This is a genomic window from Mycobacterium sp. G7A2 (genome assembly GCF_041902445.1).
In the GTDB taxonomy this organism is placed as follows: domain Bacteria; phylum Actinomycetota; class Actinomycetes; order Mycobacteriales; family Mycobacteriaceae; genus Mycobacterium.
The window spans coordinates 510,630-624,144 of the sequence record NZ_CP169251.1 but is presented as its reverse complement, the minus strand read 5'-3'; the positions used below and the strand labels follow the sequence as shown (position 1 = coordinate 624,144).

105 protein-coding genes, 2 tRNA genes, 1 pseudogene and 1 riboswitch (1 of these 109 running past the window's edge) are annotated in these 113,515 nt (G+C 69.3%); of the genes and pseudogenes, 49 read left to right on the top strand and 59 right to left on the bottom strand.

The features are described from left to right. The 3 genes in view from aztD to aztB are tightly spaced (at most 50 nt apart) and all read right to left on the bottom strand, a layout consistent with a single transcriptional unit that may run on beyond the window. On the bottom strand, window positions 1-998 hold the 5' portion of the coding sequence (gene aztD / locus ACEWX3_RS03025; RefSeq protein ID WP_374158661.1) for a zinc metallochaperone AztD. 211 nt of this gene lie to the left of the window's left edge; only the first 998 of its 1,209 coding nucleotides appear in the window; it begins with the start codon at window positions 996-998; its stop codon lies off the left edge, out of view. A gap of 32 nt (window positions 999-1,030) precedes the next feature. After that, entirely contained in the window at window positions 1,031-1,900 is an 870-nt protein-coding gene (gene aztC, locus ACEWX3_RS03020) for a zinc ABC transporter substrate-binding protein AztC (protein WP_374158660.1), read from the bottom strand. A gap of 50 nt (window positions 1,901-1,950) precedes the next feature. Further along, the gene (aztB, locus tag ACEWX3_RS03015; protein ID WP_374158659.1) at window positions 1,951-3,939 is read right to left on the bottom strand and encodes a zinc ABC transporter permease AztB; all 1,989 of its coding nucleotides are present in this window, start codon (window positions 3,937-3,939) and stop codon (window positions 1,951-1,953) included. 20 nt (window positions 3,940-3,959) lie between these two features. Here aztB and aztA point away from each other — a divergent pair, with 20 nt between their 5' ends. After that, the gene (gene aztA, locus ACEWX3_RS03010; protein WP_221354161.1) at window positions 3,960-4,616 is read left to right on the top strand and encodes a zinc ABC transporter ATP-binding protein AztA; all 657 of its coding nucleotides are present in this window, start codon (window positions 3,960-3,962) and stop codon (window positions 4,614-4,616) included. A gap of 9 nt (window positions 4,617-4,625) precedes the next feature. After that, window positions 4,626-5,390, top strand: coding sequence for a LamB/YcsF family protein (locus ACEWX3_RS03005; protein WP_207065123.1), 765 nt, complete (start codon window positions 4,626-4,628; stop codon window positions 5,388-5,390). On the opposite strand, the gene ACEWX3_RS03000 is transcribed toward ACEWX3_RS03005, so the two are convergent. Next, a complete protein-coding gene (locus ACEWX3_RS03000; RefSeq protein ID WP_374158658.1) occupies window positions 5,383-5,703 on the bottom strand; it encodes an ArsR/SmtB family transcription factor in 321 nt (106 codons plus the stop codon). The two genes, ACEWX3_RS03005 and ACEWX3_RS03000, sit on opposite strands and share 8 nt — an antisense overlap. A 104-nt stretch (window positions 5,704-5,807) precedes the next feature. On the opposite strand from ACEWX3_RS03000, the gene ACEWX3_RS02995 reads away from it, so the two are divergent. From ACEWX3_RS02995 to mrf, 4 genes are all read left to right on the top strand, one after another. Next, complete coding sequence (locus ACEWX3_RS02995; protein WP_374158657.1) at window positions 5,808-7,013, top strand: MFS transporter; 1,206 nt, start codon at window positions 5,808-5,810, stop codon at window positions 7,011-7,013. 52 nt (window positions 7,014-7,065) lie between these two features. Beyond that, window positions 7,066-8,064 carry a permease gene (locus tag ACEWX3_RS02990; RefSeq protein ID WP_207065120.1) on the top strand — a complete coding sequence of 333 codons (999 nt, stop codon included), beginning with the start codon at window positions 7,066-7,068 and terminating at the stop codon, window positions 8,062-8,064. After that, window positions 8,061-8,771: a TIGR03943 family protein gene (locus ACEWX3_RS02985; protein ID WP_374158656.1), complete on the top strand. Its 711-nt coding sequence runs from the start codon at window positions 8,061-8,063 to the stop codon at window positions 8,769-8,771. Before ACEWX3_RS02990 ends, ACEWX3_RS02985 begins: the two co-directional genes overlap by 4 nt. Window positions 8,772-8,870: 99 nt before the next feature. After that, window positions 8,871-10,067 carry a ribosome hibernation factor-recruiting GTPase MRF gene (gene mrf, locus ACEWX3_RS02980; protein ID WP_374159770.1) on the top strand — a complete coding sequence of 399 codons (1,197 nt, stop codon included), beginning with the start codon at window positions 8,871-8,873 and terminating at the stop codon, window positions 10,065-10,067. On the opposite strand, the gene ACEWX3_RS02975 is transcribed toward mrf, so the two are convergent. After that, on the bottom strand, window positions 10,033-10,332 hold the full coding sequence (locus ACEWX3_RS02975; RefSeq protein WP_374158655.1) for a WhiB family transcriptional regulator: 300 nt from the start codon (window positions 10,330-10,332) through the stop codon (window positions 10,033-10,035). The genes mrf and ACEWX3_RS02975 overlap by 35 nt on opposite strands. After that, window positions 10,329-10,604 (bottom strand): type B 50S ribosomal protein L31, encoded by a 276-nt coding sequence (locus tag ACEWX3_RS02970; protein ID WP_374158654.1) that lies wholly within the window; start codon window positions 10,602-10,604, stop codon window positions 10,329-10,331. The genes ACEWX3_RS02975 and ACEWX3_RS02970 overlap by 4 nt, the downstream gene beginning before the upstream one ends. Before the next feature lie 91 nt (window positions 10,605-10,695). On the opposite strand from ACEWX3_RS02970, the gene ACEWX3_RS02965 reads away from it, so the two are divergent. The 3 genes from ACEWX3_RS02965 (at window position 10,696) to ACEWX3_RS02955 (ending at window position 13,682) form a co-directional block, all read left to right on the top strand. After that, window positions 10,696-11,610, top strand: a complete 915-nt coding sequence (locus tag ACEWX3_RS02965; protein ID WP_374158653.1) for an MBL fold metallo-hydrolase — start codon at window positions 10,696-10,698, stop codon at window positions 11,608-11,610. Then, window positions 11,601-12,845, top strand: coding sequence for an SLC13 family permease (locus tag ACEWX3_RS02960; RefSeq protein WP_374158652.1), 1,245 nt, complete (start codon window positions 11,601-11,603; stop codon window positions 12,843-12,845). The genes ACEWX3_RS02965 and ACEWX3_RS02960 overlap by 10 nt, the downstream gene beginning before the upstream one ends. Before the next feature lie 63 nt (window positions 12,846-12,908). Next, window positions 12,909-13,682, top strand: a complete 774-nt coding sequence (locus ACEWX3_RS02955) for an SGNH/GDSL hydrolase family protein (protein ID WP_374158651.1) — start codon at window positions 12,909-12,911, stop codon at window positions 13,680-13,682. A gap of 10 nt (window positions 13,683-13,692) precedes the next feature. On the opposite strand, the gene rlmB is transcribed toward ACEWX3_RS02955, so the two are convergent. From rlmB to carD, 4 genes are read right to left on the bottom strand one after another with little or no spacing between them, the layout of a single operon-like run. After that, window positions 13,693-14,643 (bottom strand): 23S rRNA (guanosine(2251)-2'-O)-methyltransferase RlmB, encoded by a 951-nt coding sequence (rlmB, locus tag ACEWX3_RS02950; protein WP_374158650.1) that lies wholly within the window; start codon window positions 14,641-14,643, stop codon window positions 13,693-13,695. After that, window positions 14,643-16,034 (bottom strand): cysteine--tRNA ligase, encoded by a 1,392-nt coding sequence (gene cysS / locus ACEWX3_RS02945; RefSeq protein WP_221354986.1) that lies wholly within the window; start codon window positions 16,032-16,034, stop codon window positions 14,643-14,645. Before cysS ends, rlmB begins: the two co-directional genes overlap by 1 nt. 35 nt (window positions 16,035-16,069) lie before the next feature. Beyond that, on the bottom strand, window positions 16,070-16,630 hold the full coding sequence (gene ispF / locus ACEWX3_RS02940) for a 2-C-methyl-D-erythritol 2,4-cyclodiphosphate synthase (RefSeq protein ID WP_374158649.1): 561 nt from the start codon (window positions 16,628-16,630) through the stop codon (window positions 16,070-16,072). 21 nt (window positions 16,631-16,651) lie between these two features. After that, complete coding sequence (gene carD, locus ACEWX3_RS02935) at window positions 16,652-17,140, bottom strand: RNA polymerase-binding transcription factor CarD (RefSeq protein ID WP_011892341.1); 489 nt, start codon at window positions 17,138-17,140, stop codon at window positions 16,652-16,654. A 405-nt stretch (window positions 17,141-17,545) separates the two neighbouring features. Between carD and ACEWX3_RS02930 the strand changes: the two genes are divergently transcribed. From ACEWX3_RS02930 to disA, 3 genes are all read left to right on the top strand, one after another. Then, window positions 17,546-18,109 carry a hypothetical protein gene (locus tag ACEWX3_RS02930; RefSeq protein WP_207065230.1) on the top strand — a complete coding sequence of 188 codons (564 nt, stop codon included), beginning with the start codon at window positions 17,546-17,548 and terminating at the stop codon, window positions 18,107-18,109. Between the two features lie 95 nt (window positions 18,110-18,204). Further along, the gene (radA, locus tag ACEWX3_RS02925; protein WP_221354136.1) at window positions 18,205-19,593 is read left to right on the top strand and encodes a DNA repair protein RadA; all 1,389 of its coding nucleotides are present in this window, start codon (window positions 18,205-18,207) and stop codon (window positions 19,591-19,593) included. Window positions 19,594-19,615: 22 nt separating this feature from the next. Next, the gene (gene disA / locus ACEWX3_RS02920; RefSeq protein WP_207065109.1) at window positions 19,616-20,746 is read left to right on the top strand and encodes a DNA integrity scanning diadenylate cyclase DisA; all 1,131 of its coding nucleotides are present in this window, start codon (window positions 19,616-19,618) and stop codon (window positions 20,744-20,746) included. 31 nt (window positions 20,747-20,777) lie between these two features. Here disA and ACEWX3_RS02915 read toward each other — a convergent pair whose 3' ends face one another. Continuing rightward, window positions 20,778-21,557 carry a hypothetical protein gene (locus ACEWX3_RS02915; protein WP_207065108.1) on the bottom strand — a complete coding sequence of 260 codons (780 nt, stop codon included), beginning with the start codon at window positions 21,555-21,557 and terminating at the stop codon, window positions 20,778-20,780. 91 nt (window positions 21,558-21,648) lie between these two features. Next, window positions 21,649-22,269 carry a carbonic anhydrase gene (locus ACEWX3_RS02910; protein WP_163679548.1) on the bottom strand — a complete coding sequence of 207 codons (621 nt, stop codon included), beginning with the start codon at window positions 22,267-22,269 and terminating at the stop codon, window positions 21,649-21,651. 28 nt (window positions 22,270-22,297) lie between these two features. Here ACEWX3_RS02910 and ACEWX3_RS02905 point away from each other — a divergent pair, with 28 nt between their 5' ends. The 3 genes from ACEWX3_RS02905 (at window position 22,298) to ACEWX3_RS02895 (ending at window position 26,373) form a co-directional block, all read left to right on the top strand. After that, entirely contained in the window at window positions 22,298-23,176 is an 879-nt protein-coding gene (locus ACEWX3_RS02905; protein ID WP_207065229.1) for an A/G-specific adenine glycosylase, read from the top strand. Between the two features lie 36 nt (window positions 23,177-23,212). Next, complete coding sequence (locus ACEWX3_RS02900; RefSeq protein WP_374158648.1) at window positions 23,213-23,809, top strand: TetR/AcrR family transcriptional regulator; 597 nt, start codon at window positions 23,213-23,215, stop codon at window positions 23,807-23,809. Window positions 23,810-23,946: 137 nt separating this feature from the next. Next, window positions 23,947-26,373 (top strand): PQQ-binding-like beta-propeller repeat protein, encoded by a 2,427-nt coding sequence (locus ACEWX3_RS02895; protein WP_374158647.1) that lies wholly within the window; start codon window positions 23,947-23,949, stop codon window positions 26,371-26,373. A 118-nt stretch (window positions 26,374-26,491) separates the two neighbouring features. Here the strand turns inward: ACEWX3_RS02895 and ACEWX3_RS02890 are convergent, their stop codons facing one another. Continuing rightward, window positions 26,492-27,493, bottom strand: coding sequence for a helix-turn-helix domain-containing protein (locus ACEWX3_RS02890; RefSeq protein WP_374158646.1), 1,002 nt, complete (start codon window positions 27,491-27,493; stop codon window positions 26,492-26,494). A 72-nt stretch (window positions 27,494-27,565) separates the two neighbouring features. Between ACEWX3_RS02890 and ACEWX3_RS02885 the strand changes: the two genes are divergently transcribed. Beyond that, entirely contained in the window at window positions 27,566-27,823 is a 258-nt protein-coding gene (locus ACEWX3_RS02885; protein WP_374158645.1) for a hypothetical protein, read from the top strand. On the opposite strand, the gene ACEWX3_RS02880 is transcribed toward ACEWX3_RS02885, so the two are convergent. Continuing rightward, complete coding sequence (locus ACEWX3_RS02880) at window positions 27,797-28,588, bottom strand: alpha/beta fold hydrolase (RefSeq protein ID WP_374158644.1); 792 nt, start codon at window positions 28,586-28,588, stop codon at window positions 27,797-27,799. The genes ACEWX3_RS02885 and ACEWX3_RS02880 overlap by 27 nt on opposite strands. Window positions 28,589-28,627: 39 nt before the next feature. On the opposite strand from ACEWX3_RS02880, the gene mhuD reads away from it, so the two are divergent. From mhuD to ACEWX3_RS02850, 6 genes are all read left to right on the top strand, one after another. Then, window positions 28,628-28,957 carry a mycobilin-forming heme oxygenase MhuD gene (mhuD, locus tag ACEWX3_RS02875; protein WP_152518934.1) on the top strand — a complete coding sequence of 110 codons (330 nt, stop codon included), beginning with the start codon at window positions 28,628-28,630 and terminating at the stop codon, window positions 28,955-28,957. Continuing rightward, the gene (locus ACEWX3_RS02870) at window positions 28,932-30,290 is read left to right on the top strand and encodes a serine hydrolase (RefSeq protein WP_374158643.1); all 1,359 of its coding nucleotides are present in this window, start codon (window positions 28,932-28,934) and stop codon (window positions 30,288-30,290) included. The genes mhuD and ACEWX3_RS02870 overlap by 26 nt, the downstream gene beginning before the upstream one ends. Window positions 30,291-30,323: 33 nt before the next feature. Further along, a riboswitch (cobalamin riboswitch) is annotated at window positions 30,324-30,525 on the top strand. Window positions 30,526-30,563: 38 nt separating this feature from the next. Further along, window positions 30,564-31,289: an energy-coupling factor ABC transporter permease gene (locus ACEWX3_RS02865; protein ID WP_374159769.1), complete on the top strand. Its 726-nt coding sequence runs from the start codon at window positions 30,564-30,566 to the stop codon at window positions 31,287-31,289. Continuing rightward, window positions 31,286-31,654 carry an energy-coupling factor ABC transporter substrate-binding protein gene (locus tag ACEWX3_RS02860; protein ID WP_374158642.1) on the top strand — a complete coding sequence of 123 codons (369 nt, stop codon included), beginning with the start codon at window positions 31,286-31,288 and terminating at the stop codon, window positions 31,652-31,654. The genes ACEWX3_RS02865 and ACEWX3_RS02860 overlap by 4 nt, the downstream gene beginning before the upstream one ends. A gap of 9 nt (window positions 31,655-31,663) precedes the next feature. Next, window positions 31,664-32,410, top strand: a complete 747-nt coding sequence (locus tag ACEWX3_RS02855) for an energy-coupling factor transporter transmembrane protein EcfT (protein WP_374158641.1) — start codon at window positions 31,664-31,666, stop codon at window positions 32,408-32,410. Then, window positions 32,400-33,191 (top strand): energy-coupling factor ABC transporter ATP-binding protein, encoded by a 792-nt coding sequence (locus ACEWX3_RS02850; protein ID WP_374158640.1) that lies wholly within the window; start codon window positions 32,400-32,402, stop codon window positions 33,189-33,191. The genes ACEWX3_RS02855 and ACEWX3_RS02850 overlap by 11 nt, the downstream gene beginning before the upstream one ends. 75 nt (window positions 33,192-33,266) lie before the next feature. On the opposite strand, the gene ACEWX3_RS02845 is transcribed toward ACEWX3_RS02850, so the two are convergent. Further along, window positions 33,267-36,743, bottom strand: coding sequence for an Ig-like domain-containing protein (locus tag ACEWX3_RS02845; protein WP_374158639.1), 3,477 nt, complete (start codon window positions 36,741-36,743; stop codon window positions 33,267-33,269). 182 nt (window positions 36,744-36,925) lie between these two features. On the opposite strand from ACEWX3_RS02845, the gene ACEWX3_RS02840 reads away from it, so the two are divergent. Beyond that, the gene (locus ACEWX3_RS02840; protein ID WP_374158638.1) at window positions 36,926-37,618 is read left to right on the top strand and encodes a TetR family transcriptional regulator; all 693 of its coding nucleotides are present in this window, start codon (window positions 36,926-36,928) and stop codon (window positions 37,616-37,618) included. Window positions 37,619-37,627: 9 nt separating this feature from the next. Here the strand turns inward: ACEWX3_RS02840 and clpC1 are convergent, their stop codons facing one another. The 3 genes from clpC1 to lysS form a co-directional block, all read right to left on the bottom strand. Further along, window positions 37,628-40,165 (bottom strand): ATP-dependent protease ATP-binding subunit ClpC, encoded by a 2,538-nt coding sequence (gene clpC1 / locus ACEWX3_RS02835; RefSeq protein ID WP_374158637.1) that lies wholly within the window; start codon window positions 40,163-40,165, stop codon window positions 37,628-37,630. A gap of 288 nt (window positions 40,166-40,453) precedes the next feature. Next, complete coding sequence (lsr2, locus tag ACEWX3_RS02830) at window positions 40,454-40,795, bottom strand: histone-like nucleoid-structuring protein Lsr2 (protein ID WP_207065097.1); 342 nt, start codon at window positions 40,793-40,795, stop codon at window positions 40,454-40,456. A 101-nt stretch (window positions 40,796-40,896) separates the two neighbouring features. Next, on the bottom strand, window positions 40,897-42,411 hold the full coding sequence (gene lysS / locus ACEWX3_RS02825; RefSeq protein WP_374158636.1) for a lysine--tRNA ligase: 1,515 nt from the start codon (window positions 42,409-42,411) through the stop codon (window positions 40,897-40,899). A 23-nt stretch (window positions 42,412-42,434) separates the two neighbouring features. Between lysS and ACEWX3_RS02820 the strand changes: the two genes are divergently transcribed. Beyond that, on the top strand, window positions 42,435-43,691 hold the full coding sequence (locus tag ACEWX3_RS02820) for an alanine racemase (protein ID WP_374158635.1): 1,257 nt from the start codon (window positions 42,435-42,437) through the stop codon (window positions 43,689-43,691). A 21-nt stretch (window positions 43,692-43,712) separates the two neighbouring features. Here the strand turns inward: ACEWX3_RS02820 and ACEWX3_RS02815 are convergent, their stop codons facing one another. From ACEWX3_RS02815 to ftsH, 11 genes are all read right to left on the bottom strand, one after another. Next, complete coding sequence (locus ACEWX3_RS02815) at window positions 43,713-44,528, bottom strand: type III pantothenate kinase (RefSeq protein WP_207065095.1); 816 nt, start codon at window positions 44,526-44,528, stop codon at window positions 43,713-43,715. Between the two features lie 5 nt (window positions 44,529-44,533). Further along, the gene (gene panD, locus ACEWX3_RS02810) at window positions 44,534-44,941 is read right to left on the bottom strand and encodes an aspartate 1-decarboxylase (RefSeq protein ID WP_207065094.1); all 408 of its coding nucleotides are present in this window, start codon (window positions 44,939-44,941) and stop codon (window positions 44,534-44,536) included. After that, entirely contained in the window at window positions 44,941-45,885 is a 945-nt protein-coding gene (gene panC, locus ACEWX3_RS02805) for a pantoate--beta-alanine ligase (protein ID WP_207065093.1), read from the bottom strand. Before panC ends, panD begins: the two co-directional genes overlap by 1 nt. Beyond that, the gene (locus ACEWX3_RS02800) at window positions 45,882-46,841 is read right to left on the bottom strand and encodes a Rossmann-like and DUF2520 domain-containing protein (protein WP_207085952.1); all 960 of its coding nucleotides are present in this window, start codon (window positions 46,839-46,841) and stop codon (window positions 45,882-45,884) included. Before ACEWX3_RS02800 ends, panC begins: the two co-directional genes overlap by 4 nt. A 94-nt stretch (window positions 46,842-46,935) precedes the next feature. Continuing rightward, window positions 46,936-48,204 (bottom strand): DUF6779 domain-containing protein, encoded by a 1,269-nt coding sequence (locus ACEWX3_RS02795; RefSeq protein ID WP_374158634.1) that lies wholly within the window; start codon window positions 48,202-48,204, stop codon window positions 46,936-46,938. A gap of 77 nt (window positions 48,205-48,281) precedes the next feature. Further along, window positions 48,282-48,758 carry a DUF3180 domain-containing protein gene (locus ACEWX3_RS02790; protein WP_207069461.1) on the bottom strand — a complete coding sequence of 159 codons (477 nt, stop codon included), beginning with the start codon at window positions 48,756-48,758 and terminating at the stop codon, window positions 48,282-48,284. After that, the gene (gene folK / locus ACEWX3_RS02785; RefSeq protein WP_207086038.1) at window positions 48,749-49,279 is read right to left on the bottom strand and encodes a 2-amino-4-hydroxy-6-hydroxymethyldihydropteridine diphosphokinase; all 531 of its coding nucleotides are present in this window, start codon (window positions 49,277-49,279) and stop codon (window positions 48,749-48,751) included. Before folK ends, ACEWX3_RS02790 begins: the two co-directional genes overlap by 10 nt. A gap of 7 nt (window positions 49,280-49,286) precedes the next feature. Then, on the bottom strand, window positions 49,287-49,667 hold the full coding sequence (gene folB / locus ACEWX3_RS02780; RefSeq protein ID WP_207086039.1) for a dihydroneopterin aldolase: 381 nt from the start codon (window positions 49,665-49,667) through the stop codon (window positions 49,287-49,289). Further along, window positions 49,664-50,476 (bottom strand): dihydropteroate synthase, encoded by an 813-nt coding sequence (gene folP / locus ACEWX3_RS02775; RefSeq protein ID WP_207068174.1) that lies wholly within the window; start codon window positions 50,474-50,476, stop codon window positions 49,664-49,666. Before folP ends, folB begins: the two co-directional genes overlap by 4 nt. A gap of 44 nt (window positions 50,477-50,520) precedes the next feature. Then, window positions 50,521-51,129, bottom strand: coding sequence for a GTP cyclohydrolase I FolE (folE, locus tag ACEWX3_RS02770; RefSeq protein WP_152518950.1), 609 nt, complete (start codon window positions 51,127-51,129; stop codon window positions 50,521-50,523). Window positions 51,130-51,168: 39 nt separating this feature from the next. Further along, entirely contained in the window at window positions 51,169-53,523 is a 2,355-nt protein-coding gene (ftsH, locus tag ACEWX3_RS02765) for an ATP-dependent zinc metalloprotease FtsH (protein ID WP_374158633.1), read from the bottom strand. Between the two features lie 149 nt (window positions 53,524-53,672). On the opposite strand from ftsH, the gene ACEWX3_RS02760 reads away from it, so the two are divergent. Together ACEWX3_RS02760 and ACEWX3_RS02755 are read left to right on the top strand one after the other, a co-directional pair. Then, window positions 53,673-54,638, top strand: coding sequence for an alpha/beta fold hydrolase (locus ACEWX3_RS02760; RefSeq protein WP_374158632.1), 966 nt, complete (start codon window positions 53,673-53,675; stop codon window positions 54,636-54,638). Window positions 54,639-54,648: 10 nt separating this feature from the next. Next, complete coding sequence (locus ACEWX3_RS02755; RefSeq protein WP_207068135.1) at window positions 54,649-55,395, top strand: SIMPL domain-containing protein; 747 nt, start codon at window positions 54,649-54,651, stop codon at window positions 55,393-55,395. Here ACEWX3_RS02755 and ACEWX3_RS02750 read toward each other — a convergent pair. Genes ACEWX3_RS02750 through dacB form a run of 5 tightly spaced genes read right to left on the bottom strand, consistent with a single transcriptional unit; the run spans window position 55,388 to window position 61,665 of the window. Then, window positions 55,388-57,631: a molybdopterin-dependent oxidoreductase gene (locus ACEWX3_RS02750; protein ID WP_374159768.1), complete on the bottom strand. Its 2,244-nt coding sequence runs from the start codon at window positions 57,629-57,631 to the stop codon at window positions 55,388-55,390. The two genes, ACEWX3_RS02755 and ACEWX3_RS02750, sit on opposite strands and share 8 nt — an antisense overlap. Window positions 57,632-57,650: 19 nt before the next feature. Then, window positions 57,651-58,229 (bottom strand): hypoxanthine phosphoribosyltransferase, encoded by a 579-nt coding sequence (hpt, locus tag ACEWX3_RS02745; RefSeq protein ID WP_152518954.1) that lies wholly within the window; start codon window positions 58,227-58,229, stop codon window positions 57,651-57,653. A gap of 9 nt (window positions 58,230-58,238) precedes the next feature. Next, a complete protein-coding gene (tilS, locus tag ACEWX3_RS02740) occupies window positions 58,239-59,237 on the bottom strand; it encodes a tRNA lysidine(34) synthetase TilS (RefSeq protein WP_374158631.1) in 999 nt (332 codons plus the stop codon). After that, on the bottom strand, window positions 59,216-60,301 hold the full coding sequence (locus ACEWX3_RS02735; protein ID WP_374158630.1) for a zinc-dependent metalloprotease: 1,086 nt from the start codon (window positions 60,299-60,301) through the stop codon (window positions 59,216-59,218). Before ACEWX3_RS02735 ends, tilS begins: the two co-directional genes overlap by 22 nt. Beyond that, a complete protein-coding gene (gene dacB, locus ACEWX3_RS02730; RefSeq protein ID WP_374158629.1) occupies window positions 60,298-61,665 on the bottom strand; it encodes a D-alanyl-D-alanine carboxypeptidase/D-alanyl-D-alanine-endopeptidase in 1,368 nt (455 codons plus the stop codon). Before dacB ends, ACEWX3_RS02735 begins: the two co-directional genes overlap by 4 nt. A gap of 147 nt (window positions 61,666-61,812) precedes the next feature. Between dacB and ACEWX3_RS02725 the strand changes: the two genes are divergently transcribed. From ACEWX3_RS02725 to alc, 3 genes are all read left to right on the top strand, one after another. Further along, window positions 61,813-62,298: an inorganic diphosphatase gene (locus ACEWX3_RS02725; protein ID WP_152518958.1), complete on the top strand. Its 486-nt coding sequence runs from the start codon at window positions 61,813-61,815 to the stop codon at window positions 62,296-62,298. A 182-nt stretch (window positions 62,299-62,480) separates the two neighbouring features. After that, window positions 62,481-63,002 (top strand): 2-oxo-4-hydroxy-4-carboxy-5-ureidoimidazoline decarboxylase, encoded by a 522-nt coding sequence (locus ACEWX3_RS02720; RefSeq protein WP_374158628.1) that lies wholly within the window; start codon window positions 62,481-62,483, stop codon window positions 63,000-63,002. Window positions 63,003-63,077: 75 nt separating this feature from the next. Next, entirely contained in the window at window positions 63,078-64,118 is a 1,041-nt protein-coding gene (gene alc / locus ACEWX3_RS02715; RefSeq protein ID WP_207068142.1) for an allantoicase, read from the top strand. 6 nt (window positions 64,119-64,124) lie between these two features. Here the strand turns inward: alc and ACEWX3_RS02710 are convergent, their stop codons facing one another. After that, entirely contained in the window at window positions 64,125-65,153 is a 1,029-nt protein-coding gene (locus tag ACEWX3_RS02710) for a TerC family protein (protein WP_374158627.1), read from the bottom strand. A 217-nt stretch (window positions 65,154-65,370) separates the two neighbouring features. On the opposite strand from ACEWX3_RS02710, the gene ACEWX3_RS02705 reads away from it, so the two are divergent. Genes ACEWX3_RS02705 through ACEWX3_RS02685 form a run of 5 tightly spaced genes read left to right on the top strand, consistent with a single transcriptional unit; the run spans window position 65,371 to window position 74,665 of the window. Next, entirely contained in the window at window positions 65,371-69,291 is a 3,921-nt protein-coding gene (locus tag ACEWX3_RS02705) for a Pls/PosA family non-ribosomal peptide synthetase (RefSeq protein WP_374158626.1), read from the top strand. Further along, window positions 69,288-70,631, top strand: a complete 1,344-nt coding sequence (locus tag ACEWX3_RS02700; protein ID WP_374158625.1) for a M1 family metallopeptidase — start codon at window positions 69,288-69,290, stop codon at window positions 70,629-70,631. Before ACEWX3_RS02705 ends, ACEWX3_RS02700 begins: the two co-directional genes overlap by 4 nt. Beyond that, window positions 70,628-71,869 carry a hypothetical protein gene (locus tag ACEWX3_RS02695; protein ID WP_374158624.1) on the top strand — a complete coding sequence of 414 codons (1,242 nt, stop codon included), beginning with the start codon at window positions 70,628-70,630 and terminating at the stop codon, window positions 71,867-71,869. The genes ACEWX3_RS02700 and ACEWX3_RS02695 overlap by 4 nt, the downstream gene beginning before the upstream one ends. A 46-nt stretch (window positions 71,870-71,915) precedes the next feature. After that, window positions 71,916-72,893 (top strand): UDP-glucose 4-epimerase GalE, encoded by a 978-nt coding sequence (gene galE, locus ACEWX3_RS02690; RefSeq protein WP_207068147.1) that lies wholly within the window; start codon window positions 71,916-71,918, stop codon window positions 72,891-72,893. Window positions 72,894-72,898: 5 nt separating this feature from the next. Further along, window positions 72,899-74,665 carry a hypothetical protein gene (locus ACEWX3_RS02685; protein WP_374158623.1) on the top strand — a complete coding sequence of 589 codons (1,767 nt, stop codon included), beginning with the start codon at window positions 72,899-72,901 and terminating at the stop codon, window positions 74,663-74,665. A gap of 94 nt (window positions 74,666-74,759) precedes the next feature. Here the strand turns inward: ACEWX3_RS02685 and ACEWX3_RS02680 are convergent, their stop codons facing one another. The 3 genes from ACEWX3_RS02680 to ACEWX3_RS02670 form a co-directional block, all read right to left on the bottom strand. After that, window positions 74,760-75,944, bottom strand: coding sequence for an ATP-binding protein (locus tag ACEWX3_RS02680; RefSeq protein WP_374158622.1), 1,185 nt, complete (start codon window positions 75,942-75,944; stop codon window positions 74,760-74,762). Between the two features lie 89 nt (window positions 75,945-76,033). Further along, window positions 76,034-76,106 (bottom strand) — tRNA-Thr (locus ACEWX3_RS02675). A gap of 64 nt (window positions 76,107-76,170) precedes the next feature. Then, window positions 76,171-77,403 (bottom strand): DNA polymerase III subunit delta', encoded by a 1,233-nt coding sequence (locus tag ACEWX3_RS02670; protein WP_374158621.1) that lies wholly within the window; start codon window positions 77,401-77,403, stop codon window positions 76,171-76,173. A gap of 82 nt (window positions 77,404-77,485) precedes the next feature. On the opposite strand from ACEWX3_RS02670, the gene ACEWX3_RS02665 reads away from it, so the two are divergent. Continuing rightward, window positions 77,486-79,069, top strand: coding sequence for an adenylate/guanylate cyclase domain-containing protein (locus ACEWX3_RS02665; RefSeq protein ID WP_207068151.1), 1,584 nt, complete (start codon window positions 77,486-77,488; stop codon window positions 79,067-79,069). Here the strand turns inward: ACEWX3_RS02665 and topA are convergent. From topA to ACEWX3_RS02650, 3 genes are all read right to left on the bottom strand, one after another. After that, entirely contained in the window at window positions 79,066-81,876 is a 2,811-nt protein-coding gene (gene topA / locus ACEWX3_RS02660) for a type I DNA topoisomerase (protein WP_374158620.1), read from the bottom strand. The genes ACEWX3_RS02665 and topA overlap by 4 nt on opposite strands. A gap of 134 nt (window positions 81,877-82,010) precedes the next feature. Continuing rightward, window positions 82,011-82,601: a hypothetical protein gene (locus ACEWX3_RS02655; protein ID WP_374158619.1), complete on the bottom strand. Its 591-nt coding sequence runs from the start codon at window positions 82,599-82,601 to the stop codon at window positions 82,011-82,013. A gap of 148 nt (window positions 82,602-82,749) precedes the next feature. After that, complete coding sequence (locus ACEWX3_RS02650; RefSeq protein ID WP_003882601.1) at window positions 82,750-82,953, bottom strand: cold-shock protein; 204 nt, start codon at window positions 82,951-82,953, stop codon at window positions 82,750-82,752. A 361-nt stretch (window positions 82,954-83,314) separates the two neighbouring features. Here ACEWX3_RS02650 and ACEWX3_RS02645 point away from each other — a divergent pair, with 361 nt between their 5' ends. Together ACEWX3_RS02645 and ACEWX3_RS02640 are read left to right on the top strand one after the other, a co-directional pair. Further along, entirely contained in the window at window positions 83,315-85,663 is a 2,349-nt protein-coding gene (locus ACEWX3_RS02645; RefSeq protein WP_374159767.1) for a DEAD/DEAH box helicase, read from the top strand. A gap of 39 nt (window positions 85,664-85,702) precedes the next feature. Continuing rightward, entirely contained in the window at window positions 85,703-86,791 is a 1,089-nt protein-coding gene (locus ACEWX3_RS02640; RefSeq protein ID WP_374158618.1) for a PAS domain-containing protein, read from the top strand. Between the two features lie 26 nt (window positions 86,792-86,817). On the opposite strand, the pseudogene ACEWX3_RS02635 reads toward ACEWX3_RS02640, so the two are convergent. The 7 genes and pseudogenes from ACEWX3_RS02635 to ssd all read right to left on the bottom strand — a co-directional run. Continuing rightward, window positions 86,818-87,228: pseudogene (locus ACEWX3_RS02635) on the bottom strand (Rv3654c family TadE-like protein); the annotation flags it as partial. Further along, window positions 87,131-87,409 carry a TadE family type IV pilus minor pilin gene (locus ACEWX3_RS02630; protein WP_374158617.1) on the bottom strand — a complete coding sequence of 93 codons (279 nt, stop codon included), beginning with the start codon at window positions 87,407-87,409 and terminating at the stop codon, window positions 87,131-87,133. The pseudogene ACEWX3_RS02635 and the gene ACEWX3_RS02630, both read right to left, overlap by 98 nt. 56 nt (window positions 87,410-87,465) lie before the next feature. Then, window positions 87,466-87,666, bottom strand: a complete 201-nt coding sequence (locus tag ACEWX3_RS02625) for a DUF4244 domain-containing protein (protein ID WP_207068155.1) — start codon at window positions 87,664-87,666, stop codon at window positions 87,466-87,468. Window positions 87,667-87,687: 21 nt separating this feature from the next. Further along, window positions 87,688-88,260, bottom strand: a complete 573-nt coding sequence (locus tag ACEWX3_RS02620; protein WP_374158616.1) for a type II secretion system F family protein — start codon at window positions 88,258-88,260, stop codon at window positions 87,688-87,690. After that, window positions 88,257-89,045 (bottom strand): type II secretion system F family protein, encoded by a 789-nt coding sequence (locus ACEWX3_RS02615; protein ID WP_374158615.1) that lies wholly within the window; start codon window positions 89,043-89,045, stop codon window positions 88,257-88,259. Before ACEWX3_RS02615 ends, ACEWX3_RS02620 begins: the two co-directional genes overlap by 4 nt. Then, on the bottom strand, window positions 89,042-90,214 hold the full coding sequence (locus ACEWX3_RS02610) for a TadA family conjugal transfer-associated ATPase (RefSeq protein ID WP_374158614.1): 1,173 nt from the start codon (window positions 90,212-90,214) through the stop codon (window positions 89,042-89,044). Before ACEWX3_RS02610 ends, ACEWX3_RS02615 begins: the two co-directional genes overlap by 4 nt. Continuing rightward, entirely contained in the window at window positions 90,211-91,308 is a 1,098-nt protein-coding gene (ssd, locus tag ACEWX3_RS02605) for a septum site-determining protein Ssd (RefSeq protein WP_207068159.1), read from the bottom strand. Before ssd ends, ACEWX3_RS02610 begins: the two co-directional genes overlap by 4 nt. Window positions 91,309-91,809: 501 nt before the next feature. On the opposite strand from ssd, the gene ACEWX3_RS02600 reads away from it, so the two are divergent. After that, entirely contained in the window at window positions 91,810-92,598 is a 789-nt protein-coding gene (locus tag ACEWX3_RS02600) for an HAD-IB family hydrolase (RefSeq protein ID WP_286183408.1), read from the top strand. A gap of 461 nt (window positions 92,599-93,059) precedes the next feature. Here the strand turns inward: ACEWX3_RS02600 and ACEWX3_RS02595 are convergent, their stop codons facing one another. Beyond that, the gene (locus ACEWX3_RS02595; protein ID WP_374158613.1) at window positions 93,060-93,800 is read right to left on the bottom strand and encodes an oxidoreductase; all 741 of its coding nucleotides are present in this window, start codon (window positions 93,798-93,800) and stop codon (window positions 93,060-93,062) included. A gap of 157 nt (window positions 93,801-93,957) precedes the next feature. Here ACEWX3_RS02595 and acs point away from each other — a divergent pair, with 157 nt between their 5' ends. Beyond that, window positions 93,958-95,919 (top strand): acetate--CoA ligase, encoded by a 1,962-nt coding sequence (gene acs / locus ACEWX3_RS02590; protein WP_221359107.1) that lies wholly within the window; start codon window positions 93,958-93,960, stop codon window positions 95,917-95,919. A gap of 30 nt (window positions 95,920-95,949) precedes the next feature. Here acs and ACEWX3_RS02585 read toward each other — a convergent pair whose 3' ends face one another. Further along, window positions 95,950-96,633 carry a serine protease gene (locus ACEWX3_RS02585; RefSeq protein WP_374159766.1) on the bottom strand — a complete coding sequence of 228 codons (684 nt, stop codon included), beginning with the start codon at window positions 96,631-96,633 and terminating at the stop codon, window positions 95,950-95,952. A 167-nt stretch (window positions 96,634-96,800) separates the two neighbouring features. Between ACEWX3_RS02585 and ACEWX3_RS02580 the strand changes: the two genes are divergently transcribed. Together ACEWX3_RS02580 and ACEWX3_RS02575 are read left to right on the top strand one after the other, a co-directional pair. After that, a complete protein-coding gene (locus tag ACEWX3_RS02580; RefSeq protein ID WP_152518983.1) occupies window positions 96,801-97,301 on the top strand; it encodes a phage holin family protein in 501 nt (166 codons plus the stop codon). After that, complete coding sequence (locus ACEWX3_RS02575) at window positions 97,301-98,272, top strand: alpha/beta fold hydrolase (protein WP_374158612.1); 972 nt, start codon at window positions 97,301-97,303, stop codon at window positions 98,270-98,272. Before ACEWX3_RS02580 ends, ACEWX3_RS02575 begins: the two co-directional genes overlap by 1 nt. Here the strand turns inward: ACEWX3_RS02575 and marP are convergent. Genes marP through nth form a run of 4 tightly spaced genes read right to left on the bottom strand, consistent with a single transcriptional unit; the run spans window position 98,265 to window position 101,583 of the window. Beyond that, the gene (marP, locus tag ACEWX3_RS02570; RefSeq protein ID WP_374158611.1) at window positions 98,265-99,452 is read right to left on the bottom strand and encodes an acid resistance serine protease MarP; all 1,188 of its coding nucleotides are present in this window, start codon (window positions 99,450-99,452) and stop codon (window positions 98,265-98,267) included. The two genes, ACEWX3_RS02575 and marP, sit on opposite strands and share 8 nt — an antisense overlap. After that, a complete protein-coding gene (locus tag ACEWX3_RS02565) occupies window positions 99,449-100,231 on the bottom strand; it encodes a CoA pyrophosphatase (protein ID WP_207068166.1) in 783 nt (260 codons plus the stop codon). Before ACEWX3_RS02565 ends, marP begins: the two co-directional genes overlap by 4 nt. Further along, entirely contained in the window at window positions 100,228-100,887 is a 660-nt protein-coding gene (locus tag ACEWX3_RS02560) for a TlpA family protein disulfide reductase (RefSeq protein WP_374158610.1), read from the bottom strand. The genes ACEWX3_RS02565 and ACEWX3_RS02560 overlap by 4 nt, the downstream gene beginning before the upstream one ends. Window positions 100,888-100,902: 15 nt before the next feature. Next, a complete protein-coding gene (nth, locus tag ACEWX3_RS02555; RefSeq protein ID WP_207068176.1) occupies window positions 100,903-101,583 on the bottom strand; it encodes an endonuclease III in 681 nt (226 codons plus the stop codon). 264 nt (window positions 101,584-101,847) lie between these two features. On the opposite strand from nth, the gene ACEWX3_RS02550 reads away from it, so the two are divergent. Both ACEWX3_RS02550 and crp read left to right on the top strand, forming a co-directional pair. Then, the gene (locus ACEWX3_RS02550) at window positions 101,848-102,159 is read left to right on the top strand and encodes a hypothetical protein (RefSeq protein ID WP_374158609.1); all 312 of its coding nucleotides are present in this window, start codon (window positions 101,848-101,850) and stop codon (window positions 102,157-102,159) included. Between the two features lie 119 nt (window positions 102,160-102,278). Then, window positions 102,279-102,953, top strand: coding sequence for a cAMP-activated global transcriptional regulator CRP (crp, locus tag ACEWX3_RS02545; RefSeq protein WP_003931718.1), 675 nt, complete (start codon window positions 102,279-102,281; stop codon window positions 102,951-102,953). 50 nt (window positions 102,954-103,003) lie between these two features. On the opposite strand, the gene ACEWX3_RS02540 is transcribed toward crp, so the two are convergent. The 3 genes from ACEWX3_RS02540 to ACEWX3_RS02530 all read right to left on the bottom strand — a co-directional run bounded on the left by ACEWX3_RS02540 (window position 103,004) and on the right by ACEWX3_RS02530 (window position 104,497). After that, the gene (locus ACEWX3_RS02540) at window positions 103,004-103,816 is read right to left on the bottom strand and encodes an MBL fold metallo-hydrolase (protein WP_374159765.1); all 813 of its coding nucleotides are present in this window, start codon (window positions 103,814-103,816) and stop codon (window positions 103,004-103,006) included. 64 nt (window positions 103,817-103,880) lie between these two features. Further along, entirely contained in the window at window positions 103,881-104,339 is a 459-nt protein-coding gene (locus ACEWX3_RS02535; RefSeq protein ID WP_374158608.1) for a RidA family protein, read from the bottom strand. Continuing rightward, window positions 104,336-104,497, bottom strand: a complete 162-nt coding sequence (locus ACEWX3_RS02530; RefSeq protein WP_152518992.1) for a DUF4177 domain-containing protein — start codon at window positions 104,495-104,497, stop codon at window positions 104,336-104,338. The genes ACEWX3_RS02535 and ACEWX3_RS02530 overlap by 4 nt, the downstream gene beginning before the upstream one ends. Before the next feature lie 45 nt (window positions 104,498-104,542). On the opposite strand from ACEWX3_RS02530, the gene ACEWX3_RS02525 reads away from it, so the two are divergent. Then, the gene (locus tag ACEWX3_RS02525) at window positions 104,543-105,574 is read left to right on the top strand and encodes an ArsA family ATPase (RefSeq protein ID WP_207068169.1); all 1,032 of its coding nucleotides are present in this window, start codon (window positions 104,543-104,545) and stop codon (window positions 105,572-105,574) included. 13 nt (window positions 105,575-105,587) lie between these two features. Continuing rightward, window positions 105,588-106,718, top strand: coding sequence for an ArsA family ATPase (locus ACEWX3_RS02520; RefSeq protein ID WP_207068170.1), 1,131 nt, complete (start codon window positions 105,588-105,590; stop codon window positions 106,716-106,718). A 41-nt stretch (window positions 106,719-106,759) separates the two neighbouring features. On the opposite strand, the gene ACEWX3_RS02515 is transcribed toward ACEWX3_RS02520, so the two are convergent. Beyond that, window positions 106,760-107,116, bottom strand: coding sequence for a WhiB family transcriptional regulator (locus ACEWX3_RS02515; protein WP_221359091.1), 357 nt, complete (start codon window positions 107,114-107,116; stop codon window positions 106,760-106,762). 306 nt (window positions 107,117-107,422) lie between these two features. On the opposite strand from ACEWX3_RS02515, the gene ponA2 reads away from it, so the two are divergent. After that, a complete protein-coding gene (ponA2, locus tag ACEWX3_RS02510) occupies window positions 107,423-109,894 on the top strand; it encodes a transglycosylase/D,D-transpeptidase PonA2 (protein ID WP_221359089.1) in 2,472 nt (823 codons plus the stop codon). 44 nt (window positions 109,895-109,938) lie between these two features. Here ponA2 and ACEWX3_RS02505 read toward each other — a convergent pair whose 3' ends face one another. Then, complete coding sequence (locus tag ACEWX3_RS02505; protein WP_374158607.1) at window positions 109,939-110,931, bottom strand: IS481 family transposase; 993 nt, start codon at window positions 110,929-110,931, stop codon at window positions 109,939-109,941. A 138-nt stretch (window positions 110,932-111,069) separates the two neighbouring features. Between ACEWX3_RS02505 and ACEWX3_RS02500 the strand changes: the two genes are divergently transcribed. From ACEWX3_RS02500 to ACEWX3_RS02490, 3 genes are all read left to right on the top strand, one after another. Beyond that, entirely contained in the window at window positions 111,070-112,035 is a 966-nt protein-coding gene (locus tag ACEWX3_RS02500; RefSeq protein ID WP_221359087.1) for a metallophosphoesterase, read from the top strand. Next, on the top strand, window positions 112,032-113,135 hold the full coding sequence (locus ACEWX3_RS02495) for a PLP-dependent cysteine synthase family protein (protein ID WP_374158606.1): 1,104 nt from the start codon (window positions 112,032-112,034) through the stop codon (window positions 113,133-113,135). The genes ACEWX3_RS02500 and ACEWX3_RS02495 overlap by 4 nt, the downstream gene beginning before the upstream one ends. Window positions 113,136-113,378: 243 nt before the next feature. Next, window positions 113,379-113,452 (top strand) — tRNA-Pro (locus ACEWX3_RS02490). The last annotated feature ends 63 nt before the right edge of the window (window positions 113,453-113,515 follow it).

The following is a 113,515-nucleotide window of genomic DNA, read 5'->3' as shown; positions in this document are numbered from 1 at the left end:
GCTTGGATCTGATCACCGGTCACCTGATCGAAGACGTACAGTTTTCCGTCGGTGCCCAAGATCAGTGCTTCGCCTTGGGGCCCCCGGCCCAGCGAACGGAACCAGTAGCTGACCGACTCGGGGAGCTGGACCACCTGCATTTGGTCTGTGGTGGTGTCGATCAGAGCGAACTGGTTCGGCCGCTCCATCTCGGCGTCCGGGTCGACCTTCATGTCGGCCAGCACGACCGGCGAATCATCATGTCCGCGAACGTTTCCCGACCTACCGTACGGGGTCGGGCTGGGAATCTTGGTGAACGACCCGTCCGCGTAGGTCAGCACGCCGTTCTCGCAACCGAGCACGACGACCTCGTCGGCGGCTACCGCCTCCCCGTGGATACCGGGGCATTCTTCGCTACGGGCGATCTCTCGGTCGCCCTGCATCGCCACCGCGCCGGTGCGGTTGTCCGGATCGCCCAGCGAGTGCACCAATGTGCCGTCGGAGAGAATGACTGCCACCCCGTGATGAGGCTCCGGCGTGGTGAAGGTGCTGGTCTCGGGTAAGCCCCCCTCTTCGAGCGCGTGCGGATCGAATGCGGTGATCTCGCCCGAGCCGTCGGCGAACAGGACGGTGTTCTCCCCGTGCACGACCACGTGTCCCGGATCCGACGCGGCGAAGGTGTCGTCGGTCAGTTGGCCTCCCGCCGCATCGAGAATCCGGAATCCCTCGTCGGTGGTCACGAGCACGTGTGCCTCGTCGCCGGCGGGGTTGACCCGCAGGAAGCCGTCGAGCGGGATGTCCTGGGCGACCTCGAGGGTCTCGCCGTCGAGGACATAGAGACCGCCATCGTAAGTGGCGACGACGGGCTCGGCGATCGGTTCGGCAGGCGCCTCCGAGGCGGGCGCCGACTCCGGACTCTGGGTGCTCTCGGCACTGTCGGTTCCGGACGAGCACGCCACCAGGGTCGCTGCCGCACACGAGGCGGCGCCGGCGCGGTAGAGCCACCGCATGTCGAACATATCTGCTCCCTTCTGAGCTGATCGGGCTGCGGTCATCGCAGCCCCTTGACGATGGAGTCGGTGTTGGAACGCATCATGTCGACATACGTCGCGCCGGGTGTACCTGGCGGACTCAGTGATTCGCTGTAGAGCGGCACGATCGTGACGGCGATGTCGGCCTGCTCCGACAGCACCCGGGCCAGCTTCTCCGGTTGCGATGAGTCGATGAAGATCGCAGGTACTCGAGCGGTTTCGATGGCACCCACGAGCGATTCGAGGTCGGATGGACTCGGAGCGGCCAGGGTGGTCCCGCTGGGCACGATCGCACCGATCACCGTGAAGCCGAACCGCTGAGCGAGGTAGCCGAGCACGTGGTGATTGGTGACCAGCTTTCGGCGCTGGACAGCGATGGTCTCGAAGTCGGCGGCCATCGAGGCGTCGAGCTCTGTCAGCTGCCGGCGGTAGACCTCAGCGTTGCGCACGATCGCGGCGGTGTCGACTCCGTTGACCTCATTGACGATTGCATCCTCGATGACACCGACAGCGGTGATCATCCGTTGCGGATCCGTCCAGAAATGCGGGTCGGGCGCACCCGCGGTATCGCCTTCGGAGTACCGGATCGGATCGATGTCCTCGCCTACCGCAAGGGTCGGAACGCCCTGTTCCGCGGCACTTTCGACGTTTCGTTCCACATTCTCCTCGAGCCCCAGGCCGTTGTAGACGATCAGCCCCGCCGAGTTCATCGCCGCAGCTTCCTGAGCGGAGATGCCGAACGAGTGTGGGTCAGCGTTCGGCTTCATGAGGACCCGGACCTCAGCGGCGTCACCGACCACGTGGCGCACCACGTCACCGAGGATATTGGTGGTGACGACGATCTCACTGCGTCCAGGGTCCGCCCCACCGCCGCACGCAGAGACGGTCACGACGAGAGCAGCGACGAGCCACGCCAGGCTCCAGTGCGAACACGTCGGCCTCACCGCCCAGCCTCCACCATCAGGCCGGGTACGACCTCGGTGCGAAGCGTGCGGGCGATCCTGATCCCGTCGGCGTAGTCGATTTCGTAGATTTCCCTCGCGGCTGCGTTGTTGACATAGGCCCGATCGGAGTCGATGTCGATGACCGGTTGGGGGCCTTGATCCGGCACACCGTCGTGGAACAGGGACACCCGCGCAGTCTCGGTGCGCTCGTTGACGTCGAAGGAGCCCAGGCTCCCGTCCCGGTGCAGTACGAGCACGGCGCCGTCTCCTGCGGTGTTCGCGGCCACCGCGTCGGGCACGTCGATGGCGGTCCATCTGCCCTGTCGGCTGTCCAGAACCCAGACCGTGCCCGCCGACAGCCCGGCGAACACGTCAGCGCGGTCGCGGTGGTCCATCTGCTGTGGGTGCTGCGTCGGAGCGTCGGGCGGAAATGGCATGGCGGTGACCGTCAAATCTTCGTCTCCGCCGGTGACTCGCACCGCGCCTGTCTCGCAACCGAACACCACGGCGCGCCGCGACGCCCTCGACCAGCTGGGGTTGGGGCACTCGCCGGCCAGGTCGGTCGCGCCGTCGTCATCGACAACGTGCATACGACCCGTACTCGAGACGGTGACGACGCGGTTTCCGTAGGGTAGTGCCGCAGTAACCTCCCGACCGAGGGAAAGTCCTGCCGGTTCGACGGCGTGTTCTCCGAGCTTCGCGTAGTCCAGAACCGCGACATCGCCTGCGTCGGACGCGACAGTGGCGAGCGAATTGCTCGCGGCCGCTGAAGAGACCGGAATGTCGACTGAGCCGACCATCACCGGATCAGCCGCGAAGTAGTGGTAGTGATCACCGTGATCGAAGGTCCATGCGCCGGCATCCACGATGGTCGCGCCCCGTCCTGTCTGCAGGTAGGCGTAACGACCGTCACCCGCGATCGCGGCGACCGCGCCATAGGAGCCGATCATGGACTCGGTTTCGTCGACGGCGTCGTAGACCGCGGTGTCCCCACTCGCCGGGTCAACGATGACGAGTTTCGTCAGCGGGCCGTCAAGTTCCCGCGCACCCTCCACGACGACCTCGTCGTGCTCACCGGCGGGGGTTTCCGGCGGTTCCTGCGGCGCTGGACTGCTGCCCGAGCAGCCGGCGACCAGACAGGCCCCGGCCACCGCTACCGACGCGCGCCGCCAGTGTGACCGCAACTGCGACAGGAGCGTCGAGGCGAAGAACATCAGCACAGCGACCCCGGCGATCGTGGCACCACCGGCCGTCTCGGCGTACCACGAGATGGTCAGTCCGACATACACCGCGGCAGAGCCGATCAGCGCGGCGAGCACCATGACCGCCGGAATGGATCGCGCCCACGCCAACGCAGTCGCCGGCGGCGCCACCAGCAGACCCAATACCAACAAGGTGCCGACCACGTGGAAGGACGCCACCATGGCGACGGCCATCAACACCGTCAGGGCCGGGATCGCCAGCTGCGGCCGCAAACCGAGCGTGGCCGCCTTGCGCGGATCGAATGTGACAGCCACGAACGCACGGTGCCCGATCACGACGGCGATGAATGTCGACGCCAGCGCCACCGCCAGGACGACGAGGTCGACCGTGCGGACTGCGAACACGTCGCCGAACAGAAAGCCGGTGAGATCGACGGCGAAACTCTGCGATCGCGAGACGATGATGACGCCCAGCGCGAGCGTGCCTACCAGCAGGAGACCGATACTGGCGTCCGACGCGAGTTTCGACGACCGGCCGATCGCGGCGACACCGAGCGACATGGCCAACGCGGCCAGCAGCCCACCTGCCATCAAGCTGCCACCCAGCAACGCGGCGACCGCGACACCGGGCAGCATGCCATGTGTCATCGCGTCACCGAGAAAAACGCTGTGGCGCAGTAAGACCCAGCACCCCACCACGGCGCACAGGCACGCCGCGATCACTCCGGCGACGAGAGCCCGAACGACGACGTCCGCTTCGAACGGCTCCGTCAACAACTGCATGGCGTACACTTCTAGCAGTAATGAAAGTCATTTTCAATAAGCCGGACATCCGCACCGCCCGGATCCAGCTGACCGCCGTGGCGTTCAGCTATGGCCGCGTCCCGGTGTTCGACGGGCTCGACCTGCAGATCGAACCGACCTCGTTCACCGCGGTCGTCGGCGCCAACGGGTGCGGCAAGTCCACCCTGCTGGATCTGATCGCGGGAGTGCTTCGTCCCAACCGCGGCCACCTCCATGTCGGGGTTCGCGACATCGCCTACGCCGTGCAGCGCAGCCAGGCCGGCGACAACTTTCCGATCACCGCTGCCGAAGCCGTCATGATGGGCCGCTGGCGTCGGCTGGGACTGCTACGCCGTCCCAGCGCGGCCGACCACGCGGTCGTCGAGCACTGGATGACCGAGCTCGGCCTCGCGGACCTCCGGGACCGCACCCTGGGCGAGCTCTCCGGCGGCCAGCGCCAGCGCGTCCTGCTTGCTCAAGCATTGGCACAGGAAGCTCCTCTCCTGCTGCTCGACGAACCCACCACCGGCCTCGATGCCGCCTCGGGAGCGCTGGTGATCGCCCACCTACGCCGCCTAGCCGACATGGGTACAACCGTCATCGCGGCCACCCACGACACCGCACTCACCGCGGCGGCCGACCACCGCATCGACATCGCCGGGCACGCACCGCACTAGGCTGGGGCGATGGCAGCAGGCTCGGTGGACCTCAACGCCGACCTCGGCGAGGGGTTCGGCGTCTGGACACTCGGCGATGACGACGCCATGCTCGACATCGTCACCTCGGCCAATGTCGCGTGCGGCTTCCACGCCGGCGATCCGGCGAACCTGTTGACGGTGTGCCGGGCGGCCGCGGACCGGGGGGTACGCGTCGGCGCCCAGGTCAGTTACCGCGACCTCGCCGGTTTCGGACGGCGATTCATCGACGTCGAACCCGCCGACCTGACCGCTGACGTCATCTACCAGATCGGCGCAATCGCGGCGTTGGCCACGGCGGCCGGCACGTCCGTCTCCTATGTCAAACCACATGGTGCGCTGTACAACTCGATAGTCACCAACCGTAGCCAGGCGCATGCCGTCGCAGCGGCCGTGCATGCGGTCGACCCGTCGTTGCCCGTACTGGGCATCGCCGGATCGATGTTCTTCGCCGCCGCGGAGGAATTCGGACTGCGCGCCGTCCCCGAGGCGTTCGCCGACCGCTCCTACCGGCCGGACGGCAAGCTCGTGTCACGCCGCGAACGCCACGCCGTGCTCGAGGATGTCGACGAGATCGCCGAGCGGGTGATCTCGATGGTGACTCACGGCCGCGTCGACGCGGTCGACGGATCGACGATCCCCATCACCGTGGAATCGGTGTGCGTACACGGCGATTCACCCGGCGCCGTACAGATCGCGACCGCGGTGCGCCGCCGCCTCGTCGACGAGGGCGTGACACTCGCGCCGTTCAGTTAGCCGACTCGGCGTTCACGCCCTGCACGATGCTGTTGAGAAGTCCTGGGATGGCCGCATCGACCTCCGCACGACGCAGTCGCTGATGAATCAGACCGTCGATGGCCAACCGTTCGGTCACCCCCGCTTCGCGCAAGATCTTGAAGTGGTGGGTGGCCGTGGATTTGTTGATCCCGTCGTAGAGTGCGCCGCACTGCAGTGGTTTTCCCGCGTTGTAGAGACGGCGGACTATCTCCAGGCGCACTGGATCGTGGATCGCGGCCAGCACCTGCTGCACCGTCCCGACCTGGGCGGCGACCCCTGTGTCGTCTGTCATCCACAGTGCCCTTCACCACACGAGGTTTGATATCGGTCAAACCCAGCGTACGCTCGGCGGGGTTCGATATCTGTCAAACCTACTCGACGGGAAGTGCATCCGCGATGGTGGCGTTGGATCGTCCGGGCCAGCAGCAGCGATGGGCCTATCCACTGCTGCTCGTCGTCAGCGGCGTGGCGCTGGGCGTATCCGGCCTCCCCGCGCCGCTGTACGGCATCTACGAGAGCACCTGGCACCTCTCGCCGTTGGCGACGACAGTCGTATTCGCCGTCTACGCGCTCGCCGCGCTCGCCGCGGTGCTCGTCTCGGGCCGCGTGTCCGACGTGGTCGGACGCAAGCCGGTACTCCTGGCCGCGCTGTTCGCCCTGCTGGTCGGGCTCGGGATCTTCCTGGTGGCCGACAACATGGCGCTTCTGCTGTTGGCACGCACCATCCACGGCGCGGCCGTCGGCTCGATCGTCGTCGCCGGCGCGGCCGCGCTGCTGGACCTGCGGCCCGACCGCGGGGTGCGGTCCGGGCAACTCAGCGGAGTGAGCTTCAACGTCGGCATGACTATCGCGATCATCGGTTCGGCATTGCTGGCCCAATACGCCCCCCACCCACTGCGGACCCCGTACGCGGTCGTGGCGGTGATCTGTCTTCTCGTCGGCATCGGGCTGCTGGCATTGCGCGAACCCCACACCGCCCGCAATCCCGGTCCGGTCCGCATCGCCAAACCCGCTGTCCCCGTCGAGATCCGCGGCGACTTCTGGTTCTCCGCGCTGGGCGTGATGGCCTCCTGGTCGGTGCTGGGCGTGTTGCTTTCGCTGTACCCGTCGCTGGCGGCGCGCCAGACCCACATCGACAACCTGGTGTTCGGTGGCGCTGTCGTCGGAACGACCGCCTTCGCGGCCGCCATGGCCCAGCTCGCCGCGACGCGGCTACCTGCCAGGTACTCCGCGATCATCGGTGACGTCGGTATGGCGCTGTCGTTGATACTCACCATCCCGGTGTTGATGACACATCGGTGGCCACTGGTGTTCGTCGCCGCCGTATTGCTCGGGGTGACCTTCGGTCTGGGCTTCGGTGGATCGCTGCGGCACCTGTCCGACGTCGTCCCCGCGCACCGTCGCGGCGAGACGATGTCGGCGTTCTATCTGGTGGCTTACACCGCCATGGCGGTGCCCACTCTCGTCGCCGGCTGGGCCGCCACCCGGTGGGAGCTCTCTGCCGTGTTCCCCTGGTTCGCCGGCAGCGTCGCCGCCGCGTGTCTGATCGCCGCCGTAGTCGGCCTGTACGGCATGCGAACGCCGGCCTCAGCCCGCCGCTGAGCTGTCGGCCTCCGTGTCCACGTAACCGTCGCAGCTCGTTCCTGCTGGCACAATGGCCGCCGTGGCGGTTGAAGCGCAACCTCGCCGGACGCGTCTGGGATCGATGCACGTGCTCGTCGCCGTGGTCGTGGGGCTGGCGCTCGCCGGTTCGTTCCTGCGCAGCGTCGTGGCCGGAACACCCGACATCGCCACGGCCGCAACGGTGTTCTGTGGGATCTTCGTCCAGGCTATTCCGTTCCTGGCGCTCGGCATCCTGGTCAGCGGTGCCGTCGCCGCGTTCGTCACCCCCGATCGGCTGGCCCGCTGGTTACCGCGGCGGCCCGCTGCAGCGATCCTGGCCGCCGGGGTCGGCGGCGCGGCGCTGCCAGGCTGCGAGTGCGGTTCGGTGCCCATCGCCCGCCGCCTGTTCGGGGAAGGTGCTGTCGGGGCCGCCGCGCTGACGTTCATGCTCGCCGCGCCGGCCATCAACCCCGTGGTGCTGGTGTCGACGGCCGTCGCGTTCCCCGGAGAGCCCCGGATGGTCGCCGCGCGCTGCGCCGCATCGCTGTTGACCGCGCTCATCATGGGTGCGCTCTGGGCTCGGTTCGGCCAGCCGCGGTGGATCACCCGCCGCATGCCGCACCTGCACGGCCACGACGGATCTCGCTGGACCGTGTTCACCGAAGCGGCGCGACACGACTTCCTGCAGGCCTCGTCCTACCTGGTGATCGGCGCCGCGGCCGCGGCGGCGCTGCACATCGTGGTGCCTGAATGGGTGTATGACCACCTGGCCGGACAACTAGTTCTCGGTATCGCGGTGATGGCGTTGCTGGCGGTGATCCTCGCGCTGTGTTCGGAAGCCGACGCGTTCGTCGCCGCCAGCCTGTCGATGCTTCCGCTGGTGCCGCGGCTGGTGTTCCTGGTCGTCGGCCCCGCGATCGACATCAAGCTGTTCGCCATGCAGGTCGGCATGTTCGGTCGTGCCTTCGCGGTGCGCTTCGCGCCGGTCACGTTCGTCGTCGCCGTCGCGGTGGCGACGGGAGTGGGCCTGCTGGTGGTGGGCAACCGATGAGCCGCGAAACCGAGAACGCGCTGCTGCTGCTGGTCGGGGTCAGCACGCTGATCATCTCGGTGACCGGCACCTTCACCCGTTACGTGAAACCCTCGCTGCTGCCGTGGCTGATGGCCTCGGCGGTCCTTCTGATCGTTCTGGCGCTGGTGTCGATCGTCCGCGACATCCGCAGCGGCCCACAGGAGACCGAGCACGGTCACCGGCATCGCTCAGGTGTGCTGTGGCTGCTGATCGTGCCGGTCGCGTTGCTGGGTTTCGTCGTGCCTCCGGCCCTCGGCCCACAAACCGCGCGGCCCGCCGTGCGCGAGGTCTCGACCGAGGTGTTGCGGCGGCCGTTCCCGGCGCTGCCCGCGCAACGGGCACCGGAGCTCGCCCTGCCCGAGGTGCTGGTCCGAGTGGCCCAGGACTCGGCGAACACCCTGGATGGGCGACTCATCACCGTCACGGGCTTCACCATGAAGGACGGTGACAAGGTCCAGCTCGGCCGCGTGGTGATCCTGTGCTGCGCTGCCGATGCCCAGCTGGCACGACTCGATCTCGACGGACCGGCCGCCGCACGTGCGGCCGCGCTGGACGACGGGACCTGGGTGCGCGTGGAAGGAACGGTGCCGCCCGGGCAGAGCGACTCGTCGATGCGCTCGACCCCGACGATGCAGGTGTCCGCCGTGCAGGAGATCGAACCGCCCGAGAACCCGTACAGCTACTGACCCCTCGGACGCGTTTTCGACACCGCCCGACCGGCGAGGTATCGTCGCACCCAATCTAGATGGAAATGGTTTTCGTTAAGCGGTGGTGTTGAGGTGACGATGAAGCGAACACCGGTGATCGTGGTGGCCGGCCAGGAGATGACCGACGACGTCTGCGAGACGCTGGCGCAGACACCGGGCACGATCGTGGTCCGGCACCGCTTCGACGGCCAGGTGGTGCTGCGCAGCGTGCGCATCGGCGACGACCTGCGACCGCACACCTCCGAATGGCCGCTGGAGCTGGTCAACTGCTGCGTCGACTGCACGATCCGAGAAGACCTGTTGATCCTGCTGCGCCGCCTGCACCGGCGCGACGACGTGAGGCGCATCGTCATCCACCTGGCGCCCTGGCTGGAGCCCGAGCCGGTCTGCTGGGCCATCAACAACGTCATCGTCCGGGTCGGACCGGGATACACCGACGGCCCGGCGGCCCGGGACGTCCGGATCGAAGCGGTGGTGAGCACCGTGCACACCGCCGCGTGGCTGACCCAGGCGCTGGACGACGAAGTGCTCGACGACGACCGGACCGTGGCCCAGGTCGTCGTCGGCCAGGCCGAGTTCGCCGATGTACTCGTGCTGTCCGCGACACACGACCGGACGTCGGCGGTTCTGCGCCGGCTGGCACCGCGATCGCAGCACGTCGTGGGTCCAGCACTCCTGGAACCGGCGCTGGCGTCGCTGCAATGGACCGCCCGGCGCGGCCGCGAGCACAACCCCCACGAGGCGCTGCTCGCCGGGCAACCGCCGCTGGGCGCCGACGGCGACGTCGAGCTGGTGGAGTTCAGCGCTGACCGACCGTTCCACCCGATGCGGCTCCATATCGCGATCGACGATCTGCTCGACGGCGTGGTGCGGGTACGCGGGCGAGCCTGGCTGGCCACCCAGCCCGACGCCGTGGTGTGGATCGAATCCGCCGGCGGGGGACTGAAAGTGGGCCATGCCGGTGAATGGCTCGCGAGCTCAGCGGAGCATTCCGACGGATACGCCGACCCCGAGCGGGTGGCCCTGGCCGGTCTACGGTGGGACGAGCGGTTCGGTGACCGCCACATTTCCCTGACCGCGCTCGTCTGCGGCGCGGACCCGGGCGTGATCACCAACGCGCTCACCGGGGCCCTGCTGACCGACGACGAGATGGCGCGAGAACGGGATTGGGCCACCTACGACGATCCGTTCGGCGACTGGCACGAGGATCCGTGCGACGACTTCGACGCCGCCGACGACGTCACCCAGCGGCATCAGGACGACGAAGGCCACTGACCGCAGCATCAGGACGACGATCGCCGACCGGGCCCATCCCGGCGCGTTCACGCGGGGTGGTCGCACCCCAGATACCGTGCCGTTCAGGATGTTCCAGTGCGTGGGTCAAACACTGCGGGCGTACCGCGCAGCGGTGGCAGATTCGCTTGACCTCATCCTCACGTGCGCGCCGGAGACTGCCCTGGTACTGCTCGGAGGCGTAGAACAGGTCGGTGGGCAGGCCACGGCAGCGTGCATGCCGTCGCCAGCCCCACCGGTCGGTCACTGCCCGTGCGCGCCCGAGCGCCGACTTCCGTAGCGGCGGTTGAACTTCTCGACCTGACCTGCGGCGTCGACGATCCGACGGCTTCCCGTCCAGAACGGGTGCGAGTCCGCCGAGACCTCCACGACGACCAGGGGATACTCCCGCACGCCCTCCGCGGTCTCCCATTCGATGGTCTTGTCGCTGGTCACGGTCGACCTGGTCAGGAACTTCGTGCCGGTGTTGGCGTCCTGAAACACGACGGGGTGGTAGTCGGGGTGAATTCCCGCCTTCATGAGCTGCCTCCACGGTCACAAACTATTTGAAAATCATTTCCATTAATACCGGCTCCGGCCGCCCCACCGCAACCCCGCCTAAGGTGGCGTGATGCGTCTGAAGTTGGGCCGGCCCGACCTGGCGGCTTACCGCGGCTTCTGCGACGTCCCCGCGGCGTCGGGGGACGCCGAGTTGTCGGTGACCTGGGCCGGGGTCACGACCCTGCTCATCGACGACGGTGTCTCCGCGGTGCTCACCGACGGGTTCTTCAGCCGGCCCGGCCTTCTCACGGTGGCCACCCGCCCGTTGCGGTCCAGCAGCCGGCGCATCGAATCGGCTCTGAACCGGCTGGGTGTACAGCGCCTGGCCGCCGTGACGCCGGTGCACACCCACTACGACCACGCGATGGACTCGGCGGCGGTGGCCGATCTCACCGGCGCCCGCATCATCGGCGGATCGTCAGCCGCACAGATCGCCGCCGGCCACGGTCTGCATCGGGCCGACATCGTCACCCCCGGTGAGCCCGTCACCGCGGGCCACTACGACATCACGCTGATCGAAGGGCACCATTGCCCACCGGATCGATTCCCGGGTCCCATCTCCGCCCCCGTCGCCCCCTCCGCGCGGGCGTCGGCCTACCGATGCGGCGAAGCCTGGTCGACCATCGTCGCGCACCGCCCGACCGGCCGACGACTGCTGATCGTTGGCAGCGCCGGATACCTGCCGGGGGCGCTGTCCGGGTACCGCGCGGACGTGGCCTATCTCGGCGTCGGGCAGCTCGGCCTGCAACCGGCTGATTACCTCGTCGAATACTGGACGCAGACTGTCCGCACGGTCGGCGCCCGCCGGGTGGTGCTGATCCACTGGGATGACTTCTTCCGCCCGCTCGACAAGCCCTTGCGCGCACTGCCTTTCGCCGCAGACGATCTCGACGCCACGATGGCCGTGCTGACCGGGCTCGCCGAGCGCGACGGGGTGGCGCTGCACCTGCCGACGCTGTGGCACCGCGCCGACCCATGGCGCTGATCCTCTCCGTGGCCGCCCTCGCGGCCGTACTCGGCTTCGCGTTGCGGCGCCCCCGCGGGTGGCCCGAGATCGTGGTGGCGCTACCGGCGGCTGCACTGCTGCTCGCGGTCGGGGCGACCACGTGGGAGAGTGCGCGCACCGAGGTGACCGACCTGCTTCCCGTGGTCGGCTTCCTCGCGGCGGTGCTCGTGCTGGCCCGCCTGTGCGACGACGACGGGCTGTTCCGCGCGGCTGGATCGGCGATGGCGCGCAGCACCCGGGGGAACCAGAAACGCTTGCTGGCTTCGGTGTTCGCCATCGCCGCGGCCGTCACGGCGATCCTCAGCCTGGACGCCACGGTGGTGTTGCTGACCCCCGTCGTGCTGGCCACCGCCCGCACCCTCGGCGTGCCCGCCCGGCCCCACACCTACGCCACCGCCCATCTGGCCAACAGCGCCTCGCTGCTGCTTCCGGTGTCGAACCTGACCAACCTTCTCGCATTCAGTGCCGCCGGGCTGTCGTTCCTGCACTTCACCGCCGTCATGGCACTTCCCTGGCTGGCGGTGGTCGCGATTGAATTCCTGATATTGCGAGGGGTTTTCGCCAAAGATCTGGCCGTGGCGCCGCGCCCGCGGACCGACGCAACTCCGGCCCCCTGGCCTCGCTTCACCCTCGTCGTGCTGGCCCTGACATTGGCCGGGTTCGCGCTGACCTCACTGGCCGGGTTGTCCCCGGCGTGGGCTGCGCTGGCCGGGGCACTGGTACTCGGCATCCGCGGTCTTGCCACCGGGCGGACAACGGTCACCAGGATCACCGTCGCCGCCGACGGGCCCTTTCTCGTGTTCGTGCTGTGCCTGGGCGTGGTCGTCGACGCCGTGATGCGCAACGGCCTGGAATCGGCGATGCAGCAGATCCTGCCCGACGGGACGGGGCTGCCCGCGCTGCTCTGGATCGCCGCGGTGGCCGCGATCCTGTCCAACGTCGTGAACAATCTGCCGGCGGTGTTGGTCTTGCTGCCGCTGGTGGCGGCGGTGGGGCCGGCCGCCGTACTGGCCATGCTGATCGGCGTCAACGTCGGACCCAACCTCACCTATGTCGGGTCACTGGCGAACCTGCTGTGGCGCAACGTGGTGCGCACATCGGACGTCCCCACCGGCGCCGTCGCATTCAGCTTCGTTGGACTGTGCACGGTCCCGCTGACACTGGTCGCCGGCGTGGCAGCGCTGTGGGCCGGTCTACAACTGTTCAACATCTGACCCTCAACGTTTCACCTGCCAGAGCAGCGGTGCGGCAGGCGCAACCGCGCCTGAGCCGGGACAATGAAGAACGTGGTGGCCTACCGCAGATACGTCGCGCTGGGTGATTCCTTCACCGAAGGCATCGGCGATCCTCACCCCGGTAGCCCGAACGGCGTGTGCGGCTGGGCCGACCGGCTGGCCGCGCGACTGGCGAGAGCCGATTCCGAATTCCGCTACGCCAACCTCGCCGTGCGAGGCCGGACCATGGACGACATCCTGACCGCCCAGGTGCAGGCCGCCATGCTCGTCGAACCAGACCTGGTGACCATCTACGCCGGAATGAACGACCTGATGGCCTTGCGCGTCGACATGGACGCCATGATGGCCCGCTACGCCGACGGCCTGAAGTCCCTGCAGCAGACCGGCGCCACGGTCCTCGCCTTCACCGCGCCGGACCTGGGGGCCAAGCCCATGTTCCGCGGGTTGCGCGGGCGGGCGGCGATCTACAACGAACTGCTGCGCCGCATCGCCGACGACCTCGGCGTGGGGCTCATCGACTTCTGGCGCTTCGACGAATTCCGCGACCCCCGGCTCTGGGACCACGACCGGGTGCACCTGTCGGCACTCGGCCACGAGTTCATGGCCGAGCGGGTCTTCGACTGCCTGCCGGACGCCGACCCGCTGACCTGCCCTGCGACGTCGTTTCTGGCCGCTCCGTCCGGCAGCGCGACAGTCGTCGGCAACGTACGCTGGGCGGTGTCGTTCGCGGCGCCGTGGGCCATCCGGCGGCTGCGCCGGATCACACCCGGCATCGGGATCGAGCCCAAGTCCACCACGCTGGCACGGGTGGGCTGAGCCTGCGCTGTCAGCTCCGGCGTTGCCGGGCGATGTCGGCGAGCACCACACCCGCCGCGACCGCGGCGTTGAGCGACTCGGTGGGTCCCGCCATCGGGATCGACACCACCGCATCGCAGTTCTCCCGCACCAGCCGGGACAGTCCCTTGCCCTCCGACCCCACCACCAGCACCGTCGGGCCATCGGCCTCGAGTTCGTCGATCGTGGTGTCCCCCCCGGCGTCGAGGCCGACGATCTGCAACCCGGCGTCCGCCCAGCTCTTGAGGGCGCGGGTCAGGTTCGGCGCACGCGCCACCGGCACGCGCGCAGCCGCACCCGCGCTGGTGCGCCACGCCACTGCCGTCACCGAGGCGGAGCGCCGCTGCGGAATCAACACCCCGTGGCCGCCGAACGCGGCGGCCGAGCGCACGATCGCACCGAGATTCCGGGGGTCGGAGATGTTGTCGAGCGCCACCAGCAGCGGCGGCATCGCATCGGACTTCGCCGCGGCCAGCAGATCGTCGGGATGCGCGTAGTCATAGGGCGGAATCTGCAACGCGATGCCCTGATGCATGCCGTTGGCCGCGATGCGGTCCAGGTCGTGGCGCGGCACCTCGAGGATGGCGATGCCCGTGTCGGCGGCGGTCTGCACCGACTCGGTCAGACGTTCATCCGAGTCCGTGCCCAGCGCCACGTACAGCGCCGTGGCCGGCACCCCGGCGCGCAGGCATTCGACCACGGGGTTGCGCCCGAGCACGATCTCCACACCCGAGTCTTTCGAAGCGTTCCGGGGCTTGCCCTGCTGCTGGCGGGCGGTCTTGGCGGCACGTTTGGCTGCGGGATGGTTGGGCCGCTGGTGGGCGGGCGGGGTGGCACCCTTTCCTTCCAGCCCACGCCGCCGGACCCCGCCGGAGCCGACCGTCGGCCCCTTCTTGGTGCCGGGCTTGCGTACCGCGCCCCGCCGCTGCGAGTTGCCGGCCATTACTTGTCCGTTCCGTCGATGAGTGACCACTGAGGCCCGTCAGCGGTGTCGGTGACCTCGATTCCGGCCTGCTTGAGGCGGTCGCGGATCGCGTCGGCCTCGGCCCAGTCGCGCCGCGCCCGGGCGTCCTCGCGGCGCTTCACCTCAGCGTGCACGAGTACGTCGACGGCCGCCAGCGCAGCGGAGGTCTCATCCCGCGACTCCCACCGCTCGTCGAGCGGGTCGGCACCGAGGATGCCCATCATGGCGCGGATCGACATCGCCCGGTTCAGCGCGGTGTCGTGGTCGCCGCTCTCCAGCGCCCGGTTCCCGTCGGCCCGCACCGCGTGCACCTCGGCCAGCGCCGCAGGCACCGCCAGGTCATCGTCGAGGGCCGCGGCGAACTTCACCGTCCACTCACCGGGCACCACGGCACCCACCCGGGTGCGGACCCGGTGCAGGAAATCCTCGATGCCGGTGTAGGCCCGGGCCGCATCGGTGAGCGCGGTCTCGGAGAACTCCAGCATCGAGCGGTAATGCGCGCTACCCAGGTAGTACCGCAGCTCGGCGGGGCGCACCCGCTGCAGCACCGCGGGTATGGCCAGCACGTTGCCCAGCGACTTGCTCATCTTCTCGCCGCCCATGGTGACCCAGCCGTTGTGCAGCCAGAATCGGGCGAAGCCGTCACCGGCTGCCTCGGCCTGAGCGATCTCGTTCTCGTGATGAGGGAACACCAGATCCATGCCGCCGGCATGGATGTCGAACTGTTCACCCAGATACGCCTCGCACATCGCGACGCACTCGGTGTGCCACCCGGGCCTGCCCCGGCCCCACGGCGTCGGCCATGACGGCTCACCGGGCTTGGCGCCCTTCCACAGCGTGAAATCGCGCTGGTCCCGCTTTCCGGTGGCCACACCCTCGCCCTGATGGACGTCCTCGACCTTGTGGCCCGAGAGCTTGCCGTAGTCGGGCAGCGACGCGACGTCGAAGTACACGTCACCGTCCCCGGCATAGGCGTGCCCGCGCTCGATGAGCCGCTCGATCAACTCCACCATCTGCGTGATGTGCCCGGTGGCGCGCGGCTCGGCCGACGGCGGCAGCACGCCCAGCGCGTCGTACGCCGCCGAGAACGCCCGCTCGTAGGTGGCGGCCCACTCCCACCACGGGCGGCCGGCGTCGGCGGCCTTCGTGAGGATCTTGTCGTCGATGTCGGTGACGTTGCGAATGAAGGCCACGTCGAAGCCCTTGGCGGTCAGCCAGCGGCGCAGGACGTCGAAGGCGACACCGCTGCGCACGTGCCCGATATGGGGCAGACCCTGCACCGTGGCGCCGCACAGATAGATCGAGACGTGGCCGGGCCGCAGTGGCGCGAAATCGCGCACACCGCCAGACAAGGTGTCATACAGCCGCATCACGGCTGCGGGGCGTTCGGTCACGACGGGCCAGCTTACCGGCCGGTTCCGCTCCGACCCTCATCGCCGGTAGTGGTCTGCTCCTCGCGCAAGCGCTCGTCGGTATTGGTCTGCTCCTCGCGCAAGCGCTCGTCGGTAACAAGCGCGGTGGCGATCGCCGCCAGACCCTCGCCCCGGCCCGTCAGCCCAAGGCCGTCGGTGGTGGTGGCCGACACCGACACCGGCGCCCCGAGTAGCTCGGAGAGCACCTGCTGAGCCTCGGCCCGGCGCGGACCGACCTTCGGCCGGTTTCCGATGACCTGGACAGCCGCGTTGCCGACGCTCAATCCTGCTTCGATCAGCAGCGCGTGCACGTGTCGCAGCATCTCGGCGCCGCTGACGCCCTGCCACTGCGGTTGGCCGGTGCCGAACACCTCACCGATGTCGCCCATGCCGGCCGCCGACAGCAACGCGTCACACAATGCGTGTGCGGCGACGTCGCCGTCGGAATGACCGGAACAGCCGTCAGCGTCGTCGAAAAGCAGACACAGCAGCCAGCATGGACGCCCGGGTTCGATGGGATGGACGTCGGTACCGAGCCCGACGCGTAACGTCATCGAGGCTTCAGAGCCGAGCGACTAGGACGCGGCAGCCAGAACCTCGTCGAGAATGGTCGACGCCTTGGCGTCGTCGGTGTTCTCGGCAAGAGCCAATTCGCCGACCAGGATCTGGCGGGCCTTGGCCAACATGCGCTTCTCCCCCGCCGACAGACCACGTTCCTGGTCTCGCCGCCACAGGTCGCGCACGACCTCGGCGACCTTGTTCACGTCACCGGATGCAAGCTTCTCCAGATTGGCCTTGTACCGACGCGACCAGTTCGTGGGCTCCTCGGTGTGCGGTGCGCGCAGGACCTGGAACACCTTGTCCAAGCCCTCCTGCCCGACGACATCGCGAACACCGACGTACTCCGCGTTGTCTGCGGGTACCCGAACGGTCAGGTCTCCCTGCGCGACCTTCAGGACGAGATATTCTTTCTGCTCGCCTTTGATGGTCCGGGTTTCGATCGCCTCGATCAACGCAGCACCGTGGTGTGGATAGACAACGGTGTCTCCGACCTTGAAAATCATCAGATTCGAGCCCCTTTCACCCCTCGATGTTAACACGTGACGGAATTGGGCGCGGATCAACAATGCAGGTCAGGGGCACAGTCGACCAACACTGGGGGTTGACAGCGCGGCCGATCCGTGCAAGGTGGACGCCTGCACCAAGGGGTGCGCAGAGCGCTTTCCCACGTCCCGGTGCACGCCCGGGAGGGGCCATTTGGCAGCGCTGGGAGACTCCGGATGCGGGTCGGTCGGCGTTCGGGATCAGCAGGGCGTCAGACGCTTCGGACCTCGGCTACCGCACAGATGGGCGACCTACTACTCTGCATAGTCGAATCCACAGTGACCGCCGACGCAGCGGCCGGTCACGCCGCCTCGTCGGCCGAGCAGGAGGCCCCCGTGAAACCCTTGAACCGGCGCACCCCGATCATGACCGCAGCGCTGGCATCCTGTGGATTGGCCGCGTCCGTGGCGCTCGTCGGATGCAGTGCCGGCCAGGTGGCCCAGACCGCGACGCAGGAACCGGCCGTGAACGGCACCAGTGCCGGCGCCGGCACGATCGACCTGCGCAACATCCACCTGCGCGCGCCGCAGACCACCGACTACGTCGAGCCCGGCACCGAGGTCGAGCTGATCTTCGTCGCCGCGAACGGCTCGCCGGACGTCGCCGACGAACTGGAGTCGATCACCTCCGACATCGGTGAGGTGTCGCTGACCGGGGACACCGCCATTCCCGTCAACGGGGCACTGATTGTGGGCGCGCCGGACACCGGCGAGCTGGCAGCCCTGGAGAGCGTCGAACCCGCCGTGGACGCCGAAGCGACCGTCGACCTGAGCCAGCCCATCACCAACGGCTTGACCTACGACTTCACGTTCACCTTCAAAGAAGGCGGCCAGACCACCGTCGCCGTGCCGATCTCCGCGGGCGAGGAGCCACGGCGCGACGACGCCGGGGCCGGCGGCGAGTCCGCGGGGCATTCGGGCGGTCACTGACCGACTCGACGGCGGCGACCCCACGGTGTGACACCGGGTCGCGACACGGCGCCGATGGGGCAGGTTCTGTCGGTCACCACCGTTACGGTCACGGCGTGGCCAGGGCAACATCGAAGACGCGCGCGCAACACCGCTGCTCGGAATGTCACCACGTCACGCCCAAGTGGGTGGGCCGCTGCCCCGAGTGCGGTACCTGGGGCACCGTCGAGGAGGTCACCCTGGCCGCGGTCGGGGCGTCCGGATCGCGGCTGGCGGTAGCGCCCGCCACGCCCGCGGTGCCGATCAGCTCCATCGACCCGGGCACCACCCGGCACTTCCACACCGGCGTCACCGAGTTGGACCGGGTGCTCGGTGGCGGGTTGGTCCCGGGATCGGTGACGCTGCTGGCCGGTGATCCCGGGGTCGGGAAATCCACGCTGCTGCTCGAGGTGGCCCACCGCTGGGCGGAGTCCGGGCGACGGGCGCTGTACCTGTCCGGGGAGGAGTCGGCCGGCCAGATCCGGCTACGCGCCGAACGCACCGGCTGCACGCACGACGAGGTCTACCTCGCGGCGGAATCCGATCTGGCGACGGCGCTGGGACACATCGACGCCGTGCGGCCCAGCCTGGTCGTGGTGGATTCGGTGCAGACCTTGTCGAGTACCGAAGCCGACGGCGTCACCGGTGGGGTCACCCAGGTCCGCGCTGTGACGACGGCCCTGACCATGACGGCGAAAACCACCGGGGTCGCGATGCTGCTGGTCGGCCACGTCACCAAGGACGGCGCGATCGCAGGACCGCGCTCGCTGGAGCACCTCGTCGATGTCGTCTTGCACTTCGAGGGTGACCGGGCGTCCGCGCTGCGGATGGTGCGCGGCATCAAGAACCGGTTCGGCGCCGCCGACGAAGTCGGCTGTTTCCTCATGCACGACAACGGGATCGAGTGTGTCGCCGACCCGTCCGGGTTGTTCCTGGACCAGCGCCCCAAGGCGGTTCCCGGTACGGCCGTCACCGTGACCCTCGACGGCAAGCGTCCGATGATCGGCGAGGTGCAGGCACTGATCGGCGCCCCGGCCAGCGGCAGTCCGCGCCGCGCCGTCAGCGGCATCGACTCCGCCCGCGCCGCGATGATCACCGCCGTGCTCGAGAAGCGTGCCCGGCTGCCTGTGGGCGCCAACGACATCTACCTGTCGACGGTGGGCGGCATGCGGTTGACGGACTCGTCCTCGGATCTGGCGGTGGCGCTGGCGATCGCCTCGGCGGCGGTGGACCTGCCGATGCCCGCCACCGCGGTGGCCATCGGGGAGGTGGGATTGGCCGGGGATCTCCGGCGGGTCACCGGCATGGACCGGCGGCTGGCCGAGGCTGCGCGGTTGGGCTTCACGTGCGCGGTCGTGCCGGCCGGGACGGCGTCGGCGCCGGCCGGATTGCGCACCCTGCCCGCCGACGACATCGTCTCGGCGTTGCAGGTCTTGACACGGATCAGCCAGAATGGCCCCACCTAGCGCTTTGACCCGTGGAGATGAGATGGCCGTGAAGCCCGCGACTTCGGGGTCGGGACGGACGGGCCGCACGGTCGTGCCGCTGGCCAGACCGACGCTGCGGGAGACCATCGCACGGCTGGCGCCCGGTACGCCGCTGCGCGACGGCCTGGAACGCATCCTGCGGGGGCAGACGGGTGCCCTGATCGTGATCGGCTACGACGACAGCGTCGAAGCCATCTGCGACGGCGGATTCCAGCTGGACGTGCGCTACGCCCCCACCCGGCTGCGGGAGCTGTCGAAGATGGACGGCGCTGTAGTGCTGTCCAGTGATGGCAGCAGGATCCTGCGGGCCAACGTCCAACTCGTGCCGGATCCGTCCATCCCGACCGAGGAATCCGGCACCCGGCACCGCTCCGCCGAGCGCACCGCCATCCAGACCGGGTATCCGGTGATCTCGGTGAGCCACTCGATGAGCATCGTCACCGTCTACGTCGCCGGCGGCCGGCATGTGGTGCCCGAGTCGGCCACCATCCTGTCCCGGGCCAACCAGACCATCGCCACCCTCGAGCGGTACAAGACCCGGCTCGACGAAGTCAGCAGGCAACTCTCGACCGCCGAGATCGAGGACTTCGTGACGCTGCGCGACGTGATGACCGTGGTGCAGCGACTGGAGATGGTGCGCCGGATCAGCCTGGAGATCGATGCCCACGTCGTCGAACTCGGCACCGACGGGCGCCAGCTCAAACTGCAGCTCGACGAGCTGGTCGGCGACAACGAGACCGATCGCGAGCTGATCGTGCGCGACTATCACGCCAATCCTGAGCCGCCCTCAGCCGCCCAGGTCAGCGCCACCCTCGAAGAGCTCGACTCGCTGTCGGACAACGAGTTGCTCGACTTCACCACCCTGGCAAGGGTTTTCGGATACCCATCGACGGCCGAAGCGCAGGATTCGGCGATGAGTTCACGTGGTTACCGCGCGATGTCGGGAATCTCGCGTCTGCAGTTCGCCCACGTCGATCTGCTGGTCCGCTCGTTCGGTTCGCTGCAGGGCCTGCTGGCCGCCACCGCCAGCGACCTTCAGTCGGTCGAGGGCATCGGGTCGATGTGGGCCCGCCACATCCGCGAAGGACTGTCGCAGCTGGCCGAGTCGACCATCGCGGACCGGCTGGCCTGACGGCTGGTCAGCGTGGCCGGCTCGGCAACGCTCAGCCGACCGGGCCGGGCTGCGGCAGGTGCGGTGCACCGTTCGCGTCGGCAGGCGGCGGCGCGGCAGCCGGATCGGCGAGGATGAACGGCACGGGCGCCGAGCGCAGATTGCCCAGCTGCACCACCAGGTTGTACATCCCCGGGCCGATCGGCTGACGGGGCAACGGGCAGTTGGGCGCCGAACCCATCCCGGTCCAGGTCACCTCGGTGGTCACCTGCTCGCCCGGCTGGAACGTCTTGATCAGCGTCTCGTTCGACGGCGCGCAGTCGAGGTTGGACCACAACCGCTGGTTCTCCAGGGTGTACACGTAGGCGGCCAGCACCGCGGCGCCGACGTCACGCTGGCAGGCGACCAGGCCGATGTTGGTGACGACCATCGTGAACTTGGGTTGGTCACCGACGACGTACTGCGGTTCGTTGGTGATGCCCTTCACCGCGAGCGTGGAGTCGGGGCAGTCGTCGCCCTCCTGCAGGATCGGGGGCGGGACGACCGCGGCCGTCGGCGTGGCGGTCGGCGGTGGCGCCTGCTGCGCCGGCGGCTGGATCGGGGTCTTGACCTCTGGGTTTTCACCGGGCAGCGGCGTCGGCGGGGCGGCCTGGGCGTTCTGGTCCGCCGTTTCGTTGGCGGCGGGCTGCTCGGAGCTGGTGCTGTTCATCACGACGACCATGACGATCACGGCGATGATGCCGATGACCACCACCGCGACACCGAGCGCCAGCATGCGGCGTCGCCAATAGATCTGCTGCGGCAGCGGGCCATGCGGTTCTAGATCCAGCACGAGATCACGGTAAGGGCACGTCACGTGCCTTTGTTCGACGTTGCCCGGCGTGTCGGCGATGAGCGCTCGCGCGAAGAGCAGACGATTTAGCTCAGCTCTCGCCGATATCGCCTATATGGTCGCGCAGCACGACCTTGCCGTCGGCCAGCTGATAGGTCAGACCGGCGATGGCCAACCGTCCTTCCCGTACCGCCTCGGCGATCGCGGTCGAGCGGCTCAGCAGTTGCTTGCCGGTCTCGGTGACGTGGCGGGCCTCGAACTCGTCGACGCGCTCCAGACCGTCGCGACGGCCGAGCAGGATGGACGGCGTCACCCGTTCGACGACGTCACGGACATATCCCGGCGGAACCGCCCCTTCGTCCAGTGCGGCCAGCGTGGCTCCCACGGCGCCGCAGCTGTCGTGGCCGAGTACCACGATCAGCGGCACGTTCAGGACCAGGACGGCGTACTCGATCGAGCCGAGGACGGCGCTGTCGATCACGTGACCGGCGGTGCGGACCACGAACATGTCACCCAGGCCCTGGTCGAAGATGATCTCGGCGGCCACCCGGCTGTCGGCGCAGCCGAACACGACGGCGGTCGGCTTCTGGGCCGCTGCCAAGCTGGCCCGATGCTCGATGCTCTGGCTGGGGTGCATCGGCTTGCCTGCGACGAAGCGCTCGTTACCCTCCTTGAGTGCTTTCCAGGCGGTCAACGGATTCGTGTTGGGCATGGCCGACATTCTGCCTCAGCGGGTATCGATGATCGATCCGGAGGAGTTGCTCGGGTGGTATTCCGTCGCCCAGCGGGATCTGCCGTGGCGTCGACCGGGCGTTTCGGCCTGGCAGATCCTGGTCAGCGAGTTCATGTTGCAGCAGACCCCGGTGGCGCGGGTGGACCCCATCTGGCGCGACTGGGTGGCCCGCTGGCCGACCCCCTCGGCGACTGCGGACGCCGGGGCCGCCGCGGTGGTGCGGGCGTGGGGCAAGCTCGGCTATCCGCGCCGGGCCAAACGTCTGCACGAGTGCGCCGAAGTGATCGCCACCCGCTATGACGACGTGGTTCCCGACGACGTCGAGACGTTGCTGACGCTGCCGGGGATCGGGACGTACACGGCGCGGGCGGTAGCCTGTTTCGCCTACCGCCAGCGGGTGCCCGTCGTCGACACCAACGTGCGCCGGGTCGTGGCCCGGGCCGTGCACGGCCTGCCCGATGCCGGCTCACCGTCGCGGCGCGACCTCGAGGATGTCGGCGCACTGCTGCCCGATGATGAACGCGCGCCGGTCTTCTCGGTCGCCGTCATGGAGTTGGGTGCCACGGTGTGCACCGCCAGGGCACCGCGCTGCGGCGTGTGTCCGTTGAGTCACTGCGCGTGGCGTGCGCTGGGCTTCCCGGCGGGCACCGCGGCGCCGCGCCGCGTGCAGAAGTACGCCGGTACCGACCGTCAGGTCCGGGGCCGGTTGCTCGACGTTCTGCGCGCCAGCAGCTCCCCGGTCAGTCGCGCGGATCTGGACGTCGCCTGGACCACCGACCCGGCCCAGCGGGACCGTGCGCTGGACTCGCTGCTGGTAGACGGACTGGTCGAGCAGACTGCCGACGGGCGCTTCGCGCTGTGTGGCGAGGGCGACCCCTTGCCGTGACACACTGGTAGTGCAATCGATACCCGGGGAGGTTTGATGGCGCGCTCTGACGCCAAACACCGACTGGGGCCCTATCGCGATCCGAACATCGACACGGCGGTGTTCGAGGCGACTCGACGGCTGCTCAGCGAGCGCGGCTACCGAGGCACGTCGATCGACGGCATTGCCGAGGCCGCAGGGGTCGCCCGTCCGACGATCTATCGTCGGTGGCCGTCCAAGGCGCACCTTGTCTACGACGCCGTATACCCAGACGACGCCGAGCAGGTGCAGACGACATCCCGCAATCCGATCAAGGTCATCGCCGGCGCCGTACGGGGCGTGCTCGGGCACATGGCGCTCGCGCCGGCGCGGGAGGCACTGCCCGGCTTGATGTCCGACATGCGGACCGACGATGAGCTGCGCGGCAAGCTGCAGGAACGGCACTCCTCCACTGTCGCCGCCGGGTTGTCAGAACTCTTGGCCCGCAATCCTGAGATCTTTCGCGCCGTCGACGCCGATGTCGTGCTGGACATCATTGCCGGCGCAGCGATCCATGCGCTGTGCATTCGAGATGTCGACGACCTCGACAGGTATGCCGAGAAGCTCTGCGACGTGCTGCTCTACGGGTTGACCTCGCGACCTAGCGGCAGTTGACCGCGGGCGGCGGCCGCCGCCTTACGCGAACGTCGATGTGATGTCGATTTCTCTTGTGCAGAAGTGTGACCCTTGCTACATTCCGCTTGTCTTTACAGACTGTAATGACAGTGCGTAAGTGCAGATGAGGAGCATCGATGGCAGCAAGACTGGTCACAGCCGACCGCGAAGGCGAACCCGGATCGGCAGGCCGCGCCCGACCGTCGGCGTTCGTCGGCCGGATCGGCGCACTCGCCTTGTTCCTCGGCGTCGGCGCCGCCCTGGCCGTGCCGGGTGTCGCGTATGCCGACTCCGAGACCTCTGCCCCGAGCGCCTCGAGTTCAGCAGACTCGTCAACATCCACCGACCCGTCGGATAACTCCTCAGCCGACAGTGACGGTGACTCCTCCCAGGACAGCACCCAGGCGGGCGACTCGGACGCAGACACCGAGGCAGACGAACTCGAAGCCGACGCCGAACTCGAAGCCGACGCCGAACTCGAAGCCGACGCCGAACTCGAAGCCGAACTCGAGGGTGAAGCCGCGCAGGACGAAGCCGAAACTGTCGACGAGGTCATCGAGGAGGACGTCGACGACGCGGTCGGCGAGGAGACGATCGACCTTCCGGTCGCCGATGATGCCTCCCCGGCCGAGGAGAACGTCGAGGGCGGTTCGGCAGCGCCCGGGGCCGACCCGGCGGTCGAGGTGGAGGTCGAGGTGACCCCGGGGTCGCCCACGGACGCACCGTCGACCCCACCGCTACAGTCTCCGGCCTCCTGGGCGATGGCCGCCTACTCCCGGCGCGAACTCGGACAGCAGGAGTCAGTTTCAGAACCTGCTGACGCAACGGACGTTTCCGCGGGGGAGCCCGCATTGTCATCGACCGTCGAGACCGATGTCGCACTCGCGTGGAACTTCCCCGTGCTGACCGCGATCGACGACTTTCTGTTCAGCCTTGCGCCCCATACCTATTCAGCGGTCAAAAACGTGCTGCGAATGATCGTCGAAACTCCGCTGCAGACCCTATTCGACCCGATCCGGTCAACCGTCTTCGCGGTCTCGTCGGTGACGCGCGGCGTCCTCACCGACATCGGCTTACTGCCGGCGCTGCCTTATGCCGACACGGGCTGGGTGACTCTGCACGGTGATCCAGCCAACCGCAAGGAACAACTCGGCGTGACTCCGGCCGAGGACTACAGCCGATGGGAGGCGTTGCTGGGTGCCGGCATCCTCGCGGCACCGACGATCCTGCCCAACGGCAACATCGTCGTGACCACCGGCCTGGCGGCGGGCGCGGCGAACCTTCACGTCATCGACCCCGAGGGCAATATCGTCTGGGAGTCGGCGGCATGGAGCGGCACGGAGAGCGTCGACTCCGCCGCGGTGTTGTCGAGCCCGATCATCGACCGCAACGGCAACATCTTCGTCAGCGACGGCGACCAACTGTGGTCCTACACCCAGGACGGAGACGTGCGTTGGGTGACCGTGTTGCCGTCGCCGCCCGCAGAGAACCCCTTCACACCGGGCTCACGAAACATCAACTCGTTCATCACGGCCACGCTGACCAACGATGGTTCGATCCTGGGAGTGACGCTGTTCGGACAGGTGGTCGTCGTCGACGGCGAGACCGGCGCCTACACCGCCCCGATCTACCAGATCCCCGGCCCCCTTGCGCAGCGCACCTCGACCAACCCGCCGCCGACGCTGTGGGCGGGCGGCTTCATGGATCCGGCGATCATCGACCCGATCTGGCAGGTCGCTTACGGCGGAATTGTCCGCAGTGCGAATACCCCTGCGGTGCAGGCACGTAACGGCCGGGTGATCGTCGCAGCCACCGACGCAGTCGAGGGCCTGGGCGCGCTCTACGCGTTCGAGTATGTTCCGCCCACTCCGTACGGCGAGGGCAAGATCGTGTTGGCATGGGCGACTCAGATGGGGCCGGGCAGCGGGTCGAGCCCGACCATCTCCAACGACGGCAGGCTGGTCTACGCCAGCGACAACGACGGCTTCCTGTACGCGTTCAAGACAAGCAACGGTGAAGTCGTCTGGAAGACGCAGTCCAACGCCGAGGCGGCCTCGGTCGCGGCCGATGCCCGCGGCAACGTCTACGTCCTGACCCGCAACAACGTCATGACCTCGTTCGACGGCGACGGCAACCTGCGCTGGAACGCCGACGTCGGGACGCTTCTGGCCACCCTGCCGGTGAGCCCCATGTGGGGGGCGCCGGTGGCCATCGGTGCCGGAAACCCCACGGTCGTCAAGGGCTTCGTCGTCCAGGACGTGATCGTGGGCTACAACGTTTCGCTGGCGCCCATCGGCCAGAACCAGACGGTCTTCGTCCCGGTGAAGGCGTCCCTGGTGGCCTTCGATCCCGTCACCGGAATCGCGCAGCGCGTGCTCGCCGACACCACCGAAGGGACCGAGGGGATTCTCAATATCGCGCCCAACGGAATGATCTATGCGACGATCGGCGCGTTCACCACGACGTCGTTGGCGCCGCTCGCGCCTTACCTGAACAATGTTCTGCCGCAGGGGTATTCGGTTCTCACTCCCGGCGGCGGGGTGAACGGCTTCATCCCGTTGTGATCCATCGAGTCTCCCGGCCGCCACTGTCCAATCGGTGGCGGCCGGTGACCGGGCCGGGCGGGCGGTCCATCAGGCACGCTCGGGGAGCCGGCCGTCAGGCACGCCGGCGAGCCGGCTATCAGGCAGTGACGACGCTTTCTTCGACACCGATGTCTTCGACACCGCGGCCGGCGCCACACGCGAATCGGCGGCGGTAGTCCGACGGCGTCACGCCGATCACCCGGCGGAAATGATGGCGCAGCAGTGTCGCGTTGCCGAATCCGGACTGGTCGGCGATCCGGTCGATGTCCAGCGTCGTCTCTTCGAGTAGCCGCCGGGCGAACAGCACCCGCTGATCGGTCACCCACTGCATCGGGGTGCGGCCGGTCTCTTCGACGAACCGACGCGCGAACGTCCGCCCCGACATGTGAGCCCGGCGGGCCAGCGACGTCACGGTGTGCGGCTTGTCCAGGTTCGCCAAGATCCAGTCCAGGTGGGGCGCGAACCGTTCGGAGCAGCGGACCGGAATGGGCTGGTCGATGTACTGCCGCTGGCCGCCGTCGCGCTGCGGTGGCACCACCATGCGCCGCGCGATCGTGTTGGTGATCTCGCTGCCCATCTCGCGGCGCACCAGATGCAGGCAGGCGTCGATCCCGGCGGCGGTGCCGGCGCTGGTGATCAGATCACCGTCGTCGACGAAGAGCACGTTGCGGTCCACCTTGGCGGTCGGATACATGGCCTGGAGCTGGTCGGCGTGCATCCAGTGGGTGGTGCACGGACGTCCGTCGAGCAGCCCTGCCGCGCCGGCGACGAACGCACCCGAACACACCGTCAGGATCGTCGACCCGGAGGCGGCCGCCCGCCGCACCGCGTCCAACGCCTCGGGCAGGTATTCGGCCGATCCGATCGCCGGGATGGCGACGAGATCGGCGCCGACCAGGTCGTCGAGACCGTGGTCGGGGATGAGGGACGCGCCGACCGAGGTCCGCAGCGGTGTGCCCGGTTCAGGTCCGCACACCTTGAAGTCGAAATTGGGGACGCCGTCGGCCGAGCGATCGATGCCGAACACCTCGCAGATGACGCCGAACTCGAAGACCGCCAGCCCGTCCAGCACGAGGGCCGACACGCTCCTTATCGCCATGGCAGCATCTTAGCGAAGGGTGTCTGTTCTGCCGCTGGTGGCGCCATTTTGTGCAAGCGCAGGATTACTGCCATGAACACCGCTGTGACCTTCCTGATCCTCACCGTCGCGTTCACCGCGGCCGCGCTGCTCGTCCGGGTGGCGCGCCGGTCGGGCTCACGCCGGCTGCACCTCGACCAGTTCCGGATGGCGGCACCGATGGGCGGCCGGTTGTCCGGCGACGACGATCCGGACGCCTACCGAATCCGGCACGACGCCGACGCCATCCGCACCCGCTTCGAGCAGCACCCCCACTGGCCGAGCTCACGCGTCCTGGGTGAACGACGTTAGAAACGTCTCGACCGCATCCCGATATTTCCCCGGCGCCTCGTCGTGTACGAGATGACCCGCGCCGGGCAGGTGCACATACGTGGTCCGAGGCCCCGTATCGGCCATCCTGCGCATCTGCCCGGCCGGGGCGACGGAGTTGCCGGCCTCCAGCAGCAGCGTCGGCACCGCCACCGCACGCCACTGATCCCAGTAGTCCCGCGTTCCCCACTCGGCGGCGATCTCGATCCAGCGCCGCGTCTCCCCGTGCAGCCGCCAGCCGGTCGGGGTGCGGTCGAACGCTTCCAGGAAGTACTGCCCGGCCACCGGCCCGAACTCGTGGAACACCTGCTCAGCGGCGGTGAACTCCACCGGCAGCGCGTGCAGCCACGGTTCCCACGGCCCGGTGGTGCGGCCCCGGAAATCGGGCGCCATGTCCTCGACCACCACGGCATCCACCAACTCCGGGCGCTGCGCTGCCAGACACCATGAATGCAGCGCACCCATCGAATGCCCGATCAGGATCGCCGGACGTCCCAGCGCGTCGACGGCGTCCGCCAGATCGGCGACGAAACGCTCCGTCGAGATGGGGTGCGGGTCGTCGACGCCGCGGCCGCGGTGCCAGAGCGCGTCGTAGGTGAACACCTCGCCGTGGCGGGCCAGCCACGGAACCTGACGCGACCAGGTGCTGCCCCGCCCCATCAGTCCGTGCACCAGGACCAGCGGCCGGCCCTGCCCGCCCCGTGACGTCAGCAGCGTGCCCGCAGAGGCATCCGGTGGGGAATCCATGGGCTCATCATGCCGACCCCACGCGGTAGCCTGATGGCCATGGCAAGCCAGACCCCCGTGGTGAAGATCAACGCAATCGAGGTCCCGCCCGACGCCGGCCCGGAGCTGGAGAAGCGGTTCGCCCACCGCGCCCACGCCGTCGACAATCAGCCCGGCTTCCTGGGTTTCCAGCTGCTGCGCCCCATCAAGGGCGAAGACCGCTACTTCGTCGTCACCCAGTGGGAGTCCGAGGAAGCTTTCCAGGCCTGGGCGACCGGGCCGGCCATCGAAGCGCACGCCGGCGAGCGGGCCAACCCCGTCGCCAAAGGTGCATCGCTGCTGGAGTTCGAGGTTGTGCTCGACGTTGCAGGGACTGACACCTCGGCGTGACGCGGCCGGGGTCCGGCGCCGGGCGAGGCTGACGATCGCGCTCGCCCTCGTCGCCGCCCTGGCCTGCGCGTGCGCCGGCCCCCGACCGGCTCCTGCCGACGGCAGCTACGGCGCACCCATCCAGATCAACACTCCGCAGGGTCTGCGCGCCAAGCAGACCATGGACATGCTCAACAGCGACTGGCCGATCGGCGAGGTCGGCATCCGCACGCTGGCCGCTCCGGACATCGTCGAACACGTCGGCGTCACGCTCGACAGGATGTGGTGGGACCGACCGTTCACCGTCACCGACGTCGACATCGGCGCCGGCAACGCGACCCTCGACGTCGTCACGTCCTACGGGGTCGGTCAGACGATCACCCTGCGCACCGATGACGCCGGGATGGTCGACCGCTTCAACGTCACCCTGGTCCGGCCGCAGATCGACGACTGGGCCGACGTCGACGCCGAGCTGAGCAGCTCTGGAGCGCGGTACTCCTATCAGGTCGCCCGGGTCGACGACGGGCGCTGCACCAAGGTGGCGGGCACCAACACCGACATGTCGCTGCCGCTGGCATCGATCTTCAAGCTGTACGTGCTGCTCGCGGTCGCCGACGCGGTGAAAGCCGGCACGCTGGCCTGGTCGGATCAGCTGACCATCACCAAGGAAGCGAAGGCGGTCGGCTCCTCGGGCTTCGACAAGGCGCCGCCGGGAACTGAAGTGAGCGTGCGCGAGGCGGCGCAGCAGATGATCTCGGCGAGCGACAACATGGCCACCGATCTGTTGATCGGCCGGCTCGGGCCGGGCGCCATCGAGCGCGCACTGGTCGCCGCCGGGCACCACGACCCCACCAGCATGACGCCGTTCCCGACCATGCACGAGATGTTCTCGGTCGGCTGGGGCGAGCCCGACCTGCGCGACGAGTGGAAGAAGGCGTCACCGCAGGGACGCGCGCAGCTGCTGCAGCAGACCAACACGCGCCCGTACCAGCCCGACCCCGAACGCACCCACACCCCCGCCTCGGCCATCGGCGCCGAGTGGTACGCCAGCGCCGCCGACATCTGCCGGTTGCACGCCGCGCTGCAGAGCGCCGCTGTGGGAGCTGCGGCGCCCGTCAAGGACATCCTGTCGTTCGTGCCGGGCATCGACCTCGATCGCACGAAATGGCCCTACATCGGCGCGAAGGCCGGCAACCTACCCGGTGACCTGACCTTCAGCTGGTACGCCGTCGACCACACTGGTCAGGGCTGGGTGGTCAGCCTGCAGTCGAACTGGCCCGAATACCGCAGCCAGACCGCGGCCGCGTGGCTGCTGTCGATCGCCGAGCAGATGTTCGGCCTGATCGAAACCTAACCCGCCGGAGCGACCACGCCGACCGCGTGGAGGTTATGCTCCGTCTGCTGCGGTGTACGGGAACCCGGTGCAAGACCGGGGCGGCCCTCGCCACTGTGAACGGGAAGTCGGCGTCATGCATGCCACTGCTCGCGCGTCGCGCGGGTGGGAAGGCGGACTCCGGCGTTTCGGCTCTCCCCCGGGAGATCCGACGGACCCGTGAGCCAGGAGACCGACCACAGCACCGATATCGATGCCCACGAGGTGCTGGGCGGAAAGGCACATCCGACAAAAATGCATATCGCAGAGGGGTTTCTGCCCCCGGCCCACGCGGTGGCCTGGACCATCGCGGCGGCTCCCTTCGTCGTCCACGGCGCCATGCAGGTCGTCGCCACCGTCAAGCGCCAACCGTCGGCGGGTCCGCTGCTGGCCGCGGTCGGAGCGTTCTCGTTCGTCATGTCGGCCATCAAGCTTCCGTCCGTGACGGGTTCGAGTTCACACCCCACCGGTACCGGGCTCGGCACTGCCATATTCCGGCCGCCGGTGATGGCGTTCCTGGGCACCATCGTGCTGTTGTTCCAGGCTCTGCTGCTCGCGCACGGTGGCATCACCACCCTGGGCGCCAACGCGTTCTCCATGGCGATCGCCGGCCCCTGGGCGGGCTTCGCGGTGTTCTTCGCAGTGCGCAAGGCCGGGGTCGGACTGCTGCCGGCGGTATTCGCACTGGCCTTCGTCGCGGACCTCTTCACCTACATCGTCACCAGTTTCCAGCTGGCGCTGGCATTCCCGTCCGCCGAGGGCGGCTTCGGGGAGAGCTTCGTGGAGTTCATGGGGGTCTTCGCGATCACCCAGGTCCCGCTGGCGATCGTCGAGGGTCTCATCACCGTCGTCGTGGTCCGCGTGCTCATGCAGGTCGCCTCGTCCGAGCTGCTCAACCTCGGGTTCCTCAAGAACAAGGACGTCCCGGCCGGTGCCGGCGAGGAGCCCCGCAGCAGCGAGCGCGAGGAGGTCCAGCGATGAGCTCACCCACCGTCAAATCCAGTTCCCGCTCGGTCTGGGTGCTGGCCATCGTGCTACTCACCGTTTCTGCCGCAATCGCCGTCGGCTCCCTGCTCTACGGCTACTCGCAGGACGCCGAAGCCGAGTTCGGCGGCGCCGACGGCCAGGCCGAAGAGGTCATCGCCGGTATCGACGAGAGTTACGAGCCGTGGTACGACGCCCTGGTCGGTGAGCTTCCCGGCGAGGTCGAGTCGGGGTTGTTCGCGCTGCAGGCCGGGCTCGGAGGCATCGTTCTCGGAGGTGCGGTCGGGTGGTACGCGGGCCGGCACCGGGGGCGCACGGAGGCGCTGCCCCCGGCTGACCGAGGAGCGCCCGGCGGCGCCTGAGTCGCCGCGATGAATCCCCTGGACCTCAGTGCGGCCCAGAACCGGTGGTCGAGCCACCCGGCCGCGGAGAAGCTCGTGCTGTACGGCGGGTTGCTGGTGTGCGCGATGGTGCTGCCACCGCGCACGGCCGCCCCGCTGGTACTTCTGGCGGTCGCCGTGGCAACGCTGGTGCTCGCCCGGGTTCGTCCGCGCCTGTTCGTCCTGGCGCTGATCGGCCCTGCCGTGTTCATCGCGCTAGGGTCGGTGCCGATCGCGGTGGGCCTGCGCGGGGGGCCGCATCTCGAGCCCGGAGGACTCGACCTCGCGGTCGACACGTCGCTGCGCGCGATCGCGGCCTCGTCGGCGACCATCGGGCTGGCGGTGACCACCCTGATGGCCGATCTGCTCGACCTGGCGCGCAGAGCCGGCGTGCCGGCCCCGCTGTGCCACGTCGCCGATCTGACGTACCGGCTCGTCGGTATCCTGATCAGCTCGGCGCGCGCGGCCCGGGAATCGGTGGCGCTGCGACTGGGACTACAGAGACCGCGGGATGCCATCACGGTGATCGGCGCCCAGTCGGCCCTCATTTTCGTCCGGGCGACCGAACGAGGGCGGGCCATGTCCGAGGCGATGTCACTGCGTGCCGAACCGGGGAAGACCGCGGTGCTCACCGCGGACCGGCCGGTCCGCCCGGCACGGATCGCGGCCAGCATCACCGTGCTGATCGTGATTGCAGCCACCTCGATACTGACCTGGAGGGCATGGAATGGCGGGTGACGACGAGGTTCTCGGATTGCGGGACGTCGCGTTCGCCTACCCCCGCGGCCCGAGGGTCCTCGACGGCGTGAGCCTGTCGCTGCAGCCCGGTCAGCGGGTCGCGCTGCTGGGCGCCAACGGCTCGGGCAAGACCACGCTGCTCCGGATCCTCGTGGGGCTCACGACGCCGTCGGGCGGGACGGTGCGGCTCGAAGGTGCCCCGCTGCGCACCTCGCGGGCCGACCGCACCCGGCTGCGCACCCGGGTCCAGATGGTGCTGCAGGAGCCGGACGATCAGATCGTGGCCGCCACCGTGCGTGCCGACGTGTCATTCGGCCCGGTGAACCTTGGCCTGGCGCGCGCTGAGGTGATGGCCCGCGTCGACGAGGCGATGGATGCGCTGGACATCGGCGATCTCGCCGACCGGACCCCCAACCACCTGTCCTTCGGGCAGCGCAAGCGCGTGGCCATCGCCGGCGCGGTCGCCATGCGGCCCCGCGTCCTGCTCCTGGACGAGGCCACCGCCGGCCTGGACCCGAGAGCGGTGCACGACCTGCTGGACACGCTCACCGCACTGTCACGCGCGGGGACCGCCGTGGTGCTGGCCACCCACGACGTCGACGTCGCCTGGACATGGTCGCAGGACACCCTCATCCTCAGCGAGCACACCGTGCGCCGCGGCCCGACCCACGAGCTGCTGTGCGACGACGCTCTGCTCGCCGACGCTCGGCTGGCCACACCGTGGGGTGCCGCGGTATCACGGCGCCTGAACCGAACCGTGCTGCGGCCCAGCGACATCTGATCAACCCGCGGGACAGGGACACACGGCACGGGCGGCACCCTTGTCGACGCCCGTACCGTGCGTTGGGCTATCCGGCTACGAACCCCCGCCACCGGCGCCGAAGAGCGCCGGGTCGACGTCGACGATCCAGGCGCCGTCGCTGGTGCCCTGATAGACCGTCCCGGTGAGCGGGTCCACCAGCAGACCGCCGGCAACGGTCCCGCCGAACAGCGCGTCGGTGAACGTCGCAGTGCCGTCCAGGTAGAGCGTCGTCACCCGGGTCTTGATGCCGTCGGGCTCGAAGTTCTGGGTGGTCAGGTACGCCGCACCGGTGCGCGGGTTCACGGCAATGGGTCCGACCGGAACACCGACGGGTCCCGGATCACCGTCGGTGAGGCCGACGTAGCTCACCGTTGAGCCGTCGGCAGCGATCACCGCAACCGACTTCACCGGTTGCGCCGGGAAGCCGCGCTCGATCACCAGGTATGCCTGACCGGTCACGGTGTTCGGCGTGATCACATAGCGGCCCTGGCCGGCACCGGCAGCGAAGATTCCCGACGCGTTGCGCAACTGCAGAGTGCCGCGAGCGCCGTCGCGGCTGACCACGGTGACGCGGCCCGGGCTCTCGGTGTTGGCGCCGAAGTCGATTACCTCCTGGTACACGACGCCGGTCACGGGGTTGATCACCGGCGAACCGGTCGGGAATCCCCCGAGGTCGTAGGACATTCCCCGGATACCGTCGCCGGAAAGCTTGGTCAGAGTGGCGGTTCCATCGGAGAAGGTGCCCGCGCGAGTGGTGACGTAGGTGGCGCCGTCCGACGGGTCGACTACGGGCTCGCCGACCAGCTGGCCGGTGATCGTGTGGACCGCTCCGCTGCTGTCGACAACGCTGATGGAAGTGACGTCCCCGAGCGCGGTGGTCACGAAAACGCTGCTGCCGGAGGGGTTGACGATGATCGGTCCATTGATCCCATCGGGGAGCAACGCGATACGTGCCGCCCGGTCGGAGATGGTCACGACTGAGCGGGACTGCGAACCAGGCGCCGCGACGACGAGATGCACAGCGCCGCTGCGGGGGTTGACCGCAAGATTGCCCTCGATGGATCCCGGCCCCTCGAACACCTGGCTCACCGTGCCGTCGGTCGCGACCCGCAAGACGGTGACGACCGGCGGCGAGCCCGGCGCGGGTAGGGCGCTGAAGGGAACGTAGGCCGCCCCGCTCGCAGTGTCGACGACGACGTCGCCCACCGCCGCGCCGTTGAAACGAATCAGCTCGACACCGTTTCCGTCGGGGTTGATGCCGGTCAGCACGGTCGTGCGAGCCGCGCCCTGCCCGCTTTGTGAGAGCTGGTAGGTGATGCCGGTGACCGGGTTGACCGCGGCATCGCGCACCGGCCGGCCGTCGACGGTATTGGTGACGACCGTCCCGTCACCGCGGATCACGGTCAGGTTCGTGGCGAGCTGGCTCGTGCCTAAGACCAACGCCTGGGTGATCAGCACGCGCTGCCCGGTTGTCGGGTCGACGACGGCGCCGCCGAGCGGTGTGCCCGGGATGGTTCTGGTGACCAGAAAGCTTCCATCGGCGGCGAAGACGTCCAGCCGGGTATTGCCGAGGTCTGCCGCAGAGACGGCGGGCCGCACCAGGAACGTCGCTCCAGTGCGGTCGTCGAACGCGATCGTCGTGGAAGGGGCGCCGAGAAAGGTGTCGCTGATGGTGCGACCGTCGGGGGTCAACCGGGTGACACTGGTGAATGTTGTGCCGGTTGAATCGCTGCTCGTGGTGACCAGGAACGCGACGCCGGACACCGGATTGATCGCGATCGGGTACGCACTCTGAATCTGGACGCGCTCACCGCGGATTACACCGTCGGGACCCGCCGAGATGATCGTCGCGAAGGTCGGCGACAACCCGTTCTGGGCATTGTCCCGATCGATGAAAATCTCCGCGGCGTACAGGCGACCGGTGTGCGGATCGACAACGAAGGGTCGTTCGAAACGGTAGAAGCTTCCGCCCTGTGCTTGACCGAAGTTCACCGGCACCTGGTAGACGACGGCGTTGTCGGTGGCATCGATCGGCACGGAGACGCTCACGACCACCGGCGCGTCGACACCGTCGGCCACAGTGACAGTGAACGAGTCGGACTGCGGGGTGCCGTCGTATGCGGCCCCCGCCCGCGCGATGGGCGTCGGGGTGTAGATGAACGTTGCATCGGAGGCAACGGTGACCGCACCCCGGATCGGGGCGACGGTGACCGTGGCGGTGACGCCGGGTCGCCCGATTCCGGTACCGGTCAGTCGGCCGATGACGGCACCGGTCCCGGCGTCGATGGTGTCGACGGTGAAGGACGGTTCGAGGTCGAGCTGCGGCACCGTGATGGTGATCGCGGTGACGCTGGTGTGCCCCCGGGCCGGGGCGAGGAAGCCGAACAGGCCGTCGGGCCCGCTGTCGGTGACAGCGACCACGAAGGTGTCTGTTCCGGTGAAACCCGCGGCCGGGGTGTAGGTGTACGCGCCGTTGCTCGCGTCAACGGTCAGCGTTCCGCGCGCCGGGTTCTGAAGCACGTCGAAGGTGATCTCATCGCCGTCCGGATCGAATCCGCCGAGATTTCCGGTGACGAGGCCGGTGGTGGGATCCGTGGATGTCGGGGTCGGCGCCAGCGTCGGGCGCGAGTTGAAGAACTGGCGTCGCGCGAAGGCGAGCACCATCCACACCCCGGTCGCCGGCGGCGGGGCACCCGGTACGCCGAACAGTCCGGGCAGGACTCCGAAGGGTGCCACCGCCAGGGCGACGAATCCGGTGGCCGCGCTGATGAACGCTCCTGGAAGCCCGGCGAGTACCGCTACCGGCGTAGGTGGTGCCAGCGCCACTGGGCGAGTGGTCACCGGGGTGACGATCGGGGCGCCGGACGCAGGGAGGTCAGCGAGGTCCGCGGTGATGGCGGTGTTGTCGGACGTCGCCACGAGCGATGCAGCCGACACAGCGGGTGTGTCGTCCGTCGCGGTATCGACGACGGCGCTGCGCAGCGGCTCGGCGTGCGATCGGTCGCCCTGCTGGCTCACGACCAAGGCCGCGTCGGCGGTGTCAGTGGTGTCGGTGGTGTCGCCGACCACCGGGGTCGGGACGTCGCCTACCGGAAGAAGTTCAACGCCGTCGAGCACGTCGTCGGCTGTGTCGTCGGCGCCGGTGCCGGCTTCGGCGTCTTCTGATGCGGCGTCGTCGGCTGCGGCGTCTTCAGCTGTGTCGTCGGCTGCGTCTTCTGATGCGGCGTCGTCGGCTGCGGCGTCTTCAGCTGTGTCGTCGGCTGCGTCTTCTGATGCGGCGTCGTCGGCTGCGGCGTCTTCAGCTGTGTCGTCGGCTGCGTCTTCAGCTGTGTCGTCGCCCGCCGTGTCGTTCTCCGCGGACTCGCCGGGCGCGTTCGTCGTGTCCGCTGCGTCGCCGGCGGTGTCCGACGTCTTCGACGCCGGATCGGCGGGATCAGCGAGGGCTACTGCGGGCGTGATTGCTGCGGCCGCGCCGACCCCCAACGCCACCGCCAACGCACCCACCCGACCGACGAACCGCGCATGACCCATGACTGTCCTTTGCTCCGAATCCGGGCCACAGGCGCGAGCAGGGCGCTCGCCTGATTGATACTTCCCCCGCGGCGGCTTGACGGTACCGCAAGTGAAAGGTTTTCACTAGCTTTGCGGCGGTTCGTCACGAATCGCTGCTTTGTTTGCTGACAGAATTCTCCAGGTATGACGGCCCTCGACCGGTGGATGCACCTGGCGTGTGCGGATCGACTACCTGGGACAGTGGAAGCGTGAAAAGTCGCCGGCCGCCGCTGAGTCGGGGCAGGATCGTCGACGCCGCGATCACGTTGATCGATGAAGGCGGGCTGGAACACTTCAGCATGCCCAAGCTGGCTGCCGTGCTGGCCGTGCGCACCTCCGCGCTCTATCGGCATTTCGCTGACCGCGAGGCGCTGCTGGCAGAAATTGCACGCCAGATCTCCGCCGGGGACGAGCCGCCGGCGCTCCTCCCCGCGGCCTCAGAGTGGACGGAGTTTTTCGTGGCGCAGTCGATGCAGTTGCGCCGACGGATCCTGCGGCATCCGAACTGCGCGCCGCTCATCATCCAGTTCATGCCCAAAGACGGCGTGTTCGACCAGTACGAAGTGCTGTGTCAGTTCTTGGCGGCCGCGGGCGTGCCGCCCGGCTACCACGTCCGCATCGTCGACGCGCTGACCGCGATGACGATCGGAGCGGCCGTGCTGGCCGAGAGTTCCGCCGATTACACGCCGAAAGGGCGCGGGCCAACACCCGATGCTGACAAGCATCCGGCGCTGACCCGCGCCCTTTCGGCAATCGGCGACGCCACTGCCGACGATCTGTTCGCCGGTTTCGTGCGCACCTACCTGCAGACAATCCTGGCCGAGATACACACCGAGGAATCGCTCGAGCAATAACGCCGAGCGTTACTCCGCGGTCGCACCTCCGGCCCCGGCCTGAGCCAAGTCGGGCTCGGAGTCACCGCTCGGCTTGCGGCTACCGGCGAACGTGAACTTGGCGTCCTCGCCGGCACCTTCGCCGTCCCAGCCTTCGACATCGACCGTGACGAGCTGACCCGGACCGACCTCCTCGAACAGGATCTTCTCCGACAACTGGTCCTCGATCTCACGCTGGATGGTGCGCCGCAGCGGACGTGCACCCAGCACCGGGTCGAAGCCCCGCTTGGCCAGCAAGGCCTTGGCCTTGTCGGTCAGCTCGATCGCCATGTCCTTGCCCTTGAGCTGGTTGGCGACCCGGCCGATCATCAGGTCGACCATCTTGATGATCTCGTCCTGAGTCAGCTGGTGGAAGACGATGATGTCGTCGATACGGTTGAGGAACTCCGGACGGAAGTGCTTCTTGAGCTCGTCGTTGACCTTCTGCTTCATCCGCTCGTAGTTGTTCTCACCGCCACCCTGCGAGAAGCCCAGCCCGACCGCCTTGGAGATGTCGGACGTGCCCAGGTTCGAGGTGAAGATCAACACGGTGTTCTTGAAGTCCACCGTGCGGCCCTGACCGTCGGTCAGGCGACCGTCCTCGAGCACCTGCAGGAGGCTGTTGTAGATCTCCTGGTGGGCCTTCTCGATCTCGTCGAAGAGCACCACGGAGAACGGCTTGCGGCGCACCTTCTCGGTGAGCTGCCCGCCCTCTTCGTAGCCGACGTACCCGGGAGGCGCACCGAACAGCCGTGACGCGGTGAAGCGGTCGTGGAACTCGCCCATGTCGATCTGGATGAGCGCGTCGTCGTCGCCGAACAGGAAGTTCGCCAGCGCCTTGGACAGCTCGGTCTTACCGACACCGGACGGACCGGCGAAGATGAACGAGCCGGAGGGACGCTTCGGATCCTTCAGGCCGGCGCGGGTGCGCCGGATGGCCTTCGAAACCGCCCGGACGGCGTCCTCCTGGCCGATGATCCGCTTGTGCAGCTCGTCCTCCATGCGGAGCAGACGGGTGGTCTCCTCCTCGGTGAGCTTGAACACCGGAATACCGGTCCAGTTGCCCAGCACCTCGGCGATCTGCTCGTCGTCGACCTCGGCGACGACGTCGAGATCACCCGAGCGCCACTGCTTCTCCCGCTCGGCACGCTGCGCGACCAACTGCTTCTCACGGTCGCGCAGGCTTGCCGCCTTCTCGAAGTCCTGCGCGTCGATCGCGGACTCCTTCTCCCGGCGCGCGTCGGCGATCTTCTCGTCGAACTCGCGCAGGTCTGGCGGCGCCGTCATCCGGCGGATGCGCATCCGCGCACCGGCCTCGTCGATCAGGTCGATCGCCTTGTCCGGCAGGAAGCGGTCGTTGATGTAGCGGTCGGCCAACGTCGCGGCCGCCACCATGGCACCGTCGGTGATCGAGACGCGGTGGTGCGCCTCGTAGCGGTCGCGCAGGCCCTTGAGGATCTCGATGGTGTGCTCGACCGTCGGCTCGCCGACCTGCACCGGCTGGAAGCGGCGCTCCAGGGCGGCGTCCTTCTCGATGTACTTGCGGTACTCGTCGAGCGTGGTGGCGCCGATCGTCTGCAGCTCGCCGCGGGCCAGCTTGGGCTTGAGGATGCTCGCCGCGTCGATGGCACCTTCAGCGGCGCCCGCACCGACCAACGTGTGCAGCTCGTCGATGAACAGGATGATGTCGCCGCGGGTGTTGATCTCCTTGAGCACCTTCTTCAGGCGTTCCTCGAAGTCACCGCGGTAGCGGCTGCCAGCCACCAGCGAACCCAGGTCGAGGGTGTAGAGCTGCTTGTCCTTCAGCGTCTCCGGGACCTCACCGTGCACGATGGCCTGCGCCAGGCCCTCGACGACGGCGGTCTTGCCGACACCGGGCTCGCCGATCAACACCGGGTTGTTCTTGGTGCGCCGGCTCAGCACCTGCATGACCCGCTCGATTTCCTTCTCCCGGCCGATGACCGGGTCGAGCTTGCCCTCCATGGCGGCGGCGGTCAGGTTGCGGCCGAACTGGTCGAGCACCAGTGAGGTGGACGGGTTGCCGGTCTCGCCGCCACGGCCACCCGTGCCGGCCTCGGCGGTCTCCTTGCCCTGGTAGCCGGACAGCAGCTGGATGACCTGCTGACGGACCCGGGTCAGCTCGGCGCCGAGCTTGACCAGCACCTGCGCGGCCACGCCTTCGCCCTCGCGGATCAGGCCCAGCAGGATGTGCTCGGTGCCGATGTAGTTGTGGCCGAGCTGCAGCGCCTCGCGCAGGCTCAGCTCCAGCACCTTCTTGGCGCGCGGGGTGAACGGAATGTGACCGGACGGCGCCTGCTGGCCCTGACCGATGATCTCCTCGACCTGGCTGCGCACACCCTCCAGCGAGATGCCCAGCGATTCGAGTGACTTGGCGGCCACGCCCTCACCCTCGTGGATGAGTCCCAGCAGGATGTGCTCGGTGCCGATGTAGTTGTGGTTGAGCATCCGGGCTTCTTCCTGAGCCAGGACGACAACCCGACGCGCACGGTCGGTGAATCTTTCGAACATCCGTGGTTACCTGCTCTCCATCGCATAGGTAGGTGCGCCGCAATCCCGCCGAGCTCATCCGGCGAACTCGAGGAGCACTGTGCACCTGCCGTCCACTCTAATGGGCGGCGACGCGGACTGCCCCGCCTGTCGGCCCCTGACTGGACCGGACCCGGCTCGGCATCTGTTGACTATCCGGCGCTGGTAGGACCAACGCGGCAGGACAGCGATTCGTTTCCGACGCCCGGCGACGGCGGGTTCGCCCGCAGCGAACGGAGTGGGCACCCAGCAGTGCCCGGCAACCTTGGCCTACGTTGCCGCGTGGAAAGCGTCGATCACGTCGGCGGGAATCCGCCCACGGGTGGAGACGTTGTGGCCGTTGCGGCGGGCCCACTCGCGAATCGCCGCACTCTGTTCGCGGTCGATCGCGGCGCGGCCGCGCCCGGTGCCGACGGCACGCCCGCGGCGGCGACCGCCGACGCGGCGGCCGGCCTCCAGCCACGGCTTGAGCTCATTGCGCAGCTTCGCGGCGTTCTTGGCGGAGAGGTCGATCTCATAGCTGACGCCGTCGAGTCCGAATTCCACCGTCTCGTCTGCGGCACCCTCGCCGTCGAAATCATCGACCAACGTGACAGTGACTTTTTTGGCCATTACTGGTGCTTCCTTCTGCGTGCTATGAATAAGACCCGCCCCTCGGGCACCAATGTGCCACAAAAGAACAATTCATTCAACAACGCATGAATCGAGCCGGTTCAGTTGCCGTGACGGCGAACAATCGGGAACAAAACGGTCTCCCTAATCGACAGTCCTGTCAGCGCCATCAACAACCGATCGATACCCATTCCCGTTCCTGTTGTCGGGGGCATCGCATACTCGAGCGCGGCCAGGAAATCCTCGTCCAACGCCATTGCCTCGTCGTCGCCGGCTGCCGCGGCGCGGGCCTGCGCCTCGAACCGTTCCCGCTGGACAACCGGATCGATCAACTCGGAATAGCCCGTGGCGAGCTCGATGTGACGGACGTAGAGATCCCATTTCTCCGTCACGCCCGGGATGCTGCGATGCTCCCTTGTCAACGGCGTGGTTTCCACCGGGAAGTCCCGGACAAAAGTCGGCGCCCACAACGTCTCACCGACCTTGAATTCCCAGAGTTCCTCCACCAATTTTCCGTGACCAAAGCCACGATCGCGAGGAATCTCGACTTCTAGCGCATCAGCAATCTGCCATAGACGCTCCGCGGATGTCTCCGGCGTGATCTCCTCGCCGAGCGCCTCCGACAAAGACGGATACATTTGAATGCAATCCCATTCCCCGTCGAGATCGTAGACGCTGCCGTCGGGCAAAGAGACCTGCCGGGTTCCGATCGCCTCGTCGGCGACCTCTTGAATTAGTTCACGAGTGATGACGGCGGAATCGTCGTAGGTGCCGTAGGCCTGATATGTCTCCAACATCGCGAATTCCGGTGAATGTGTCGAATCTGCACCTTCATTGCGGAACACCCGGTTCAACTCGAAAACCCGGTCGAACCCACCGACGACACACCGCTTCAGAAAGAGTTCCGGAGCGATGCGCAGGTACAGATCGGCGTCGAGGGAATTGGAGTGCGTGACGAAGGGACGCGCGGCCGCGCCGCCGGCCAGCGTCTGCAGCATCGGCGTCTCCACCTCCAGGAAACCCCTGCGCTCCAGCGCCGAGCGCACTGCCCGCACCACCGCAACACGCTGCCGGGCGATCGTGCGGGCCTCCGGGCGCACGATCAGGTCGACGTAGCGCTGGCGGACGCGGGCCTCCTCGCTCATCTCCTTGTGCGCGACCGGTAGGGGCCGAAGGGCCTTGGATGCCATTTGCCAGGAATCGGCCAGCACAGACAGTTCCCCGCGGCGGGAGCTGATCACCTCGCCATGGACGAACACGATGTCACCCAGGTCGACCTCGGTCTTCCAGGCATCGAGCGCCTCCTGCCCGACCTGGTCGAGGCTGATCATGGCCTGCAGCTGCGTTCCGTCACCCTCTTGCAAGGTCGCAAAGCACAGCTTCCCGGAGTTGCGGGCGAAGATCACCCGGCCGGCGACGCCGACCTGTTCGCCCGTAGCGGAGTCGGTGGGCAGGTCCGGATAGGCCGCGCGCAGCTCGGCCAGGGTGTGGGTACGGGCCACCTCGGCGGGATAGGGATCGTGCCCCTCGGCGAGCAGCCGTTCGCGCTTGTCCTGACGAATCCGGAACTGCTCGGGGATTGCGTCGGCGTCGGGGTCGCGGGAAACGTCAGTCACGACGTGCCAGCTTAAATGAACAGATGACTGTGCCCGCCCACCCGCCGATCGACCATGCTGCGGTGCGCAGCGTGTCCGAGCGCACACTGGACTGGTCACACAAGGGAATCCCCCCGGCGTGGTGGGGCCGCACCGGCGCGGAGGTCATCACGTCGGCTCCGGTGTTGTTCGAGGCGGACCCGTTCGGGCCCGTCTGCGTGCTGCGCGACGCGGCGTTGACCCACAACCTGTCCAAGATGGCGACGTGGTGCCGCCAGCACGGTGTCGAGCTGGCTCCCCACGGCAAGACCCACATGTCTCCCCAACTGGCGGCGCGGCAACTGGACGCGGGAGCATACGCGGTGACGGTGGCCACCGCCGGTCAGGCCGCGGTCTACCGGGCCTTCGGCGTGCAGCGGTTGATACTGGCCAACGAGCTCGTCGACGCCGCCGCGCTGCGGTGGACCGCCGCCCAACTGGATGCCGACCCCCACCTGGAGTTCACCTGCTGGGTGGACTCCGTGCGCGGGGTCGAGCTGATGACCGCGGCGCTGCGCGGGGCGACCCGCCCCCTGGACGTCTGCGTCGAGCTGGGCCTGCCCGGGGGACGCACCGGTTGCCGGGACCCGCGCAGCGTCGACGAGGTGGCCCGCGCGGTCGTCGCGTCGCCCAGGCTCCGGCTGGTGGGTGTCGCCGGGTACGAAGCGGCGCTCGGACACGAGTTGACGGACCGGGCTCTGGCCGCGGTGCAGGACCATCTCGGGGCGCTGCGCGCGGCGGCGCTGCGGCTGACGCCGCTCTTCGAGACCGACACCGCCCTGGTCAGCGCCGGCGGGAGTACGTACTTCGACGCCGTCGCCGCCGCACTGACCGACTGGCCGGCGGGCTCGGCACTGCGCACCGTGCTGCGCAGCGGGTGTTATCTCACCCACGACCACGGCCTGTACGCGCGCACGTCACCCCTGACCCGAGACGGCGGCGCCGGGCTGCGGCCGGCGCTGGAGATGCATGCGCAGGTGATGTCGCGACCGGAGCCCGAGTCGGCGGTGCTGACGATGGGACGCCGCGACGTCGCGTTCGATTCAGGTCTCCCGGTGCCGCTGGACCTCGCCGGCGCCACCGTCGACCGCCTCAACGACCAACACGCCTATCTCACGGTCCGGCCCGAGGATGCTCCTGAGGTGGGTGCCTGGCTGCGCTTCGGCATCTCGCACCCGTGCACGGTGTTCGACAAGTGGCGGGTGATCCCGGTCCTCGACGACGACGACCGGGTGACCGACCTGGTCCACACGTTTTTCTGACAGGCCGTTGAAGGCGTGCGGTCAGCGCGCCTGCCGCAATTTGCCCCGCTGGCTGTCGCGGTTGCGTTCGAACACCAGCCGAAGACCGTCCAGAGTCAGGTGCTGGTCGTAGTGCTGCACGGTGTTCAGATCGGCCAGCACCAACGGGGCGCCGTGCCCGGTGGCCACCACCGCGACGTCGTCGCCGCCGAAGCCGTCGACATCCTCACGCACTCGATTCACCAATCCGTCCACCAGGGCGGCGAAACCGAACACGGCACCGGCCTGCATGCACTCGACGGTGTTCTTGCCGATCACCGAACGGGGCCGGGTGAGCTCGACGCGGCGCAGGGCCGCCGAACGCGCCGCTGCGGCATCGGAGGACACCTGGATACCCGGAGCGATGGCACCGCCGAGGAACTCACCCTTGGCCGAGACCACGTCCACGCAGATCGACGAGCCGAAGTCCACCACGATCGAGGCGGTGCCGAACTTCTGATAGGCCGCAAGGCAATTGACGATGCGGTCGGCACCGACCTCTTTGGGATTGTCGACCAGTAGCGGAATCCCCGTGCGCACACCGGGTTCGATCAGCACGTGCGGGACCGACGGCCAGTACTGGTCGAGCATCACACGCACCTCGTGCAGCACCGACGGGACGGTGGACAGCCCGGCCGCACCCGTCAACCGCTCGGCATCGTCTCCGATGAGCCCGTCGAGGGTGAGCGCCAGCTCGTCGGCGGTCACCTCCGCTTCGGTGCGGATGCGCCAGTGCTGCACGACTTTGGCGTGCTCACCCGACCCGGAGATCAACCCGACCACGGTGTGGGTGTTGCGGACATCGATCATGAGGAGCACCTACGTCACCTCGGCGAAATCAGCTCGGAGGCGTCCGCGGGGACGTGCGCCGGATCGGAGCCCAGGTCGATCTGCCGGTTGTCCGCGTCGACGAACACCACCTTCGGCTGGTACGTGCGCGCCTCGGCGTCCTCCATGGTGCCGTACGCGATCAGGATCACCAGGTCTCCCGGATGCACCAGATGGGCGGCAGCGCCGTTGATGCCGATCACTCCGCTGCCCCGTTCGCCGGTGATCACGTAGGTGATCAGGCGGGCACCGTTGTCGATGTCGACGATCGTCACCTGCTCCCCCTCGAGCAGATCCGCCGCCTCCATCAGATCGGCGTCGACGGTGACCGAGCCGACGTAGTGCAGGTCGGCCTGGGTCACCGTGGCGCGGTGGATCTTGGATTTCAGCATGGTCCGTAACATCAATTCCTCCAAGGCAGTTCGTGACTGTCACCGGATGCGGTCCGCGGATGACCGTCGATGCCGGCGCTGGCCCCGACATCGACGGCGATGTTGTCGATCAGGCGGGTGTGTCCGAGCCGGGCCGCCACCAGCAGCCGCGCCGGCCCCTCGGCGGGTGCGGCACCCAGCGCCGGATCGCGGAGCTCGAGGTAGTCCACCTCCAGCGCGGGCACCTCGTCGAGGACCCCGCGCGCCGCGTCGAGCGCAGCGGAGACCCCCTGCGCCGCCGAATACATGCCGGCCAGCAGAGCCGCCGACAGCGCGCCCGCCTGCTCGCGCTGCACCGGGTCGAGGTAGCGGTTGCGCGAGGACATCGCCAGCCCGTCGGACTCACGCACGATCGGCACGCCCTGAACCTCGACACCCAGGTCGAGGTCGGCGACCATCTGCCTGATCAGCGTCAGCTGCTGGTAGTCCTTCTCGCCGAAGTAGGCGCGGTCGGGTCGCACCGTGTTGAACAGCTTCAGCACGACGGTCAATACCCCGGCGAAATGCGTTGGCCGCGAAGCGCCCTCCAACTCGGCACCCAACGGTCCGGGCACCACGGTGGTGCGGGTGCCGTGCGGATACATGTCGTCGGCAGTCGGGGTGAACGCGATCTCCACGCCCTCGGCCCGCAGCGCGTCGAGGTCGTCGTCGAGCGTGCGCGGGTAAGCATCGAGGTCCTCGCCCGCCCCGAACTGCAACGGGTTGACGAAGATCGACACCACGACGACGGCACCCGGCACCCGGCGGGCGGCGCGGATCAGCGTCAGATGCCCGTCGTGCAGGGCGCCCATCGTGGGCACCAGCACGATACGGCGCCCGGTGGCGCGCAGAGCCTTCGTGACGCCTGCGACGTCGCGGGGACGTGCGTAGACGTTGAGCTCCCCCGCAGCGAATTTCGGGGTCCTACCGATGTTCATCGCTGTCCTGCTTCCGCCAGGGCCTCGAAGACGTCCTCCGGGGCGTGTGCGCGCTGAGCCGTCCGCAACGAGTTCGTGCGATAGGCCTCGGCCAGATCGGGATCCACCTCGGCCAACGCCCGCAGATGGCCGGCGACCGCGCCGGCGTCACCCCGCGCGACGGGCCCGGTGAGCGCGGCCTGCCCCCGCTGCAGCGCGTTCTCCAGAGAGGCGCGGGCCAGCGGGGCGATGATCCGCTCGGTGAGTCCGCCGGGAGCGTCGCCGACGGCGTCCTGCCCGAGCAGCTCCTGCCCCGACAGCGCGGCGCGTAACGCCTCCACCGCGTCCAGCAGCACCGTCACCACGTGGTTGCTCGAGTGGGCCAGCGCGGCGTGGTACAGGGTGCGGGCGTCCTCCCGGACCCGGAACGGCTCCCCACCGACCTCCAGCACCAGCGACTGGGCGATGGCATAGCCGATCTCGTCGGCCGCGGTGACCCCGAAGCAGGTCCCCCGTAGCCGGTCGACGTCTTCGTCGGTGCCGGCGAACGTCATCGCGGGGTGGATGGCCAGCGTGATGCACCCCTGCTCGGACAGCGGCGCCAGGACCGCGATGCCGTTGGCCCCGGAGGTGTGCGCCACGATCGTGTTCGGACGGACTGCGCCGGTGGCGGCCAGCCCGGCCACCAAAGCGGGCAACTCGGCGTCGGGAACAGCCAGCACCAGCAGCTCAGCCCGACCGGCGACCTGGTCGACAGGCAGCACAGCGGTGTCCGGCAGCCAGCGTGCGACGCGCCCGCGTGACTCCTTCGACACGGCGCTGCACGCGACGACGACATGCTCGGCACGTTCGAGCGCCACCCCGAGGGCGGTACCGACGCGACCCGCCGAGATCACGCCGACCGTGAGTCGGGCAGGGCGGAGTCCGCCCCGGTCAGCCGGGTGGGGTGCACCCCCGCCGGCGGGGGACTGCAGCATCGCAGAGGACCTCGCAGATTTCCTGGGCGTCATCGCTGAACACCAGCGTTCCGGTCCCGCGCTGCGGGTACCGGACGGTCGCCACGAGCCTAGCTCAATCGTCGCGGCGTCTGCGCCGGCCACCGCCCGAGGGCGTGACCTGAAGCCGGGCCATCAGGTCGGCGACGGACTGGCCACCGGTGTGGGCGCCGTCCTGCGGCTCGTCTGCCTCCTGGTCGTCCGCCGACTCCTCGGTGACAGGTTCAGGTTCTGCCGCGTCGCCACCGGCGTAGTGGCGGCCGCGCGGACCCTGTCCGATGTCCTCCTGCGGTTCCGCGGCGCGGCGGCGGCCCACATACGCATCCGGCTCGGCCGGCTCGGGCTCGGACGACTCGGGCTCGGCCGCCCAGTGACTGCCCGGCTCTCCGGCAGGCCGCCACTGCCCCTCGGCCGGGGCCGGCTGCCACTGCCGGGCGGCCGGAGCCGCGGGACGGTCGGTGCGCGGAGCAGCGGGCGGCGGCAGCCACGGGTACTGCGGCGCGGGCCCGGGCGGAGGCGGAGCTGTCGGGGGTGCGGCCGTCGGGGGCGGGGCGGCAGCCGGGGGTGGCGTTGGTCCCGCGGGGCGGGACGGGGCCTGCGGGGCCCATTGCGACCGGACCTCCTGATCGGCGCGGTGCCGCCGCGAACCGTCGTCGCCCGACCGTCGGTGCGACCCGCGCGGTTCGGTGGCCGCCGCAGGGCGCTCCCCCTCGGGCGGATGCGGTTCGGCCGGCACATCGATGATCGGGCTCTCCTCGGTGTGCGGATCGACCTCCTCGACCTCGGCGTAACCCTCGTCGGCGGTGCCCTCGGTGTCGATGCGGCTGCTGCTGACCCGGCCGGCGGTGTCGCTGCGGGGCGTCCACGGTCCTGCGTCCGGGCTGCGGTCGGCCTCGATGGCGTGCCGGTGCGACAGGTCGGCGTCGAACAGGAACTCCAGATTGGCCCGCAGTGCGGCCAACTCGGCGCGCAGCGCCGAAACCTCATCGGACTGCTGGGCACGCAGTTCGGCGACCAGCTCACGGCGCAGCTGCGCCTCCACCGACAGCTCGTACTCCCGACGCGCCGAGATCTCCCGGTCCAGCTGCAGGTCGTACACGAGTTTCAGATCACGCACCTTGGCCTGATCGCTGTCGCTCTGACGGCGATAGATCACCGAGACGAAGGCGGCGACCACCGCGGCCCACAGCGCGAGAATCACTGCGAGCTTGAGCAGTTCGACCCGGTTGGTGAAAACCAGCGCCGAACTCGCCGCGATGGCCAGCACCAGCAACACTGTCATCAGGATCCAACCGGGCCGGCGTCCGCCGCGCCGGAGCCGGGCGCCGCGGGTCGGATCGGTCATGGGGCGACTGTACCCGCCACAGGTCGTCTCGCGTGTCGACCCGGACGGCGATTCGGCCCGCGCACTGACGGATTCGCTCAGTTCGGCGCCGGATCGGCGTCTTCGGCGGGATCGTCGGGAGAGCGGCAGCAATGCTGAAGCCACAACCCCGCCACGATCAGCGCCAGCGCGCACAGCGCTGCCACCACCGCGCCCGGGGTGTCCTCAGCGGCCACCCGCAGCTCGGATCGCCGCGGCAGCAGGTAGACCACCACGGCCAGCCACCAGCCCAGCACGACGCTGCCCATCCACGCCGACGCCTTGGCGATCACCACCGAGCGGGCCACCGCCAGCGGATGCAGCCGGCCGCCCCCGACGCCGATCTCGCCGTCCCGGATCCGGGCGCGCACCAGGAAGCCCCACCCCGCGATGACGGCAGCCAGCCCCAGCAGCGACACCCCGGTCCACAGCGTCAGCGGTGGGAAGTACCGGTACACCGCCCGCACCAGCAGGTAACCCAGCAGCCCGGTGACGACCACGGCGAGGGTCAGATCACGCTTCCGGGTCAGCCCCATCGGCGTCCCGTCCGCAGCACGTGCCCGGTGCGGCGCACACCGGCCCGCTCCTGCTCGTCGAGCGCGTCCAGCAGCTCGGCGACCGGCCTCGGCTCACCCGCGACGCTCAGCGTCGCCGTCGGGTCCACGTCGAGCCAGGGCACCAGCACGAACGCCCGGACGTGCGCATACGGGTGCGGCAACGTGAGCTCGGCGTCGGCGCTGGTGATCTCGCCGTCCGGCCCATGACAACTGACCAGGTCGACGTCGAGGGTGCGCGGTCCCCACCGCTGGTCACGGACCCGCTCTGCGGCGTCCTCGAGTTCGTGTGCGCGGCGCAACCAGCCGGGGCCGTCGAGCCCGGGATCCTCGGCGAGTACGACGGCGTTGAGGAACGCGCCCTGCTCGACGCCGCCCCACGCGTCGGTCTCGTAGACCGGCGACACCGCCCCGACCGCGCCGTCCAGACCGTCGAGTACCGACTGCAGACGGGCCAACCGATCACCGAGATTCGACCCGATGGACAACACGACGGAGCTCACGAGAACCTCACCCGCCGCCCCGGCCGCCCCGGCGGGACCGTCGTGCGACCACCGCCACGTCGGCGAACTCGAGCGGGATGGGCGCGCTGGGTTTGTGCACCACGACCTCGGCGGCATGCACGCGTTCGTCCGCCATGACGCCATCGGCGATCTCGCCCGCCACGGTCTCGATCAGCTGACGCGGTGGACCGGCGACGATGTCGGCGGCTCGCTGCGCGAGGCCCCCGTAGTCGAGGGTGTCGGCCAGATCGTCGCTGGCCGCCGCCACATCCAGATCGAGCCATACGGTGATGTCGACGACGAACTCCTGGCCGTCTCGACGCTCGTGGTCGAAGACACCGTGGTGGCCGCGAACCCGCAGGCCGCGCAGCTCGATCCGATCGGTCAACGCCCCTGCTCCCCCGCCTGTTGCCACGCGCCGACCACAGCCAGCGCATCGACCGAGGCCTGCACGTCGTGCACGCGTACCCCCCACACGTGGTGCCAGCCGGCGAGCGCCGAGACGACCGCGGTGGCGGTCTCCCTGCCATCCGGCGGACGCGGCTGACCGTCGGGACCCGCCAGCAGCGTGCCGAGGAACCGTTTGCGGGAAGCGCCCACCAACACCGGGATCCCGGTCTCGACCAACTCGGGCAGTGCCGCGAGCAGCGCCCAATTGTGTTGGGCTGTCTTGGCGAAACCCAGACCCGGGTCGATGATCAGGTTGGCGGCGTCGACGCCGCCGCGGACCGCGGCGTCCACGCCCGCGAGCAGCTCGTCACGCACCTCGGCGACGACGTCCGCGTAACGCGGAACCTCGTGTGGGCGTTCGGCGCCGACGGAACGCCAGTGCATCAGCACCCAGGGCACACCGGCTTCGGCGACCACCCGGACCATGTCCGGATCGGCCCGGCCGCCCGAGACGTCGTTGACGATGTGCGCGCCGTTCTCCAGCGCGGCGCGCGCCACCCCCGCGTTCATCGTGTCGATGCTGACGGTGATCCCTTGCTGGGCAAGCTGTTCGACCACGGGTAGCACCCGTGCGGTTTCCACGTCGGGATCGATCCGGGTGGCACCGGGGCGGGTGGACTCGCCGCCGACGTCGACGATGGCCGCACCCTGGGCAACCAATTCGACACCGTGGCTGACCGCCCGGTCCCGATCGAGGAACAAACCCCCGTCGGAGAAGGAGTCGTCGGTGACGTTGACGACCCCCATCACCTGCACGGGCCCGGGTGTGGCGGGGGGAAGGCTGGCCGGGGTCACTTTCTCAAGATCAGATCCAGGGCTTCGGAGCGCGACGCGTTGTCGGTCTTGAACTGCCCGCGCACGGCCGACGTCGTGGTCACCGCCCCGGGCTTGCGGATGCCGCGCATCGCCATGCACAGATGCTCGGCCTCGACCACCACGATGGCCCCGCGCGGGTCCAGTTTGCGCATCAGCGCGTCGGCGATCTGGCCGGTCAACCGCTCCTGCACTTGGGGGCGCTTGGCGTAGAGGTCGACCACCCGAGCCAGTTTCGACAACCCGGTGACCCGGCCGTCGACGCCCGGGATGTAGCCGACATGCGCCACACCGTGGAACGAGACCAGGTGGTGTTCGCATGTGGAGTACATCGGGATGTCTTTGACCAGCACCAACTCGTCGTGCTGCTCGTCGAAGGTGGTGTTGAGCACCTCGTCGGGGTCGACGTAGAGCCCGGCGAATATCTCGCGGTAGGCCCGCGCCACCCGCGCGGGCGTGTCCACCAGTCCGTGCCGGTCGGGGTCCTCACCGACGGCGATCAGCAGTTCGCGCACCGCGGCCTCGGCGCGTGCCTGGTCGAAGGCCGGAGGGGTGAGCGTGGCCGAGTTGTTCTGCGACTGCGTCATCGGAGTCTCCGTTCAGTGATCAGCCTGGTGCGTCGCGGGTCAGCCGCGGTTCGCGGGGCCCTCGTGACCCCCGTCGCCGTCCTGCCCCTGGTCCTGGGAGGGACCCGGAGCCGACCCGCCGTGCTGGGGCTGCCCGTGCTGCGGATGGTGCTGATACGGCGGATATCCCGGATACGGCGGAGGTGGGCCCTGCTGCCATCCGGGCGGCGGCGGGTACCAGTAACCCTGGGGTTGCTGCTGGGGTGCGCCTTCGTGCTGTCCGCTGTCGCGCGGCGGCCAGCCCGGTGCGTGCCAGCCCGCCGGGGCGCCGTAGTCGGGCTGCTTGGCCCCGTTGGCCGGCGCACCCTGCGAACCGGAGGACCCGTTGGGGCCTGCACCGTTGCCGCCGTTGCGGTGCGCCGCCTCGGCGGCCGCGCGCGACGCCTGGGCGATCGCCGTCTTGAAGGCCGGCTCCGGTGCCGGTTTGGGCCACGGTTCGCCCCGCTCGATGGCCAGCTCCCCCGGCGTCTTGATGGGCGGCTTGTCCGACGGCACGCGACCCCCGAAATCGTCGAACATCGTCAGCCTGGGCCGCTTCTTGACGTCCGAGAAGATGGCCTCGAGCTCGACGCGGTGCAGCGTCTCCTTCTCCAGCAGCTCGCCGGCGAGGGTGTCGAGCACGTCGCGGTACTCGGTCAGGATCTCCCAGGCCTCGGTGTGGGCTGCCTCGATCAGCTTGCGGATCTCGTCGTCGATGTCGCGGGCCACCTCGTGGCTGTAATCCGCCTGGGTGCCCATGGTGCGGCCCAGGAACGGGTCGCCGTGCTCGGAGCCGTAGCGCACCGCGCCGAGCTTGGAGCTCATGCCGTACTCGGTGACCATGGCGCGGGCGATCTTGGTGGCCTGGTCGATGTCCGACGAGGCACCGGTGGTGGGCTCACGGAAGACGAGCTCCTCGGCGGCACGTCCACCCATCGCGAACACCAGACGGGCGATCATCTCCGAGCGGGTCATCAGCCCCTTGTCGTCCTCGGGCACCGCCATCGCATGACCGCCGGTGCGGCCGCGCGCCAGGATCGTCACCTTGTAGATCGGTTCGATGTCGGGCATCGCCCACGCCGCCAGCGTGTGCCCGCCCTCGTGGTAGGCGGTGATCTTCTTCTCGTGCTCGCTGATGATGCGGCTCTTGCGGCGCGGGCCGCCGACCACACGGTCCACGGCCTCTTCCAGCGCAGCCCCGGTTATGATCGTCCCGTTCTCGCGGGCGGTGAGCAGCGCGGCCTCGTTGATGACGTTGGCCAGGTCGGCACCGGACATACCCACGGTGCGCTTGGCCAGCCCGTCGAGGTCGGCGTCCTCGGCCAGCGGTTTGCCCTGCGAATGCACCCGCAGCACCGCGCGGCGGCCGGCCAGGTCCGGGGCCGACACCGGGATCTGGCGGTCGAAGCGGCCGGGCCGCAGCAGGGCCGGGTCGAGGATGTCGGGCCGGTTGGTGGCGGCGATCAGGATGACGCCCTGGCGGTCGCCGAACCCGTCCATCTCGACCAGCAACTGGTTCAGCGTCTGCTCGCGTTCGTCGTGGCCGCCGCCCATGCCGGCGCCGCGCTGGCGGCCGACGGCGTCGATCTCGTCGACGAAGATGATGCACGGGCTGTTCTGCTTGGCCTGCTCGAACATGTCGCGCACGCGCGACGCGCCGACGCCGACGAACATCTCGACGAAGTCCGAGCCCGAGATCGTGAAGAACGGCACCCCCGCCTCGCCGGCGACGGCCCGGGCGAGCAACGTCTTGCCGGTGCCGGGCGGACCGAACAGCAGCACGCCCTTCGGGATCTTGGCACCGAGCGCCTGGTAGCGGCTCGGGTTCTGCAGGAAGTCCTTGATCTCGTAGAGCTCCTCGACCGCCTCGTCGGCACCGGCGACGTCGGCGAACGTGGTCTTGGGCATGTCCTTGGAGAGCTGCTTGGCTTTGGACTTCCCGAAGCCGAAGCCCATCCGGCCGCCACTCTGCATCCGCGAGAACATCACGAACAGGCCGACCAGCAGGAGCAGCGGCAGCATGTAGATCAGCAGGGTGCCGAGCATGCTGCTCTGGTTGACGACCGTGTTGATCTTGGCGCCCTTGGCGCTCAGCTGCTCGAAGAGCGTCACCCCGTACCCGGTCGGGTACTTCGTGATGATCTTGGTGCTGTCCTCGGTGTCGCTGTTGCCGTTCTTCAGCTCGAGGCGCAACTGCTGCTCGCGGTCGTCGATCTGCGCACTGGTCACGTTGTCGTCATTGATCTGCGCGACGGCGACCGAGGTGTCGACGTTCGTGTATTCGCGGGTGTCGTCGCTGATGCGGAAGAACAGCCACCCGAGCAGCAGCACCACGGCGATCACCGTGAGCGTGCGGATCACATTCTTGCGGTTCATACGTGAGTTCGGTTCATCGATACCTGACGCCGGTGGGCGACCGCCGGCCAAATCCTTCCGATACGCGCAGCTTGAGTAGTCAAGGCTACCGCCTGACCACGCTAGACCAACGTTCGGCGGTTCCCGGTTGTCCCCATCGTGGTTGGGTGATGGCTGTGCGATCTCAGATGGTGACCACCAACGGGGTGCGCCTGCGGGTGACCGAGGCCGGTGAACCGGGCGCACCTGTGGTCGTGCTCTGTCACGGCTTCCCCGAACTCGCGTTCTCGTGGCGCCACCAGATTCGCGGCCTGGCCGACGCCGGCTACCGCGTGCTGGCCCCCGACCAGCGCGGCTACGGCGGCTCCGACAAGCCGGCCGCGGTCGAGGCCTACGACGTGGCCGAACTGTCCGCCGACGTCGTGGGGCTGCTCGACGCTGTCGGCGCCGAGCAGGCCGTGCTGGTGGGCCACGACTTCGGCGCGGTGGTGGCCTGGGCCGCACCTCTGCTGTATCCGCAGCGGTTCCGCGCGGTGGCCGGGTTGAGCCTGCCCCCGGTGCCCCGCCCCAAGGTCCCGACCACGCAGGCCTTCCGGCGGCTGTTCGGCGACCGGTTCTTCTACATCCTCTACTTCCAGGAACCCGGGCCTGCCGACGCCGAGCTGGCCGCCGATCCGGCGACCACGTTCCGGCGGCTGTTCGCGACCACACAAGGCGGCGACGAACTCGCCGCGCAGCGCATGCTCGCGCCGGGCCCGCAAGGATTCCTCGCCCGCATCCCCGAGCCCGGTGAGCTGCCCGACTGGATCACCCCCGACGACTTCCAGGTGTACGTCGAGGAGTTCACCCGCGGCGGATTCAGCGCCCCGCTGAACTGGTACCGGTGCTTCGACCGCAACTGGGAGCTGACCGCCGACCCGGCCGCGCCGACGATCACCGTGCCCGCCCTGTTCATCGGGGGTAGCGCCGACGCCACCTTGGCCTACACGCCGCGGCACCGGGCCGGCGAGGTCGTCACCGGTGACTACCGCGAAGTGCTGATCGACGGAGCCGGCCACTGGCTGACCGAGGAACGGCCCGCCGAGGTGACCAGCCTGCTTCGCGACTTCCTCGGGTCGCTGCCCGCCGGAAGTTAGGGTGGCGGCCATGCCGATCGCCGCGACCACCAAACCTGTCCGGACCCGTCTTCTCGCCGCCGGCGCGGCCGCCCTCGCGATGCTGGCGCTGGCCGGGTGTGACTCGCAGTCGGGGCCGGCCGCCGGGCTGACTCCCGATTCCGATACCCGGCAGGTGACGGTGGTGGGCGCGGGACAGGTTCAGGGCACCCCGGACACACTGACGATCAACGCGTCGATGGAGTTCCTCGCCCCCGACGCCACCACCGCGATGAACCAGACCAACGAACGCCAGCAGGCGGTGATCGACGAGCTGATCGGTCTGGGCATCGACCGCACCGACATCGCCACCACGGAGGCCAACCTGCAGCCGCAGTTCGGGCCCGAGGACAACACGATCACCGCCTACCGCGCGACCAACTCGATCAACGTGAAGATCCGCAACCTCGACCAGGCGTCCGACGCGATCGGGCTGATCGTGGAGACCGGCGGCAACGCCACCCGCATCAACTCGATCAGCTACTCGATCGAGGACGACTCGCAGCTGGTGCGCGACGCCCGCGCACGGGCTTTCGAAGACGCCGAGGACCGCGCCGAACAGTACGCCGAGTTGGCCGGCATGAGCCTGGGCAAGGTGATCTCGATCTCCGAAGCGGCCGGCACCACACCCCCCATCCCGATGCCGGTGCCGCGGGGCGCGATGGAGGCCGCGGTGCCGCTGGAGCCCGGACAGCAGACCGTCGGGTTCTCGGTGACGGTGATCTGGGAGCTCAGCTGACCGGTGCGCCGCTGCGTTCGGCGGCCGGGCCCACGACCACCGGAATGCCGTTGAGCACCGCGGTCCCCGACAGCGGGTCCAGCACCGAACCGTCGTTGAGCTGATTGGCGTTGACGCCGGGATGGCCGGCGGCCAACCGCTGGCCGGTGCCGGCGCGGTCGTGACCCCAGCCGTGCGGCAGCGACAGCACGCCGCGCCGGATGTCCTCGGTGATCTCGACGGGCACGACCACTTCGCCGCCCGGGCCCTTGACCACGGCGGTGTCGGAGACGCCCAACTCGGCGGCGTCATCGGGATGCATCTGCAGCGTGCACCGGTTGCTGCCGCCCGACAGGGCCGGCAGGTTGTGCATCCAGCTGTTGTTGGAGCGCAGGTGACGCCGCCCGATCAGCACGAACCGCTCCTCCGGCCGGCTCAACGCGTCGCGGAGTCGGCCCGCATCGTCGATCAGCTGCGGCGGAGCCAGCTCGACCAGACCCGACGGGGTCCGCAGCACGTCGAGCAGGCGTGGCTGCAGCGGTCCGAGGTCGATGCCGTGCGGCGCAGACTTCAGCGTCGCCAGCGTCAGGCCGTCGGGGCGGGCGCCGAACGCGTCGCCGTAGGCGCCCAGCCGCAGCATCATGTCGAGCCGACGCTCGTAACCGGGCCCGTCGGCCAGCATCGCGGTCAGCTCCTCGACGGGGCGCCCCGCCACCGGGGATCCCGCGTCGGCGCTCTCCTTGGCCAGCGTGGTCGCGATCACCTGCTCGTCGACCGAACGGGGATCGCCGCCGTGCCCGATGCCGTAGATGACCAGCGCGATGCGCGACAGGATCTCCGGTTCGTCGGGCCGGTCCCGCAGGGGCAGCGCCGGCGGCGAGTAACGGGCGTTGTTGCGCACGGCGAGGTTGTTCAGCGCGAAGTCGAAGTGCGGGCTCTGTGAGGGCGGCGGCGGGGGCAGGATCACGTCGGCGTGCCGGGTGGTCTCGTTGAGATACGGGTCGACGCTCACCATGAACCCCACCCCGGTCAGCGCCCGGTCGAGTCGGTCGCCGTCCGGTGCGGACAGCACCGGGTTGCCCGCAATGGTGATCATCGCCGTGATCTGGCCGTCGCCGGGGGTTTCGATCTCCTCGGCGAGTGCGGCAACGGGCAGCTCCGACAGCGCCTCGGGGTGCCCGGACACCCGGCTGCGCCAACGGCCGGTCAGAAAGCCGCGGCCGGGCCGACGACCGCGCGGGGCGGGGGCCACCGGGGACAGCGGGAACATCGCGCCACCGGGTCGGTCGAGGTTGCCGGTCAGCACGTTGACGACGTCGACGAGCCAGCTGCCCACCGTGCCGAATTCGACGGTGGAGGTGCCCATCCGCCCGTACACCGCCGCCGAGGGGGCCGCGGCCAGTTCCCGGGCCAGCACGCGGATCTCGTCGGCGTCGATCCCGCAGTACGCGGCAACGGCCTCGGGGGCGAAGTCGTCGGCCAGCGCGCGGATCTCGGTGAGGCCGGTGATGTGGTCGGCGAGTTCTCCGAGATCGACGAGGTCCTCGTCGAACAGCACGTGCACCAGCGCGAACAGCAGCGCGGCGTCGGTACCCGGACGCGGCGCCAGGTGACGGTCGGCGAGCGCGGCGGTGCGGGTGTGGGCGGGGTCGATCACCACCAGCCGGCCGCCGCGACGCTTCAGCGCGCGCAGCTTGCCACCGAAGTCCGCGGCCGTGGCCAGGCTACCGTTGGACACCAGCGGGTTGGCGCCGATGATCACCAGGTAGTCGGTGCGGTCGAGGTCGGGCACCGTGAACGCCACCGGGCTGCCGAACATCAGTCCCAGCGCAACGTGTTTGGGCATCTGATCCAGCGTGCTCGCCGAGAACACCTGGCGGGTGCCCAGCCCGCGGATGATCAGCGGCGGATACAACGCGCCGGCGACGGTGTGCGCGTTCGGGTTTCCCACGTAGACGCCGACCGAGGTGCCGCCGTGCTCGGCCAGCACGGCGGACAGGCCCTCGTCGACCGCGGCGAACGCCTCCTCCCAGGACGCCTCGCTCAGCACGCCGTCACGACGCACCAGCGGTGCGGTCAACCGGTCCGGATCGTTGTCCAGCTCACCGAAGCTGGCCCCCTTGGGGCAGATGTAGCCGGCGCTGAAGACGTCTTCCTGGTCGCCCCGGGCGCCGACCACCCGGCCGTCCTCGATGGTCAGCGTCAGACCGCAGGTCGCCTCACAGAAGGGGCAGATGCGCAGAGCCGTGTGGGTCACACGGAACATACTGCGCTTCTTACGGGTCCTCGTACACCTTCGGGTCGAGGGTGCCGATGTAGGGCAGGTCGCGGTAGCGCTCGGCGTAGTCGAGGCCGTAACCGACGACGAACTCGTTGGGGATGTCGAAGCCGACGTAGGTGATGTCGACATCGGCGCGCACCGCTTCGGGCTTGCGCAGCAGCGTGCACACCTGCAGCGAGCGGGGATGCCGGGTGGCGAGGTTGCGCAGCAGCCAGGACAGCGTCAGGCCGGAGTCGACGATGTCCTCGACGATCAGCACGTCCCGGTCGTGGATGTCGCGGTCGAGGTCCTTGAGGATGCGCACCACCCCCGACGACGAGGTCGACGAACCGTAGGAGCTGACGGCCATGAACTCCAGCTGGGTCGGCAGCGGGATGACCCGGGCCAGGTCGGTCACGAACATCACCGCCCCTTTCAGCACGGTGATCAGAAGCAGGTCCTGCCGGGCCGCCGCATCCTGGTAGTCGGCGCCGATCTGCGCTCCGAGTTCGGCGGTCTTCGACTGGATCTGCTCCTCCGACAGCAACACCGACTTGATGTCCCCGGGGTACAGCTCCGCAGGATGCGCAGGCACGGGGACAGCCTAGCTGGGCAGCTGCGGCCCGGCCGACGCAGTGCGTCGCACCGGCTCGATGTGCAGCGTCAGTGTCCCGGCCCGCCGCGCCGCGAACAGCCGGTGGCCGGGGTGGCTGCCGGGCACCGCCACCCCGCCCTGCCCGTGCCAGGCGCTCACCAGCGCCTCGACGCCACGGATGTGGCGGTCGGTGAGCCCGCGGGCCCCGCCCGCCAGCAGCCACGCGCGCAGCACCCGGCGCCGCACCGCGGGCGCCACCCCGGTCAGTTCGGACACCGCCAGGCCGTCGGCGCGGCACGCGCGGTCGAGCACCTGGGCGGCGAGCACGTCGAGCACCTCACCATCGGCACGCAGCGCGTCGGCGGTGCGGGCCAGGGCTTCGGCGACACCACCGCCGAGGACGTCCTCGAGCAGCGGCAGCACCTCGGTGCGCAGCCGGACCCGGGTGAAGCGCGCGTCGGTGTTGTGCGGATCCGACCAGGGGGTGAGCTGCAACTCGGCGCACGCCGCCGCGGTGACGGCGCGGCGCACCCCCAGAAGGGGCCTACCCCAGGGCGGGTCGTAGCTGCGCATGCCCGCAATGGACCGCGGGCCCGAGCCGCGTCCGAGGCCCAGCAGGACCGTCTCGGCCTGGTCGTCGAGGGTGTGCGCGAGCAGTACGGCCGCCCCGGCGCGCGCCTCGTCGAGTGCCGCGTAGCGTGCCGACCTGGCCGCCGCCTCCGGACCGCCGACGGCGCCGACCTCCACGCGCAGGACGCGGGCCGCGACACAGCCCAGCGTCAGCGCCTGGGCCCGGGCGGTGCGGGCCACCTCGGCCGAATCCTGCTGCAGCTGGTGATCGACGATCAGCGCCGTGGTGGGCCTCAGCGCGGCGGCCGCCGCGGTCAGCGCCAACGAATCCGGTCCTCCGGACAACGCCACGCACCACCCCGAGTCGCGCGGGATGTGCTCGCCGGCGAAGCGGGTCACGGCGGCCCGCAGGTCGGCTAGAGCACCCGGTCGATCCATCGCCGCGGCTCGTCGATCTCGCTGGGCAGCGGCAGGGTCTCGGCGTTCGACCACACCGTGTTGAACCGCGCCATCCCCACCTCGGCCACGACGGCGTCGACGAACGCCTTGCCCCGGGTGTACTGGCTCATCTTCGCGTCGATGCCGAGCAGGGCCCGCATGAGCCGTTGCAGCGGCGGCTGGTGACGTTGACGACGGTCGTCGAAGCGGCGCCGGATGGTGGCCACCGACGGGACCACCGCGGGACCGACGGCATCCATGACGTGGTCGGCGTGGCCTTCGAGCAGGGTTCCCAGCACCAGCAGGCGGTCGAGGGCTCGGCGCTGCGGTTCGGACTGCACCGCGCGCAACAACCCCAGCACCCCGGACGAGCCGGGTTCTGATGGGTGACCGTTGGTCGCTGTCCGACTGGGCCCGGTGCGACGGTCGCGCACGTAACCGGCGACCCGCCCGACGACCTGGGTGACGTCGTCACCGCCGTCCTCGGTCAGCACTGCCAGCGACTCCGACATCAGGTCGGCCAGCCACGGATTGGCCCGGAACTGCACCCGGTGGGTGACCTCGTGCAGGCACACCCACATCCGGAAATCGGCTGGGGCGACGCGCAACTGGCGTTCGACGGCGATGACGTTGGGATAGACCAGCAGCAGCTCACCGCCACCGGCTGCGAACGGGTCGTACTGGCCCAGGATGCCCGACGACACGAACGCCAGCACCGCGCCGGTCTGCGCTCCCGCGACGCGTCCGCTGATCATCCGCGGCTTGCCGGTGTCGTCGGCCGGGCCGCCGGTCATCACCCGCATCGAGCGGGTGGCGGCATGAATCCACTCCGGGCGGTTGACGATTCGCGCTTCGGGGACGTCGCCGCCCTCGGCCAGCCCGGTCACTTCCCGCACCGGGATCTCGGCGGCCCGCGCCGCCTCGCCGAGTTGGTCGATGGCCTGGCGGCGGGTGTAGTCGGTGGCCGCGGGTTCCGGCCGGGCCAGCTTGCCGCCGAGTGTCGCCGCGAGGTTCCAGTCGACCGCACGGCCCACGTTGAAGCCGGTGCCGCTCTGCCGGCTCATGCGGCGCACCCGCAGGACCGCAGCGTCGCGGCGAAGGCGTCGAGCGCGGTGCGCCCGGTGGGCCCGGCGTCGTTGGACATCAGCGCGAACGTCAACACCCGCCCGCTCTTGTCGGTGACGAACCCGGTGAGGGTGTTGGTGCCGGTCAGCGAACCGGTCTTGCCCCGCAGATAGCCGGCCGCCGCGGTGTCGAGGTAGCGGTTGGACAACGTGCCGCTGCCCCCGGCGATCGGCACCAGGTCCACCAGCGGCCGCAACGCCGGCGCCGAGTCCCCGACGGCGGCGGTGACGATCTCGTCGAGGGTCAGCGCGGTCAACTGGTCGTCCACCGACAGACCGCTGGAATCGAACAACCGCGCTCCCGAGATGTCGATGCCGGCGTCGTCGAGCGTCGCCAGCACCGACCGGGCGGCGCCGTCGAAGCTGGCCGGCCGGTTCAGCGCAACCGCCACTTCACGGCCGATGGATTCGGCCATCACGTTGTCGGAGAAGTTCATCATGTCGCGCAGCCGCTGCATCAGCGGCGGCGACTGCACCGAGGCGATCTCGGTGCCGTCGACACTGCGGTCCCGGGGCAGCACCGTCACCGTGTTCGGGTCGACACCCAGTGCCACGGCCAGGGCGCGGCCGGCGTCCAGGGCGGGCGTCTTCGAGCGCCGCGATTCCACGCTGACCGGCTGGGTGCGGCCACCGTCGAGCATCACCGGTTCGATCGGCGCGATGTCGCCGCCGTCGATGTCCAGCGGATCCCACCCGACCGCCATCGTCGGACCGGCGTACGCGCTGACGTCGACCTGCACCCGGTTGACCGCGAAACCACTGCGGCGCACCTGGTCGGCCAGATCGACGATGCGCGCGGCGTCGCGGTACCAACTCTCCTGGCCTCGCGGGGCGGCCGAGAGCGTCTGGTCGCCGCCGCCGACGAGGACCACCGTTCCGGGGGTGTCGGACACCACACGGGTGGTCAGCCGGTCCTCGCGGTCCAGCGCCAGCAGCGCCGCCGCCGCGGTGAGCAGCTTGTTCGTCGAAGCAGGCTGCATCGGGATCCCGGCGCCGAGCGCCCACAGCTCCTCCCCGGTCATCGCGTCGGTGATGCGGCCGGTGAACCTGCCCAGGTTCGGGTCGGCCAGCACCGGCGCCAGCACGCGGGCCAGGCCGCGCGGGGTCGGGGCGGCCGCGTCCGTGGAGACCGGGACGACCTCGGGTTCGGCGGTGGCCGGCGGTGGAGCCGGCTCGACGGCCACCTCGTCGCCGGTCTGGCGGGACGCCACCACCGCGGCGGCGGCGACCACCGCCGCGACCAGCAGCGCTACCGCCGCCCCCACCACCACATAGGTGGATCGTTGCCACCGAGTGGGCCGCATGTTTCTCCTGCCCTCGATCGACAACCCGAGCCACCCCTGTAGAGCAGGGTATCCCTCGTCTAGGGTTAAGCCGCGTCGTCACCCGACGACCCCGTGGTCACACGATGTTTTCGGCAGTCTTTTCGCACAGGTGGAGGAGTCGCGACGGTGCAGTTCGATGTGCTCATCGAGATCCAGAAGGGGTCCCGCAACAAGTACGAAGTGGACCACGACACCGGCAAGGTGAAGCTGGACCGGTATCTGTTCACCGCCATGGGCTACCCCACCGACTACGGCTACATCGAGGACACCCTCGGTGAGGACGGCGACCCGCTGGACGCGCTGGTGCTGCTGCCCGAGCCCGTGTTCCCGGGCTGTGTGGTCGAGGCGCGCCCGGTCGGCATGTTCCGCATGACCGACGAGAAGGGCGGCGACGACAAGGTCTTGTGTGTGCTCGCCGATCCGCGCTGGGACCACATCACCGACATCGGCGACGTGTCGGAGTTCGAGCTGGACGCCATCAAGCACTTCTTCGTGCACTACAAGGACCTCGAGCCGGGCAAGTTCGTCAAGGCCGCCGACTGGGTGGGCCGCGAAGAGGCCGAAGCCGAGGTCAACCGCTCGATCGAACGGTTCAAGACCGAAGGGCACTAGCCGCCCTGCGCCAGAGTGCTGTGAGGGTCGCGCGCACCTCGGGTCCACGACCCTGCTCGCAATGTCGGCGCCAGTGACACAGCAGACACCGGCGGCGTCGGTGAGACCTGGACCGTCGGCGATTTTGCGTGCCTGTAACACGGCGTAACGTCACTGTTCAATCGGCCTCCCATCATGGCGGTGTGTTACTGCATCAAGGGATCGGCCTGGAGGCGTTCAACGCGATGCCGACGCGCCGGGCGGTGCACGCGGTGTTCGAGTGCTGCTACAGCGTGCCGCTGGCCGCCGACCTCGTGCGCGCCCGCCCCTTCGACAGTCATGAACAGCTGTTCCGGTACGCCGACACACAGTTGTTCAGCCTCGGCGAGCAGTCCATCGACTCCATCCTGCAGGCCTATCCCGACGTCGGCCGGCGGCCGGGCAGCGAGAAGTCCCACGCCGAGCAGTGCGCGATCATCGACGAGCGGCCCGAGATCATGGCCGAGTTGTCCGCCGCGTCGAAGTCCTACCTGGAGCACTTCGGTTTCGGGTTCGTCATGTACATCAACGGCTACGGCGCCGACGATGTGCTCGCCGCGCTGCACGACCGCCTGCACAACGACTACGAGACCGAACGCAAAGTGGTGCGCAACGAGTTGGCCCGGATCAACCGGACCCGGCTGGAACGCATGCTCGGCCCCGAGGGGGGCTACGACAACTGGTGAGGGGACAACTGGTGAGGGCACGACCGGTGACGCCTCACCGCCCCGGTTCGCGCCCGCTCACCTAGGCTCGTCCCGGTGAGCACACCGCCGAGACCCACAGGTCACCCCCACTTTCTGTCGCTGCCCGACCTTGCCGCCAGAACCGCCGGCGGGGCTGTGGTGTGGGCCAACGACGACGTGTTCGCCGAGAAAGAGAACCTGATCAAACCGGCGCCCGCCGAACACCGGCCCGCCACCTTCGGCCACAAGGGACAGGTCTACGACGGCTGGGAGACCCGCCGGCGCCGCGGGGTCACCGCAGAGTCCCACGATTCGGCCGTCATCAGGCTCGGCGTGCCGGCCGTCGTCCGCGGCGTCGTCGTCGACACCGCGTGGTTCACCGGGAACTATCCGCCCGAGATCTCCGTCGAGGCCGCCTTCGTCGAGGGCTACCCCTCGGTGCAGGAGCTCATCGAGGATCCCGGCAAGACGGAGTGGACCACCATCGTGGAACGCTCCACTGTCAACGGCGACACCCGCAACCCGTTCCCCACCTCCTCGTCGCGGCGCTGGACACATCTGCGGCTGTCCATCTATCCGGACGGCGGCGTGGCGCGGTTCCGGGTGCACGGCGAGGGTCTGATCAACCCCGACTTCGCCGAGAACATGACGCTGGACCTTGCCGCGCTCGAGAACGGGGGCCGAATCACGGCCTGTTCCAACATGTTCTACAGCTCACCGAACAATCTGTTGCTGCCCGGGGTGGCCCGCACCATGGGTGAGGGGTGGGAGACCTCTCGGCGCCGCGACGCCGGCAACGACTGGGTGGAGATGAAGCTGGCCGGCCAGGGCGTGCTCGACGCGATCGAGCTGGACACCTCCTACTTCGTCGGCAATGCCCCGGGTGCGGCCCGCCTGTCGGGCCGCGACGGTGACGGTGAGTGGTTCGACATCCTGCCGCGGACCGAGCTGCAGCCCGACACCCGGCACCGGTTCCGCATCCACGAGCGGCGCCCCGTCACCGCAGCGCGTTTGGACGTCTACCCCGACGGCGGTATGGCCCGGGTGCGGCTGTTCGGCTCACTGACCGCCGACGGCCTGCGCGAGGTGTGCGACCGCTGGACGGCCAGCGCCTGACGCGGCTCAGGGACGCGGGCCGGCCTGCGGATCGGCCTGCCCGGCGATGTCCTCGGCTTCGGAGGCCAGCCGCCGGGCATCCTTGCGGGTCTTGTACAGGCTGGCCACGGTGGTGATCAGCAGTGTCACGACGATCACGCCCAGCGACCACAGGGTGGGGATCTCGGGCACCGGCACGTGCTCGCCACCGTTGATGAACGCCAGCTCGTTCTCGTGCAGCGCGTGCAGCAGCAGCTTGACCCCGATGAAGAACAGGATGAACGCCAGCCCCTGCGACAGGTACACCAGCCGCTTGAGCAGGTCGCCGAGCAGGAAGTACAGCTGGCGCAACCCCATCAGCGCGAACACGTTCGCGGTGAACACCAGGTAGGGCTCCTGGGTCAGTCCGTAGATCGCCGGGATGGAGTCCAGCGCGAAGATCAGGTCGGTGGTGCCCAGCGCGACGATCACCAGGAACATCGGCGTCATCAACCGCTTGCCGTTCTCCTTCACCCACAACCGCAGACCGTCCCACTGGTCGGTGAACGACAGGTGCCGCTGGGCGAAGCGGACCACCACGTTGTCGGCGTCGTCGTCGTGGTCGGTGTCGCGCACCAGCTGGATGGCCGTGTACAGCAGGAACGCACCGAAGATGTAGAAGACCCAGGAGAACCGGGCGATCGCGACCGCGCCGAGGGCGATGAAGATGCCCCGGAACACCAGCGCCAGGATGATGCCCACCAGCAGCGCCTGCTGCTGGTAGATCCGCGGCACCTTGAAGCTGGCCATGATGATCAAGAAGATGAACAGGTTGTCCACCGACAGGCTGTACTCGGTGAGCCAGCCCGCGAAGAACTCCAGCCCGTACTGGCTGCCGTGGAAGAACCAGGTCCACAGGCCGAACAGGATCGCCAACCCCACGTAGAAGCTCAGCGCGGTGGCCGTCTCACGCCGTGACGGCTCATGCGGGCGACGCCCGATCACGATCACATCGAAGAGCAGGATCGCGATGGTCACACTGAGCGTGATCGCCCACTCGAGTCCGCTGACGTTCATCAAACCTCCGGTCGTCGTTTCAACGCCGGAGGTCTCTTCCACCGCCGAGTGCGGCCCACAACACCGGTCGATCAGAGATGGACGACGTGGTGACGACGCTGTGGCGAAGGAATACTCCCCTCCAGGGCGGTGATTCTGCCAGCCGGTCGCCCGACACGCGAAATCACCCACCACCCGACGCCACCGGGGGCCGCCCGGCGCTTAGTAGTTTGTACCCGTGACAGCAGCGGATCCAACCCCCGAGATCCCCGCCCAGTTCGTGCTGTCGGCGTTCGCCCCCGAGCCGCGCACGCTGATCGACATCCTCTACGACACCGCGCGCCGCTACCCCGACGCGCCCGCCCTCGACGACGGCACCGTGCAGCTCACCTACGCCGAGCTGATCTCCGACATCGAGGACAGCGTGGCGTGGCTGGCCGCCCGCGGGATCGGCCGCGGCGACCGCATCGGCATCCGGATGCCCTCGGGCAGCTACGCGCTCTACGTCGCGATCCTGGCCACGCTCGCCACCGGCGCCGCCTACGTTCCGGTCGACGCCGACGACCCCGTCGAGCGCGCCGAGCTGGTGTTCACCGAGGCCGGCGTCGTCGCCGTCATCACCGAGCAGGGACTCGTCCGCGGCCCCGGGTCCTCCCGTGGCTGGCGCGCCGCAGCACCGCTGAGCCGCGACGACGCGTGGATCATCTTCACCTCCGGCTCCACCGGCACCCCCAAGGGTGTCGCGGTCAGCCATCGCAGCGCCGCCGCCTTCGTCGACGCCGAGGCGCGGATGTTCCTGCAGGACAACCCGCTGGGCCCCGGAGACCGGGTGCTGGCCGGACTGTCGGTGGCCTTCGACGCCTCCTGCGAGGAGATGTGGCTGGCGTGGCGGCACGGTGCCTGTCTGGTGCCCGCCCCGCGCTCGCTGGTGCGCAGCGGGATGGACCTGGGCCCCTGGTTGGTGTCGCGCGACATCACGGTGGTCTCGACCGTGCCGACGCTGGCGGCGCTGTGGCCGGCGGAGGCCCTGGAGGCCGTGCGGCTGCTGATCTTCGGCGGCGAGGCCTGCCCGCCCGAGCTCGCCGAGCGGCTCGCGGTGGAGGGCCGCGAAGTGTGGAACACCTACGGCCCGACCGAAGCGACCGTGGTGGCCTGCGCCGCGCGGCTGTTCGGGCGGGGACCGGTCAGCATCGGCCTGCCCCTGCCCGGGTGGGATCTGGCGGTCGTCGGCGCCGACGGCCGGCCGGTGAACCTCGGTGAGGTCGGTGAGCTCGTCATCGGCGGGGTGGGGCTGGCGCGCTACCTCGATCCCGACAAGGACGCCGAGAAGTACGCCGCGATGCCCACGCTCGCCTGGAGCCGCGCCTACCGCAGCGGCGACCTGGTCCGGCTGGAGGCCGACGGGTTGTACTTCGTCGGCCGCGCCGACGACCAGGTCAAGGTCGGCGGCCGCCGCATCGAGCTCGGTGAGGTGGACAGCGCGCTGGTGCATCTGCCAGGGGTCAGCGGCGGCGCGGCGGCGGTGCGGCGCACGGCCAGCGGAACTCCCCTGCTGGTCGGCTATGTCGCCAGCGCCGATCCGAACTTCGACCTGGCCGCCGCCCGGACCGCGCTGGCGCAGTCCCTGCCCGCCGCTCTGGTGCCCCGTCTGGTCCTCGTCGACGAGCTGCCCACCCGCACGTCGGGAAAGGTGGACCGCGACGCGCTGCCGTGGCCGGTCGACGGAGCCGGTGACGGTGCGGACGCACCGGACCTTCTCGGCACGACGGGCTGGCTGGCCGGGCTGTGGCGCGACGTGCTGGCCGCACAGGTCGACGGGCCGGAGGCCGACTTCTTCGCCATGGGCGGCGGATCGCTGGCGGCCGCCCAGCTGATCGCCGCGCTGCGGCAGCGCTATCCGCAGGTGACCGTCGCCGACCTCTACGACCATCCGCGGCTGGGGTCGCTGGCCGGATACCTCGACGAACTGGAACCACCCCCGGCCGTCGAGCCGCGGACCGTCGAGCCGGTGTCGCGACGGACGCAGGCCGTGCAGATCGCGCTGACCGTTCCGCTGGCGGCGCTGACCGGGATGCAGTGGGTCGTGTGGCTGGCCGTCGCCAACAATGTCGCCGCCGGGCTGGACCTGGTGCCGTGGGCCGCGCCGATCAGCTGGTGGTGGGTCCTGGCCGGATTCCTGCTGTTCGTCACCCCGCCGGGCCGGATGGGCATCGCCGTCTTGGGTGCGCGGACGCTGCTGGGCAACCTGCAGGCCGGAACCTACCGACGCGGCGGCGCGGTGCACCTGCGGGTGTGGCTGGCCGAGCGTCTCGCCGAGGCGAGCGGGGCGCAGAACATGGCGGGCGCTCCCTGGCTGGTCTACTACGCCCGCGCGCTGGGCAACAACGTCGGGCAGGGCGTCGACCTGCATTCGGCTCCCCCGGTGACGGGCATGCTCACGCTCGGGCACCGCTGCTCCATCGAGCCCGAGGTCGACCTCAGCGGGTACTGGATCGACGGGGACGCCTTCCACGTCGGCCCCGTCACCGTCGGCAACGACGCCACGGTCGGGGCGCGCACGACCCTGCTACCCGGCGCGGTGGTGGGCAAGAACGCCGACGTCGCTCCCGGCTCCGGGGTGGTGGGCAAGGTCAAGAACGGGCAGTACTGGAAGGGTTCACCGGCGGTCAAGTCCGGGAAGGCCAAGCATCCGTGGCCCGATCACCGGCCGCCGCGTGCCCTGCACTGGGTGGCCGTGTACGGCCTGACGTCGATGCTGCTGGCAGCGCTGCCGCTGGCCGCACTGGCGGTGGGGCTGGCCGTCATCGGATGGGCGGTGCGGGACACCGCCGGCGTCGCCGACGCCGTGCCGGCGGCGATGCTGTGGGCCGCCCCGGCCACCCTGGCCGCAGTGCTGAGCTATGCGGCGCTGACGGTGCTGGGCGTGCGACTGCTGTCCGTGGGGCTGCAGGAGGGCTACCACCCGGTGCGCAGCCGCTCCGGCTGGCAGCTGTGGGCCACCGAGCGGCTGATGGACGCCGCCCGCAACTACCTGTTCCCGATCTACGCCGGCCTGCTCACCCCGTGGTGGCTGCGTCTGCTCGGCGCCGAGGTGGGCCGCGGTACCGAGATCTCCACAGCTCTGCTGGTGCCGAAGTTCACCGTGGTCGAGGACGGCGCGTTCCTCGCCGACGACACGATGGTGGGCTCCTACGAACTGGGCGGCGGGTGGATCCACGTCGCCCGCGCCACGGTCGGGAAGCGGGCTTTCCTGGGCAATTCCGGGATCACCCAGCCCGGCCGGCGGGTGCCCGACGACGGGTTGGTGGCCGTGCTCTCGGCGACCCCGCACAAGGCCAAGGCCGGTTCGTCGTGGCTGGGTAGTCCCCCGGTACGGCTGCGCCGCCGCCCGACGGCTGCCGACGCGCTGCGCACCTTCCACCCGTCGGCGAAGCTCAAGGTCCTGCGTGCCACCGTGGAGACGTTCCGCATCGTGCCGGTCGTGATCACCTTCGCCATCGGAGTCGGTGTGCTCGCCGCGATCCAGGCGCTGGCCACTGCGGCGGGCTGGCTGTGGGCCGCGCTCGCAGCCGGGCCGGTCGTGCTCGCCGCCGGAGCGGTGGCCGGCGGTGTGGCGGTGCTGGCGAAGTGGCTGCTGGTGGGCCGCATCGGCGCGATCGAACACCCGCTGTGGTCGTCGTTCGTGTGGCGCAACGAGGTGTCGGACACATTCGTCGAGACCGTGGCGGCGCCGTGGTTCGCCCGCGCGGCCGCGGGTACTCCGGTCATGAATCTGTGGCTGCGGGCGCTGGGCGCCGGCATCGGACGTGGAGTGTGGTGTGAGACGTACTGGCTGCCCGAGGCCGACCTGGTGACACTCGGCGACGGCGCGACCGTCAACCGCGGGTGTGTGGTGCAGACCCATCTGTTCCACGACCGGATCATGCGCATGGACACCGTGGTGCTGGAACCCGGAGCCACGCTGGGTCCGCACTGTGTGGCGCTGCCCGCCGCCCGCATCGGCGCCGGAGCCACCGTCGGCCCCGCCTCCCTGGTGATGCGCGGTGACGAGGTGCCACCATCGACTCGGTGGCAGGGCAATCCGATCGCGCCGTGGAATCCGGCGGGCAAGAAGCAGGGGCAGTCGGGCGCCAAGCCCAAGAAACCGGCTGCCGCGTGACGGGTCGACGAGGAGCAGGCAAGAAGAGCTCCGCCCCGGTCATCGACCCGTATCTGCCGACAGCAGGCAATTTCGGTTACCGGGTGTCGCGGTACGAGTTGGAGCTGGAGTACAAGGTCGCGATCAACCGGCTCGCCGGGACGGCCACCGTCACCGCCGTCACGCTGGCCGAGCTCCAGACGTTCAGCCTGGACCTGTCCAGCGCGCTGTCGGTGGCCAAGGTGACCGTGAACGGCAAGCGGCCGAAGCACTTTCGCACCGATCGGGACAAGCTGCACATCACGCTGGCCGATCGGCTGCCCGCCGGTGCCGCGATGACGGTGGCGGTGCGCTACAGCGGGACACCCCGGCCGAAACGGACCCCGTGGGGTGAGGTCGGGTTCGAGGAACTCACCGAGGGCGCGCTGGTGGCCGGCCAGCCCAACGGGGCGTCGTCGTGGTTCCCGTGTGACGATCATCCCAGCGCCAAGGCGAGCTTTCGGATCCAGATCGCCACGGAGAGCCCCTATCTCACGATTGCCAACGGAAAGTTGTTGTCCCGCAAAGCCCGAGCCGGCATGACCACCTGGACCTACGAGCAGAGCGAACCGACCTCGACGTATCTGATCACGCTGCAGGTCGGTCCCTACACCAGGCGGCGGATGGCCAAGAACGGCGTGGAGATCTTCTCGGTGCTGCCCGACCGGCTGCGCCGCGAGTTCGACCACGACTTCGGGCGCCAACCGCAGATGATGAAGCTCTTCGTCAAGCTGTTCGGTCCGTACCCGCTGGCCGACGGTTACACCGTCGTCGTCACCGACGACGAACTGGAGATCCCGCTCGAGGCGCAGGGCATCTCGATCTTCGGGGCCAACCACTGCGACGGCCGGCGCGGCTCCGAGCGGCTGGTCGCCCACGAACTGGCCCATCAGTGGTTCGGCAACTCCGTGACCGCCCAACGCTGGCGCCACATCTGGCTGCACGAGGGCTTCGCGTGCTACGCCGAGTGGTTGTGGTCCGATCACTGCGGCGAGCGCAGCGCCGACGACTGGGCCCGCCACTACCACCAGCGGCTGGTCGACTCACCGCAGGATCTGGTCCTCGCCGACCCCGGGCCGCGGGACATGTTCGACGACCGGGTGTACAAGCGCGGTGCGCTGGCCCTGCACACGCTGCGCCGGCGGATCGGCGACGACTCGTTCTTCGCGCTGCTCAGGGAGTGGACATCGCGGTACCGGCACGCCAGCGTCGTCACCGACGACTTCATCGCGCTGGCCGCGCATTTCACCGAGGACTCGCTGCGCCCGCTGTGGGCGGCGTGGCTGTACTCCGCGGAGGTCCCCCCGCTGGACCTGCCGTGACGGACGCGGCCGCCGGCCCGTCCGGGGCCGTCACCCGCAGCAGCGTGGTGCGTGTCGGAGCGGCGACCGCGGTATCGGCGCTGTGCGGGTACGCGGTGCTGTATCTGGCCGCCCGGGATCTCGAGCCGGCCGGCTTCTCGGTGTTCAGCGTGTTCTGGGGCGCATTCGGGTTGGCCAGCGGCGCCGCGTTCGGCCTGCTGCAGGAGAGCACCCGTGAGGTCCGCTCGGCACGGGGCGAGCCGGGCCGCAGCCGTCCGATGCGCATCGGTGCGGGTGTCGGAGTGGGGGCGGCCGCGCTGATCGCGCTGAGCTCCCCGCTGTGGGCGGCCCACGTGTTCGTCGAGGACCGCACGCTGAGCATCGCGCTGCTGAGCCTGGGGCTGGCCGGATTCTGTGTGCACACCACGCTGCTCGGCATGCTCGCCGGGCGCAACCAGTGGTCCGGGTACGGCGCTCTGATGGTGACCGACGCGCTGCTGCGGGTCACGGTCGCCGCGGCGACCTTTGCGATCGGCTGGGGGCTGGGCGGGTACCTGTGGGCCACGGTCGCCGGCGCGGTCAGCTGGGTGCTGATGCTGGCGCTGTCCCCCGCGGCCCGGGCGGCGGCGCGCGTGCACACCCCCGCCGACACGGTGACCTTTCTGCGCGGCGTCGGGCATTCGACCACCGCCGCGGGGGCCAGCGCGGTCCTCGTCATGGGCTTTCCGGTGTTGCTGCAGGCCACCTCCGGTGACCTCGGCGCCACCGGCGGGGTGGTGATCCTGGCGGTCACCCTCACCCGGGCGCCGCTGCTGGTGCCGCTGACCGCGATGCAGGGAAACCTGATCGCCTACTTCGTCGATCACCGTGCTCATCGGGTGCGCGCACTGGCCGTACCGGCCGCGCTGGTCGCCGGACTGGGCGCACTCGGGGTGCTCGTCGCCGGCCTCGCCGGTCCGTGGTTCCTGCGCACCGCGTTCGGCCCGCAGTACCAGGCCGACGGTGCCCTGCTGGCCTGGCTGACCGCCGCCGCGGTGGCCATCGCGCTGCTGACGCTGACGGGCGCCGCGACCGTGGCCGCCGCGTTGCACCGCGCCTACGCCGCGGGTTGGCTGTCGGCGACACTGGCCTCGGCCCTGCTGTTGCTGATGCCGCTGACGCTGGAGGTGCGCACGGTGGTGGCACTGATGTGCGGGCCGCTGCTCGGCATCGCGGCGCACCTGGTGGCCCTGGCCGGGGACCGGCCTGCCGGACGCTGACCGCTGCCCGGCGAATACGCTGCGGGCGACGACGAAGGAGACGCTGATGAGCTGGCTGGTGACCGGGGGTGCCGGATACATCGGCTCGCACGTGACGCACGCCATGTGTGACGCCGGGATACCCGTGGTGGTCATCGACGACCTGTCGACGGGGTTCGCCGAGTTCGTCGCCCCCGCGGCGACGTTCGTCGAGGGATCGCTGCTCGACGGTGCGCTGGTGGAAGACACGCTGCGGCGCAACGGGGTGCGCGGGGTCATCCATGTCGCCGGGTACAAGTACGCCGGCGAGTCCGTCAACCGGCCGTTGCACACCTACGAGCAGAACGTCACGGCGACCCTCACGCTGCTGTCGGCGATGCAGCGCGCCGGGGTCGAGGCGATCGTGTTCTCCTCCAGCGCGGCCACCTACGGCACACCCGACGTCGAGGTGGTCGACGAGTCCACCGCGACCACACCCGAGTCGCCCTACGGGGAGACCAAACTCATCGGCGAATGGTTGCTGCGCGACGTCGGACGGTCCGCGGGCATCCGGCACACCAGCCTGCGCTATTTCAACGTGGTCGGGTCGGGGTCGCCGCGGCTGTTCGATGCCAGCCCGCACAACCTGTTCCCGAAGGTCTTCGACATGCTGTACCGCGGGGAGACCCCGCGGGTGAACGGCGACGACTATCCCACGCCCGACGGCACCTGCGTGCGGGACTACATCCACGTCGCCGATCTGGCGCTGGCCCATGTCGCGGCCGCGCGCCGGCTGGACGACGGGCTGCCGGTGGAGCGGGTGTACAACCTCGGCAGCGGGGCCGGTACGTCGGTGGCACAGATCATGACCGCGATCCGCACCGTCACCGGCATCGACTTCGAACCGACGATCATGCCACGCCGCCCCGGCGACCCGGCCCGCATCGTGGCCACCGGCGATCTCGCCGCCCGCGACCTGGACTGGACGATGCGGCACTCGTTGGAGGAGATGGTGTCCTCGGCGTGGGAGGCGCGCCGCCAGGCCGGGGACACCTACCCCCGATAGTGCTCGTGCATTCCCGTACCGCCCGCATCGCGCTGTTGCTCATCGCGGTGCATCTGGTCGTGCGGGCGGTGCTGGCGTTCGGTGGCTACTTCTATTGGGACGACCTGATTCTGGTCGGCAGGGCAGGCACGCAACCCCTGTTGTCGCCGGCCTACCTGTTCGACGACCACGACGGCCACGTGATGCCCGCGGCGTTCCTGCTGGCGGGCACGATCACCCGGCTGGCCCCGCTGAACTGGGTGGGCCCGGCGCTGAGCCTGGTGGTGCTGGCCGCGCTGGCGGCGCTGGCCCTGCTGCGGGCCCTGCACGTGATCCTGGGTTGGCGGCCAGTCCTGTTGGTACCGTTGACGTTCGCGCTGTTCACGCCACTGGCGATACCGAGCTATGCGTGGTGGGCGGCCGGGCTGAACTCGCTGCCGATGGTGGCCGCGATGGCGTGGGTGTGCGCTGATGCGATCCTGTTGATCCGCACGGGCCGGCGGCGCTACGCCGTGAGCGCGGTCCTCGTGTACGCCGGTGGGCTGTTGTTCTTCGAGAAGTCGGCGATCATCCCGTTCGTCGCGTTCGCCGTCGTCGCGCTGTACGGCCATGTGACAGCGACGGTTTCGGTGCGCGACGTGTGGCGCCGGGGAGCGCGGGTGTGGCTGGCGTGCCTGGCGGTGACGGTGGCGTGGGTGGGCGTCTACCTGTTGGTGGTCGACCAGAGGCGGTGGAGCTTCGATCTGGCGATGACGTGGGATCTGCTCGCGCGCTCGGTGACCCACGGCGTGGTGCCGGGTCTGGTCGGGGGGCCTTGGCAGTGGCAGCGGTGGGCACCGGCCTCTCCGTGGGCGGTACCGGGGCCCGTCGTGATGGCGCTGGGCTGGGTGGCATTGGCGGCCGTGGTCGCGGTGACGCTGTACCGCAAGCAGCGGCTGGGTCCGGTGTGGCTGACCGCGCTCGGCTATGTCGCGGCGTGCCAGGTGCCGATCTATCTGATGCGCTCGTCGCGGTTCACCGCGCTGGAGCTCGCCCAGTCGCTGCGTTACCTTCCGGATCTGGTTCTGGTGCTGACGCTGCTGGCCGCGGTCGGACTGTGCGCGCCGAATCGGCCCGGATCTTTCCGCCTCGATGCGTCCCGAGTGCGGTCGGTGGCGATCGTCGGTCTGACATCGGTGTTCGTCGCCAGCAGCCTGTATTCCACCGCGACGTTCCTGAGGAGCTGGCAGGACAACCCCACCGAGTCCTACCTGCGCACCGCGCAGGCCGGGTTGGCCGCCGCCCACGCCGAGTCGGCGGCGCCGCTGCTCGATCAGGAGGTCGACCCGCTGGTGCTGCAACGGGTGGCGTGGCCGGAGAACCTCGCCTCACACATGTTCGCCCTGCTCGAGGATCGACCTGAATTCGCGCGCTCGACAACGCAATTGCGGATGCTCGACAGCAGGGGGCACATCGTCGACGCTGTGGTGACCTGGGTGCGCAGCATCGCCCCCGGGCCCCTTCCGCAGTGCGGCTACCTGGTGCAGCCGGACTTCCCCGCCGTGCTGCCGCTCGACGGGCCACTGCTTCCCGCCGACTGGACCGCCGAGCTCAACTATCTGGCCAACAGCGACGGTTCGATCGTGGTGGCACTGTCCGAGGGCGAGGAGGTCCGGGTCCCGGTGCGTCCGGGCCTGAACCGGGTGTTCGTCCGGTTGAGCGGAGCCGGGGACGCCATCACCGTGCGCGCCGACACCGCAGCGCTGTCGGTGTGCCTGGCCTCCGGACCGGTCGGCTTCGTCGCACCTCGCTGACCCGTGACAGGCTGCTCGGCATCAACGACATGCGCGCACGAGGTTTCCCGGTCTACCGCGAGCTACTGAACGGGGAACGGGCCTGCCCCGACCGCTACTCGTCCGCGTCGACGTCGGCGTAGTCGCGGATGTACTGGGCGAAGCCCGGGGCGGTGAAGCGCATGCTGCCGCGGGAGGACTGCTCGATCAGTCCTTTGTCCATCAGCGACTGCCTGGCCATGCTGATCGCTGTCGAGGTGGTCCCCAGCGCTGCGGCGACGTCCCGGCGTTTCACGTCGCCGTCGCCGAGCGAGGCCATCGCGGTGATGAACTTGGCCTCCGCGGGAGAGGCCTGCTTCCACCGCGATCGGAACAGCATGTTCCGCGCGACGAGGAACTGCTCGCGCGCCGCGGGAAAGTGCTGGGCCGTCAACGCCCCACCAGGCCCGGGGTAGCCGGCCGCCTCCCACATCTTGTCGCCGAATTCCTGCAGGAAGTACGGATAGCCCTGCGTCTCCTGCAGCACTGCGTCGAGCGCACCCTGTTCCCACCCCACACCTACCCCGAGGGCGGGGGCGGTCAGCGCCAGGGTGGCGTCGTCGTGGTTGAGGTTGTTCAGGTGCCGGTACTCGAATCGCTCCCCGAAGCTGACAGCTTTGGCGACGGTGTCCTGGGTGTGGCTCAAACCGGCCGCGAAGACCGCGGCGGGCAGGTCGGGAGCCTCGGCCTGCATGTGCTGCCAGGCATAGGCCAGGGCACGGATGCCGACCGCATCGGCGGCCTGCAGTTCGTCGATGAACACCACCAGCCCCGGGCTACCGGCCTCCATCACCCCACGCGCGGCCGCGGTGATTGCCTCCTGGAGGGCGCGGGCGGCTCCCTGGAACTCGGTGTTGTCGGTGTCGGCCGGCGTGGCGAGTTGCAGGGAGGCCACCCCGAAGTTCAGCCGCACGGTGTTCAGCGTCTTGGCCAGCGCGGCCTTCGCGGTGTCCGTCCATCTCGCGGTGACGAGTTTGTCGAACTCATTCGCGAGGTCGACCGACAGCGACACCGAGTCGCCGCCCGTCGCCCAGACCGTGGTGAACGTGCGCTGCCGCGCGTCGCGCTGGGCGACCCTGAGCAGACTGGTCTTGCCGACCCCGCGCGGGCCCACGAATACGTGGACTCTGCCGTCGAGTTGGCGGTACACGGACAAGTTCGTCAGGTGCACGCTGACCCGAGCCAGGTGCACGTCGCGACCGGGCAGGTGGAGCGCGATGGCGCCCGGTGTGTAGGGACTTCGCTGCTGCGAGGCGGCCACCGAGCTTATACTTCCTTATAAAAATCGCGATTTCGGGCGGTTTTATAAAGAAGTATAAACCGCGGACTTGCCGCTGCTGACACATTCGGAGCCGCCTGGGGGAATCGAACCCCCGACCTATTCATTACGAGTGAATCGCTCTGCCGACTGAGCTAAGGCGGCCTGCCGACGGCGACCAGCACCATCGGCGGCCTGAGTCTACGGCAGGGCCGAGCGACGACCAAAGTCAGCCGCGCAGTGCCTGACCGACGGTGCCGACCATGGCATCGACGGCGAACTTCGGTTTGACGTTGCCGGCCAGCGCCTCCCGGCAGTCGAGCACCGCCTCGATGCATCGCAGCAGCTTGTCGGCGGGTGCGTGCGCGGCCAGCGCCGCCACCTTTTCCCGCATGTCGGGGTGGTTGGGGGCGATGTCACCGGCCCCCGACGCGACGAGCAGCGCGTCACGGAAGTAGGTGGCGAGGTCGATCAGCGCCCGGTCGAGCGCGTCCCGCGAAGCGCGTGTCTGTCGCGACTTCTGCCGCCGTTCCAGGTCCTTGATCGCCCCGGCCGCGCCGCGCATCGTGCCGGCCGTGCCCTTCCCGGTGCCGCCTGCCCCCAGCGCGGTACGCAACTCGTCGGCCTCGACCTCGTTGCGGTCTTCGGTCAGCGCCCGGGCTTCGGCCTCAGCCGTGGCGACGAGCTCCTCCGCGGCGGCGTAGGCCCGCGACGGCGTGGCCGCGTCCCGGGCCAGTCCCAGCGCCCGCTGCCGGCGCTGGCGGGCCTGCTCGTCGGTGGCCAGCCGCCGGGCCCGCCCGACGTGTCCGCCGCTGACCGAGGCGGCCCACGCCGCATCGGACTCGGTGAGCCCGTCGGACTCGACGAGCACCCGCGCGATGGCATCCACCGACGGTGTGACCAGCGCGACGTGCCGGCAGCGGGAGCGCAGCGTGATGGCGATGTCCTCCGGGTCCACCGAGGGCGCGCACAGCAGGAACACCGTCGACGGCGGCGGCTCCTCCACGACCTTGAGCAGGGCGTTCGCCGCCCCTTCGGTGAGCCGGTCGGCGTCCTCGATCACCACGATCTGCCAGCGACCGGTGCCGGGCCGCCGCGACGCGATCTGCACGATGGTGCGCATCGCGTCCACCCCGATCGACAGGCCCTCGGGGATGATGCGACGCACGTCGGCGTGGGTGCCGGCCATCGTGGTCGTGCAGGCGCGGCATTCACCGCACCCCGGGGGGCCGTCGGACGTGCACTGCAGGGCGGCCGCGAAGCACAGTGCCGCCACCGAGCGCCCGGACCCGGGCGGTCCGGTGATCAGCCAGGCGTGGGTCATCGTGCCCGCAGAAGCGCCCGTCCCACCCGCCTGCGCCGCCTCGCTGTGAGCGGAATCACCGCGCGCCGCCCGCGCGGCAGCCATCAGCTCGGCTTCCACGGCGTCCTGGCCCACCAGACGCGAAAAAACACCCGTCATCGCCGATAACAGTAGTGCTGCGAACCGACACGTCCGTCTCAGACGCTCCCGCGCCGTCAGCTGCGCCCGATACGGTTAGCGAATGGCCGGTGAAGCGATCGAGGTGGGGCGAGTCAGTGCATTCGCCCGCTGGGTCGCGCGCACCCCCTGGCCCGTGTTCACGCTGGGCATGCTGCAGGCCGACATCATCGGCGCGCTGCTGGTGCTGGGTTTCCTGCGGTTCGGTCTGCCGCCCGAGGACCGCATCCAGCTGCAGGACCTACCCACCTACAACCTGGCCATCTTCCTCGGATACCTGTTCATCTCGTTCACCGTCGCGTCCTACTTCACGCTGCGCATGCTGATCCCGGTGATGCGCTGGCAGCGCCGCGACATGCTGCTGGGCGACCGCGACCCCGCCGAGACCGAAGTGGCCCGCATGCGGGCGCTGAAGATGCCCTTCTACCGCTCCGTGATCAGCGCCACCAACTGGCTGCTGGGTTCGGTCGTGTTCATCGTGGCCAGCTGGCCGGTGGCCAGCAAGTCGGCCCCGGTGGTGGCGGTGGCCACCGCGCTGGGCGCGACCGCCACCGCGATCATCGGTTACCTGCAGTCCGAGCGGGTGCTGCGACCCGTCGCGGTGGCCGCGCTGCGCGGCGGCGTCCCGGAGACCTTCCGCGCGCCCGGGGTGATCCTGCGCCAGGTGCTGACCTGGGTGCTGTCCACCGGTGTGCCAGTGCTGGCGATCGTCCTGGCGCTGGTCGCCAGCAAGTTCGCGATCCTGACCGCGCCGGCCGACCGGCTGGTGACCACGATCCTGCTGCTGGCCATCGCCGCGCTGGTGATCGGGCTGTCGAGCACCGTGCTGGTCGCGATGTCCATCGCCGACCCGCTGCGCCAGCTGCGCTGGGCGCTCGGGGAGGTGCAGCGCGGTAACTACAACGCGCACATGCAGATCTACGACGCCAGTGAGCTGGGTCTGCTCCAGGCCGGGTTCAACGACATGGTGCGCGACCTGGCCGAACGGCAACGCCTGCGAGATCTGTTCGGCCGCTATGTCGGCGAGGACGTCGCCCGCCGCGCGCTGGAGCGTGGCACCGAGCTCGGCGGGCAGGAACGCGAGGTGGCGGTGCTGTTCGTCGATCTGGTCGGGTCGACGCATCTGGCCGCGACCAAGCCGGCAGCCGAGGTGGTCAACCTGCTCAACGACTTCTTCCGCGTCGTCGTCGACACCGTCAACCGTCACGGCGGGTTCGTCAACAAGTTCCAGGGTGACGCTGCGCTGGCGATCTTCGGCGCCCCGATCGAGCACCCCGATGCGTCCGGCGCGGCGCTGGCCGCGTCGCGGGAGCTGCACGACGAGCTGATCCGGGTGCTCGGCGAAACCGAGTTCGGCATCGGGGTATCGGCCGGGCGCGCGATCGCCGGGCACATCGGCGCCCAGGCCCGCTTCGAGTACACCGTGATCGGCGACCCGGTCAACGAAGCGGCCCGGCTCACCGAGCTGGCCAAGCTCGAGGAGGGCCACGTGCTGGCCTCGGCGGTCGCGGTCAGCGGCGCGCTGGACGCCGAGGCGCTGTGCTGGGACGTCGGGGAGATCGTCGAGCTGCGCGGCCGGACCGCCCCGACCCAGCTGGCCCGCCCGGTGAACCTGGTGCGCGCCGACGAGGTCGACCTGACCCGCTAGCTCTTCTTGGCCGCTTTCTTGGCCGCGGACTTCTTCGCCGGCGCTTTCTTGGTGGCCTTCTTGGTGCGCTTCACCGGGCCGCGGGCCCGGCGGTCGGCGAGCAGTTCGGCGGCACGCTCATCGGTGATCGACGCGACGTCGTCGCCCTTGCGCAGGCTGGCGTTGGTCTCACCGTCGGTGACATACGGACCGAACCGGCCGTCCTTGATCACCATCGGCTTGCCGCTGGCGGGGTCGTTGCCCAGCTCGCGCAGTGGCGGCGCCGCGGCGCGCTGCCCGGCCCGGCGTTTCGGTTCGGCGTAGATCTTGAGGGCCTCGTCGAGGGTGATCTCGAAGATCTGCTCCTCGGTGGCCAGCGAGCGGGAGTCGGTGCCGCGCTTCAGATACGGTCCGTAGCGGCCGTTCTGCGCGGTGATCTCCTCACCGCTCTGCGGATCGACCCCGACCACCCGCGGCAGGGACAGCAGCTTCAGCGCGTCCTCGAGGGTGACCGTTTCGAGGTCCATCGAGCGCAACAGCGAACCGGTGCGCGGCTTGGGGCCGGTCGGCTTCTTGCTCTTCTTGGCGCCCGATCCGGCACTGCCGTCGTCACCGTCGTCCGGTTCGGGTAGGACCTCGGTGACGTACGGACCGTAGCGTCCGTCCTTGGCGACGACTTCGTGACCGGTCTGCGGATCGACCCCCAGCGAACGACCCTCCTGCGGTGTCGCGAACGCCTTCTCGGCCAGTTCCAGCGTCAGTTCGTCGGGGGTCAGCTCGTCTTTGAGGTTGGCGCGCTGCGGCTTGAGCTCACCGGGGTTGTCCGGGTCGGCCACCATGCGCTCCAGATAGGCGCCGTTGCGCCCCACCCGCACGTTGACGGCACGACCCTCGGCGTCGTCGAAGAGCTTGATGGAGTTGACTTCCCGAGCGTCGATCTCTTCGAGATTGCCGCCGACGAGCTGCTTGAGACCGCCCGCCCGCGCGATCGAGCCCTCCACACCGTGCTCACCGCCGAAGTAGAAGTTGGACAACCAGTTCGAGCGGCGCTCCAGCCCCGCGGCGATCTGGTCGAGCTCGTCTTCCATCGCGGCGGTGAAGTCGTAGTCGACCAACCGGGCGAAATGCTGCTCCAGCAGACCGATCACCGCGAACGCCACCCACGACGGGACCAGCGCACTGCCCTTCTTGTGCACGTAGCCGCGGTCCTGGATCGTCTTGATGATCGAGCTGTAGGTCGACGGCCGGCCGATCCCGAGGTCTTCGAGCGCCTTGATCAGCGACGCCTCGGTGTAGCGGGCCGGCGGCGACGTGGCGTGCCCGGCCGCGGTCAGATCCTTGGCGTCGACCCGCTGGCCCTGGGTCAGGTTCGGCAGCCGGCTCTCGGCGTCGTCGGCCTCGCCGCCGGCGAGATCGTCGATGCTCTCGACGTAGGCCTTCAGGAAGCCGGGGAACGTGATGGTGCGGCCACTGGCGTTGAACACCACCTGCTCACCGGTCTGAGCCTGACCTGCGATACGCAGGCTCAGCGTGGTGCCGCGCGCATCGGCCATCTGCGAGGCCACGGTGCGCTGCCAGATCAGTTCGTAGAGCCGGAACTCGTCGGTGTCGAGCGCCGAGTGCAGCTGGCCGGGAGTCTGGAAGACGTCACCGGCGGGACGGATGGCCTCGTGGGCCTCCTGGGCGTTCTTGACCTTGCGGGTGTACTGCCGCGCGGTGGGATGCAGGTATTCCTCGCCGTAGAGCTGACGAGCCTGGTTGCGGGCGGCGTCAATGGCCGACTGCGACAGCGTGGTCGAGTCGGTACGCATGTAGGTGATGTAGCCGTTCTCGTAGAGCCGCTGCGCGATGCTCATCGTGCGTTCGGAGGAGAACCGCAGCTTGCGGCCCGCCTCCTGCTGCAGCGTCGAGGTCATGAACGGCGCGTAGGGGCGGCGGGTGTAAGGCTTCTGCTCCACCGACGCCACCGACAGCTGCGCGCCGCGCAGACCGGCGGCCAACCCCTCGGCGCCGGCCTCGTCGAGCACGAGCACCTCGTCGGGCTTGCGGACCGCGCCCAGCGAGTCGAAGTCGCGGCCGGTGGCCACCCGGCGTCCGTCGACGGTGTTGAGTTTCGCGGTGAACGTCGGCGGCTGGGCCTGCGCATCGGAGACGCTGGCGTCCAGCTCGGCGCTGACGTCCCAGTATCCGGCGCTACGGAACGCCATGCGCTCCCGCTCGCGCTGGACGATGATGCGGGTCGCCACCGACTGCACCCGGCCGGCCGACAGCTTCGGGGCCACCTTCTTCCACAGCACCGGGCTGACCTCGTAGCCGTAGAGCCGGTCCAGGATGCGGCGGGTCTCCTGCGCGTCGACCAGATCGTTGTCCAGGTCGCGCGGGTCCTCGGCGGCCGCCCGGATGGCCGGCTCGGTGATCTCGTGGAACACCATCCGCTTGACCGGGATGCGCGGTTTGAGGGTCTCCAGCAGATGCCAGGCGATGGCCTCGCCCTCGCGGTCGCCGTCCGTGGCCAGATAGAGCTCGTCGACGTTCTTGAGCTTGTCCTTGAGGTCGGCGACGGTGCTCTTCTTGTCCGGGCTCACGATGTAGAGCGGTTCGAAGTCGTCGTCGACGTTCACACCCAGCCGGGCCCACGGCTCGGACTTGTACTTGGCCGGCACGTCGGCGGCCGCTCTGGGCAGGTCACGGATGTGTCCACGCGACGATTCGACGATGTAGTTGGACCCGAGATAACCGGCGATCTTGCGCGCCTTGGTCGGCGACTCGACGATGACGAGTCGCCGGACACCTCGGTTTCCCCCGCTGCCGCGGTCCCCGTCAGCCAACTTTGTCTAGCTCCACTTCTTCTGCTGCCCGCGTAGTGCATGTACCCATGCCACCCGCTTCGGCAACTGACAATTTCGCACCCCGCGCGTGCCGACGCAAACCGTCCCTCCTGCGCCGGAGGTTCGCAAACCGGCTAAACCCGTGGCCACTGCAGCAACGCCTCAGCCCCCTCCGGAGGTTCCCCCACGTTCTCTACCAGGCGCGATAGCCGTCGGCGGCCACTGATTCGCAGCGCCGGACGCGACCCTCTGGTGCCGATCAGAGTGGGCGCGATCCCGACCCGCATCATCGCCGAAGCCAGGGCCGAATGAGTGTCCGGAGCGTGCGGGTCCAGCCCGAGCAGGTAGCGGTCGGCGTCGGCGGTCCCGGCCGCCAGCGCCCACGCCCGCAGCTCGCGGGGGCCCGGCAGCCACTGCGGAGGCACCGTCTTGACCGCTCCCCGGGTCCACTGCTCGGCGATGGCGACCAGCCGGGCGTCCAACGCGGTCCGCACCAGCGGGGTGTTCTCGTCGGTGCGGGCGATCTCCGGGACCAGGCCGGCGTCGGCCATCATCTCCGCGAGCGCCTCGGCCCGCCACAGCTCATCCACCACCACCGACAGCCGGGCCGTGGGCCCCTGGGGCCCACTGACCAGCACCACCTGTCCGGGCGCAGCCAGAATCCCCGTCAGATCGGCGATGGCCGGCGGCACCGACTCAGCCGAGAAGAAGGACAGCTGGCTCACACCGTCGACCCTAGGCCAGCACGGGCCCGCAAAGCTGTTACCCGGGCCGGTACGCGAAACACCCCCGCGTTGTCCGTGGGGATGACGCGGGGGTGTTCTGTGATCCTTCGAGCCTGCCGGCTCGGTGGTCTTGAGTTGGTCGCTTAGCTCAGATGGCTCGAACGCCGGTGGCCTGCGGGCCCTTGGGGCTCTGGCCAACCTCGAACTCGACCTTCTGGTTCTCCTCCAGGGTGCGGAAGCCGCTTCCCTGGATCTCCGTGTAGTGGACAAACACGTCCGCCGACCCATCTTCAGGCGCGATGAAGCCGAACCCCTTCTCCGCGTTGAACCACTTCACAGTTCCCTGTGGCATCTCTCGTACTTTCCTTCTCTTCATTCACCGGGTGCGGTCCACCGTCCTTCGGCAGACCGGGCCCGTTCCGACCGCCATACCTTCGTGGAGTGCTCGGAACTCAGACCCGACCTACAACCCTCGCAGGAACCGCGATCGCAACGTCGTTCCTGCGAGTGTGGGGACACCAACACAGAAGCTGCGACCGCGAGTAGTCAATCACGTTCCGGCCTGCGGCGACAGTCTCAGCGCCGTCACGTAGTGAACAATTCACGTACGACATGTGCCGGGGCGGCCCACGGCCGGCGCCCCGGCGTTGGTACGACGTCGTCTTCGGAGGTGATCGGTGACGGAAGCAGCAGCAGGCGCCCGGGCAGATACGGTGCCCGACTTCGGCCGCGCGCTGCTCGCCGGCGCGGTCGAGGGCACCGCGGTCGACGAGCATCCGGTACGCCATGTCGCCGACCTGCCGCCGCGACGGGCCCGCCCGCAGGGCTGGCCGGCCTGGGCCGACCCAGATGTGGTGCGGGCCTTCCGCGATCGTGGCATCGAGGTGCCGTGGTCGCACCAGCGCGCCGCGGCCGACCTCGCTCACGGCGGACGCCACGTGGTGCTCAGCACCGGGACGGCGTCGGGCAAGTCGCTGGCCTACCAGTTGCCGATATTGACGGCGCTGAACCAGGATCCGCGCGCCCGCGCGTTGTATCTGTCGCCGACGAAGGCGCTGGGCCACGACCAGCTGCGTACCGTCGCCGAACTGACCGCCGCCGTTCCCGGGCTCGCCGACGTCGCCCCGACGTCCTATGACGGCGACAGCCCCACCGAAGTGCGCCGATTCGCCCGCGAGCGGTCCCGCTGGATCTTCTCCAACCCGGACATGATCCACCTGTCGATGGTGCGCAACCACGCCAGGTGGGCAGTGTTCCTGCGCAACCTGCGATACCTGGTGGTCGATGAATGCCACTACTACCGAGGCATTTTCGGCTCCAACGTGGCGATGGTGCTGCGCCGGCTGCTGCGCTTGTGCGCGCGGTACGCACCGGATTCCGGCGAGCACTGCGGGCCGACGGTGATCTTCGCCTCCGCGACCACCGCGGAGCCCGCGATCACCGCCTCCGAACTCATCGGCCAGACGGTCAGCGAGGTGACCGAGGACGGGTCACCGCAGGGAGCCCGCACGGTCGCGCTGTGGGAGCCGGCGTTGCTGGCGGAGCTACTCGGGGAGAACGGCGCTCCGGTACGCCGCTCGGCGGGCGCCGAAGCGGCGCGGGTGATGGCCGACCTGATGCGGGAGGGGGCCCGCACGTTGACATTCGTGCGCTCGCGCCGGGGTGCCGAACTCGTCGCGCTCGGGGCCAAGGCACGGCTGGCCGACGCGAACCCCGACCTCGCCGATCAGGTGGCGTCGTATCGGGCCGGATACCTGGCCGAGGATCGTCGGCGACTGGAACGGGCGCTGGCCGACGGCGAGCTGCGCGGACTGGCCACCACCAATGCGCTGGAGCTCGGCATGGACATCGCCGGCCTCGATGCCGTTGTGCTGGCGGGCTTCCCGGGTACCGTCGCATCGTTCTGGCAGCAGGCCGGCCGCGCGGGACGGCGCGGGCAGGGGGCTCTGATCGTTCTGATCGCCCGCGACGATCCCCTCGACACCTATCTGGTGCACCATCCCGCAGCCCTGCTGGACAAACCCATCGAACGGGTCGTGATCGATCCGACCAACCCGTACATCCTGGGTCCGCAACTGTTGTGCGCAGCGACCGAGCTGCCGCTGTCCGACGCCGAGGTGCGGGCCTGGGACGCCGAGCAGGTCGCCGCCGCCCTGGTCGACGACGGCCTGCTGCGCCGCCGTCCCAGCGGGTACTTCCCCGCCCCGGGAGTGGATCCGCACCCGGCGGTGGACATCAGGGGCTCCACCGGCGGACAGGTCGCGATCCTGGAAGCCGACACCGGGCGGATGCTGGGCAGCACCGGGGCGGGACAGGCACCGGCGTCGGTGCACCCCGGCGCGGTGTATCTGCATCAGGGCGACAGCTACGTCGTCGACACCCTCGATCTGGAGGCGGGAATCGCCTTCGTCCACACCGAGGATCCCGGGTACACGACATTCGCGCGGGAGCTGACCGACATCGACGTCACCGGTTCCGGTGAGCAGTCCCGGCACGGTCCGGTGACCGTGGGCCTGGTGCCCGTCTCGGTCAGCAACACCGTGACCGGCTATCTGCGGCGGCGCATCGACGGCGAGGTCATCGACTTCATCGAACTCGACATGCCCACGCGCACCCTGGAGACCATGGCGACGATGTGCACGATCACTCCGGAAGCGTTGCAGCACAGCGGGATCGACCCGCTGCGGATTCCCGGCTCACTGCATGCCGCCGAGCACGCGGCGATCGGCCTGCTGCCGTTGATCGCCAGCTGCGATCGCAGCGACATCGGCGGGGTGTCCACCGCGATCGGCCCGGTGGGCGGATTGCCGACGATCTTCGTCTACGACGGTCACCCGGGCGGAGCCGGCTTCGCTGCGCGCGGATTCGGCATGCTCGCGGACTGGTGGGGCGCGACCGCGGAGGCCATCGAGGCCTGCGAGTGCCCCGCGGGTTGCCCGTCGTGCGTGCAGTCCCCCAAATGCGGGAACGGGAACGACCCGCTGGACAAGGACGGCGCGGTGCGGGTACTGCGTCTGGTGATCGGCGCGCTGACCGGGCATCCCCGGCACCCGGCCGGTTGACGGCGGGACGCGCGGGAACCCGTCGGTACCATGACGGTCATGAGCCACGACTGGATGCTCGTGGAGACACTCGGCGACGAACCGGCCGTTGTCGCCCAGGGGGACCACACCAAGGATCTGGTGCCGATCAGCACCTTCCTGCGTCGCCATCCCCATCTGATGGCCGTTCAGACCGCGATCGGCGAAACAGTCCGTGCTGGAGGCGGTTTGACCAGCATCACGCCCAAGAACGATCGGGTGATCCGCACCGAGGTCGTGCAGATGTCGGACGGCCGGATCCACGGGGTGCACGTGTGGTTGGGCGCTCCGGACGAGGAGCCGCCTGCGCGTCCCACGGTCGGACCGCTGATCTGGGACCTCACCGAGGGCACGGCCACCGACACACGGGAGTCGCTGGTGGTCGGCGGCTGGGATCCCGACCGCCAACCCACCCACGGCCGGGCGTTCGTCGACGACCTGCCGCGCCGCGACCTCAAACCCAGCGAGGCGCAGGTGCTGAGCATGATCATCGAGCCGCAGGTGGGGGTGTCGATCTGCAACACCTGGGACGTCACCGATTACCGCGGTGAGCAGATCACCGTGGGGTTCGTCGCGCGGTCGGCGCCCGAGGTGTTCGACGACGGCAGCGAGCACCTCATCTGCCGGGCGATGAACTGGCGCAGTGTGCGCGAGGGCTCGGGCATCCAACACGATCTGCTGGCTCAGCGGATCATCGCCGGGTTGGCCGTGCCCGGAGTGCACCGGGCGTTGGTCGACCCGCGCCATTGGACGTTGTTGAAGTGGCTCGACGAACCCGCGCCGTTCTTCGACTGGCGGGCCGGACTGGTCAGCATCGACGCGGTGCACCCCGACGACAGGGCCGCCATGGCCGCGATGGCCGCCGAGTTCGACTCGGGCGCGACCTCCGGGGTGCTACGGGTGCTCGACCGGAGCCGCAGCTGGACGCCGGTACACGTGACTGTGCACCGGGTCGAGTTGGACGACGGTGTGTACGCCGGCTTGGCCGCCCTGAGGGAGCCCACCGCGAGCGAGCTGAGCACCGTCGAAATCGACGGCGACCAACCCGCAGAGCGGGCCCGAAAGTCCCACTCGCGCAAGGGCAGGTCAGCCAAAGCCGGTAAAGCGTGACCGCCGGCTGACGACGGACCCGCCCGCGCCACCGCCCTGGCCGGTCCCAGCCATCGGCTCCCCAGTTCGGGCCGGACCTGCACCGTGACGACGACGTCCACGCCGTCGATGGTGCAGGCCGCCATCTCGGCCCGCATCTCCCGCGCGAGGCGACCGGCGCGGGTACACGCGGCCGCGGAGCCGGCCGGCAGATGCGCGGCTGCGGCCAGCGCGGCCAGGTCAGCCGCCGCCTGAGCCCGGTGCCGGGCCAGCACGGCGGCACCGAGGTGCGCGGCGCCCACCATCACCGTCACCAGCACCGCGACCATGGCCACCGCGAGAACCCCGGCCGTCCCCTGCTCACCCCGCGTGCGGCTCGACCGCGGCCAGCGCCTCGGCGCCGAGGGAAAGCCACGGCAGCACAACGGACTCCACGGCGACGGTGGCGACGACGACATCGCCGCGCCGACGCACCTGCACCGTCGCCCCGCCGGGAGCGACTCGCTGCGCGGAGCGGATCGCCTCTGCCGGTGTGTCCCCGCGCGCGGCGAGCCGGGCCGCTTCCCGGGCCGCATCGACGCAGCGCGTCTGCAACGACACCGCGGCCACGCCGGCCATGCCGATGACGAGGACGGCCACCAGCGTGACGACCGCGAAAGCAGCCTCGATCGTGACGGCCCCGACCTCTGCACCGCTTACGTGGCGGTGTTCAGGGCGCGGCTGATGATGTTGGTCAACGCGTTGACGACCGAATCTCCGGTGATGACGGTGTAGAGAATCGCGCCGAAGGCTGCGGCCGCGACGGTTCCGATCGCGTACTCGACCGTCGACATGCCCTCGTCGGCCACTGCGAGGAGGGCCAGGCGTGCCTGTAGCCCACGTATCCGTCTTTTCATCTGTTTTCCCTCCACTTGTTGTCACATCACTCCTGACTGCAGGACGTCACCGGCGAGTCCGGCCACGACCGGCACCACACCGAGGCACACGAACGCCGGCAGGAAGCACAGCCCGAGCGGTCCGGCGATCAGTACCGAGGCGCGTTCGGCTCGGGCGTGCGCGGCAGCAGCGGCCTCGGCACGCAGGTCGCCGGCGAGCTCCTCCACTCCCCGCGCCAGCGCGGCACCCGAGGCCGCCGAGCGGCGTGCCATGCGCAGGAACGCGGCGATGTGTCGGTCGGCGGGGGCTCCGGCTTGCGCCCACGCCTGTGCCGGGTCCGCGCCGAGAGCCAACAGGTCCGCAGCCCGGCGCAGTGGCGCGGCCAAGTGGACCGGCGCCGACGCCGACACCGCCGCTGCTGCGGTGGATGTGGCCATGCCCGAGTGCAGGCACGCCCCGAGCACGTCCAGGGTGGCGGCGACCGCGAGGAGGTCCTGGCGGGCGCGCGGCTGCGAGACCGGACGCCCCGAGCACAGGCCCGTCCCCAGCCGGCTCTTCGCCGCCCGCGGCCAGGCGAGCACCGCGGCGGCGAGAATGACTGCCGCCCAGCTCATGTCACGACCCCTGCGATGATGGTGTCCGACCACAGCAGGCCGGCGCAGATCAGTGTCGCGCCGATCAGAAGCAGCCACCCGCCCGCTCCACCGGACAGGAGAAACGCCACCGGATCGGCCCCCAGTGCCTGCCCGAGCAGCAGACCCAGCAGCGGAAGACCCGCCAGGATGGCCGCGGTGGCGCGGGCACCGGCCAACCCTGCCTCGACACGGCTGCCGAACCGGCGGCGCTCGGCGAGGTCGTGCTGGGCGGTCTGCATCACCGTGGCGATCGCCAGGCCGTGGTCGTGGGCGAGCTGCCAGCACACCGCCAACCGCTCCCAGTGCTCCGGCGAGTGGGTCCGGCGCGCTTCGACGCGAAGTCCCGCCGCTACATCGGCGCCCAGCAGCGCTCGAGCCGCCACCGCCGAGAGCGACCGGGAGACCGTGCCCTGGCTCTCCGCGGCAGCCGTCGCCACCGCGGCCACCGGGTGGGCCCCCACCCGGAGCTCGCCGACGAGGACGTCGAGGGCATCGTGCAGGTTGTCTCCCTCCCCGGACCGTCTCCCACGCCGCAGCGCTGACCGCCGGCGCGCCAGCAGGGTGGCGGCCACGACGGTGAGCGCCGCGACCACGCTCACCGGCAGTACCGCCAGCAGCGCCGCGCAGCCGCCGCCGACGACCGGGATCAACGGAACCGTCCGGGCCGCACGCGCACTGCGAGGCTGCAGCGCCCGGACCCTGCGCCGGGCCGATCGGGGCGCCACCAGCACCGCCAGGGCCAGCGTCAGCGCGGCGACACTCATCCCGTGCTCCGAGCTCGCACCAGGGCCTCGAGGTCGGCCAGTCCTGGACCGGGCCCGCTGTCGAGCCGCCAGCAGGGCAGCACCCGCACCAATCGATCGTCGCCGCGGGTCAGCATTCCCACCTCGGCGAGCCGCCGTCGGCCGGCCCGGTCCCGGGCGACGTGCAGCACGACCTGGACAGCCGCGGCGAGCTGACTGTGCAGCGCGGACCGGTCGAGGCCGCCGAGGGCGGCCAGGGCTTCGAAGCGGGCAGGCACCTCGGCTGGGCTGTTGGCGTGCACGGTTCCCGCGCCGCCGTCGTGGCCGGTGTTCAGTGCCGTCAGCAGGTCGACCACTTCCGCGCCCCGGACCTCTCCGACGACAATCCTGTCCGGGCGCATGCGCAGCGCCTGTCTGACCAGATCCCGCACCGTCACTTCACCGGCGCCTTCGACGTTGGCAGCGCGCGCGACGAGCTTGACCACGTGGGGATGCGCCGGAGCCAGCTCGGCAGCGTCCTCGACGCACACGATCCGTTCGTCAGCGGGGACTGCCGCCAGCAGAGCGGCCAACAGCGTCGTCTTACCCGCCCCGGTTCCGCCCGAGATCACGAACGCCAGCCGCGCGGCCAGGATGTCGGTGAGGAGCCGGTGTGCCTGGCCGTCGATGGCCCCCGACGCCACCAGCGACCCGAGATCCTGGGTGGCGCAGCGCAGCACGCGCAGAGACAGGCAGGTGCTTCCCGCGGCGATCGGCGGCAGCACCGCGTGCAGCCGCACGGTCAGCGGCCCCGCCGGCCCGCCCGCGGTGGTGAACTGGCCATCGACCCACGGCTGCGCGTCGTCGAGACGGCGACCGGCCGTGAGCGCCAGACGCTGTGCCAGCCGGCGCACCGCCTCGTCGTCAGCGAAGCGCACCGCGCTCCGGCGCAAACCGTCTCCGTCGTCGACCCACACCGCGTCGGGAGCTGTCACCAACACGTCGGTCGTACCCGGACCGCGCAGCAGCGGCTCCAGCACGCCCGCGCCCACCAATTCGGTCTGCAGCTCGTGCAGACTGCTCAACACTTCCGTATCCCCGAGCACGCCACCGGACTCGGCCCGGATAGCCGCAGCCACCACGCTCGGACGCAGCGGAGCTCCTTCGGCGGCCAACCGCTCCCGGACGCGGTCGACCAACGACCCGGTCATGCCACCAACTCCGAGGCGTGTGCGAGCTCGGGCCGGCGGCTGACCAAGGCCAGCACCTTGCGCGCCGCACGAGCAAGCGGTGTGCGCGGCCGCAACCGCAGACCCCCGCAATCCAGCTGTGCCTCGATGCCGGGCTGCGGTCGCATCGCTGCCAGCACGGGCCGTCCGATGAGGCGTCCCGCGTCCGCGGGACCGAGCCCGCCGGGCGCCGGCCCCCGCGCCACGACACCGGTGTTGGGGTTCTGTTCTTCCGCCCACCGGGCGGTGACCGCCGCTGCTGCACACGATCGAACATCAGCGGTGGTGACCAAGATCACCAGATCTGCGACTGCCAGAGCCGTCTCGGTGGCCGCCGACGGGCGCCGCGCCAGGTCGCAGATCACCGGGACCCCGGCCCGGCTGCCGGCCTCGATGACGGCGCTGACCGCACGGGCCTCGATGTCGTTGCTGGATCCGCTCCCAGACAACACTCGGCCGGCCGACAACAGCGTCACACCGTGCTGGCGGGGCAATGCGTCGCGCAGCGCCGGATAGCTCAACCGACCGCCCGCCAGCGCCAGGTCGGGCCACCGCAGGCCGGGCTCGGTCTCCGCGCCGAGCACCAGATCGAGACCGCCACCCCATGGATCCCCGTCGACCAGAACCGATTCGGTCGCGGTGCAGGCCAGCGCCGCGGCGAACACCGACGCGCCCGCGCCACCACGACCGGCCAGCACGGCCACGACCGGCCCGCGCGTGACGCCGTCGCCCGCCGCGTCGGCAGCTTCGGTCAGCGCCGACAGAAGGTCGCGCTCCTGGGTGGGCAATATCACCAGTTGTTGCGCGCCGACGGCCACCGCGGCCTGCCATTCGCCGGATCCGGGCTGCTCAGAACACACCAACAGCACCCGCGCACGCCGCGGCATACCCAGCTGTACGCAGCGGAGCGCGGCCTCACCGTCGAGCAGGATCGCCGCGGCACCGGCCCACACGCGGCGACTCGAGGGGGCGCCGGCACGCACGACTTTCAGTCCGGCAGCGGCGACCACCCTGTCGATGGGGGGATGGAGCGCACGGTCATCGACCAGGACGAGGATGCCGGCGGTGGGTGCCATGGACACCAGCGTCGACGCCGGCGCCGACACCGGAAAGACCCATCGCGGCCGACCCGGCGCATCTGTGGATCAATCGAAATTTGGGGAATACCCGACCGGCCATCGAGAGCAACGAAAACGGCGTTCCGCAACGTCGTGAGGAGAAGTGATCTATCCGGACGGCGAAAACACCCCACAAAAGGGACGACCCCCGCCAGGGGGGGAGGAGGCGGAGGTCGTCGTGTATCAGCCCCGGGGGGTCGGGCTGATGCACACCCGGCATAAGCCGAGTGATGCCCACTATACACACGCGAGAGTGGGCCAGCGCAAGTACCGCGCCGGGAACAAGTTGGCCACAACCAGGAAAGATTACAGTCACAGACACCTGTCGTGAACTGCCAATTTGTACGTTCTGCCGCAATCTGTCACTGCGCCGGCCCCTATGCTGAGGCGGTGACCGCACCCGATCCGGCGACAGCGGGGCGTCCCGGCGCCGACGGACCTCTCCCCGGCGACGGCCCCATCCGCACCGCAGCGTTTTTCGATCTGGACAAAACTGTTCTCGCGAAATCGAGCACCCTCGCATTCAGCAAACCGTTCTTCAGCCAAGGGCTAATCAATAGGCGCGCGGTTCTGAAGTCCACCTACGCCCAATTCCTTTTCCTCATGTCCGGCGCGGACCACGATCAGATGGACCGGATGCGGTCCTACATCACCACGATGTGCACCGGGTGGGACGTCCAACAGGTCAAGTCGATCGTCGGCGAGACGTTGCACGACATCGTCGATCCCCTGGTGTTCGCCGAGGCGGCGGTGCTGATCGCCGACCACAAGCTGTGCGGCCGTGACGTCGTCATCGTCTCGGCCTCCGGCGAGGAGATCGTCGGGCCGATCGCCCGCGCACTGGGCGCCACCCATGCGATGGCCACCCGGATGGTGGTCGAGGACGGCAAGTACACCGGCGAGATCGAGTTCTACTGCTACGGGGAGGGCAAGGCCGAAGCCATCCGTGCGCTCGCCGCGCGGGAGGGTTACGCGCTGCAACATTGCTACGCCTACTCCGACTCGATCACCGACCTGCCGATGCTCGAGACCGTCGGCCACCCGACCGTCGTCAATCCCGATCGCGCGCTGCGCAAGGAAGCCGGCACCCGCGGCTGGCCGGTGCGGTCGTTCTCCAAACCGGTGTCGCTGCGCGACCGGATCCCGGCCCCGTCGACAGCCGCCGTCGCGACCTCGGCGGCAGTCGGCATGAGCGCGTTGGCGGCCGGCGCCCTGACCTACTCGCTGCTGCGCCGTTTCGCGTTCTGACGCGCTACCGAACGGTAGCTGGTGGCCTCGGCGCCGCCTCACGTAACAATCATGATTCGCACGCGTTTTGGCACTTGATGTGACCGTGGTCACGTAGTACAAAGGAAGCACGGAAGCCGGGAGAGGCCAAGGCCGAGCCGGAAGAGAAGGCTCGTACTCCCGACCTCGGCTCCCCAGCACGGGTCCCGGAACCCACGCGGAGCACATACCGCGAAACAGGTAAAAGTGTTGCGGGCCTGCGTAACTGCGAGAATCGGACAACCAGGACGGCCCTTTGGGTGGGGCCCGTCGGAGGTCGCGACTCGCAAGGACGCCGAGGCCACCCACGCAACCCCCAACGCACGCTTGGTAACCGGGGCCCCGTGCTAGCGGGCGGCGAGCCGCAGTGGATCACACCACTCGGAGCGTCGCCCGCTTCATATTGTCCGGAGTTTGCCGGGGCCCGAGCTCGAGATGCCCGCTCAGGATGACTCGGCCACGGCGATCGCCAGGGCTTCCCTGGCGCCCGCGTGCAGCGCCTCGCCGCTGAGCACCAGCCACGCTGCCAGGCCATCGGGGGTTCCCGACGCGAATCCTCGTGCGGCCGCGCGGTAGTCGCCGGGGCGGCGCATCCAGTGCACCTCGGGGACGCCGAGGCCGTGCGGATCCAGACCGCTGGCGATGGTGATCAGCCGCGATACCGCGCGGGCCACCACCCCGTCGGCGGAGCCGAACGGCTGCAACGTCAATAGTTCGCCGTGCGCGACGGCCGCGAGGACCGCAGCGGGCACCCGGGTGCCCCCGGTCACCAGATCGGCGAGCAACGCCAAGCGGCGGCTGGTGTCCATGTCGCCGCGCGGGCGGCCCAGGGCGTCGTCGTCGACGAGGTCGCTGGCGGCCAGCGCATGCAGCCGTGCCATCGCCTGCAGCGGCGCGCGGCGCCACACCCCGACCAGTGCCCCCTCCCCGCCTTCCAGCGCCTCAGCCACCCGCAACGCGCCGGCAAGCACCGGATCACCGCTCCCGTCGGCGGGAAACTGCAGCGGTCCGCCGTCGAGCACCGACGAGGCCCGGGCGGCGCGGACCGCAGCCTCGGCCGCGGACTTCGGCCAGCCGCGAAGATTGGTACGGTGCCGATGGGCGCGGCCCAACGCCTCGCGCGCCTCGTCACCGGCCTGCTGCACACCGGGCAGTTCGACCAGGGGGGCGAGCGGATCCGACACGGCGCCCACGCTAGCCGACGCGCCCGGTCACGCCGACGGCCGTCGGGATACCGCTGGACCCGCGAGCCGCGACGTTCGTCGCGTAGCACGCACCGCCCGCAGCCCCACATGTGAGTTGCCAACCTCGATGCAACGTTGGGTGACTACCCTCACACCCATGACCGAGACGCACGTGGAAGCCCAGTCTGTGTATCCGCCTGCCCCTGAGTTCGCCGCGAACGCCAATGCGACCGAGGCGCTCTACGAGCAGGCCGAGGCGGACCGGCTGGCATTCTGGGCCGAGCAGGCCAACCGGCTGGCCTGGGACACCCCGTTCACCGACGTACTCGACTGGTCGGATGCCCCGTTTGCCAAGTGGTTCGTCGGCGGCAAGCTCAACGTCGCGTACAACTGCGTCGACCGCCACGTCGAGGCCGGCAACGGCGACCGCGTGGCGATCCACTGGGTGGGTGAGCCGGTGGATGACGCCCGCTCGATCACCTACGCCGAACTCAAGGACGAGGTGTGCCGCGCCGCCAACACGCTGGCCGACCTCGGTCTGCGCTCCGGTGACCGGGTGGCGATCTACATGCCGATGGTGCCCGAGGCGATCATCGCGATGCTGGCGTGCGCCCGGCTGGGCGCCATGCACAGCGTGGTGTTCGCGGGGTTCTCGGCCTCGGCGCTCAAGGCCCGCATCGAGGATGCCCAGGCCAAGCTGGTCATCACCAGCGACGGACAGTACCGCCGCGGTTCGGCGGTGTCGCTCAAGGAAGGGGTCGACGAGGCGATCGCCGGCCTGGGCGACGACAGCCCCGTCGAACACGTGCTGGTGGTGCGCCGCACCGGTATCGACACTCCCTGGACCGACGGCCGCGACAAGTGGTGGGACGAGACCGTCCCCAACGCCTCGACCGAGCACACCCCCGAGGCTTTCGACTCCGAGCATCCGCTGTTCCTGCTCTACACCTCGGGCACCACAGGCAAGCCCAAGGGCATCATGCACACCTCGGGTGGCTACCTGACGCAGTCCTCCTACACGCACCACAATGTGTTCGACATCAAGCCCGAAACCGATGTCTATTGGTGCACCGCCGATATCGGCTGGGTCACCGGGCACACCTACATCGTCTACGGCCCGTTGTCCAACGGCGTCACGCAGGTCGTCTACGAGGGCACCCCGGCCTCGCCGAACGAACACCGCCACTTCGAGATCATCGAAAAATACGGCGTCTCGATCTATTACACCGCCCCGACGCTGGTCCGCACGTTCATGAAGTGGGGCCGCCAGATTCCCGCCGAACACGACCTGTCGAGCCTGCGGTTGCTCGGATCGGTCGGTGAGCCGATCAACCCGGAGGCGTGGCGCTGGTACCGGATGGCGTTCGGCGCCGACAAGACGCCGATCGTGGACACCTGGTGGCAGACCGAGACAGGGGCGATCATGATCTCCCCGCTGCCCGGCGTCACCGAGTGCAAGCCGGGCTCGGCCATGCGCCCGCTGCCGGGGATCTCGGCCAAGATCGTCGACGACGACGGCAACGAGTTGGCGCCGCAGCCCGATCACGGCGAGCACGTCACCGGCTATCTGGTGCTGGACAAGCCCTGGCCCTCGATGCTGCGCGGGATCTGGGGTGACGACGAGCGCTTCAAGGAGACCTACTGGTCCCGGTTCGCCGAGCAGGGCTGGTACTTCGCCGGTGACGGCGCTCGGTACGGCACCGACGGCGAGATCTGGGTGCTCGGGCGCATCGACGACGTCATGAACATCTCGGGGCACCGGATCTCGACCGCTGAGGTGGAGTCCGCGCTGGTCGGGCACTCGGGTGTCGCCGAGGCCGCGGTGGTCGGCGCGACCGACGAGCACACCGGGCAGGCGATCTGCGCCTTCGTGATCCTGAAGTCCAGCGCCCACGGCGGCGAGAAGAACATGGTCGACGAGTTGCGCGCCGAGGTGGCCCGCGAGATCTCTCCGATCGCCAAGCCGCGCGAGATCCACGTGGTGCCCGAATTGCCGAAGACCCGCAGCGGCAAGATCATGCGCCGGTTGTTGCGCGACGTGGCCGAGGGACGCGAACTCGGGGACACCTCGACGTTGGTGGACCCCAGCGTGTTCGAGGCGATCCGCGCCAGCAAGTGACGGGCTGACGGGTCAGGGCAGCGGGGCCGGTCAGCCCGCGCCGACGGGGACGAACCCGCTGCCGGGCCGGCCTTTGGCGGTGATGTCGGCCAGCTGGGTGTTGAACGACATCGTGACCGCAGGCGTGTGCAGCGGGATGAATTTGATGATGCAGGTCGGCAGGTCCTCGGAGAACGCGCCGTGGATCATGCCGACCAGCTTGTTGTCGACCGTGACCGGCGCACCGGAGTCACCCGGCCCTCCGCACACCTGGTTGACGATGGTGCCGGGCTGTTGTCCCGGGCCCCAGGTGACGCCGCACGAGTACCCGGTGGTGCGGCCCAGCTTGCAGGCCACGTCGCCGAACGAAGGATCGGGTCCCAACCCGTCGATGCGGAACCCGTCGACCGCGCTGACCGGGGCGACCTTGCCCGGGTCGAACTCGATCACCGCGTAGTCCAGGGCGTCGTTGCCGGCCACCATCGTGCCCACCACCCCGGCGTTCTCGGCGCCTTCGGCCGCCACCACCGCGCCGGGGCCGCCGCAGTGCGCCGACGTGAAACCGATCAGGCGGCCCTGGTTGTCGTTGCCGATCGCGGTCAACGTGCACAACGTCTCACCGTCGACGACCAGCCCGGAGCCGCCGCCCAGCGGCACGGGTTCCTGGGCCGCGGCCGGCACGGCGGGCACCAGCAGCACCGCAGTCAGTGCCGCCAGCACAGCGCGCAGGGTCAGGCAGCGGCCGCGCAACCTCACGTGTCAATCCCCTATCAACCAGCCCGACCCGCCACACCTTCGTAGTCAGCGCAGTCTATCGTCGGCCGGAATCGTTTCGTGGGACGCCACGTGGCAACATAAGCCGGAATGGACCCGGACCGAGCAGAAGCCGGAAGGAAGCTTGCGTGAGCGATCGCACGAACGGCGTACCGACCACGGTGACGTCGATACCGTTGGTGGACCCCCACGCACCCAAGCCGGACCCCTCGATCGGTGATCTGGTCAAGGACGCCACCGCCCAGGTGTCGACGCTGGTGCGCGCCGAGGTCGAGCTGGCCAAGGCCGAGATCACGCGCGACGTCAAGAAGGGGCTGACCGGCAGCGTCTTCTTCATCCTGGCGCTGGTGGTGCTGTTCTACTCGACGTTCTTCTTCTTTTTCTTCGTCGCCGAGTTGCTCGACACGTGGCTGTGGCGGTGGGCGGCGTTCCTGATCGTCTTCGGCATCATGGTCGTGGTGACCGCGGTGTTCGGGCTGCTCGGCTACCTCAAGGTGCGCCGGATCCGCGGGCCGCAGAAAACCATCGAATCGGTGAAAGAGATTCCCGAGGCGTTCGGCCCGGACAAGCCCGCCAAAGCGGTGGCGACCACCGACGGCAAGCCGGCCACCGATCCGTCCGGCTGGTAATGCCCCCACCTGATCCGTCGACTGTGCGGATCGACGGGCCGTGGCGACACCTGGACGTGCACGCCAACGGCATTCGGTTCCACGTCGTCGAGGCCGACCAGCGTCCCGACACCGACGACGCGTCCCGCCCGTTCACCGACCGCCCGCTGGTGATCATGCTGCACGGGTTCGGCTCGTTCTGGTGGTCGTGGCGCCACCAGCTGACCGGCCTGTCGGGCGCCCGGGTGGTCGCCGTCGACCTGCGCGGCTACGGAGCCAGCGACAAGCCCCCTCGCGGATACGACGGGTGGACGCTGGCCGGCGACACCGCCGGTCTGGTCCGCGCGCTCGGTCACAACAGCGCCACGCTGGTGGGGCACGCCGACGGCGGCCTGGTGTGCTGGGCCACGTCGGTGCTGCATCCGAGGGTGGTGCGGGCGATCGCCGTGGTGAGTTCACCGCACCCGGCGGCACTGCGCGCCTCGGCGCTGCGGCGCCGGGACCAGGGCCGGGCACTGCTGCCGTGGATGCTGCGCTACCAGGTCCCGATCTGGCCCGAACGCAGCCTGACCCGCCACGACGGCGCCGAGCTCGAACGGTTGGTGCGCAGCAGGTCCAGCGCCGCATGGCAGGCCGGTGACGACTTCGCCGAGACCATCGGCCATCTGCGGCGGGCCATCCAGATCCCCTCGGCTGCGCATTCGGCGTTGGAGTACCAGCGTTGGGCGGCTCGCAGCCAGCTGCGGGGCGAGGGCCGGCGCTTCATGCGCTCGATGAAGCGGCCGATGTCGGTGCCGGTGCTGCACCTGCGCGGCGACGGCGATCCGTATGTGCTGGCCGATCCCGTGAACCGGACCCGGCAGTACGCTCCGCACGGGCGCTACGTGTCGATCGCCGGCGCGGGGCACTACGCCCACGAGGAAGCACCCGGCCAGGTCAACGACCAGCTGACCCGGTTCCTCGGACAGGTGTATGCCCGACCGGTCAGCTGATGCAGGTGCCGGTGGGCACCCGATCGACGTTGCCCACCCGGGCCATCTGCCGCGCCACTTCGTCGGCGGTGAGCACGAAGCCGGTGTCGGCGTCGTCGACCGCGGCGCCGAACACCACGCCGAGCACCTTGCCGCTGCGGTTGATCATCGGCCCGCCGGAATTGCCCTGCTTGACGGTTCCTCTGATGGTGTACACCTCGCGGGTGACGGTCGTGGTGCGGTAGATGTCGGGACCGTTGAGCTCGATGATCTCCCGGACCCGTGCCGGCGTGGCCGTGAAATCGCCGCCGCCGGGATAACCCATGACGATGCCGTCGGTACCCGACGGGGCCTCACCGTCGGCGAACTGCAGCGGCGCGGATGGCAGATTGGGCACGTCGAGAATCGAGATGTCGGCGTCCGGGTCGTAGCTGACCACCCCGGCCTCGTAGCTCTGCCCGCCCACCTCGATGGACACGCTCTCCGATCCGGCCACCACGTGGGCGTTGGACATCACCCGGTTCGGCGCGACGACGAAGCCGCTGCCTTCGAGCACTTTCTGGCAACTCGAGGCCAGACCCCGGACCTTCACCACGCTGGGGCTCGTCGCACCGACGACGGCTGATTCGGCCAGCGCGGCGTCGGGTGCGTCGACGGCGGCGACCGCGGTCGGCCCGAACGGCTTGAGCACGTCGTGCAGGCCGGCGGTGTCCCACAGTGCCGCCAGCCGCTCCGACCCCGACCGCAGCCAGCTCGGCGCGACCGCGTCGACTTCGGCGATCACCTTGGAGTCACGCACGGCCGACGCCAGGTTGGGTTGCGGGGACGAGCTCAGCGCAGACCCGAGCAGCCAGGCGGCGGTCAGGACCAGCACGAGCTGCACCGCCACCCCGACGACCGAGTCGGCGACCCGCAGCACCGGGTTGCGGATGGCGCCGCGGACCGCCCGGCCCAGCACGACACCGGCGATCTCACCGATGACGACCAGCACCAGGATCAGGAACAGCGTCGCGAACAACTTGGTGCGGGGTCCGCTGATGTGGTCCACCACGTGCGGGGCCAACAGCACACCGGCCACCGCGCCGAGGGCCACCCCGACGAGGGCCAGCAGCGAACCAGGCGCTCCGGATCGCCAGCCCGAGATGGCGGCGATGAGCGCGACAGCGAGAATGGCGATGTCCAGCCATTGTGAAGATGTCATCGTTGTGCTTCACCGTAGCTGTCCTGGGCGTCCAGACGCGTCATTGCCTCGTTGAGTTCGACCACGTTCTCGGTGTCCCACGCTCGCGCCCACCCGGCGACGTCGAGCATCGCCGAGATCACCTGGCCGGTGAATCCCCACACCAGCATCTCGTGCAGCAGGAATGCCGGCCCGGCGGTGCGTCGGGTGTTCTCCCGCCGGTAGACCATGATGCGGTTGCGCGGGTTGACGAACGCACGCACCGGCACCCGCGCCACCGCCGCGGTCTCGGCTTCGTCGACGACGGCGACGGGGCCCGGGTCCGGCGAATAGGCCAGCACCGGCACCACGTGGAACCCCGACGGCGGGATGAACATCTTCTCCAGCGTCGCCAGCGGGTGCAGTCGGCTCGCTTCCAGCCCGGTCTCCTCGGTGGCTTCCCGCAACGCGGTGTGCACCGGGCCCCGGTCCCCCGGGTCGGCGGCGCCGCCGGGAAATGCCGCCTGCCCGGCGTGGTGACGCAACGTCGACGACCGCACCGTGACGAGCAGATCGGCGTCGTCGGGAAGCGTGCCCGCCTGCCCGCCGCCGGGCCCGGAGAACAGCACCAGCACCGCGGCGTCGCGGCGGGCACCGGTCAGCGCGGCGGTGGTGTTGGCGGCCGTGAGCGCGGCCAGCACCTCGGCGGGCACCCGCCGGCGGTAGGCGTGTTTGACGGCCTCGGGCCGGTGCACCAGCGGCGCCAGCCACGGTGGGGCGGCGTCGGGAGCCAGTTCGCCGGTGCCGCTGTCCCAGCTCACCTCGTCTCTCCAATCTGCGGATCGACCGCTGCGGCGATCTCGTCAACGGTCGCAAACGATCGGGGCAGGATCTCGGCAACGCTACCGTCCGGGCGCAGCACGACCGTGGCCGGCATCACGTTGGGCACCCGCAGAGCAGCGGCGATGAGACGTCGCCCGTCCTGCAACGTCGGCAGGTGCACACCCAGTTCGGCGAGCCGCAGCAATGCCGCACTCTCGTTCTCGTCCTGGTGCACCGTCAGCACGGTCACCTCGGGCCCCATGCGGCGCTGGTACTCGGCCATGGCGGGTAGCTCGTCGGCGCACGGACCGCACCAGTAGGCCCACAGGTTCAGCACGACGGTCCGCCCGGCCAGCGCCCTGGCCACGTCGACGGGAGCACCGTCGCCGGCGCATTCCAGCACGATGCCGCGCAGTCGCTCCGGACCGGCGCCCTCGCCCGGCCCTGGGCAGGGATCGAGGTCGGCCCGGGCACGAGGCGCCACGAGCGCCTCGGCGGTGTCGGCGTCTCGACGGTCCCGCGCGGAGACCGTGTCCGACGCGCTCGAGCCGGCCCGTCCGGCGCCCGGATCGTCGCCGAGTTCGGCCCACAGCGCCACCCCGAGGGCGACGAGAACGACCATCGCCACGATGCTCCAACGCGCCGACACACTCATGGGAACGACGCAGGTCTACAGGCCGGCCAGCGCCAGCAGGTGCTCGGTTTCGGGGCCCTTCACCAGGGGGGCTGCGACCAGTGGATCGGTCGGGCCGAGTCCGAAGGACGGGCAGTCCTTGGCCAGCACGCACACCCCGCAGGCCGGCTTGCGGGCATGGCAGACGCGGCGACCGTGGAAGATCACCCGATGGCTCAGCAGCGTCCACTCGCTGCGCTCGATGAGCTCGCCGACGGCGTGCTCCACCTTCACCGGGTCCTCCTCGGCCGTCCACCGCCACCGCCGGACCAGCCGGCCGAAATGGGTGTCGACGGTGATGCCGGGGACGTCGAAGGCATTGCCGAGAATGACGTTGGCGGTCTTGCGGCCCACCCCCGGCAACGTGACCAGCTCCTCGATGGTCGCCGGCACCTCGCCGTCGAAACGCTCCACCAGCTCCTGGCCCAGCCGGATCAGTGAATTGGCCTTGTTGCGGTAGAAGCCCGTCGGCCGGATCAGCTCTTCGAGCTCGGTGCGATCGGCGCGCGCGTAGTCCAGCGCGGTGCGGTACGTGCGGAACAGCGCGGGCGTGGTCAGGTTCACCCGTTTGTCGGTGCTCTGCGCCGACAAGATGGTCGCGACGGTCAGTTCGAGCGGGTTGGTGAAGTCGAGCTCGCAGTAGACGTGCGGAAACGCTTGTGCCAGCGTGCGATTCATCCGGCGGGCGCGCCGGACGAGCCCCAGGCGGGTCTCGGCGTCCCATTTACGCGACGAGGCGCCGCGAGCCGCCTTGGCGGCGGCGCGCTTTCCTGCCGAGGGCTCGCTGACGGTCACCAGGCCAGCGTACTGAGCCGGGCCGACAGGCCTGGTGGCGAACCGGTACTTACCGTCGACGATTCGTGATCCCGCTGAGATATTGGGTGTGTTTACTTCACCCTTGTGTCGTGGTTGTTCGTCGTGCTGATCCCCGGGTTGCTGATGATGGCGACCGTCGGATTGCAGCGCGTCGAATCCGCGCTGGGGCGCGAGACGGTGACGGCCGACGATGTGGCGGAGTACCTCGAGCATGCCAAGGCCAACAGCAGCGGCCCCTGTCGCGCGCACGATGCCGACGGTCCTGCCCTGAGGTTCCTGCCGCGGGTGCCGATGCGGGTCACCGATTTCGACGAATTCGTCGAGGACCAACCGAACGATCAGGTTCACCCTTTGCCGGCGCCCCGTTACGTGGTTCCCGCGGTCGTTCCCGCGCCGAAAACGGAGTTTCAGCAGACCCGACATGCCGATCGTGTGTAGCGTGAGCAGGTCACGCTGACGGCTCATTGCCGACAACGTCGGCAAGGCTTACCTCTAGACTGATTGATCTCGAGGTTGGAAACGCATGTCTGAACACCGAACAGCTTAAGAGGGGCAACGTGGACGAGATCCTGGCCAGGGCCGGAATCTTCCAGGGGGTGGAACCCAGCGCCGTATCCGCGCTGACCAAGCAACTGCAGCCCGTGGACTTCCCGCGCGGACACACGGTGTTCGCCGAAGGGGAGCCGGGGGACCGGCTGTACATCATCATCTCCGGCAAGGTGAAGATCGGCCGCCGCTCACCGGACGGCCGGGAGAACCTGCTGACGATCATGGGACCGTCCGACATGTTCGGCGAGCTGTCCATCTTCGACCCGGGCCCGCGTACCTCGAGCGCCACCACGATCACCGAGGTGCGCGCAGTGTCGATGGACCGCGAAGCGTTGCGTGCGTGGATCGCCGACCGGCCGGAGATCGCCGAGCAGTTGCTGCGCGTGCTGGCCCGCCGTCTGCGCCGCACCAACAACAACCTTGCCGACCTGATCTTCACCGACGTGCCCGGCCGGGTCGCCAAGCAACTCCTGCAGCTCGCCCAGCGGTTCGGCACCCAGGAGGGCGGGGCGCTGCGCGTGACTCACGACCTGACCCAGGAAGAGATCGCCCAGCTGGTCGGCGCTTCCCGCGAGACCGTCAACAAGGCGCTGGCCGATTTCGCCCACCGCGGCTGGATCCGGCTGGAGGGCAAGAGCGTGCTGATCAGCGACTCCGAGCGCCTGGCGCGCCGAGCGAGGTAACGAGCGAGCAGACCGGTAACGAGCGAGCAGACCGGCACCGAGCGAGGTGGTCAGCGGCGCAGGTAGTTCAGCTGAGCCTGCACCGACCACTCGGCGACGTCCCACAAGCTCTCGTCCACGTCGGTGTAGACGTGCTCGACCACCTGCCGCGCGTCCGCGTCCTCCCCCAGCTCGGTGAGCGCGGCGCGCACCTGATCGAGACGCTCCTCGCGGTGCGCGAGATAGGTCTGGCTGATCGCGGCGATGTCGTCGAGGTCGGGGCCGTGCCCGGGGAGCACCGCACGATGGCCGAGGCCGCGTAGGCGGCGCAGCGACTCGAGGTAGTCACCGAGGTCGCCGTCTTCGCGGTCGATGACCGTGGTGCCTCGCCCCAGGACGGTGTCCGCGGTCAGGACAGCGCCTGTCCCATCGGGCAGCCCGCCCCGGACGTCGTCGACCAGAAACGACACCGAGTCCGCGGTGTGGCCCGGGGTGGCCATCACGGTGATCCGCAGCCCGGCTGCGTCTATTCGCTCACCGTCGGTCAACGGCCCGCCCATCCCGCGCAGGAAGCCGCTGCCCACCGAGCGCACCACCGCACCGGTCAGGTCGACGATGCGGTCGATCCCGCCGGTGTGGTCGGTGTGCTTGTGGCTGATCAGCACCAGCGGGATCGGGCCGAGCGTCGCGAGGCGCTCGATGTGCTCGTCGGAGACTCCCGGGTCGTCGGGCCCCGGATCGACCACGACCATCTCGTCGCTGCCCGGCCCGCGCAACACCCAGGTGTTGGTGCCCTCCAGCGTCATCTTGCCCGGGTTGTTGCAGAGCAGCACCGACGCGCTGTCCGTCACCGGCCTCAGTAGGCCGTAGGCGGGATGCTGCAGCACACTCACCGGTTACGCGACTCCTGCCCGATCGTCGCTCACGCGACTCCTGCCCGATCGTCGCTCACGCGACCTCGACAATGATCTCGACCTCCACCGGCGCGTCCATCGGGAGTTCGGACACCCCGACCGCCGACCGGGCGTGTGCCCCCGCGTCGCCGAACACCTCGCCGAACAGCTCCGAGGCCCCGTTGATCACCGCGGGCTGTCCACCGAAGCCCGGCGCCGAGGCGACGAAGCCGACGACCTTGACCACCTTGACCACCGCGTCGATCCCCACCAGCGCGTCCACCGCGGCCAGCGCGTTCAGCCCGCACTGCCGGGCCAGCTCCTTGGCCTGCTCCGGGGACACCGCGGCGCCCACCTTGCCCGTCGCCGGCAGCTTGCCCTCGGTCATCGAGAGCTGTCCGGCGGTGTAGACCAAGTTGCCGGTCCGGGCCGCGGGGACATACGCCGCGACGGGCTTGACCACGTCGGGGAGCTCGATGCCGAGCTCGGTCAGACGCGCCGACCAGGCGGTCACTTGGGCCGCTTGAGGTAGGCGACGTGCTGTTCGCCGGTGGGGCCGGGCAGGACCGACACCAACTCCCAGCCGTCCTCGCCCCACTGGTCGAGGATCTGCTTGGTGGCGTGCGTCAGCAGCGGGACGGTCGCATACTCCCAGCGGTTCGATTCACTCATGTCGCCGAGCTTATCGGGCGGCGGAATCGGCTTGGCTAGCATGCAGTGGTGGCTAGCACACCAAACGGGTCGACGTCGATCGGTTGGCCCTCCCGCCTGACCAAAGCGCGCCTGCACTTCGTCTCCGGCAAAGGCGGTACGGGAAAGTCCACGATCGCCGCGTCGCTCGCGCTGGCCTTGGCCGCCGGCGGTCGCAAGGTGTTGCTGGTCGAAGTCGAAGGGCGCCAAGGCATTGCGCAGCTGTTCGACGTTCCCCCGCTGCCCTACGAAGAGGTCAAGATCGCGACCGCCGAGGGTGGCGGGCAGGTCAACGCGCTGGCCATCGACACCGAGGCGGCGTTCCTCGAGTACCTCGACATGTTCTACAACCTGGGGCTGGCCGGGCGGGCGATGCGCCGCATCGGTGCTGTCGAGTTCGCGACGACGATCGCTCCGGGGCTGCGCGACGTGCTGCTCACCGGCAAGGTCAAGGAGGTCGTGACCAGGACGGCCAAGGATGCGCGGCCCAAGCATTCGGTCTACGACGCGGTGGTGGTCGACTCGCCGCCGACCGGGCGCATCGCGCGGTTCCTCGACGTCACCAAGGCGGTCTCCGACCTCGCCAAGGGCGGTCCGGTGCACTCGCAGGCCGAGGGCGTGGTGAAGTTGCTGCACTCCGATCTGACGGCCATCCACCTCGTGACCCTGCTGGAGGCCTTGCCGATCCAGGAGACCGTCGAGGCCATCGCGGAACTGCGGGAGATGGAACTGCCGATCGGCAGTGTCATCGTCAACCGGACCATTCCCGCGTACCTGGCACCCGACGACCTCGCCAAGGCGGCCGAGGGGGACGTCGACGCCGACGCGGTGCGCTCCGGGTTGGCCACCGCAGGGATCACGCTGTCCGACACGGACTTCGCCGGGCTGCTGACCGAGACCATTCAGCACGCCACCCGGGTCGCGGCCCGCGCCGAGAGTGCCGAGCAGCTGGTCGAGATCGATGTGCCCCGGCTGCAACTGCCCACCCTGACCGACGGGGTGGACCTGGGCAGCCTGTACGAACTGGCCGAAGAGCTCGCCCGGCAGGGCGTGCGGTGAGCGGAGGAAACCGATGAGCACCACCCCACCGGCCCTGGACATGGCCGCGATCCTGCGTGACACCTCCAACCGCGTGGTGGTGTGCTGCGGCGCGGGTGGTGTCGGCAAGACCACCACCGCCGCGGCGATGGCGCTGCGGGCGGCCGAGTACGGCCGCACCGTGGTCGTGCTGACGATCGATCCGGCCAGGCGGCTGGCCCAGGCGCTGGGCATCGAATCTCTGGGTAACACCCCCCAGCGGGTGCCGCTGGGGCCCGAGGTCACCGGCGAGCTGCACGCGATGATGCTGGACATGCGGCGCACGTTCGACGAGATGGTGATCCAGTATTCGGGCACCGAGCGCGCCGACGCCATCCTGGAGAACCAGTTCTACCAAACCGTGGCCACGTCGCTGGCGGGCACGCAGGAGTACATGGCCATGGAGAAGCTGGGACAGCTTCTCGGCGAAGACAAGTGGGATCTGATCGTGGTCGACACCCCGCCGTCGCGCAACGCGCTGGACTTCCTCGACGCGCCCAAGCGGCTCGGCAGCTTCATGGACAGCCGGCTGTGGCGGCTGCTGCTGGCCCCCGGGCGCGGCATCGGCCGATTGGTCACCGGCGCCGTCGGACTGGCCATGAAGGGGATGTCGACGGTCCTCGGTTCGCAGATGCTCTCCGACGCGGCGGGGTTCGTGCAGTCACTGGATGCGACGTTCGGCGGGTTCCGGGAGAAAGCCGACCGCACCTACGAGCTGCTCAAGCGGCGGGGCACGCAGTTCGTCGTGGTCTCGGCAGCCGAACCGGACGCGCTGCGGGAAGCGTCGTTCTTCGTGGACCGGTTGGCCGGTGAGCGGATGCCTCTGGCCGGCCTGATCCTCAACCGCACCCATCCGACGCTGTGTGAGCTGCACGCCGAGAAGGCCACCGAGGCGGCCGAGGAGTTGGAGAAGACCGACCCGACGTCGGTCGCCGCGGCTGCGCTGCGGATCCACGCCGACCGGGCCTCCACCGCCAAACGCGAGGTGCGGCTGCTGTCCCGGTTCACCGGCGCCAACCCGCACGTGGCGATCGTGGGGGTGCCCTCGCTGCCGTTCGACGTCTCCGACCTCGAGGCACTGCAGGCCATCGCCGACCAGATCACCGGAGAAACCGAAGCGGCCTGACCCCGAGGGGTCCGGCCGCCGGCTCTGATTAGGTCTGCGAGTTAGCCCGCACTGCGGTGCTTGCGCTGGGCGGCAAAGAAGTCGGCCCAGGAAACCACCTCGGGGTGCTGCTTGAGCAGGGCGCGCCGCTGACGCTCGGTCATGCCGCCCCACACGCCGAACTCGACGCGATTGTCCAGGGCGTCGGCGCCGCACTCGGCGATGACCGGGCAGTGCCGGCAGATGACCGCGGCTTTGCGCTGGGCGGCGCCGCGGACGAACAACTCGTCAGGGTCGGTTTGGCGACACCGGGCTTGCGAAACCCACGCAATCCGGGCTTCTGCCTCCGCACCATGCAGAATGGTATCGGCGGACGGATTGATGGTGGTGCTGCGAGCGGCGGGCTTGATACCTGACACCGGCGTCCCCTTCGTTCTGGCCGCGCCCCGACAACGCAGACGAATGTTTCCCCTATGTACTTCGACGTCGACCGCTGGGTGCGATCTACGCCACATTGCGTGCGGTGAGTGTGATCTGCATCGCACTGTGTTGTCAACTTAGGTGGTCAGGGCCGTTCGGCGCAATACATCCGTGACCACTTTTTTGGGACAACCGTGCCGTCATCGGTACCAAATTGACGATTTCGCCGTTTCACCACACGTCACAGCGGGTGAGCCGGGCCGATCGGCGGATCGGGTGGCGCACGTCGTCGCTACTCTGTACCCATGCCGGAGCAGCTCCCGACCCCACCGCCGCCGCGGTCGGTCACGGTCATCAAGCTCGCCTGGTGCGTGCTGCTCGCCAGTGTCGTCGCCGCGGGTCTGATGTTCCCGGTCGTCGGCGGCATCGGCCTGATGTCCAACCGCGCCTCCGACGTCGTTGCCAACGGCTCGGCTCAACTGGTCGAGGGGGAAGTCCCCCAGGTGTCGACGATGGTCGACGCCAAGGGCAACCCGATCGCCTGGCTCTACACCCAGCGCCGCTTCCAGGTGCCCAGCGAACAGATCGCCAACACGATGAAGCTGGCGATCGTCTCGATCGAGGACAAACGCTTTGCCGAGCACAACGGTGTCGACTGGCAGGGCACGCTGACCGGCCTGTCGGGTTACCTGTCGGGGAACCTCGACACCCGCGGCGGGTCGACGATCGAGCAGCAGTACGTCAAGAACTACCAGCTACTGGTCATCGCCCAGACCGACGCCGAGAAGCGTGCCGCGATCGAAGTCACCCCGGCCCGCAAGCTGCGTGAGATCCGGATGGCGCTGACGCTGGACAAGACGTTCACCAAGCCGGAGATCCTGACCCGCTACCTGAACCTGGTGTCGTTCGGCAACGGCTCGTTCGGCGTCCAGGACGCCGCCCAGACCTATTTCGGCATCGACGCCTCGGAACTGAACTGGCAGCAGGCCGCGCTGCTGGCCGGCATGGTGCAGTCGACCAGCGCACTGAATCCCTATACCAATCCCGACGGCGCGCTCGCGCGGCGCAACGTGGTGCTCGACACGATGATCGAGAACCTGCCCGAGTACGCCGACGAACTGCGCGAGGCCCGCACCCAGCCGCTGGGCGTGCTGCCCCAGCCGCAGGAGCTGCCGCGCGGCTGCATCGCCGCCGGCGACCGGGCCTTCTTCTGCGACTATGCGCTGGACTACCTGGCACGGGCCGGCATCAGCAAGGATCAGGTCGCCAAGGGCGGCTACCTGATCCGGACGACGCTGGACCCGGACGTCCAGGGGCAGGTGAAATCCGCGATCGACGGCGTCGCCGATCCGGACGTGCCGGGGGTGGCCAGCGTGATGAGCGTGATCCGGCCGGGCAAGGAAGCCCACCCGGTGCTCGCGATGGCCAGCAACCGCACCTACGGCCTGGACCTCGACGCCGGCGAGACCATGCAACCGCAGCCGTTCTCACTGGTCGGCGACGGCGCCGGCTCGATCTTCAAGGTGTTCACCACCGCCGCCGCCCTGGAGATGGGTATGGGCATCAACGCCCAACTCGATGCACCGTCCCGATTCGAGGCCAAGGGGCTCGGCACCGGCGGGGCGCGGGGTTGTCCGCCCGAGACGTGGTGCGTGCAGAACGCCGGCAACTACCGCGGCTCGATGACGGTCACCCAGGCGTTGGCGACCTCGCCGAACACCGCGTTCGCCAAGCTCATCGCGCAGGTCGGCGTGCAGCGCACCGTGGACATGGCCGTCAAGCTGGGCCTGCGTTCCTACGCGCTGCCCGGCACGGCCCGCGACTACGACCCCGACAGCAACGAGAGCCTGGCCGAATTCGTCAAACGCCAGAACCTGGGGTCGTTCACGCTGGGACCCATCGAGGTCAATCCGCTGGAGCTGTCCAATGTGGCGGCGACGTTGGCTTCCGGCGGCATGTGGTGCCCGCCCAGCCCCATCCAGGCGGTGTTCGACCGGCACGGCGAGGAAGTCGCCGTCACCACCGAGACCTGTGAGCAGGCGGTCCCGGAGGGTCTGGCCAACACACTGGCCGTGGCGATGAGCGAGGACGACAGGGGTTCGGGCACCGCGGCCGGCGCCGCGGGGTCGGTCGGCTGGACGCTGCCGATGTCGGGCAAGACCGGGACCACCGAGGCGCACCGCTCGGCGGGTTTCCTCGGGTTCACCAACCAGCTGGCCGCCGCGAACTACATCTACGACGACTCGACCTCACCGGGCGAGCTGTGCTCGTTCCCGCTGCGCCAGTGTGGCGACGGCAACCTGTTCGGCGGTAACGAGCCGGCCCGGACGTGGTTCACCGCGATGAACCCGATCGCCACCAACTTCGGCGAGGTCGTGCTGCCCCCGACCGATCCGCGTTATGTCGACGGCGCCCCCGGTTCGCGGGTGCCCAGCGTGGCCGGGATGGGGCTGGAGACCGCCAAGCAGCGGCTGCGGGAGGCCGGCTTCCAGGTGGCCGATCAAGCCACCCCGGTGAACAGCAGCTCCCGCCAGGGCGCGGTCGTCGGCACGTCGCCGAGCGGTCAGACGGTGCCCGGCTCGATCGTCACGATCCAGGTGTCCAACGGCATCGCCCCGGCCCCACCGCCGCCACCGCCCGGTGCGGCGCCGCCGGGCGGACCACCGCCCCCGGTCGGGCAGACGGTCATCGAGATCCCGGGTCTTCCGCCGATCACGGTGCCGGTGCTCGGTGCGCCGCCACCGCCGGCGCCACCACCGCCACCACCGCCGGGCTGACCCGGTCGGCGCGCCCGACGACCTGTGTCCGGTCAACGGTGGCGCTAGGTGTACTGCCCAGGCAGGTTGGTCAACCTTGTGATGGGTGGGACCTTCCCAATTGCTGAGTGTTGCCGGTGGTGATTGTAGGTATGCAGCCATGCCGGTAGTGCAGATCGCCTCGCCCGTTCGTTGGGGTAGAAGCGGGCGAAGGCCCATTCGGCGGTCATGCTGCGGTGAAAGCGCTCGATCTTTCCGTTGGTTTGGGGTCGGTACGGTCGGGTCCGGCGGTGTCTTATGCCGAGGTCGTGGCACGCGTGGCGCCATGCGTGGGAGCGGTAGCAGCCGCCGTTGTCTGACAGCACCGCTTCAACGGTGATCCCGCGCTCGGCGAACCACGCCACCGCACGGTGTAGGACCGCGACAGCGGTATCGGCTGTTTCGTCGTCATGAATCTCGGCGTAGGCCACGCGAGAGTGATCATCGATGACGGTGTGTACGAAGGCATGCCCGAGCAACGGCTGGCGGTGTCGGCTGCGGTTGACCCCGGTGGTCAGGTGTCGATTCTTCTTGCCCTGAGAGCGGCCGACGAACCGCCAGCCGCCGCCGGTAGGGATGTTCCCCAGCTTTTTGACGTCGACATGGATCAAAGCACCAGGGCGATCGTGTTCGTATCGCCGGATCGGCTCACCGGTGCGTACGTCGATACAGGACAGACGATTCAGCCGACACCGCACCAGCACTGCATGCACGGTCGAGGCCGGCATCGACAACCTCGACGCGATCGCCAGCGGCGAGAGGCGGTGACGCCAACGCAGATGAACGATCTTGCGCACGAGCACCTGCGGTGTGCGATTCGGGCTGTGATGAGGCCGGCTGGAGCGGTCGTTCATCCCGGCGGCACCCATCGCCAAGTAGCGGGTTGCCCATCGTTTGGCCGTCGGCCAGGACACGTGGAAGTGCTCGGCGGCCCGAACTACTGACCAGCCTTCATCGACGATCAGACGCGCAAGCAACAACCGGCCGCGCGGAGTCAACACAGCGTTAGCGTGGACCATGAAGGTCTCCCGTTCGTTGAAGTGAAGTGGTAGCAGCTCCACTCCACGACGGGAGGCCTTCGCCAATCAACGACCGCTACAGCGAGTCGTCACACTTCTTCAACCAACCTGCCTGGGTAGTACAGCTAGGCTGCGTACATGCCTTCTGCTTCACCGGGATCGCTTCTGAAGACCTCTGCCGCGGCCTCCGTCGGCACGCTGGTGGCCGGAATCGGCTACGCTTCGCTGATCGAACGCAACGCGTTCGTGGTCCGGCAGGCCACCATGCCGGTGCTGACACCGGGGTCCTCGCCGCTGAAGGTGCTGCACATCAGCGACATCCACATGCGTCCGACGCAGCGCCGCAAGCAGGCCTGGTTGCGGGAGCTGGCCGGCTGGGAACCCGACCTGGTGGTCAACACCGGTGACAACCTGGCGCACCCCAAGGCGGTGCCCGCCGTCGTGCAGGCGCTCGGCGACCTGTTGTCGGTGCCCGGGGTGTTCGTGTTCGGCAGCAACGACTATTTCGCTCCCAAGCTGAAGAATCCGGCGAACTACCTGACCAACCCCAACCACCGCATACACGGGGAGCCGCTGCCCTGGCAGGACCTGCGGGCGGCGTTCACCGAGCGCGGCTGGCTGGACATGACCCACACACGGCGCGAGTTCGAGGTCGCCGGCCTGCACATCGCCGCGGCGGGCGTCGACGATCCGCACCTCAAGCGTGACCGCTACCCCACCATCGCCGGGCCGGCGAACGCGGCGGCGAACCTGACGCTGGGCTTGACGCACTCCCCCGAGCCGCGCGTACTGGACCAGTTCGCCGCCGACGGATACCAACTGGTGATGGCCGGCCACACTCACGGCGGGCAGCTGTGCCTGCCGTTCTACGGCGCCATCGTCACCAACTGCGAACTCGACCGGTCGCGGGCCAAGGGTCCGTCGCGCTGGGGTGCGCGCACGCAGCTGCACGTGTCGGCGGGCATCGGCACGTCCCCGTTCGCCCCGTTGCGGTTCTGCTGCCGGCCCGAGGCGACGCTGCTCACCTTGGTCGCGGCTCCCACCGGCGGATCGGACATCCAGACGCGGGAGGGACAGTCGCATCCGACCGTCTCCGCACGGTGAACCGACCGGCCGCGTCGGCGTGCCGCCAGTCCCGGGCGTGGGTGGACAACGCGGTCCGGCTGATCGAGGCCGACGCGCGGCGCAGCGCTGACACCCACCTGCTGCGGTACCCGCTGCCGGCGCGCTGGGCCGCCGACGCGGACCTGGCGCTGTACCTCAAGGACGAATCGACCCACATCACCGGCAGCCTCAAACACCGGCTGGCGCGGTCGCTGTTCCTGTACGGCCTGTGCAACGGCTGGATCAGCGAGGACACCACCGTCATCGAGGCCTCCTCGGGGTCGACGGCGGTGTCAGAGGCCTACTTCGCGGAGCTGATCGGGGTGCCGTTCATCGCGGTGATGCCCGAGTCGACCAGCGCAGCCAAGATCGCCTTGATCGAATCGCAGGGCGGCCGTTGCCATTTCGTCGCCGAGGCGGCTCAGGTGTACGACGAGGCGCAGCGGCTGGCCGATCAGACCGGCGGGCACTACCTGGACCAGTTCACCAACGCCGAGCGCGCGACCGACTGGCGGGGCAACAACAACATCGCCGAGTCGATCTACGAGCAGCTCGGTCAGGAGACCCATCCCGTGCCCGAGTGGATCGTCGTCGGTGCCGGCACCGGCGGGACGAGCGCCACGATCGGGCGCTACATCCGGTATCGCCGCCATCCCACCCGGTTGTGCGTCGTGGACCCGGAGAATTCGGCGTTCTTCCCCGCCTACGCCTCGGGTGACCGCAACGTCGTGACCGGCATGTCGTCGCGGATCGAAGGGATCGGGCGGCCGCGGGTGGAGCCGTCGTTCCTCCCCGAGGTGGTCGACCGGATGATGACGGTGCCCGATGCGGGTTCGGTGGCAGCAGCCCACCACGTCAGCCGGGTGCTGAACCGCCGCGTCGGCCCCTCCACGGGCACCAACATCTGGGGGGCGTTCAGCCTGCTGGCCGAGATGGCCGCGACTGGCTGCAGCGGATCAGTGGTGACGCTGCTGGCCGACAGCGGTGACCGCTACACCGAGACCTATTTCTGCCCCGAATGGCTGACCAGCCACGGGCTCGACCCGTCGGAGTCGGCCGAGGTGCTGGCCGAGTTCGAGCGGTCCGGCCGCTGGCTCTGATCGCGTGAGCCACGGGTCAGCGGTCCGTCGGAGGTCAGGTAGAGCCACAGCGCAGCCAGTGCGAAGAAGCCCAGGTACAGCGATGCGCCCAGCCCGGTCATGGCACACCTCGTTTCTTTGGTTCGTGTTTGTCAGTGTGCACAACGCCACCGACAGGCTTGTTCCTTCCCGCGGCGTGTCGGCGTCGGTGATACGCGTTTGGCTTCAACCTCGGCCAGTGCGATACGCTGTCGAGGCTTCACACGGGGTGTGGCGCAGCTTGGTAGCGCGCTTCGTTCGGGACGAAGAGGTCGTGGGTTCGAATCCCGCCACCCCGACTCGTGTGTTCGCAGGTGAGAGGCCCTGACCGGTTCTTCTGGTCGGGGCCTTCCTGCTGCTGT

Excerpts from the sequence above, each read along its gene's own strand:
- aztB (WP_374158659.1), bottom strand. The coding sequence starts at position 3,939 with ATGCAGTTGTTGACGGAGCCGTTCGAAGCGGACGTCGTCGTTCGGGCT.
- aztA (WP_221354161.1), top strand. The coding sequence starts at position 3,960 with ATGAAAGTCATTTTCAATAAGCCGGACATCCGCACCGCCCGGATCCAG.
- ACEWX3_RS03005 (WP_207065123.1), top strand. The coding sequence starts at position 4,626 with ATGGCAGCAGGCTCGGTGGACCTCAACGCCGACCTCGGCGAGGGGTTC.
- ACEWX3_RS03000 (WP_374158658.1), bottom strand. The coding sequence starts at position 5,703 with ATGACAGACGACACAGGGGTCGCCGCCCAGGTCGGGACGGTGCAGCAG.
- ACEWX3_RS02995 (WP_374158657.1), top strand. The coding sequence starts at position 5,808 with ATGGTGGCGTTGGATCGTCCGGGCCAGCAGCAGCGATGGGCCTATCCA.
- ACEWX3_RS02990 (WP_207065120.1), top strand. The coding sequence starts at position 7,066 with ATGGCCGCCGTGGCGGTTGAAGCGCAACCTCGCCGGACGCGTCTGGGA.
- ACEWX3_RS02985 (WP_374158656.1), top strand. The coding sequence starts at position 8,061 with ATGAGCCGCGAAACCGAGAACGCGCTGCTGCTGCTGGTCGGGGTCAGC.
- mrf (WP_374159770.1), top strand. The coding sequence starts at position 8,871 with ATGAAGCGAACACCGGTGATCGTGGTGGCCGGCCAGGAGATGACCGAC.
- ACEWX3_RS02970 (WP_374158654.1), bottom strand. The coding sequence starts at position 10,604 with ATGAAGGCGGGAATTCACCCCGACTACCACCCCGTCGTGTTTCAGGAC.
- ACEWX3_RS02965 (WP_374158653.1), top strand. The coding sequence starts at position 10,696 with ATGCGTCTGAAGTTGGGCCGGCCCGACCTGGCGGCTTACCGCGGCTTC.
- ACEWX3_RS02960 (WP_374158652.1), top strand. The coding sequence starts at position 11,601 with ATGGCGCTGATCCTCTCCGTGGCCGCCCTCGCGGCCGTACTCGGCTTC.
- ACEWX3_RS02955 (WP_374158651.1), top strand. The coding sequence starts at position 12,909 with ATGAAGAACGTGGTGGCCTACCGCAGATACGTCGCGCTGGGTGATTCC.
- rlmB (WP_374158650.1), bottom strand. The coding sequence starts at position 14,643 with ATGGCCGGCAACTCGCAGCGGCGGGGCGCGGTACGCAAGCCCGGCACC.
- cysS (WP_221354986.1), bottom strand. The coding sequence starts at position 16,034 with ATGCGGCTGTATGACACCTTGTCTGGCGGTGTGCGCGATTTCGCGCCA.
- ispF (WP_374158649.1), bottom strand. The coding sequence starts at position 16,630 with ATGACGTTACGCGTCGGGCTCGGTACCGACGTCCATCCCATCGAACCC.
- carD (WP_011892341.1), bottom strand. The coding sequence starts at position 17,140 with ATGATTTTCAAGGTCGGAGACACCGTTGTCTATCCACACCACGGTGCT.
- ACEWX3_RS02930 (WP_207065230.1), top strand. The coding sequence starts at position 17,546 with ATGACCGCAGCGCTGGCATCCTGTGGATTGGCCGCGTCCGTGGCGCTC.
- disA (WP_207065109.1), top strand. The coding sequence starts at position 19,616 with ATGGCCGTGAAGCCCGCGACTTCGGGGTCGGGACGGACGGGCCGCACG.
- ACEWX3_RS02910 (WP_163679548.1), bottom strand. The coding sequence starts at position 22,269 with ATGCCCAACACGAATCCGTTGACCGCCTGGAAAGCACTCAAGGAGGGT.
- ACEWX3_RS02905 (WP_207065229.1), top strand. The coding sequence starts at position 22,298 with ATGATCGATCCGGAGGAGTTGCTCGGGTGGTATTCCGTCGCCCAGCGG.
- ACEWX3_RS02900 (WP_374158648.1), top strand. The coding sequence starts at position 23,213 with ATGGCGCGCTCTGACGCCAAACACCGACTGGGGCCCTATCGCGATCCG.
- ACEWX3_RS02895 (WP_374158647.1), top strand. The coding sequence starts at position 23,947 with ATGGCAGCAAGACTGGTCACAGCCGACCGCGAAGGCGAACCCGGATCG.
- ACEWX3_RS02890 (WP_374158646.1), bottom strand. The coding sequence starts at position 27,493 with ATGGCGATAAGGAGCGTGTCGGCCCTCGTGCTGGACGGGCTGGCGGTC.
- ACEWX3_RS02885 (WP_374158645.1), top strand. The coding sequence starts at position 27,566 with ATGAACACCGCTGTGACCTTCCTGATCCTCACCGTCGCGTTCACCGCG.
- ACEWX3_RS02880 (WP_374158644.1), bottom strand. The coding sequence starts at position 28,588 with ATGGATTCCCCACCGGATGCCTCTGCGGGCACGCTGCTGACGTCACGG.
- mhuD (WP_152518934.1), top strand. The coding sequence starts at position 28,628 with ATGGCAAGCCAGACCCCCGTGGTGAAGATCAACGCAATCGAGGTCCCG.
- ACEWX3_RS02865 (WP_374159769.1), top strand. The coding sequence starts at position 30,564 with ATGCATATCGCAGAGGGGTTTCTGCCCCCGGCCCACGCGGTGGCCTGG.
- ACEWX3_RS02860 (WP_374158642.1), top strand. The coding sequence starts at position 31,286 with ATGAGCTCACCCACCGTCAAATCCAGTTCCCGCTCGGTCTGGGTGCTG.
- ACEWX3_RS02855 (WP_374158641.1), top strand. The coding sequence starts at position 31,664 with ATGAATCCCCTGGACCTCAGTGCGGCCCAGAACCGGTGGTCGAGCCAC.
- ACEWX3_RS02850 (WP_374158640.1), top strand. The coding sequence starts at position 32,400 with ATGGCGGGTGACGACGAGGTTCTCGGATTGCGGGACGTCGCGTTCGCC.
- ACEWX3_RS02845 (WP_374158639.1), bottom strand. The coding sequence starts at position 36,743 with ATGGGTCATGCGCGGTTCGTCGGTCGGGTGGGTGCGTTGGCGGTGGCG.
- clpC1 (WP_374158637.1), bottom strand. The coding sequence starts at position 40,165 with ATGTTCGAAAGATTCACCGACCGTGCGCGTCGGGTTGTCGTCCTGGCT.
- lsr2 (WP_207065097.1), bottom strand. The coding sequence starts at position 40,795 with ATGGCCAAAAAAGTCACTGTCACGTTGGTCGATGATTTCGACGGCGAG.
- ACEWX3_RS02820 (WP_374158635.1), top strand. The coding sequence starts at position 42,435 with ATGACTGTGCCCGCCCACCCGCCGATCGACCATGCTGCGGTGCGCAGC.
- panD (WP_207065094.1), bottom strand. The coding sequence starts at position 44,941 with ATGTTACGGACCATGCTGAAATCCAAGATCCACCGCGCCACGGTGACC.
- panC (WP_207065093.1), bottom strand. The coding sequence starts at position 45,885 with ATGAACATCGGTAGGACCCCGAAATTCGCTGCGGGGGAGCTCAACGTC.
- ACEWX3_RS02800 (WP_207085952.1), bottom strand. The coding sequence starts at position 46,841 with ATGCTGCAGTCCCCCGCCGGCGGGGGTGCACCCCACCCGGCTGACCGG.
- ACEWX3_RS02795 (WP_374158634.1), bottom strand. The coding sequence starts at position 48,204 with ATGACCGATCCGACCCGCGGCGCCCGGCTCCGGCGCGGCGGACGCCGG.
- ACEWX3_RS02790 (WP_207069461.1), bottom strand. The coding sequence starts at position 48,758 with ATGGGGCTGACCCGGAAGCGTGATCTGACCCTCGCCGTGGTCGTCACC.
- folP (WP_207068174.1), bottom strand. The coding sequence starts at position 50,476 with ATGGGGGTCGTCAACGTCACCGACGACTCCTTCTCCGACGGGGGTTTG.
- folE (WP_152518950.1), bottom strand. The coding sequence starts at position 51,129 with ATGACGCAGTCGCAGAACAACTCGGCCACGCTCACCCCTCCGGCCTTC.
- ftsH (WP_374158633.1), bottom strand. The coding sequence starts at position 53,523 with ATGAACCGCAAGAATGTGATCCGCACGCTCACGGTGATCGCCGTGGTG.
- ACEWX3_RS02760 (WP_374158632.1), top strand. The coding sequence starts at position 53,673 with ATGGCTGTGCGATCTCAGATGGTGACCACCAACGGGGTGCGCCTGCGG.
- ACEWX3_RS02755 (WP_207068135.1), top strand. The coding sequence starts at position 54,649 with ATGCCGATCGCCGCGACCACCAAACCTGTCCGGACCCGTCTTCTCGCC.
- tilS (WP_374158631.1), bottom strand. The coding sequence starts at position 59,237 with ATGGATCGACCGGGTGCTCTAGCCGACCTGCGGGCCGCCGTGACCCGC.
- ACEWX3_RS02735 (WP_374158630.1), bottom strand. The coding sequence starts at position 60,301 with ATGAGCCGGCAGAGCGGCACCGGCTTCAACGTGGGCCGTGCGGTCGAC.
- dacB (WP_374158629.1), bottom strand. The coding sequence starts at position 61,665 with ATGCGGCCCACTCGGTGGCAACGATCCACCTATGTGGTGGTGGGGGCG.
- ACEWX3_RS02710 (WP_374158627.1), bottom strand. The coding sequence starts at position 65,153 with ATGAACGTCAGCGGACTCGAGTGGGCGATCACGCTCAGTGTGACCATC.
- galE (WP_207068147.1), top strand. The coding sequence starts at position 71,916 with ATGAGCTGGCTGGTGACCGGGGGTGCCGGATACATCGGCTCGCACGTG.
- ACEWX3_RS02670 (WP_374158621.1), bottom strand. The coding sequence starts at position 77,403 with ATGACGGGTGTTTTTTCGCGTCTGGTGGGCCAGGACGCCGTGGAAGCC.
- ACEWX3_RS02665 (WP_207068151.1), top strand. The coding sequence starts at position 77,486 with ATGGCCGGTGAAGCGATCGAGGTGGGGCGAGTCAGTGCATTCGCCCGC.
- ACEWX3_RS02650 (WP_003882601.1), bottom strand. The coding sequence starts at position 82,953 with ATGCCACAGGGAACTGTGAAGTGGTTCAACGCGGAGAAGGGGTTCGGC.
- ACEWX3_RS02640 (WP_374158618.1), top strand. The coding sequence starts at position 85,703 with ATGAGCCACGACTGGATGCTCGTGGAGACACTCGGCGACGAACCGGCC.
- ACEWX3_RS02625 (WP_207068155.1), bottom strand. The coding sequence starts at position 87,666 with ATGAAAAGACGGATACGTGGGCTACAGGCACGCCTGGCCCTCCTCGCA.
- ACEWX3_RS02620 (WP_374158616.1), bottom strand. The coding sequence starts at position 88,260 with ATGAGCTGGGCGGCAGTCATTCTCGCCGCCGCGGTGCTCGCCTGGCCG.
- ACEWX3_RS02615 (WP_374158615.1), bottom strand. The coding sequence starts at position 89,045 with ATGAGTGTCGCCGCGCTGACGCTGGCCCTGGCGGTGCTGGTGGCGCCC.
- ACEWX3_RS02610 (WP_374158614.1), bottom strand. The coding sequence starts at position 90,214 with ATGACCGGGTCGTTGGTCGACCGCGTCCGGGAGCGGTTGGCCGCCGAA.
- ssd (WP_207068159.1), bottom strand. The coding sequence starts at position 91,308 with ATGGCACCCACCGCCGGCATCCTCGTCCTGGTCGATGACCGTGCGCTC.
- acs (WP_221359107.1), top strand. The coding sequence starts at position 93,958 with ATGACCGAGACGCACGTGGAAGCCCAGTCTGTGTATCCGCCTGCCCCT.
- ACEWX3_RS02575 (WP_374158612.1), top strand. The coding sequence starts at position 97,301 with ATGCCCCCACCTGATCCGTCGACTGTGCGGATCGACGGGCCGTGGCGA.
- marP (WP_374158611.1), bottom strand. The coding sequence starts at position 99,452 with ATGACATCTTCACAATGGCTGGACATCGCCATTCTCGCTGTCGCGCTC.
- ACEWX3_RS02560 (WP_374158610.1), bottom strand. The coding sequence starts at position 100,887 with ATGAGTGTGTCGGCGCGTTGGAGCATCGTGGCGATGGTCGTTCTCGTC.
- nth (WP_207068176.1), bottom strand. The coding sequence starts at position 101,583 with ATGAATCGCACGCTGGCACAAGCGTTTCCGCACGTCTACTGCGAGCTC.
- ACEWX3_RS02550 (WP_374158609.1), top strand. The coding sequence starts at position 101,848 with ATGGCGACCGTCGGATTGCAGCGCGTCGAATCCGCGCTGGGGCGCGAG.
- ACEWX3_RS02530 (WP_152518992.1), bottom strand. The coding sequence starts at position 104,497 with ATGAGTGAATCGAACCGCTGGGAGTATGCGACCGTCCCGCTGCTGACG.
- ACEWX3_RS02520 (WP_207068170.1), top strand. The coding sequence starts at position 105,588 with ATGAGCACCACCCCACCGGCCCTGGACATGGCCGCGATCCTGCGTGAC.
- ponA2 (WP_221359089.1), top strand. The coding sequence starts at position 107,423 with ATGCCGGAGCAGCTCCCGACCCCACCGCCGCCGCGGTCGGTCACGGTC.
- ACEWX3_RS02505 (WP_374158607.1), bottom strand. The coding sequence starts at position 110,931 with ATGGTCCACGCTAACGCTGTGTTGACTCCGCGCGGCCGGTTGTTGCTT.
- ACEWX3_RS02500 (WP_221359087.1), top strand. The coding sequence starts at position 111,070 with ATGCCTTCTGCTTCACCGGGATCGCTTCTGAAGACCTCTGCCGCGGCC.